Below are 115,343 nucleotides of genomic sequence, written 5' to 3'. Positions count from 1 at the left end.
TGATGAAAGTAAAAAAGAGTGAAATCCCAGCCGATAGTCTTACCGTGAAATATTTTCCAGCGGATTATAAAGATTCGTTCCGTGTGATATCGAGTGAAAACATTTCAATTGCACCCGATGATTTGATGGTTCGTTTTTGGACGGATATGCCGGAGTGGGTGAATGTTCTTTTCAAGTTGCGTAATTTCCTCGTGAGATTTGTTGGGTTGAAAGGGGCGGAAGGAGATAGTCTTGAAGAGTTCAAACGTTGTATACGTAATGGCGGAAAGTATCATTTTATTGAAATGCTGGCAAAGGATGAACGGGAAACCGTGATGTTGATGAAAGATAAGCATCTGGAAGCGTATATCTCGGTTCGGGTAGGTGACAGCAAGAGCGTTTACGTGAATACTCTCGTGAAGTATAATAACCGGTTGGGGAAAGTTTATTTCTTTGTGATTCGTCCTTTTCACGGACTCGTCGTCCGGTCTTCGTTGAAAAGGGCTATTAAAAGTGCGCGGAGTGAAATGAATTGATTGATAATCTTACGCTTTCGTGGTGTGCGGTATTATTGACTATGATAGAAAAAATAGCAAATTCATAAAAATAATTCGACAAATGTTTTGTGATAAACAAATGTTTATCTATATTTGTAGTGTAAAAGTTTCTTTGAATGTTTTCAGACCAAGAGCTAAAGGCTCGAATAGAACATGAGATGAGAAATCTCAAGTTCTATGCTCTTTACTGGGATATCTTGTTGAAAGATATGTCAGAAGGAGAACTGGAGAGAGCGATTGACTTTCATTTAGATCGTTTGATTGTTTTACTTCGGTTGAAAGGTTAAAAACAGGACACCCTTTTGGGGTGTCCCAAAGAAACTTTACAATTTAAAATGTTTAAGATATGGCAAATTACGAAAAATTGAACAATGAATTGGAGCAGATGAAAGCGAAGTTTATGGTTCTTTCTTCCGGGGAAGAGGAACGTGAGTTTCGTGAAGAGATGGAGGCATTTGTTGCTTCGAAGTCAACAGGAGATCGTAAGGTTCTCGCCAAAGCATTTATTGATGGTGCTGCTAAAGCCTGTGAGCAGGCAGAGAAAGTGTATGACGACACGTTACGTGCCTATTTGGATGGGATATATGAATCTATTTCATGGTCTTATGTTGCCCGACATTATTTTGGTAAAAGTCGCTCGTGGTTAAGTCAGCGTATAAATGGTCTGAAGATTAGGAATAAAGAAGTGCAGTTTACTGCAGATGAAAAAAAGATATTATTGAATGCGTTACTCGATTTGAGTAATAATATTAAACGTACGGCTCTGGTCATAGAGCATCTCTGAAACTTTTACAACTTTAGAGGGAAACCCGCCATGAGAATGGCGGGATTTTTGTGTAAAAAATGGAGTAAATTTAGAGACAAATTGCAATAGGTTCCGGTTCTTTTCTTATCTATGCACTACCAACAACATTAAATCAAAGTATTCATGCAAAGAAGTATTCTTATAATATAGAGGCAGCGTACGGGTGCAAACCGCGAGACTTATCAATTTTGGTTGATGTTGCTGGTAGCGACTGCCTCTCTTTTTTTTAATTCTTAAAACTTTTAGTTATGCCAACAACGAAAGTCGAATCCGCGTCTACAGTGGCGGAAATCCCAACTCTTCAGGCCTGACCCCGTGTAAAGTTGTGGGGGGGGAGGAAACGATCTCGTCAATTCGTGTTTTTTCGTTATTTGTCATTTTTTTTTGCTCTCTCGCATCAGTTGTAAGTATGCAAAGAAATATATGTAATATTATCTTGTCCCGTTCTTGTCCCGGCTGTAAAATGGGGAAGCGGTTTAATAAATTGTTTTTCAATTTACTAAACCGCTTTCTGTCGGGATGACAGGATTTGAACCTGCGACAACACGCCCCCCAGCTGTAGAAAGATAAATTGTATTAAGTCGTATTTAGTTGTAAATCTGTATTTTGTGTTTGTGTTGATTCGCTTTAATAAGACCTTTGTTAGTATTAAGTTGGATGAAATGTTTAATGAATGTTTAATCGAACTTTTATTGTTTGGGAATATTGGCATCGCTGTAAAAAGACAAAATTTTGTAACATGGAAAAAGTAAATAAATTTTGACTTTTTTGAAGTGTGTAAAATAGGGTATAATTCTTTGTGTAAAGAGATGTTTGTGTGTTATTGAATTGATTATTAGATGTTTTAATCTATATTTTTATGGAGAAAAGTCTAGGTTTTTCATTGTTGTTTGTTTGCAAACAAATACTTTTACAGGTGTAACAACTTATTTGTAACTTTTGTCGTAAAGAAAATAAATAGTGCGAATGCTAATACAATAAATAATATGGCAACATTTAAATTTTTGCTCTACAAGAGTAACGTGAAGCGTGATGGTTTGTATCCTGTTTGTCTACGGATTACAAAAAATAGAAAATTGAAATATATATCGTTGGATATGTATGCAAGGGAAGACCAATGGAACGAGGAAGCTGCACGCTATAAAAAGGATAAACGTGCAACTCCTAACTATGAAAAATATAACGCTTTACTTACTCACTACGAGGAAAGGAAAGATAGCTTGTTACGAAAATTTACGGAAGGTCGGGTTGATTGGACTTTAAACCAGTTTGAAGAACAATTTTTAGGTGTATCCAAAAGAGGTAAAGTGTATGATTATTTCCTAAAGCATATCGGGATTTTGAAAGAAACGAATCATATAGGTAACGCAAAAGCTTATGAACGAACTCTCCACGTGTTGGGGAAATATGATAAAAAAATTAACGAGCGATTGTTTCAAGAAATTGATTTAAAGTATGTAAACGCTTTCAATGTTGCCTTGGAAAAAGATAGATGTTGTGGTAATACACGAAAATATTACTTGAAAACCCTACGAGCCTTACTGAACAAGGCAATAAAGGATAATGAAGCTTCTCGAACAACCTATCCTTTTGGTAACGGGGGATTTGAAATAAGTAGTTTGGAGGAAGAAACACGCAAGAGGTATTTATTGTCGGAAGATTTGACGCTTGCAAAAAATTCTTACCAAGAAGACTACACGATGGAATACACCCGACGATTGTTTTTGTTCTCCTATTATTGCTTTGGTATTAGTTTTATAGATATGGCAACATTGACAACCCAGAATATAGAAAAATTGGAAACAGGGGAACATATTGTTTATAAACGGCAGAAAATAAAAAATCAAAGAGGTGTAAAGACAATAAAGATTCCTATAACGGAAACAATAAGAGAGATTTTAGATTGGTTTAAAGTAAACACGCCTCTTGTGGGAAATTATCTTGTACCCGTGATAACAAAAGATTATCGTGGAGAACAGTTATATAACCATATACGTTCAAGATACGTTCGCTATAATAAGAATTTGAAAAAGTTAGGTAAAACATTGGGTATTGAACGTCTTCCTTTAACCAGTTACGTGAGTAGGCATACTATGGCTATGACACTACAAAACCAGAGTGTATCCCGGGAAGTAATTAGTCAAGTATTGGGGCACACTAATCTTGAAACAACAAACGTGTATCTTGATAGTTTTGAAACAAGTGTGGTTGATAAAGTAGCAGAATTATTATAATAACATAAATAAATGGATACTGATTTTAGTATGCCCTTGAGCGATGTTATCAAAATATTACTCAAGGGGGAAGAACGAGAATTACACGAGAGAGATTTACTAGGTTACGTAGAAAATCTGGCACGTGGGGGTAAAGAAGCGCTTCAACAAGCGTTGAAAGAGGTTGAAACAGCCATTACGGGGTGGAATGACTCCTACTTTATTTCAACCTATGAAAAACGGGTGGATGAATTTAACCGGGGCAAATTGAATCGTGACCCCGAGTACTTGGACGACTTGTTTTTCAAGGAAGAATTATTAATAAAAGAGGGTAAAACAGGGTTGACGGTGGATTACTTGTACAAGGCAATAGAAAGACTCGGTTTTATTGACGGGAATCATCAAGACGCAATAACTAGCGCTTGGGCGTTAGATGATTTCGAGTTTTTAAAAACTCAATGGGAAGATTTGGCACTAGGTCAAATTAGAGCGTTACGGGCAGCAATTAGAGATGCCCTTAAGGTGGTGTCACCTAAACGGTGTAACGAGGTACAGGACGCTAATAGACCTCAAAAAAGGGTAATAGAATGCCCCGAGGTGTTTGGGGTGGACGTGTGTTGTGAAATTACAGGCTACAAAAAGAACACGGTTTATAAATTAACCGCTAGGGGTGATATGCCGTGTTGCCGTTCTGGTAATAATGGACGCAAACTTGTGTTCCGTCGTGAGGATATATTTGCATGGATGACAACCCGGCGGCAAGAAACCAATGACGAGTTTATAAAGCAAATGGACGGGCAATTGGCGGCTCGAAAATAAATTAACTATAATAACCAACGAATGTATACGGGGTTTGTATACAAATAAAATTGACCGTTATGTATGATACTATATGGCTAGAGCTAGATAAAGAATATTTTGGTGATGAGTTTAAATGTAGTAATGTCCTACGTAAAATAGAGCAAACTTGTGAATTTACTAGAATGGTTGGTGGGTGCGGGTATTACGAGGGGTTAAGGATATCTGTAACAGAGAATAGGGTTAGGTGTATAGGGAGTTTTCATAAGTTTCAGCGAAAAGGTAATCCCCCTACTCTCACTTTGATGCAGGTGCGAAAAATAATACAAAATTTAAGTCGTCTATTGGGACTACCCATGGAGAAGGCTGATGTATTAGTCGTGGATATCGCTGAAAATTTTGAGATGGAAAAGTCACCAGAACTTTATATTCAAAAGATGAAGACTTTAGACACGTACAGTACGAATAATTGGGAGGGTACTAAATATTTTTCAAAAAGAGGTACGGTATTACGCTTCTATGATAAAACGGATGAACTCCGGCAGAAGAATCATCATCGCCCCAAGCGAGAAAGATGTTCTCTGCCGGAGAGGGAGAAGAAAAATTTGTTAAGGTACGAGGTGCGGTTTGGTAAAAAGAAGATTCGACAAATGTTTGGTAGGGGGCTTAAAGCGTGTGATTTGTATAACAAAGATATTTATTGGGGGTTCGTGTCTGAATGGTTCGGGTGTTACGAGGATATAAAAAAAATACCAGATAGTGTCCTAAACATTACCTTTGAGCAAATAAAAACGCAGAGGGACATGGAAGATTGGTGTATTTGTCTTGCTAACACTTTTGTTAATATCCCTGAATTTATCAAGGGACAAGTATTCAAGCATAGAGAAAATCCACGGGAGGAAGACCGTCAATATCACAAGAGATTACAAGATCGTCTTCGGAATGCTCTTGCACGTTATCAAGATTACATGACGCCGTCTGACCTTATACCGGAACTCACGAAAAAGATTGAAGATTACCTAACGTGGATGTACGAGGAATCTTCGGATGCTTACGAGAAAACTTAGAGATTGTAAATAACCGGGCGGATTGCTTATTCAGAGAAGTGGTGTTGGTGGCTGTAGAGGGCTAAAAGAGGAATAGAGTTTAGGTGGGTGTGGGGTAATGAACGCTATGGTAATACGGGATGATACATTCTAGTAAATAGAATAAGGAGTGAAATAGAGCCGTACAGGGAATAACAGGATTACAACGATGTTGTTATTCCCTAATAAAAATGATTGTCTAATAGAGCCTAATAGAAGAATTATAGTAACAAGGAAATAAAGGGGGTGGATACTTTTATAGAGGGTGTCTAAAAAAGAAAGAGTAATGGGGATACAAGTCAATGAATGGTATAATAGGGTGATGAGGCGGGTAATGAGTGCCATGTTGTAAGTATAATAAGGAGTAGTAAGAGTTTCAAGTGTATGGTATACGGGAGATTAACGTGTTTATTGATAGCGGTTATGTTGGTGGGGGTATGGTGATAACGGGGTAGTAAGTAAAAGAATAAGTAAATAATTTGATAGCCTCATCGGAGTATTTTGCCTAAAATCTTGTTGAGTGTCAAGTTTTATATAAATTTGTTCCACGACACCCCAAAAACGTTTGTGAAACGTTGAAAATTAACTATATTTGTCGTGCTGATAAAGTAATTTATCGGTGACATACTGGTTATAGAAAGCGTTTAGCTTTATCCCGTTTTTAGAAATCTGGACAATTTCGAATCACACGGGGATTGGCGATACAAACGTTCATGCTTGCCGTATATATATATTCATTATATACATGGTTTGCGTGGGGTGTCGTTTTATCTCGTGTGATGGGTTTGTCCAGAACCTCTAAAACAGATAATCCTAACAGCCTCACGCTTTCTTTTTGTGTAAAATCCCGTTGGGGCTAGGGGGATAATATTTCGTGTTATGAGAAATCTTGCTCTAGTTATTATTGTTATGTTTTTATGTATGGTTGTTTCATGTGAAGAAAAAAAGCAATTAACAACAGAGAATCTGACGGCGTCGTCTGTGCAAATTATGAATAATTTTTATGATAAGTTAAGAGGGGGCGATATTAATTTGGAAGATACTTCAGAGAAGCTTTGTAAAGCTATGGGATTGAAGGAATCTGTAATAGAGATGGAAAGTGGAGATAAAGTGAAGAAATGGGAATATACTTTTAGTGATTCTTTGACTTTTGTATTTATAGTTGTTGATCGTGTTTGTTTAACGGGCGAAGATGTTTTAGGGGTCAATATTACTATTGTAAACCCTACTCATAGAGGACGAGTAATTCCAGTACAACTTTATAATAGTATAATGAAAAAGGCAGTAGAAACAGGTTTGTTATATGCAAGTGATCTCACGATGGTTGGGTGTCCCGGTTACATAGTTCAAAAAGAATATATGAATGGTATAGACATTTATATGTACCCTAAAAGTCATTATTGGGAAAAGAATAAAAAATAACGATCCCAATAAAACAATGAGAATATATTATAGATGATTTGTGAACGAAAAATCGAAAAGTATGAAAAATGTATGGTTGATTCTATTTATTATTACATTTACTTGTTGTAATTCTAGGCATAAAACTACGGATAATAATAAGACATCGAATGTTGACAAAGTTTTAAACGAGGATAAAACTTTGAGTAGTGACGATATAATGTTAGATAGTACTAATATCTATGTTTTTAAAAATAGCCAAGAAAAAGTAACAGGGATACTTAAAACCCAAATTCAAGAATTTTTCCATGATGACGAAATTATTCGCGAAACAATAATTAGAAATGGGGTTGCGTATAATGTTATAGATTATAGTAAAGAACATGTTTTAATTGGAGAATGTGATTTAAAACATGGAAAGCTTGAGGGGGAATATAGAATGTATTACCCTAGTAGAAAAATTAAAGCGAAGTTTTATTTAAAAGATGATAAACTTAATGGTCTTTTCCAGTCTTATGATAAATACAATGGACTGGAAACGGAAATGAACTATAAGGATGGAGTATTGGATGGAGTTGCTAAATATTATAGTAATGGTAAACAAACAAAAGAAATATTGTATGAAAATGGGAAAGAAGTAAAATCATATAAGTTTGACGTTAATGGAAATAAAATTGTTCCTATAATTGAATGTTTGGAATTGATTCAATATAAAACAGGGTACTACGAGTACGTTGATAATCGTCATAATCAAATTTTATATCAGCCTATGATTATTTTGAAATTTAAGAATATAACTGATAAACCTTTAAAGGAGGAAATAACAATAACGGGAATATTTACTTCTAATGATGAGGAATGGTCTAATGAAAGTTATTATTTTCAACGTACATGGGAAACGCCTTTGCAACCTAATATTTCTCGACAATTAAGTGTAAAAAGTGATGTTGGTTGGAAAAATCCAGCTGGTGTAGGGCAAGCAAATATAAAGTGTAAAATTTTGATTAATGGCAATGTTTATAAAACGATTAAAATTGCAAATAAATTTTTGTATTCCAACCGACTGTAAATGACCTTTTGGGGATCGTATGCATGAAAACTTTTATTCTAATAGGAGTTATATTTTAGGGGAAATGATATTTTAATATATTTCATGTCTTAAAAATTATAGAATAATAAGCTGAAGGATTACGGGTCTAATAGACAAAATAATGTTGTAGCTAGTAATATTACTAGCTACAATTTTTATTAGCTATACGAGGCTATTAGAAGACAAAAATGGGTACATGGCAGAGGTAGTTGCTCCTACTATGGTAAAAGAGAATATGTGTGGGTGTGATAAAGCGTGATTGATGTGTGTGTGGCGTGGGTATAATAAAAAGAGTTATAGCTACCCTGTAAAATTGAATAAAGCCGGGTAATAATTCCAATAAATGCCAAAAGATATCGTGTGGTGATTGGTATTGGTTCGTATTAAGTTACCCGAAAAGTTTAATGAATGTTTAATCGCAATAAAAAAGAGAGGTCTTTTAAACCTCTCTAATTGCCTGATGCTCAGTGGTCGGGATGACAGGATTTGAACCTGCGACAACACGCCCCCCAGACGTGGACTCTACCGGGCTGAGCTACATCCCGAATTCGGATGCAAATATAGTAAGAATTTTTGTAATGATGCACGTTGATGCGAAAAAAAATGTAAATATCGCTTATGGTGTAGGCTTTCAGAGAATTGCGGGGAGAAAAAAGAGTGGGGTGGAAAAGATTGGAGGTACAATTTTTTTTGGTAACTTTGCGAATCGTTACGTGGAATAGATACATTGTAAATTAATAAAAGGAATAATTTATGTCTACAGAAAATGCAATAGAAAGAGTTAAGTGTTTGATCATAGGTTCAGGACCTGCCGGATACACTGCCGCGATATATGCTTCAAGAGCTAATTTGAACCCGGTGCTTTACACGGGAATACAAATGGGTGGGCAGTTGACGACCACAACCGAAGTAGAAAACTTCCCGGGGTACCCGGAAGGTGTTACCGGACCGGTGATGATGGAGGATATGAGAAAACAAGCCGAGCGTTTCGGTACGGATATCCGTTTCGGTATCGTGAGTGATGTGGATTTTTCCGGGCATCCTCATAAAGTGACGGTTGACGGGGAAAAAGTAATCGAGGCTGATGCCGTGATTATCGCCACGGGTGCTACGGCTAAATATTTGGGATTGCCGTCGGAAGAAGCGTTCCGGGGAGCCGGGGTGAGCGCTTGTGCTACTTGTGACGGGTTTTTCTATCGCGGGAAAGATGTTGCAGTGGTAGGTGGTGGTGACACTGCTTGCGAGGAGGCTACTTATTTGGCCGGATTGTGTCGTAAGGTATATTTGATCGTTCGTAAGAATTACTTGAGAGCTTCAAAAGCTATGCAGGCACGTGTGTTTAACACTAAGAACATCGAAGTATTGTTCGAGCACAACACGTTGGAGTTACTCGGTTCTGATATGGGTGTAGAGGGAGCTCGTCTTGTGTACAAAAAAGGTACCCCGGAAGAGGCAACCAAAGAAATCAAAATCGACGGATTCTTTTTGGCTATCGGTCATACCCCGAACACGGATGTATTCAAGAAATTCATCGAGTTGGATGAACAAGGGTATATCATCACCGAGGGTAAGTCTTGCAAGACAAATGTTCCCGGGGTATTTGCTGCCGGTGACGTGATGGACCCGACGTATCGTCAAGGTATCGCTGCTGCCGGAACCGGTTGCCGTGCCGCTATTGACGTGGAACGTTATTTGGGCGAATTGAACGCGTGAATATTCTAACCATTGAATAGAATCGTCTTGTAATAAAATAGAAAAGCTGTTTGAAATAATATTCGAACAGCTTTTTTTTAATCCCCAATTGATTTCTGATGAAATACGGGATTGTTTTGATATTCCTTTAATATACAATTTACTTGATCGTGACCATTGTAGCCCCGTAACCGTATTGTTTGAAAGAGGCATCCTGATGGTTGAACCGTTTGTATTTGGTTTGCAGTTCCCAGAGAATGCGTTGTCTTAACACGCCGTCGCCTTTTCCGTGTATGAACACGATTTTCATACCCCGCCGCAGTTTATATTCTTCCAGTGTCTTGTGAAAAACGTCCATTTGGTACTCCAACATATCTTTATTATCCATTCCGGCAGTGGTTTCCAGTAACTGGCTAATGTGGAGGTCTACTTCAAGTATGTTGCCGACCATTTGTTTATGGGGACGTTCGTGTTGTTTGTCTTCCGGTTTTGGAGCGGCTTTCTCCAAGAATTGCTCCGGGATAACTTCCAGACCTTCTTCTTTAACAATGCTTTCTTTGTCAAGCGGGCGTAGCAAGGTGATCGTGTTGAACCAGCGGGTATGCTTGTATGCCCCCGTTTTGCAGAGGTTGGCGGGCACGATCTTGATTTGCGAGTCTATGGCGTTTCTCAACTGGTGAACACCCTTTTGATAAAAGACGGCTTGTACATGAATTCCTTTGATGTTGTCCAGTTCTTTCAATGAATAATTACCAATCAGGTAAGTGGTGTCCGGATTGCTGTTGCCTGCCGTGATACCGGTGTATTTTTCCCCGTCATGGAACGAAATGGAATACAAGCTTGTCTGCGTGGTATCGTTCACGAGATAAATGTCGAAACGGCTACCCGTGAGATCATTGAAGTTCTCGGGTACGAATGCAAGGTAGACTGTATCGGCTGATTGCATCACCACGTTTTTTTGTTTTACCGCGGGTGATTCGTTGATTTTGTTTACCGGGGCAGAATCCGTGTGTATCACGACAAGGTCATTGGTCGAGGCGGGTATCTCGAAACCATATTCGTCACAGAACACGTTTACCGTGTTATTATCTATGATGCCCGTTACTTTTCCTTCTAATTTTTCGGATATAAACCGAACGATATCTCCTATTCTTACATTCATGATATGTGCTTTTTTGTCCTACAAAAGTAGTGTTTTATCTCTTTATTACGAGATGTTGTAGTGAATGATTTGAAAGCGTATAGCAAAAAAATGCCTCAATTAATGGAAAAAACCATTGGAATGTATTAATTTAGCGAACTGATAAGTAGGCTATACGCTGAAAATCGGATGATAGCGGTACTAGTTTGTATGCCGTGTGGTTATTGAAATAATAGATAGTAAAATATAATTATAATGACATTACAAGAGTTTCAACAATCAATCCGGGAAGGTATCCCGGCGGAGTTACCGGCTCCCAAAACGTACGAGCCGGAGATCAACCATGCTCCCAAGCGGAAAGATATTCTCACGAAAGAAGAGAAAAAATTAGCGATTCGTAATGCCTTGCGGTATTTTGACCCGAAACATCACGCCGTGTTAGCCCCGGAATTTGCCGAGGAGTTGGAAAAATACGGGCGTATTTACATGTACCGTTTCCGTCCCGACTACAAAATGTTCGCTCGTAATATCAATGATTATCCGCACAAGAGTTTGCAAGCCGCGGGGATTATGTTGATGATGAGCAATAATTTGGATTATGCCGTGGCGCAACATCCTCACGAGTTGATTACTTACGGGGGGAATGGTGCCGTGTTCCAAAACTGGGCGCAGTATCGTCTGGCGATGAAGTATCTGTCGGAAATGACGGACGAGCAGACGCTGGTGTTGTATTCCGGTCATCCGATGGGATTGTATCCCTCTCACAAGGATGCTCCCCGTGTGGTTGTGACCAACGGTATGGTTATTCCGAACTATTCCAAACCGGATGATTGGGAACGTTTCAACGCTCTGGGAGTTTCTCAATACGGGCAGATGACTGCCGGTTCATTCATGTATATCGGACCGCAGGGTATCGTGCACGGTACGACGATCACGGTTTTGAATGCAGGTCGCAAGATTTCCAAGCATGGCGAGGGACTTGCCGGGAAATTGTTTATCACTGCCGGGTTGGGCGGTATGTCCGGGGCACAGCCGAAAGCCGGAAATATAGCCGGTTGCATCAGTATCACTGCCGAAATTAACCCGAAAGCGACACATACTCGCCATTCTCAAGGTTGGGTGGATGAGGTATTTGATGATTTGGATAAGTTGGTGGAGCGCGTGAAAGTTGCTCGCGAGAAGAAAGAAGTTGTTTCTATCGCTTTCCAAGGTAATATCGTGGATGTTTGGGAACATTTCGCGGAAGGAGATATTCCTGTCGAGTTAGGTTCCGACCAGACTTCTTTGCACAATCCTTGGGCGGGTGGGTATTATCCCGCGGGCGTTAGTTTCGAGGATGCCAATCGTATGATGGCGGAAGAACCCGAACTGTTTAAACAGAAGGTACAGGAATCTTTGCGTCGTCACGTGGCGGCTATCAATAAATGCGTGGCTCGTTTCAATACTTATTTCTTTGATTACGGGAACGCGTTCTTGTTGGAGTCTTCCCGCGCGGGTGCGGATATTTTGAAACCGAACGGTGATTTCAAATACCCGTCTTACGTGCAGGACATCATGGGACCAATGTGTTTCGATTACGGGTTCGGCCCGTTCCGTTGGGTATGTTCCAGTGGCGACCCGAAGGATTTGGCTAAGACCGACGAGATCGCGGCTCGTGTGTTGGAAGAGATCATGACTCATTCCCCGAAAGAGATACAACAACAGATGGCGGATAATATCCGTTGGATCAAGGCGGCGATGGAAAATCATTTGGTGGTCGGCTCTCAAGCCCGTATCCTGTACGCGGATGCGGAGGGACGTATCAAAATTGCCGAGGCTTTCAACAAGGCTATTGCTGCCGGTGAGATATCCGCTCCCGTGATTTTGGGACGAGACCATCATGACGTGTCCGGTACGGATTCTCCTTATCGCGAAACGTCCAATATATACGACGGTTCTCGTTTCACTGCCGATATGGCAATCCAGAACGTGATCGGGGATTCTTTCCGCGGTGCGACTTGGGTATCCATTCACAATGGTGGCGGTGTAGGTTGGGGAGAAGTGATTAACGGCGGTTTCGGGATGTTGTTGGATGGTTCTGCCGATAGCGACAGACGTCTGAAGAGCATGTTGTTCTGGGACGTGAATAACGGAATTTCTCGTCGTAGCTGGGCGCGTAACGAGGGTGCCGTGTTCGCTATCAAACGTGCGATGGAGGCAAATCCGAATCTGAAAGTGACGTTGCCGAACTACGCTGATGACCAGTTAATAGAATCGTTGTTTTAGTCATAATATTTTGATATCGACGGGGAATGCTTTTCACGGGCATTCCCCGTTTTGTTTTCAAGGGATAAGTACATGCAGAATAACCCCTTTTATACCCGATTTGCCGGGAATAGGTTTCTGGTTGCTTTTTTGTTGCTTGGGTGTGCGAATGGCATGCGAGTAGCGTGCCTGTTTACAATCTGTTAAAACGTGGGCGAAGTGTGGGTAGTGCGTGGGCGAATAGTAGGCGATGCCGCCTACAATCCGCCCAAAAGCCACTCTAAATCCGTCCGAAAAGGTAGGTCGTCCCTTGAAATAGGGTTGTTAATTCTCGTGTCGCTCTTTTATTTGAATAAGGCGGTGAACTTGGCGGGTACGGGAGTTTCAAAATTCATTTCTTTTCCGGTGACGGGGTGAATGAAATGGAGCTTGAAGGCGTGCAATGCCAAGCGGCGCAAAGGATTCTTCATGGCACCGTATTTTTTATCCCCGGTGACCGGATGTCCTATCTCCTGCATGTGTACTCTGATTTGGTTCTTGCGACCGGTTTCTAGATCCAATTCGACGAGCGAGAATTGCCTGTCGGATTTTAATACGGTGTAGTTCGTGATTGCCAGTTTGCCGTCTTTGGAGGAGTGAACGACAAAGGCTCGGTTTTCTGATATGTATGATTTTATTTGCCCGTGCTCTTGTCGCGGGCAGCCCTCGATGATAGCCACGTATTTTCGTTCCAGAATCATGTTATTCCAGTCTTTTTGTAGCTTTTCCTGTACTTTCGCGTTCTTTGCGAACATCATGATTCCGGATGTTTCTTTATCCAGACGGTGAAGGATGAAAATGTGGTTTCGGGGATTTTTGTTTTTCACATAATCGTTCAATATATGATACGCTGTTTTCGTCTTGTCCCGTTCCGTTCCCATGGAGAGCAGGCCGCTCGCTTTTTCAGCGACGATTAAATCATCATCTTCATGCAGGATGGTCAACATCGGGTGGTGGAAAGGGGCTGCCGTTTTGTTCATGCCGACGGTGACCGTATCGCCCGGATTCAGACGTGTGTCAAATTGTGTGGTCGGGCGGTTGTTCACTTGTACAAGTCTGTGAGCGAGTAGTGATTTCACGGTAGTTCTACTTTGGTCGTGCAGAGCTTGTAACAAGAAAGGCATGAGAGTATTCTCCTCTTTGACTTCGAAGCTTCTGCTTCGCGGGGCCGGGTAATGGGATTTCATATGTTTATTTTTTAGCCGTTAATCCGAAACAAAGGTAGTGAAATAAAGTGTTAATTTTTATATTTGCGGGAATAGACATGTTAATTCTTATTCTGTTGCGGAGATAGAGGCGATAATTTGTAACGCGGGCTTGGTCTTTGTTGTAAAAGAAAACCTAGGAATTTGTTCCATAAGTTATTAACAAACAAATGATCAGTTATGAGAAGAAAATTTTTGTTTTTATGCACATTCGTGAGTGTACTGGGTTTCTTGATGTCATGTAGTGATGATAAGAAAAAGCCGGATATTCCGCCAGTCCTTGAAGATGTTATCGGGGAGTATGCATCGGATAAGTTGAGCGTGAAGGTGGACGGGAAAGATGCGGATGCAAATGCAAAAATCCATGTTCTAAAGGAGGCGGACAACACGGTTTCTTTGAAATTGACGAATATTGTACCCGGTGTCGAAGAATTTATTATTCCTAATGCCCAATTTAACACGGCTAGCCGGAGTTCGTACGTTGCAACATTAAGTGGTAAGCATGCCGATAACGTGAGCGGTTACGAGGTGTCCGTGGATGGAACCGTGGATAACGATGTATTGACGGCAATCGTGTCGATAAAGGAGATAGCGGGAGAGTCCGTTGAGCCGGAACAATTTATCGGGGCTAGGTATAAGGGCGAGATGAAGATTACTGCCGGGAACTTGCCGGCACCGGTGACGATAGAGCAACAAGTGTATATCACGAAGACCGAGACGGAAGAACCGAATGTTTTCTGTTTGAATATTGATAATTTCGGGCTTGGGGAGGATCTGCAGTTGGGTGATATTAAGCTGGACGGAGTGACGCTCGTGAAGAGGGGTGACGTGTACGGATTCAGCGCGGAAGGATGCAAAATCGATTTGGATATCGTGGGAGAAGTGACATTGGACGTGAAGGGAGCTATCAATGGTTCCACGATGACGATGAATCTGGATATTGATGCCCTAGGGATGAAGGTAACAGTTGCTTTCACTGGAGAGTATTATTTCGGTTTTGATATGACGCAATGGGTGGACGTGACTTCGGGGAAATATACTTTCCAAGAACCGTTGTTTATGGCGACGTCGAATCAAGCGGGAGTATACCTTATGAATATGAAAAAGATCGATTCTTTCTTCGTGGTATATGACGAGGATGAAGGGGCTGCCAAGATTGACACGAAAGACACGGAAGGTTCAAGTTTGTTTGGAGTTGTTATTCCTAAATCAACAGCGGGAACGTTGTTTACCGGTTCTTTTGTTTTGAACGCCACGAACACGTTAAAGAGTACGCATTTCGGTGTGCCTTACCGGATGAAGCCGACGACGTTGAAAGTGACGTATAAATACACGGCAGGTGAAAAATTCTATGAAACGACTTCTACGGGAAGTGGTTTAAGTACAAAAGTTACAGTCACGGAGTTTCCGGATATAGTGGATAAATGTTCGATAGCCGCTTATTTGTTCGAGGTTGATTCGTATGATGATTATTTAGACGGTAATACGATTAAAGACCCGGATAGTAAGATAATTATGGTGGCTTCTTTGACAAGCGAGGGAGAGGCGAATTTTACCAGTAAGGAACTGAAGTTTGAAGAAACTGGTAAAGGTACGTATGATCCGAATAAAAAATATAAATTAGCCATTGTTTGTACTTCAAGTAGCGAAGGTGATGCTTATCGCGGGGCTCCGGGAAGTACGTTGTGGGTGAAGAATTTAGAGGTTCTTGGAGAATAAAATAATATTATAAAAAACTCCCGGTATCTGATAGGTGCCGGGAGTTTTATTTTATTCTATTATTTTAAATCTAAACCAATTCCAATACTTTCGGTAATAGACCAGTATTGAGGTAGGTATTGAATTAATAGTTTCGCTTGTGCATATTGGCTTGGCATAATTCCGGCTGTTGTTAGTATATCCCATATTTTTATTATATCAGCTGACGTGGGATCACTGGGGTCGCTTGGTTTTAGCAAAGGTTCCAGAGCCTCTTTGTCAAGATAGAGGCAGGTGTGATTTTCTTCTTGTTTTATGTTTAGAGGGAATCCGGTATTAACCCACTTGAGTAAAGTGTTGATGGATTCATCACTAATAGAACTGATGTCGATATTAGCAAACTGCTTTATGATGGTTTTGATAGTTGCAGCATCAGCTTGAAGTATAGTATTGATGATACTGGAAAGGTCAAAGCTACTTTCTGATAATGTTGAAGTTTGGTTATCAGCCATTGCTTGCGTGATAATATTGGCAATATTAAGTTTTACATAGACTTTCTCATCTTTCATGAACCAAAATGCGAGATTCAGGGGAGAATTAGTCCAATCGTTAGATGGTATAAGAGCCTTCACTTGTTCTGCGGTAGGAACTATTGCAAACCAAAGTGGTTTGAATGTTATTTCATTTGCTCCGGTGTAGTAACTTGCTAGAATATTACCGTCCGCATTGAATGTTATAGATTGTAATATCTGGGGTAAAATAATACTTCCTATTGCGCGGTACGATTTCCCGTAAGCAATTCCATATTCGTTATTTTCGTCTTGGGCAACCCAATCCACGTGTAGGGCTCCCGCCACGCAACTGGCTATAGTGTTTGATTTGCCATTCCATTGGTACGTGAGTTTGTCTTTCACGTAATCGGTTAAGGTGTATGTTTTGACTAAATTGGCAGGGTCTGTAAAGGAAACATTTAGATTAAGGGTTAATTCCCCTTTCTTTACTGACCCACTATAGGAAATATTGCCTTGTGATTCGATACTTCTACTTATAGAAGTAGAACCTTCGAACGTGTACATTTCGTTTCCCTCGATGAGTTGAATGTTACTGATTGTCATTTCCGTTTTGCCCGGAATGATATCTTTTAGAGTTAGTGTAGCTGTTTTATTATCTTGAGTGTTAAAGGTCACTTGTTTCCCTTGTAATTCAACTCCACTATAGGTCATTTTTAAAACGGATTCTCCGCTACCAAAGATTGTATTTATATCTGCGGGTGGAATTAGCGGTTTGTCGTCATCGTCGCTACAGGAATATAAGAATGTTATTCCTAGAAATAGTAATAAAAGAAATTTGTTTTTCATACTTCATTAAATATTAATTAGACATCTTTTTATAATCAAATTTGTGTAATATCAATAAACCTTCGTTTATTAATAGCGTATGAATAAATATTTTTCAAGTAAAATCAAAAAGAAGTATGGCACTATATGGCTATAATTTGTTGAATTTTTAAATTTTTAAAGAGGTGATAATTAAACATCTGTGAATCTTGAAGTGTTAAAATTGCAAATCACTTGTAACTTCTGATTAAAATTGCACGTTTTTTGCTGGGTAAATAGCTACGTGGCGTAATAAACGAAGGTTTGTTGATAGCACGTTTGGTTATAAAAAGATGTCTAATTAATATTTAATGAAGTATGAAAAATCGGTTTTTATGGTTGTTGATTTTAGGGATGGCATTATTTACTGCTTGTAGTGATGACGATGATGATAAGAAAGCAGTAACTTACAACGGAGAAAATTTATCTCTTTCTCTTGGTGATTTTGTTCTTTCGGGTAAAGAGGCTGTTTTGGATGGTGCAGTTTTGACAGTGAAAAAAGCATTGCCGGGAGAGGCTGAAACAGTGTTTGCAGTCACTCGTGCAGGGGATAAGATTATGGGTAATAATACTAATACAAATCGGGAAGTAACTCTTGATGGAACTATTAGCGGAGATAAGTTGAGTTTGAATTTGATAGCGAAGATGAAATCTTCAATGACGGCTAAATGGAGTGTTACTTCTTTAGTTTTTAATTTGGATACGGATCAAGAGTCCGTTGATTTTTTAGGAAGTCCGATGCCGATAGACGATTTTAAAGAATTTATTGGTAATATAGGACAGTTACTTCCGGTGATGTTGCCGCAGTTGACGTTAAAGGATGATGGTAATATTATTGCTCGATATGTGACAAATATAGATGAATTGTTAACTAGTGGAACTCCTATCTATGGAGATTCGCCTGAAGGAATGGCATTATATAATGTTGTTGATAATAAATTGTACATTGCTTTAAATATTAATGGAATTATTGCTGATGCAACTTCTCCTAAGCAATCTAATGTTGGGCGTGCAGAATCGGTGAATCCTTTGCTTCAATTGGCTGCTGCTGCAAATGAGGGATTACCTTTGTTGATGAGAAAGACAGATGATGGTGTTGATATATATGTAAATAAAGAAATGATGCTACCTGTCGTGAAAATGCTACCTTCTTTATTGGAAAGTTTTGGGGAACAGTTAGGAGAATACAAAGAACTTGCGACTTCAATGGTGACAATGATAGTAGATCTTATTGAGAATAGCAATGAAACCGAAATCGGTTTGCATCTAGTTCCTTATGTAGAAGAAGTTCCTGCACCAGCAGTAATGGTATTGCCTCAGTCAGTTGAAAAATTCATGCAGAAATTTGCGGAATAATTTTTAGTTCTTATATTTGCAGCACGAAAAAGACAAAAATATGAATAGTACGTTACATCATATGCATCATCATTGCCATCACTGTTTTCAGGTGAGATGATGCTGTTGTGCTGTAATTAGAGATAAAGAAAGTATAAACGAGCTCGCCTGAATCAGGCGGGCTCGTTTTGTTTTTTTCGATATCATACATAGCCTTTCCGGATTCAGAGCGACGATAAAATCAAATGAAGATGGTAAAATTGAAAGTCGCGATTCAGAAGTCAGGACGTTTGAACGAGGATTCCCTCGAATTGTTGAAAGAGTGTGGTATTTCCATTAATAACGGAAAAGAGCAGTTGATGGCACAGGCCTCTAATTTCCCGTTGGAGGTGCTTTATTTACGAAATTCGGATATCCCTCATTACGTGGAGGATGGGGTGGTTGACGTGGCGATTATCGGGGAGAACACGATAATAGAGAAACGGGCGAATGTATTGAAGTTGTTGGATTTGGGCTTTTCCGGGTGTCGGGTGTCGATAGCGATTCCGAAGTCGGAGGAGTTCACGGGATTGGAGTGGTTGCAGGGGAAGAAGATTGCGACGTCGTACCCGAATACATTGAATGATTTTTTACAGCAGAATAACATACAGGCAGAGACTCACGTGATTACAGGGTCGGTGGAGATTGCGCCGGGGATTGGGTTGGCGGATGCGATTTGTGATATCGTGAGTTCGGGGAGTACGCTTTTCAAAAACGGGTTGACGGAGGTTTACACGTTATTCAAGTCTACTGCTGTTTTGGTGGCGAACCCGAATTTGGACGAGGAGAAACGGACGTTGTTGGAGCAATTGATGTTTCGGATTAAAGCGGTGTTGGCGGCGAAATGTAACAAGTATATTTTGTTGAACGCTCCGGAGGATAAGTTGGAAGAGATTTGCAGGGTGTTACCGGGGGTGAAAAGTCCGACCGTGATGCCGTTGAGGATGAAGGGGTGGTACTCGCTTCATTCGGTGGTGAACGAGAATCGGTTTTGGGAGTCGATAGGAGCCTTGCGTGCCGCGGGAGCGGAGGGGATACTGGTGGTGCCGATTGAAAAAATGATAGAGTGATTTTAGATTTGATGATTTTAGATTTTAGATTCCAGCCGCACAAGCTGACGTTTTTTTGTAGTAAAATTAATGTAATGAGGTTATGAATAAGATATTATATCCGAAAAGAGAAGATTGGGCGAAGGTTTTGGAACGTCCGGTAAATAAGGGAGAGGATTTGGAAAAGGTGTGTCGGGCGGTGTTTGATGAGGTGGCTCGTGATGGGGATGAGGCGTTGAAGAAGTACACGTGGTATTTCGATAGGGTGAAGATGGCTGATTTTGAGGTAACGAACGAAGAGTTTGAAGCTGCTGACCGGGAGGTAGCCGTGGATTTGAAAGAGGCTATCGGTGTGGCGCAGGCGAATATAGAACGGTTTCACGAGGTGCAATTGCCGGGTATTAATGAATACGTGAATGCGAACGGTTTTCGTTGTTGGCAGGAGGCGAGAGCGATAGAGCGTGTGGGGTTGTATGTGCCGGGAGGAAGTGCGCCGTTGTTCTCGACCGTGTTGATGTTGGCTATACCTGCGCGTATTGCCGGGTGTCGGGAGGTTGTGATTTGTACGCCGCCGGGAGAGGATGGACGGGTGAATCCGGTGATTTTGTGGACGGCAAGGCTTTGTGGCGTGAGTCGGGTATATAAAGTTGGGGGGATTCAGGCGATTGCCGCTTTGACGTTGGGGACGGGGACGATACCTCGGGTAGATAAGATTTTCGGACCGGGCAATCGTTTCGTGACGGCGGCTAAACAAATGGTCGGGCGTTACGGGGTGGCGATTGATATGCCGGCTGGTCCGTCGGAATTAATGATTGTGGCGGATGAAACTGCCTGTCCCCGTTTTGTGGCGGCGGATTTGTTATCGCAGGCGGAACACGGCCCGGATAGTCAGGTGGTGCTTGTTACTTGCGTGGAGAGGTTGGTGGAAGAGGTGGAAAGAGAGTTGCGGGAGCAATTGGATAGATTGCCCCGTAAGGCGATAGCGGAGATGGCGTTGAAATGTTCGAAGTACGTGGTGTTGAACAGTCGGGAGGAGTGCGTGGAGATGGCGAATCTTTATGCCCCGGAACACTTGATGTTGTGTGTGGAGGATTACATGGCGTGGGTGCCGCGGATACGGAATGCTGGTTCTGTTTTCTTGGGAAATTATTCGACGGAGAGTGCGGGGGATTATGCTTCGGGGACGAATCACACGTTGCCGACGAACGGGTATGCACGGGCGTATAGCGGTGTCGGGGTAGATTCTTTTATGAAGAAGATTAGTTTTCAAGAGATTCGCCCGGAGGGATTGGCTTATCTGGGGAAGACGATAGAGATGATGGCTGATAACGAGAATTTGACGGCGCACGGGAATGCGGTAAGGGTTCGAGTTGAAAGTTTGTAAGGTTTATAAAGTTCATAAGGTTCATAAAGTTCATAAGATTTATGAGGTTTATGGGCTGTATGGGGACTTTGTTCTCGGCAGCGAGGCTGCCGGAATACTTTATAAACTTTACGAACATTATAAACTTTATAAACAAACATGAAAATGGAGTTTGAGAATTTGGTAAGAGAGAATATACGGGAACTGGAGGCGTACTCTTGTGCCCGCGGGGAGTTCGAGGGAGCGGGGGCGGTGTTGTTGGACGCGAATGAGAATCCGTTCGCGTCGGAATATAACCGTTATCCGGACCCGTATCAGCGGGAACTGAAACAGCAGATTGCCCGGTTGAAGGGGGGGGATGTGTCACGGTTGGTGTTGGGGAACGGGAGTGACGAGTTGATTGATATGTTGATACGGACGGTTTGTGTACCGGGACGGGATAATATAATCGTGTTTTCTCCGGGGTATTCGATGTACGAGGTGAGCGCCCGGGTGAATGGCACGGAGGTGCGGAACTTGGTGCTGGACGATGATTTTATGCCGGAATGGGAGCGTATCTTTGAGCGGGTGGATGAACGGACAAAGATTATTTTCTTTTGTACCCCGAATAATCCGGTGGGGAATGTCATTCCCTTGGATGAGATTCGGCGAGTTGCGTTGCGGTTTGACGGGTTGGTAGTGGTCGATGAGGCGTATATCGACTTCGCGGATGTGCCGTCGGCAACAAGTTTACGGGGAGAGTGCCCGAATGTCGTGGTGTTGCAGACGTTGTCGAAAGCGTGGGGACTGGCGGGATTGCGTGTAGGGATATGTATGGCGGAACCGGGATTGGTGAAGTATCTGAATAAGGTAAAGCCGCCTTATAATATCGGTTCGGTGACGCAACGAATGGCGTTGGAGGCGTTGAAGAACGTGGATTTGTTCCGGGAGAGAGTCGAGGAAATCAAACGGGAGAGGGAGCGGGTGTTTGTGGCATTGCGGGGTATGGCGTGTTTTGAGCGGGTGTATGATTCGGAGGCGAATTTCTTACTCGCGTGTACGCCTCGTTATCGGGAAGTGTATGATTATTTGTTGGCTCACGGGCTGGTTGTCCGGGTGCGGCATATTCCGCCCCGGTTGGAGGGGGGCTTACGCGTCACGATTGGGACGAGGGAGGAGAATGATTTATTGATTCGGGTATTAAAGGATTTTAGATGACAAGATGTATGAAGAAGATTTTGTTTATAGATAGGGATGGAACGATTATCAAGGAACCGCCCGGTGATTTTCAAGTGGATAATATGTCGAAATTGGAATTCGTGCCGGGAGTTATCGGGGCTTTGCGGGAGTTGGCGAGGGATACGGATTATCGGTTGGTTATGGTAAGTAACCAAGATGGCTTGGGGACGGAGCGTTTCCCGATGGAGGCTTTTTTGCCACCCCATGAGTTTATGTTACGGACGTTGGCGGGTGAAGGCGTGGTGTTTGACGAGATTCTTATTGACGAGAGTATGCCGGAAGAGGGCTCCCCTTGTCGAAAACCGGGAATTGGTATGGTGGAGAAGTATTTGGGTGATGGGTTGGAGCGAGAGTATTCTTACGTGATAGGGGATAGGGTGACGGATATGCAGTTGGCGAAAAACATGGGGATACGGGGAATTTATTTGGGCGAGGAGGTCCCGGAGGGGTTACCCGTGGCTTTGTGTACTGGTTCTTGGGGAAGGATTGTTCGTTTTTTGAAAAAAGGCAGCCGCCGGGCAGTAAAAGAAAGAAAGACCGCAGAAACGGACGTGAAGGTTGCGCTTGACCTGAATGGTTCGGGAGAAGGGGACGTACGGACGGGATTGGCTTTTTTCGACCATATGTTGGAACAGATTGCACGCCACGGGGAAATTGATTTGGTTGTTGCCGTGAAGGGGGACTTGCAGGTCGATGAACATCACACGATAGAGGATACGGCTATCGTGCTAGGGAGTTGTTTTGCCGAGGCGTTGGGGAGTAAGAAGGGGATTGGGCGGTACGGTTTTGCTTTACCCATGGATGAGGCGAAAGCGGAGGTGTTGCTTGATTTCGGGGGACGGGGGTGGTTGGAATGGAATGCGACGTTTACCCGGGAGTACGTGGGGGATTTCCCGACAGAGATGACCAAACACTTTTTCGCTTCCTTTTGCCAGACGGCAAAGTGTAACCTGCATGTGACGGCGAAGGGAGAGAATACACATCACACGATAGAGGCTATTTTTAAGGCTTTCGGGCGTTGCTTGCGTGTGGCGGTGGAACAGAAGGACGGGGGAGAGTTGCCATCGACGAAGAGTTTAATAGACTGATTAATTGATGATTTATGATTGAAGATTTTTGATTGAGGAATTTCTCAATTTTTCATGAACTAATATTTTAATCATAAATCGTAAATCTTAAATCTTAAATCTTAAATGGGAAAGGTTGTTATCATAGAATACGGTGCGGGAAATTTATTCTCGGTGGAAACGGCGGTGCGGCGGTTGGGATATGAGGTAGCGTGTAGTGCCGATGCGGAAGTGATACGGGCGGCGGATAAGGTTATATTCCCGGGGGTGGGGCAGGCTGCTGCCGCGATGCGGCAATTGAAAGAGGGTGGACTGGATACGGTAATATCATCATTGCGGGTACCGGTGCTGGGGATATGTTTGGGGATGCAATTGATGTGTGAGGCTTCGGACGAGGGGAACACGGACGGGTTGGGTATTTTTCCTGTACGGGTGCGGAAATTCGGGAGCGAGAGCAAGGTGCCGCACATGGGATGGAACGGGATTCGGGAGTTGAGGAGTCCGTTGTTTACGGGAGTGAACGAGGGCGAGAGGGTTTATTTCGTGCATTCCTATTATGTACCCGTGTGTGAAAATACGATTGCGGCGTGTGATTATCAGCGGGAATTTAGTGCCGCTATCCGGAAGGATAATTTCTGGGGATGTCAATTTCATCCGGAGAAGTCTGCTGAAACGGGGGTACGAATACTTGAGAACTTTTTAAAATGGTGAGTGATATGGAAAAGGAGATAACGATTATTCCGGCGATAGATATTATCGGGGGGAGGTGTGTGCGCTTGATGCAGGGAGATTATGACAGGAGTAAGGTTTATCATGATGACCCGTTGGAGGCTGCACGACGTTTTGAAGCGGCGGGAATGGAGAGGTTGCATCTCGTGGATTTGGACGGGGCGGCGGCTTCTCGTGTCGTGAATGTCGATGTGCTGGAAAGAATATGTAAGCATACACGTTTACGGGTGGATTTTAGTGGTGGGATAAAAGGGGAGGATGATATTTGCCGGGTGTTTGATGCCGGGGCTTCATTTGTTTGCTTGGGGAGTATGGCACAACAGGATAGACGGAAAACTACCCTGTGGTTGGAACGATACGGGCGGGAGCGGGTGATTGTAGGTGCGGATGTCCGCGGGGAGCGGGTGTATATCAACGGGTGGAAACGCGGAACGGAAACAACTGTATTTGAATTGGTAGAATGGTACCGTCCCATGTTGAAATATTTGATGTGCACGGATATAGAGCGGGACGGGATGTTGGCGGGTGTGGCATTGCCTTTGTACCGGGAGTTGGTGACCCGTTTCCCGGAATTGACGGTGATTGCTTCCGGGGGAGTGAGTTCAAAAGAAAACGTGAAGGCGTTGGCAGGTGCGGGTGTGACAGAGGTCATAGTGGGGAAAGCGTTGTATGAAGGGAAAATCTAATTAATTTATGATTTATGAATTACGATTTACGATTATTAGTTCGTGGGAAAAATCATAAATCGTGAATCATAAATCATAAATCTTAAATCTTAAATCTTAAATTGGTATGTTTTTAGCAAAGAGAATAATTCCCTGTCTGGATGTAAAAGACGGGAGGACGGTAAAAGGGGTGAATTTCGAGAATTTACGAGATGCGGGGGACATCGTGGAGCTGGCTGAGCGTTATTCGAAAGAGGGGGCGGATGAATTGGTGTTTTTGGATATAACGGCGAGTTGTGACAAGAGGAAGACGATGGCGGAATGGGTGGAACGAGTGGCTCGTGCGGTGAATATTCCTTTTACCGTGGGGGGAGGAATATCATCGGAAAAAGATGTCGAGGTGTTGTTGCGGAAAGGTGCGGATAAGGTGTCTGTAAATTCGAGTGTGTTGACTGAGCCCGGTTTAATTAATCGGTTATCGGAGGCATTCGGGCGACAGTGTGTGGTGGTGGCGATTGACGCGAAACAAGGGGCGGATGGTTGGCAGGTATATAGTCATGGCGGTCGTTTGGCGACGGAACGGGAGCTTTTCTCGTGGGCACGGGAGGCAGAGGAGAGGGGTGCGGGTGAGATTTTGTTCACGTCGATGGACCATGACGGGACACATCAAGGTTTTGCCTGCGATGCCGTGGCTCGACTGGGTGAAATGGTGCGGGTTCCGGTTATCGCATCCGGGGGAGCGGGGTGTATGGAGGATTTTTATGACGCGTTTGTTCGCGGGCAGGCGGATGCCGTGCTGGCGGCAGGGGTATTCCATTTCGGACAGGTCGGGATACCGGAGTTGAAGTGTTATTTGAAAGAGAAAGGAATTGTTGTACGTTAAAAATGAAAAGAGAGATGATAGCATTGGAAAAATTGAAATTTGATGTAAACGGGTTGATTCCGGCAATCGTGCAAGATGCTGAAACCCGGGTAGTATTGATGCAAGGGTACATGAACGCGGAGTCTGTTGCGAAAACGTTGGATTCGGGTAAAGTGTGTTTTTTCAGTCGTTCCCGTCAACGCTTGTGGACGAAGGGGGAGGAAAGTGGTAATTTTCTGCACGTGAAAGAGATACTCGCTGATTGTGATAATGACTCGTTGTTGGTGAAAGCGATACCTGCCGGACCTACTTGTCACACGGGGAGCGACACGTGTTGGGGCGAGGTCAACCGGGAGAGTGATTTTCTGCATTATTTGCAACAATATTTGCGAAAACGTAAAAATGATTCTCCGGAGGTATCGTACACGGCACGATTGATAGGCAAGGGTATTAACAAGGTCGCTCAAAAAGTGGGCGAGGAAGCCGTTGAACTGGTGATTGAAGCGAAGGATGACAACGAAGAATTGTTCTTGAACGAGGCGGCGGATTTGATGTATCACTATATTGTGTTGTTGATTGCCAAGGGGTACGGGTTGGAAGATGTGGAACGGGTGTTGAGGGGAAGACATACAGGGGCGTGAGTCCGGTTTGTTATATTCTGATTCGAACTTGGAAAGTAAAATCGAATAATTTGTTGTCGTCCACTTGTGTCAAAGAGGAGCTGATAATCGTTTTGTCCGGATAATAGATTACGCCGGCTTTGAGGTATAGCGTGACGCGGCGGACGGGTTTCCAATTCAGATTCAAGTAGGAACGTACGCCCCGTTCTTGGTATGCCGGGAAAGAATACCCGTAAAGTACGTTATGTTCATAGGCGTATACGCGGGCATTGTAGCTGTCTGTATCAAAGTATGCCAAACGAAACTGGGCTTTAACGTTTTCTTCGCGGGAAGTATAGGCAATGTCTTGATAAACGAGAAAACCGGACTCTTTTTTCTCTTGCTTCGCGTAGCGGACATAGGTGGCGCGGCTTTGTAGTTTCAAGCACTCTATGAAAGAGCAGGAGAATTGGAGTCTGTATTCTTGTTTTGTCCGGATGACGGAGATGATTTTTTCTGCTTTGTAATCTTCCGGTTTCCCCTCGTGTTTGAAACGCAGGTTACATTCCCAGCGGGGACGGGAGTAGGTGACTTCACCCGTGACCTCGTTTCCGGAACCGGGGAGTGTTGCTTGATAACGGGGTGCGAAGAAACGGAAATGGTCGTAGTACGCGTTAAGTTTCAAGTTGCGGAAAGGTGTACATTCCAGTCCCGCGTATATGCCTTCTTCGTTGGAGGTATTCGAGTATTCGGCGAATCCGCTGTTATAATGGGAGCGGAAGTCTTTATCGTATCGGCGATAAATGACGCTTAGTGCCGCGGGGCGGAAACCCGTGTAACGCAATCCGTTGATGGTTGCCCATGAGCCATTGTCGCCGCGGGCGATTTCCCCGAATAGAAAGCAGTGGCGGGCTCCCGTTTTATAGTCGATGCTGATGAGGGTGCGATGGCGTCCCCGGTCGTTGTATTGCTGGTAAGTGGATTTCCCGATGGTGAGAGCGGGGGTGAAATTGTAATATAGAATTTGTATCCCCGCTCGAAAGTAGCGGTGATTCAAGCGGGCGGAGAGTCCGGTCGTAAATTCTTTCAGCGTGTGTTTCTTCTCTGATTCCAGTGCGTTGCGGTGATAACCTGTTTGATAGAGTGTGGCTGTTCGTAAGGCTTCCGGGGTGAGGGTATCCGTGGCGAGCGGGTTGCCGTCGGTCTTTTTGTAGGAGATGAATATTTCTGTTGTCATATCCCGAAAAGGTTGTAGGCTGATGGCGCCACCCCGGAGAAAGCGATTCTCGTCGGTGGAGAAGTAGGGCATGATGCCGTTTCCTGATTTTTCGTTACTCAGTGAAGCGGATGATTTGCCGGTAGAGAATCCGCCCCACGCGATTAATCCTTGTCCCCATTGTATTTTATAATCTCCGACGCATATTTTTTGAATGGTATTACCGGGCGTGTAGCAGAGGTGGGCGGAGAGAAAGTCGAATCCGGTTTTCTGGTTTTTCGTGAAATAATTCTCTCCCGCGTCGTTTTCGAGGGTGATACCCCCTTGCCAGCGGTTTCCGGCGGTAGCTTTGTATTTTAACAAGGTGCTTACGGGCGGACCTTGGAAACGGTTTCTTTTTTTGGTGAGGTAATCTTTTTCATAAATGAATACATCTCGGCTGTATCGCTTGTAACCGGCTTGTTTCGGGCGTGTGGTTTTGACGCGAGCCAGTATCTCGTGGTGCAATCGGGGAAGGCGGGTTGTACCGGGAGTATAATCCCCGATGCGGATAAAGGGTTTGATATTTTCTAGATCTCTAGTGCCGAAACCTGTAACCAATAGAATCTCGTTCGGGTGCATGAAAGCACCATGCTTTTCCCGAAATTCCAGTAAATTGTCAATTTGTGCATCTGACAGGAAAAAGAGCATTTTCAGGCTATCGAAAGATGCGGAATTAATATTTATAGGGTTTGTGGATAGATTCAAAAGGGTTGCCACGATATCTTCATAATAAGATTCGGAAGCTTCCACGTCATTGTCTTGCAATAATTTCTCTATATCCGTGATTTCCTGCGAGTGAAGAATGGCAGGGAGCATGAATAGAAATATACAGAAAAGTACTGCTCTATACATCTTTGGAAGTTTAGGTTATTGGTATGAAAGACGGCTTTGGAGCCGCATATCCAAAGATATGAAATTTATAAGTTATAACTTATAAAAATGGGGAAAATGTGAATTTTATCAAGTACGATTAATAAGAGGATGTGGCAAAACACATCCTCTGGTCTGTAAGGTCTATAAAGTCCATCATGTCATAAAGTCAAGAGTATTTATGAACCGAAGGTTCGTCTTTTATAGACTAGAGGTGTGTAAAACACACCTCCTTAATTCGTCTTGTAATCGTATTTTACTTTTGCCAGTTCATTGTTGGCGTCAACGATTTTCTTTTTCAAGGATTCTTTGAAATCAACGATTTTCGCTTTTAATGCATTGTCACCCACGGCAAGAATCTGTGCTGCCAATATTCCGGCGTTCATGGCTCCGTTGATGGCTGTGGTGGCGACAGGGATGCCCGGGGGCATTTGGGCGATAGCCAAGAGGGCGTCCATACCGTCGAGGGAGGCATTGATGGGTACTCCGATAACGGGGACGGGAGTCATGGCGGCGATAACACCCGGCAGGTGTGCTGCCATTCCGGCTCCGGCGATGATAACTTCGATGCCCCGTTCGCGAGCGCCTTTGGCGAAGGCTTCCACTTCTGCCGGCGTGCGGTGAGCGGAAAGAGCATTGATTTCGAAAGGTATGCAAAAGTCATTCAATACTTTCGCGGCTTTTTCCATAACGGGTAGATCAGAAGTGCTACCCATGATAATACTTACTTTTGGATCCATATTTTTACCGGATTTTAAATTCAAAGTTGTACTTTTGCGCAAAGTTAAATAAAAAAACGAGTCCGAAGACGGAAAACAGTCATTCGGGAGAAATATTTGTGATATGAAAACAATCAGACTGCATGATCGGGATTTCCGGTTATTGATCGGGGCAGAGGAGATTGAGCAGGCGATAGACCGGGTTGCCCGACAAATGAATAAGGATTTGGCGGGGGAATCTCCCTTGTTTATTGGTGTTCTGAACGGGGCTTTTATGTTCGTGTCCGATTTGCTGAAGAAAATCACGGTGGAAGGGACAGAAATCAGTTTCGTGAAGATTGCCTCGTATGACGGGCTTGCTTCTTCCAGAAACGTGCAGAACTTGATAGGTTTGAAAGAAGATATTGCCGGACGTACTGTCGTGATTTTGGAAGATATGGTAGATTCGGGAGAGTCTATGGTATACTTGAAGCGTATGTTGGAGGAGAGGAACCCGAAACAAGTGAAGATCGCGGCTATGTTTTATAAGCCGGGGGCTTTGAGGTATGACTTGACTCTTGATTACACGTGCATTGCCTTGGGGAACGATTTTGTGGTCGGGCGAGGTTTGGATTACGATGGGTTGGGACGGAATCTACCGGACTTGTATACAATTGAAAGTTGAAAATTGAAAATTGAAAATGACGAGTGAATGATGTCATTTTTAATTTGGAATCTAAAATCATAAATCATAAATCTAAAATAAAAAAGGATGGCATCAACGAACTTTGTCGATTACGTGAAAATTTTCTGTCGTAGCGGAGCCGGTGGACCGGGTTCCATGCATTTGCACCGGGATAAGCGTTCCGCTAAAGGCGGGCCTGACGGGGGAAATGGAGGACGCGGCGGTCACGTGATTTTGCGTGGGAATCGTAATTATTGGACATTGATTCACTTGAAATTCCAACGTCACGTGTTCGCGGGCGACGGGGAGAGTGGAAGCGGTAATTTGTGTACAGGGGCGGACGGGGAAGATGTAATCGTGGACGTGCCTCTCGGGACAGTGGCTCGGGATGCGGACACGGGTGAAACGGTTTGTGAGATTACCCGAGACGGTGAAACGGCTATTGCCGTTCGCGGAGGACGTGGTGGTCTTGGAAACTGGAATTTCCGCTCTGCCACGAATCAGACACCTCGTTATGCGCAACCCGGGGAACCGCGCGTGGAGCGTACCGTGATTATGGAGTTGAAAGTACTTGCCGACGTGGGATTGGTGGGATTCCCGAATGCCGGAAAATCAACCTTGTTGTCCGTGGTGTCGGCAGCGAAACCGGAGATTGCCAATTATCCTTTTACAACGTTGGTACCGAACTTGGGAATCGTGAATTACCGGGATAATCGTTCTTTTGTTATGGCGGATATCCCCGGTATCATTGAGGGGGCTCACCTTGGTAAAGGGTTGGGATTGCGATTCTTGCGTCATATCGAGCGAAATTCGGTATTATTATTTATGGTGCCGTGTGATAGTAAGGACATTCACGAGGAGTACCGGATATTGCTGAACGAGTTGAAGCAATTTAATCCGGAACTGTTGGATAAAAGAAGATTGCTGGCAATCACGAAGTCCGATTTCATAGACCGGGAACTCATGGCGGAAATAGAACAGGACTTGCCGGATATTCCTTACGTTTTTATTTCTTCCGTCACGGGAAGCGGCATCACGGAGTTGAAAGATATGTTGTGGAAGGTACTGAATGATTAGGTTTTTTAATATAATTTTCAAAGAAACGGGTTAACCGAATATGTTAATCGCCGTATATGCATAGGTATTAAAATGAATTGCTTATGAATTACGGTATTAGTGTTTTGTTTCGTTTAATTCCCTTATTGATGGCGTTGATTTGCTTCTTTTTCGGGGGGTATATTTTCGGTTACGGGAATGATGAAGCTCGTTGGGTGGCAGGGCCGGTCGTGTTTTCATTAGGAGTTCTTTGTTTAGCCCTTTATGCCACGGCTGCCACGATCATTCGTCAGTTGATCCACACGTATAATCCTGTGGTGAAGTATTTGTTGCCTGCCATGGGGTATTTGTTTGCCTTGGGTACTATGATTTGGGGGATCACTTTGTTGAACATGGCGGAACCGCAGAATATGTTCGTGCCGGGGCACGTGATTTGCGGGGTGGCATTAATCGCCGGTTGTATCTCTACGGCGGCGACTTCATCGACTAAATTTACATTGATTCCGGGAAATTCCCACGGGACGAGCGATAAAATTAACCCGGCAGGTTTTTCAGCGACGACGGAATCCACGCTGATTGGAATCACTATCGTGCTGGCTTTGGTGGCATGGGTATGGGCTATTGTTTTGTTGTCCGGGGCTTCCGAGGGCGACCATCTGGTTGCCGGGAGTGTCATGGCGGGCTTGGCTTGTATATGCACGAGTCTGATTGGTTTGGTTGCAAGTATTTCCCGTCAGATCAGGAATGATTACGGGGAAAAAGATAGAAAAAATTGGCCTAGACTGGTATTTTTCATGGGGACTATCTGTATTGTAGGGGGAATTGTAGAGTTGTTGGCTGCAGCGGCTCCCGTGAATACTACCGGTTTTATCTTGATTGGCCTCGGGCTGGTTTGTTTCAGTATTTCCAGTAAGGTTCTTTTATTGGCAAAGGTGTGGCGTCAAGAATGTAAATTGGCGAACCGGATACCTTTGATTCCGGTCATGACAGCTTTGTTTGCTCTTTTCTTGGGAGCCTTCCTTTTTGAAGAGGCGTCACTGGATAACGCTTTCTTTGTACCTTCGCGTGTACTGATTGGTTTAGGGGCGATATGCTTCTCCCTGTTCTCAATTGTCAGTATTCTGGAAAGCGGTACATCGAGCAAATAACTATACTTTCGGAGGTTTTGATTTGAGTTTATATTTCGTGTCGTGAGGACTCTCTGCAAAGGGTTCTCACGACTTTTTCGTGTGTACTTTATACATGTTTTGTTTTGAGTTATACAGGCGGTTATTGTTTTAGAAGCTAAAAATTGATTATTTTCGCCGTTGAAATAAATGAAAAAATAATGGCAAAGAAAGAAAAGGTACAGGAGATGTTCAACGGGATTGCCCCCAAGTATGATTTGTTGAACCACTTGTTATCTATGGGGATTGATAAACGTTGGCGGAGAAAAGCGATGAAAGTGGTAGGAGCCGGGCGGAAAGAGCTGGTGTTGGATATCGCTTGCGGTACGGGTGATTTTTCTATCGAGGCGTTGAAGCATGGCGTGAAGCGTGTGATTGGGGCGGATATATCCGAGAATATGTTGGTTGTTGCCCGTGAGAAAGCGAAAAACAAGGGACTGGCAGACCAACTCGATTTCCAGTACGGGGATAGTGAGAATCTTTCGTTCGGGAATAATACTTTTGATGCCGTGACAGTGGCTTTCGGCGTACGTAACTTCGAGCACTTGGAGCAGGGGTTGACGGAAATGTGCCGGGTGTTGCGTTCCGGGGGAAAGGTGGTTATTTTAGAATTTTCCACGCCCGAAAGATTTCCTATGAAACAGCTATACAATTTTTATTTCAGAAATATACTGCCTTTCGTGGGAGGGATTATTTCCGGTAACCGGAAGGCTTACGAGTATTTGCCGGCTTCGGTATTCGCTTTCCCTCAAGGAGAGAAGTTCTTGGAAATCATGCGTCGTTCCGGTTATGCTAATGTTTCTCAGCAACGGTTGACGTTCGGAATCGCCAGTTTATATATCGGGGAGAAATGAAAAAAGCCTCCGTTCGGAGGCTTTTTTCATTTCTTTACCACTCTACTTCATCCCGGTTGATCGGCATGGTCATGCATCTGGCACCTCCTCCTCCGCGGGGAAGTTCCGAACCTTCAATGGTAAGCATGTATTTGTTGTAGTTCTTTAAATCTACTTTATTGCTAATCACGTCACAAGCGCGGATAATCTCGAACCCGGCGTTGCTCATGGCTTCCACGGTATAATTGTTACGAGCGTAACCGATGACTTTACCCGGTGCCACGCAGAAGAAGTTTGCACCACTGTGCCATTGTTCTCTTTCCATGTTCCAAGTTTCGTCCTCGCCGCCACAATACACGGGCTCCAAGTCCATTCCCAGTTTTTTCAACGCGTGTAACAAGGTTTTCTCCCTGCGGATACTGATTAATTTGCCGTGTTGAATCTTGATATGCACGGTCTGGTAGTTGCCCGGGCTCATAATCAGGGGCTCGTAAACCATACATTTGTCTTTATCCAAGAAGGTAAATACCATATCCAAGTGGATGAATGATTCCGGAGAATGGGGTAATTCCTGTACCAGAATATGTTGTACTTTATCTTCGTTCCGGTTGATGAAGTTGTACATCAGTGCATCGATACCGCGAGTGGTGGTACGTGCCCCGTTACCGATTACTAAAATATCGTCACGAGCGATCAGAACGTCACCTCCCTCGATTGTTAATTTGCGGGTGGGGTCGTTTGTCGTGTTCAAATTAAGGGTGCGTGTTTTGAACCCGGGGGTGAAATCAAAAATAGACTGCATAATCACGGCTTCACGATCACGTACTGCATTTGCCATGCGGCCGATGAGTACCTCGTTGTACATGCTCATGGATGCATCGCGAGTGAAGAAGAAATTATGCAACGGACGCAGGTCATACCAATCTTTATTCAGGAATTTGGTCAACGTGTCCCGTTTCATTTCCACCCCTTCGATGAGTAAACGGGCTAAATCTTCTGCATCTTCATCCAATAATTTATCCTTGATCGAACCTTTGGGTGTTTCTTCCGCGATAAAAGGTTCTATTTTTTCGATGCGGTTGAGCACTTCCAACTTGATGGCATCGTCCTTTAAAATGTTCGTCAGCAAGTCTCTTACTTGATAAGTTTTCGTGATCTTACCCAAGACTTCACTGAGCTGTTTGTATTCTTTTCGTGCAATTGATAGATTTAAAATATCGCTGTAGAGCGCTCTCTCAGCGTTTTCAGGAGTCATGTTTTCTACCTCCTCGCCTGGTGTATGGAGGATAACTCCATTCAGTTTTCCGATTTCGGATTGAACATTTACCTCAACAATCTTAGACATAAATTGGTTTTTTTGATTACATGACAAAAATACGATATAATGAATGATAAACCTTATAAATCACCACTATAATTATGCAAAAGCTGAAAATAATTATGCACGGCGGGAGAAAAAAGGAGAAAGGGATACACTCGGTATCCCTTTCAATATCTCGAAGAGTTGTCCGGCCTCTCCGAGCTGGTTGCATTTTCAAATATTTTAAATGTATGAATACCTCTTTCTACTTGGCTTTTCGAAAGGAATCCGATACATGATATTTTCAAAACTAGGCTAAACACTCGTACGACGCAAAATTATAACATTTAATTTAGAAATACAAATAATATTCTACATAATCGCTTTGGGGAATTTCGTTTGCGAAATGGTGACTCTGCCGCCTGTATCGTGTCAGATTAATATTACTCTTTTCCCTGTAAAAAATCTTTTGTCAGCTATATTTTATATAAAAGAGCGAGGATGTGTCAAAACATCCTCTGCTACTCCCGGGAAAGACTCCCGTACGTTCTGGTTGCAATATAATTTGTTAGAATCGGAATCCGATTTTCAACATTGGGTTAGACAAAAAGTCGATACCGTGTCTGTCTGAAGATAGAAGTTTTAATCCGACTTGCGGGCGAATATTGTACACCGTGTAGTCGTATGCCAACGGGCGTATTTCGATTGAAATGAAAAATGCTTTCGAAACGAAATAATCGAAGCCGGTCACCCCGGCTACCCGGTAGCCGAATGCTTCCCCGACGGATTTACCCAAGTAAGATTCGTCGTCGGCTTTTGCCGTTTGGCGTCCGTAGGAAAACCCGAACTCACCCCCGTAGCGGAAAAATAACTTATTGTATTTGGTTTTCACGTAACGTTCAGCCCCGAGTACCACGGAATATTTCAAATTATCTTTCGAGGTTACGAATTTGTAATCCGGGACGTCCCCTTCTTCAAATTTTCCCTCGGTGCTACTGCCGGGAACGGCTTTGTACTCGGGGTTGTTTTTGAATGAGAATCCTCCCATCGCTTTCAATGCCCATTTCTCTGCAAACATCCATTTGAACTCGAAGTTCAAGGATAGCTGTTTGTCAAACCAGCTGGTTTGAGGTGCAGAGATATTGTAGCTGCTTAGATTCGGAGCCGGGGCTTCCATGCCGACAAAAGAACCCACGCCCAAGTTCAAGGAAACTGCCTTGTCTCCTTTCTTCGGGGTGACATCTTCTTGCTTCTCTTGTGCATTCGCCAGCAGAACCGAACCCGTCATGATGATGGCAATTGTCAATACTCTTTTTAACATATTAGAATAGTGTTTGTTTTCATCGGGCGATTAACGCCCGATGATGTGTTCGTCAGTATTTTTATTCGGCTTCTTCCAAAGAGTCGATAACTCCTTTCAAACGGTCAACTTCTGCTTGGTTATATACGATGATTTCTTGCAGGTTCTTGATTTCTTGTTCAAGTATTGCAATTTCATTCCTCAAGGTTTCATGACCTCTATTAACGATTTCGTCTTTCTCAGCCTCTTCTGCTGCTTCGAATTCTTTGATTAGGGCTTGATTTTCCTCAATGGTTTCAGTGTATGTGGCGATATTTTCGTTACACTCTTTGATTTTAGCTTCGATACTTTCCTTGTACTCTGTCAGAGAACCATCATTGATTAACTCCTCGTATTCAGTGATTAAGGCATCGTAAACAGCTTTTTCACTCTTGATGTTCTCTCTTTCTTTCTTGATAGCCGAGTATTCAGAATCTTCTATTGCTTTTTCTGCATCTTCAACAGCTTTTACGGATGCTTCCAAAGTTTCTTCGGCAGTGGCAAAAGCTTTCTCTGCTTTTTCTTTATCAGCTAAGAAATCGGTAAGAGTTTTGTTGGCAGCCTCTAGTCTCTCTTTGAAATTAGCTTCAGCTTCTTCTGCGTTATTAGCGTTACTTTCCGCTATTGCGATCTTGTTTTGCAATTCACCGCCCTCTTTCACGGCTTCCATCGTGTCGTTGTAAGTCTTTTCGGCTTTTTCCATTGCAACCACTGCTTCAGCTAAAGTTTTTGCATTTTTCTCGATTTCTTTATTTAACTCTTCGATGCTATCTTTTGCTTCTTTGAGTGCGGCTTCGTTGTCGTCGTGTGCTTTTTTAGCGGCATCGTAAGTTATTTTTGTTTCAGCTGCCAGTTCCTCTGCGATTTTTAACTCTCTTTGGTATCCGGCGATTTCATCGGCACTTAATGACTCGTCTTTTAAAAGCTCGGTTAGCCGTTTTACTTCGGCGAGATGGTTGTCATACACGCCTTTTTCTGTTTCCATTTTTTCTTTCAATGCAGCTTGTTTCCCCTCGCAAACAGCTTTTTCCTCCGTTGCTTCAGCTAATTCTTTTGTCAATCTTTCTGCTTCCTTTTGAATAGGTTCAACAGCTTTTTCAGCATTTTCTTTGGTGGCGAATAATTCCGGAATACTGGTCTTTGCTTTTTCTAAAGCAACCTTTGCTTCTGCTAATGTTTTTGCCGTTTCGGCGGTTGCTTTTTCTAACTCTGCTTGTTTTTTCTCGATATTGGTAGTAACCCCGTATTCAAATTCCGGGAACTCGTTGATGATATCTTGTTTAGCTGAATTTAGACCATTTTCAGCATCCTCGTACGCTTGGGTTGCCTTTTCTAGCTCTTCTCCAGCTTTGTTTTTTGCATTGTTAGCGTTGCTTTGATTTTTTTTAGCTGCATCTAGCGCTGCAAGCAATTTGCTTTGGTCGGCTTGTAAGTCGATTAATTTTAAGGTTAAATCGCTGTATTTTTTATCCAACGCTTCTTTTTGGGCGTTTAATTCTTCAACTTTTTTAGATGCTTCGTCTTTAGTCACATCTGTGTTGTTTTCCATCCATGTTTCCAGTGCTGCTTTAGCCTCCTCGATATTTTTTTGTGCTGTGGCAATTTCTGTTTGCAGCCCTTTCACGTAGCCATCATAACCGCTGTTAATCGTTTTCTCTTTCGTGGCAATTTCCTGTTGTTTTTGGGAAACTTTAAGTTCTGCACCGCGCAACTTATTTAATGCTGAAGTGTATTGATTGTACACTTCAATAAGTCCCGAGTTTAATTTGCCATCGATGATAGCTTGGTTTAATTTGTTTTGGAATTCTTGTAATTTGTAGGCGGCTTTTGCCTCGGCTACTTGGTATTCCAGTTCGTTCAACCGTTGTTGGTATTCGAATTCCAAACGAGCTTGCTCCACTTCTTGGTTGATTCTCTCGATTTCTGCACGGATTTGTTCAGCCTCGGCTTCGGTCTTCGCGGCTTCAGCTTGGGCTTTCAATTTCTCTATTTCGATACGTGCAGCCTCGTTTTTGGCGTCATTTTCCGCTTTTAATTTCTCTGTTTCGGCTAAAATCTTTTGGGCTTCGCCTTGTGCTTTTATCATTTCGGCTTGAGCTTGCAACCATGCAGTTTTTGCCGTACGCATTTGTTCAACTGTTGCAGATTCTTTGTCGTCCACGCAAGAGAACATTACCATAGTTATTAAAACAACTAGTAAACCAATTTTTCTCATAACACTTTTTTTATTAAACATTGAATAATTCTATAGGTTTATTTATACAATAACAAGTGAATTGTTATATTAACTTTACAAAAGTATGGTATAAAATTTACTTATGCAAGAATTGTGCAACATTTTTGTGATTATATAATACAGATGGCGGTTCTTTTGTCTGTATAATTCTCGTATTTTTATTCCATGAAATTAGATATAGGAGAGATAATAAGGCAAGAATTTGAGAAGAGTGGTTTGAGTATCAGTCAATTCGCTCGGATGATTAATAAGGAGAGGACAGTTGTGTACAATCTTTTCAAGCGTCAATCAATTGATACACATCTGTTGTATCAAATTTGCATGGTGTTGAATGTCGATCTGTTTCGCGTATTTTCGGAGTGTTTAGGAGAGGAGAATAAAGTTATTGGTGCAGACCGTGTGAATGAGTTACAAACGACTTCTTCCAAACGGAAAGTCATGTTGGAAGTGGAATTGGATGATATGGAATATGACCGAATCATGCAAAAAATGTTTGAAAAAAAGAAAGATTTAAGTCGTTGATTTTTCATGTAGAATTCCCGTGTTCACGGTATGATCAATAACTTTATTATTATTGGTCATGATAATACTGTATATTGGTATATGCTTATTTCAAAAATGCAAGATAAACTCTTGTCAAAAAATTTTTACAGTTTTTCTTCCTTGTTCGAGGTGAATTTCTGTCCAATTCAGTTATCGGGCTAGAATAGACTATAGTTATACCATGTATTTTGCTATTATTAAATTTTATTCAAATTCAATTTAAATTCTATTATTCAACCTTTGTAATAGGGGATGAATGGGAGTTGAATGGGAATTGAATGGGAGTTGATATTAATCAAGTACAAGTCACGTATATTAAATATATTTATTATTTAACTTATTTTGACTTAAACACGAGAGAAATTTGGTTCTCTCGTGTCCACTATTTTAGTTTGGCGTGTTTTTCAGATATCCAGTTTGACAACCGTGATTCCTGAGCCTCCCATTTGCACGTGTTCGTCCCCGCAATGACCGACGACGGGATTCGTTCTCAAGTAATCCCTGATAATCTGCCGAAGGGCACCGGTACCCGTCCCGTGCAGGATACGCAAGTCTTTCATGTTCAGCATGACAGCCGAGTCTATAAATTCGGCTACTTTCATGAGAGCCTCGTCCCCCCGCAACCCGCGGACGTCAATTTCCGGCTTGAAGTCCATGCGTTTCTGGCTGATGTTTTCCAGATAGGACGAGGTGCTTTGCCTCGGCTTGCTTTGTGTTATTTTCTTTGCCACGCTGTTGGATACTTTCGTTAGACGTTCCGTTTTCACGGTTGTCATCAGTCCGCCTAGGGCAATCACGGCGCTTTTATCATTGATTTCGATAATTTCGCCGATAGCTTTATTGTCGAGTTGCACGAGATCTCCTTTATTGAGCGCGAGTGTTTTTCGGGTTTCTTGTTCCGGCGTGGCGGTTTGCGGTTGTTTTCCCCGTTCTTGACGTTTCTTTTCCCGGTTCTTCAGTTTCTCGATTTTCTTTTGAAGACGTTCTTCTTCGCCTTGTTCTTCCGCGAGTAGGCGTTGTTTTTCTTCTTCAAAGGCAGCCTTTGCCAATTTCGTTTGCTCTTTTTCTGCTTGGCTTTCCTTGATTTCCCGGATGGTTCTCTCTATCGTACTGTTTGCACCGGATATGATTTCCTTTGCTTTTTCCTGCGCTTCCTTGATGATCTCTTTTCTTAATTTGGAAGCATCATCCAGTTCTTTCTTGTAACGCTCCAGCACTTCCTCGAGGCGTTTTTCGTTGTCGTGAATGCGTTTCCGTTTTTCTTCCCAGTACCGTTTGTCCCGTAGGATTTCTTTCAAGTGCTTGTCGAAGTTGACCCTGTCTTCCCCGATTTTGCCGGCGGCATCGTCGAGAATCTCCTTCGGGAGCCCTATTTTCTTGGCTATCTCGAACGCGAAAGAGGAACCCGGTTTGCCGATTTCCAATTGGAACAAGGGAAGCATCCGGTGGGAATCGTATAACATGGCACCGTTCACGATGCCCGGGGCAGAGGAGGCAAAGTGCTTCAAGTTAGTATAGTGGGTAGTGATAACTCCTTTCACTTGGTTCTGGTTCAAAGCGTTCAGTATTGCTTCTGCAATGGCTCCTCCCAGCATGGGTTCCGTGCCCGTTCCGAACTCGTCGATTAGGATTAATGTATCGTCTGACGCGTAACGCACGAAATTTTTCATGTTCACCAGATGGGAGCTATACGTACTCAAATCGTTTTCGAGTGATTGTTCGTCACCCATGTCAATAAGTATCTTGCGGAATATCCCGAATTTACTCGATTCTTCCACGGGTACGGGAATGCCGCATTGGAACATGTACTGCAAGAGTCCGGCGGTTTGCAAGCAAACGGATTTACCCCCGGCGTTAGGGCCGGAGATTAGGACGATACGTTGTTCCTCGTTGATCTCGATATCCAGAGGTACGACTTCCTTGCCGTTGGCTTTTAAACTAAGGTATAACAGGGGATGTTTTGCCTTGTACCATAACATCTCGGGACGATTCTCGAAAACGGGTACGATGGCGTTTACCCGAATGGCGAAAAGTGCTTTCGAGCGAACGAAGTCCACGAAAGCCATGAAATCGTATGCCGGGATCAAGTCGTCGATATAGGGACGTATGTCATCCGCGAACTGGCGGAGGATACGGGTGATTTCCCGTTTTTCTTCTAGCTGCAACTCCCGGATTTCGTTGTTGGTTTCGATGATTTCCGTGGGTTCGATATATGATGTTTTTCCGGTTGTCGATTCATCATGCACGATACCGTTTATTTTTCGTTTGTAGGCGGCGGGAACGGGAATAACCATTCTGCCGTCACGGATGGATATGTTCGTGTCTTTGTCTGCCCAGCCCTCTTCCTGTGCTTTCTGCAATAAGGCTTGCATGCGGCGGGATATTCCGGATTGTTTTTTTGTGATACTATGCCGGATATTCGCGAGGGCAGGGGAGGCGGAGTCTTTTATCGTGCCGAATTTGGAAACGATGGAATCCAGACGCTGCAATATATACGGGAATACACGTATGTCCCCGGCACGAGCGACCAGTGAAGGGTATTGTTCCTGTTTGTTGTTGAAAAAACGGGTAATGGCGTTCAATGATTCCAGCGAGTTTTTTAGTATTACCAGTTCGTTTATTTCCAGAAATAGCCCTTCGACTCTTACGCGAGCGAGAAAAGGACGGGCATCGTGATAATAAGATACCGGGAAATTCTCTTCTTCCTGACAGATGCGTATAAATTCCGCCGTTTCGGAGAGTGAGGTGCGAATCCAATCCGCGTCGGATGAAAACGTGATATTGTCTACCAGCTCACGTCCCATGTCACTCAGGCTGTTGTTGCTGATAAGTTGTCTTATTTTGTCGAATTTTATTTTTGTCTCGAAATTTTCAGGATAAACCATACTAATTGAAAATTGAAAATGCAAAATTGAAAATGATTAATAAACAAGGGAGAAGCTAAAGCTCTCGCCTTGACTGGTTCGGATTACAAGTCGATCGGCGGGAGAGAACGCGGTGTTCTCGTTTCCGGTGTAGCGGATGATGAGGTTGCCGATCATTCCTTTCTCCATGGTGAAGGGGGTGTAATCTACTTCTAGGTAGTCGGGTTTGACGATGGATGTAATGGATATATTTTTTTTGCCGGTATTGATCATATTCACGATTTGTTGTTTTGTTTTTAATTGGTTTATGGAGATGGTGTCCGTGTTGACGCGTAACTCTCCCGCTGTGAAGGGATATTCTTTATCTATGTCCGCGGGTTTGCCCACGACTTCTCCGTTTAATTTTAAGACAAGATTGGGCGGGTTACCATTGGTGTACACGATAATTTTCTTGGAGAAGGTACCGGGACGGTCTTTCGGGTTGAAGACCACGGAGATGGTTCCGCTGTCCTGTGGCAGGATCGGACGGCGGTTCCATTTTGGAACAGTACATCCACAAGTCGTTTCTACGTATTTTATTAGTAACGGTGCTTTGCCCTTGTTCACGAATTTGAAGTTATACGTGATTTTTCCTCCGGTTTCCTGTACCAGACCTGCGTCGATCGTGTTTTTCTCGAACGCGATCTTGGCTTTCTGTCCGAACGCGAGAGCCGGAATGAATAGCATGATGAAGTATATTAGTGTTTTCCCTTTTCTGCTCATGTCGTTGTAATTTTGAGTACAAAAATACAAAAAGGGATGGAAAAGATTGTTTGATGTCGGAATAAAGTGTATCTTTGCGGCGTTAAAATAATTTTTAAATTTAAAGAACTGAACATCATGTATTTGACATCAGAAAAGAAAGAAGAACTTTTTTCACAGTACGGGAAGTCTAATAAAGATACCGGCTCTGTTGAGTCACAAGTAGCTTTATTTTCCTACCGTATCGCTCATTTGACCGAGCATTTAAAGAAAAACCACAAAGATTTCGCTACTCAAAGATCTTTGATTAAATTGGTTGGAAAACGTAGAGCGTTGCTTGATTACATGAAGAAGAAAGATATCGAGAGATATCGTGCTATCGTGAAAGCATTGAATTTACGTAAGTAATTACATACCGGACGCTCCGGGTTACCCGGAGCGTCTTTTTATTAAAATCCTCCCCTCCTCCTCCTTTTATCTTAAAGAATTCCGTTAAAATGTTTTATATTTTAACAGTATTATTATTTCTATGAATGTAATTGAAAAAAGCATTACCCTGAAAGATGGTAGGGTAATTACGCTAGAGACCGGGAAGCTCGCCAAACAAGCCGATGGGGCTGTTATGTTGAAGATGGGCGATACGATGCTTCTGGCTACGGTTGTTTCTGCACAGGATGCAGGTCCGGACGTGGACTTTATGCCTTTGTCCGTGGATTATAAAGAAAAGTTCGCTTCTCTGGGACGTTTCCCGGGAGGATTTACTCGCAGGGAGGGAAGAAGTTCCGATTACGAGATTCTGGTATCCCGTTTGATAGACCGCGCGTTGCGTCCCTTGTTCCCGGATGATTACCATGCCGAGACTTTCGTGCAGGTAACATTGTATTCGGGCGATGCCGAGACGATGCCGGATTGTTTGGCAGGATTGGCAGCATCTGCCGCTATTGCCGTGAGTGATATTCCTTTCCACGGACCGATTTCCGAAGTTCGTGTAGCCCGTGTGGATGGCGAGTTGGTGATTAACCCGACCAGAAGCCAGTTGGCGACGGCTGATTTGGATATTATGGTTGCCGCTACTTACGAGAATATTATGATGGTGGAGGGTGAGATGAACGAGGTGTCCGAGAAAGAGATGCTGGAGGCTATTATCTTCGCTCATGAGGCAATAAAAGAGCATTGTCGGGTGCAAGAGGAATTGGCTGCGGCTGTCGGTAAAGAGAAACGGGTTTACTGTCACGAAGTGAATGACGAGGAACTTCGTAAAGATATTTGGGCTAAATGCTATGATAAGGCTTACGCTATGGCACGCCAGTGCAACGCGGATAAACATTTGCGCGAGAGATTGTTCACGCAAGTGAAAGATGAGTATTTGGAATCTCTTCCGGAAGAGGAAAGAGAGGAGAAGAAGATGCTTGTCGGTCGTTATTATCATGACGTGGAGAAAGAAGCTGTACGTAGAATGATTTTGGACGAGGGATTGCGTCTGGACGGTCGTACTACCGAGCAGATTCGTCCTATCTGGTGTGAGGCAGGTCCTCTACCCGGACCTCACGGGTCATCTATCTTTACTCGCGGTGAAACACAGGCATTGGCTACCGTTACTTTGGGAACCAAACTCGATGAAAAGATTATTGATGAGGCCACGGAACAAGGAAAAGAAAAATTCTTGTTGCACTATAATTTCCCGCCGTTCTCCACGGGTGAGGCAAAGGCTTCTCGTGGTGTGGGACGTCGTGAAATAGGTCATGGGAATTTGGCTCACCGCGCGTTGAAGCGTATGTTGCCGGATGGTTATCCTTACTCCGTGCGTATCGTTTCGGATATTTTGGAATCTAACGGTTCGTCTTCCATGGCTACCGTGTGTGCCGGAACATTGGCATTGATGGATGCCGGTATCCCAATCAAGAAACCGGTAACGGGTATCGCGATGGGATTGATTACCGATAATGAAAAATATGCCGTGTTGTCGGATATCTTGGGTGACGAGGATCACTTGGGGGATATGGACTTCAAGGTAACCGGAACCGTGGATGGAATCACCGCTACCCAGATGGATATCAAGGTTGACGGACTTCCTTACGAGATTCTGGAGAAAGCTTTGGAGCAAGCAAAACAGGGACGTTTGCATATCATGAATATTATTAAAGAAACCTTACCTGAGCCTCGTCCGGAGTTGAAACCGCACGCTCCGCGTATGGTGACTCTCACGGTGGATAAAGACCAGATCGGTGCTATCATTGGTCCCGGTGGAAAGATTATTCAAGATATTCAAGAGAAATCCGGTGCCGTTATCGTTATCGAGGAAGTGGGTAATCAAGGTATCGTGGATATTTCTGCCAGCAACGCCGAGGCTATCGAGATTGCGGTTGCCCGTATCAAAGCTATCGCTAGCAAGCCGGAGGTTGGGGAAGTTTATGAAGGTGTCGTGAAAACGATCACTGCATTCGGTGCTTTCGTTGAATTCATGCCCGGTAAAGACGGATTGCTGCACGTTTCTGAAATCGACCACAAACGTATTGAAAAAGTGGAAGATGCCTTGAAAGAAGGTGATAAGGTTCGCGTGAAATTGATCGATATAGATCCTAAAACCGGTAAGTTCAAACTTTCCCGGAAAGTGTTGCTTCCGAAACCCGAAGGGATGGAGCAACAAAACGATCGTCCCCGTGGTGATCGTCAGGATCGCGGAGATCGTCAAGACCGCGGCCCAAGACAGGATAGAGGTCCTCGCCATGATAGAGGTCCGAGACCGGAAAGAAGAGATAGAGAATAGATAGAAAGGGGCTTAACGCCCCTTTCGTTTTTAAAGTTTATAAGGTTTTTAAGGTTCATAAAGTAACGGGTATCCTTCGGGCAAAGTTTATCGGCAGTTCTGCTGCCGTAGGTAAAGCCTACGTTAGGGAGCTATACTTTATAAACTTTATGAACCTTATAAACTTTATGAACTATTTCATTATCTTTGTGCAAATGAAATATTGTATAATATGGAAAATAGATTAAATGTAGGTATCACGCATGGAGATGTAAACGGAATATCTTATGAATTGATCATAAAACTGTTGGCAGAGAACCGGATTTGTGAGTTGTGTGTTCCTATTCTATACGGGTCGCCCAAAGTGGCTGCCTACTACCGGAAGGTATTAAACGTGGAGAATTTTAATTTGAACACGATTCGGGAACCTAGAGAGGCGAACGGGAAAAGATCTAATATTATCAATTGTGTGGATGACAACGTGAAAGTGGATTTAGGTAAGGAGACTCCTGATTCGGATCAAGCCTCGATGATTGCTTTAAAATACGCTTTGGATCAGTTGGAGCGTAACGAGATTGACGTGTTGACGTTGGCTCCTCAAGGACCGGAAAGTTTTCTAAAGGAAGAGGCAAATTCTTTGGCAGAATATTTGTCAAAACGTTATAATACTTCCGAGGCTATGTCACTTTTCGTGAGCGAGAAGATGAAAATGGGATTCGTGACGGAATATTCAAAATTACGTGATGTACCTCACCAGATTACACGGAAGAATATCTTGAAAAAATTGATGTTGTTGGATGATACATTGAGAATTGATTTCACGATATCAAAACCTAAAATTGCCGTGTTGGGTTTGAATCCTCAAGTGAACTGCGGACAGAATGGTGATGAAGAGATAGATGTTATCGTGCCGGCTATCGAGCAGGCTCGGCAAGAGGGAATCATGGCAATAGGCCCATTCTCCGCCGATAGGTTCTTCTCCGAGAAGATGTACGAGAAGTTTGATGCCGTTCTCGCGATGTATTACGATCAAGGAGTGGCAGCGTTTAAGGCAATAGATGAAGAAAGTGCCGCTTGTTATGTAGCCGGACTTCCCGTGATTTGTTCTACCTCCTTGATTGATCCCGGTTATGATATCGTAGGACAGAATATAGGTGATGAGCAAGGAATGCGTAACGCTCTTTATCTGGCAATGGATGTGTTTGTACACCGGGAACAGAATATTGAGTTACAGAAAAATCCTCTTCCGCATTATGATATTGCGTCGAATAGTAACGAGAGCGATTTGAATGTTGAACAGATTGAAGGAGTTAGGGTTGAGCTTGATGATTAGAGCATGAAAAAAGCCGCAATTGCGGCTTTTTTCATGCTTCTGCGACCAGTTCCGCTATATCTCGAACCGGAATCTCGGTTGAAGTTTTGCTTAATGTTTTCTTGCATAGCGGGCATGCCGTTACGATTACATCCGGATGATAAGCGGCGTAAGCTTTTACCGTGTCCCCGCTGATTTTTGTTTTTTGTTTGGAATCGATAGCCGTGTTTGCTAGGCTGCCACCACAACAAAGTGATTTTTTGCCGTCGTACACGGTTGTTATCTTGTAACTTACTTGATTCAACACGTTCTCCGGGGCACTCACGATCCGACTTCCTCGTCCCAATTCGCAAGGATTGTGGAACACGGTTTTCAGATCCATGTTGTTGACCTTTAGTTGCCCGTTCCGAAGTAGCATTTCGATGTATTCCGTGTGATGCATCACTTTTGCCTTCAAGGTATAATCCTCTTTGAAGGTTTTGTAGCATATCGGGCAGGAGGTGACAAGTATATCGGCGTTTGACGCCTCGATCATTTCCTGATTTTTGTCCATAACAACTTGAGCTGCTTGCCAATTTCCCGAAAGAGCTAACGGGCGTCCGCAACAGACTCCGGCTTTTTCGTCAATAAACGAGTAATCGACGTTAGCTTTCGCAAATATCTGCTGCATGGATTTGATAATTCCGGGAGTGAGGTGACTCATACAACCGGCAAAGTAAGCTATTTTCGCCGTTTTTACTTGCGGTTGTGGCACGTAAGTGTACGTGTCTTTCGTCACACGAATGGTATCCGGGCGTTGACTTTGCCGGATGGCGTTCAAATTGATTCCCACGGGGCATGATTCTTCGCAACGACCGCACATCAAGCAATCTTCGGCTTGTTGAGAGAGTGGTTCGTGATTACGAATACGGCGTAAGAAATAGACCGGTTGCGTGTCATTAATACCACATGAGCTGTTCAATTGACACGTGTTGATACAGATTCCGCAACGGGAGCAGGAGTTGACTTGTATTTCACTGAACCCGTTGTATTCTCTACCTTGTTTTACTCCCCAGTTCTTCAAGAAAATATATACCATTTCCGTGGGAATGTGCATATAGCGCGAAAAGGGTAATAACAAGAAAAATAACCCGAGAAGGGATGAATAAACCCACCATGCCGGATAGGATAGGTGTTCCAACGGGAGGAAGCCGCTAAAGAAGTTTCCCGCGTTATACGTGAGAAAACTTCCCCCGCCATTCAAACCGCTCGTGAAACTTTCGGCAAGAAATCGTACCGGGAAAATCAACCAGAGTACGGTCAGTATCAATAAGTCGTACGCTCTCTGTTTGGTTGTTTTCTTCATCCCGAAAAGGCGGGAGTAGAACCGCTTGGTAACAGCTAATCCTATGCCGATTAACAGGAATAACAGGATTAAATCCATCAAGAATGCAAAAGTTTCGCTGTAAGGGAAGGTTTCATTAGCCGGATGAAAATACCGGAAAAAGATGGCAAAATAGGGGGGATTAAATGCACTGGTATGGTATACCATGGACTCGATTTTCCCGACAACTATCAGCAGAAACCAACCGAAAGCGAAGGTCATGTGCATGTAACCCAACATCGGGTTGGTTTTGAATATATTGTGATGTAATAAACTCTCCCGGAATATTTCCCACCCGGAACGAATCGTTTGCAAGGAGAACAACCCTTTACGGATTTTCTTGCGTTCCTCCTTGGGGAAACTCTTAATCCACTTGTAGTATTTGATACACAAGTAGACCAGTAGCGTTATAAGCCCAATCGTGAAAGGTAGGACAAAATGGTCGTAGTACATAGCTTCAATCTTCTAGTTTATGGTTATTTCTTATGAAATTCAGCATTTCCAGTATCATTTTTCGGGTTTCCACGCCTCTTGGACATACCAGCATACACTTCCCGCACAGCATACATTTTTGCAGTTGCTCTTTGGCGTCTTTCGTTTCACCCCGTTTCATGAGCATCTGCACTTTACGGATGTTGAAGTTTGTGAGGTTCCCGGCGGTACAACCGGCAGTACATCCCCCGCAACCGATGCAGAGCTTGCTGCTCGGGACGGTCTTGGCAATGTATTCTGTCATCGCCTTGTCGTTTCTGTCGTAATTGATACTCCTCGTTTCCGATATGCTATATCCCCAGAAATTTATCATACCCTTTTAATTTTAGATTTTAAATTTTAGATTTAAGATTCCAACCGCACGGGCTGACGCTTTTTGCGTTTTTAATTCTAAATCATAAATTATTTAAGTATTGTGTTATTGAACTTGCGGCAGAGCGGGCATCTGCCAGCGTATCGGTCAAGTTCATCGGGGCACTTCCGCATCCTGCCACGAACACGCCTTCCATGTTGGTGAAGTTATTCCGGTAGTGCGGGTCTTGTGACTGGATAAATCCGTTTGGAGCTAGATTCAAACCTAATTTTTCTGCGGTCTGACGGGTGCCTTCCGAGGATTCCATGCCGACCAACAATATCATCATGTCCAACGCCATCCGTAACGGTTTCCCGACAAGTGTATCTTCGACCTTGATTTGCAGTTGTTTTTGCATATTCTCGGCGGCCTCGGACAATCGCCCGCGGATAAACTTGATGTCGTGTTTCTCTTGGGCATCGCGGTACATTTCCTCGTATCCCGGACCGAACATACGCATGTCCATGTAGAAACAGAGGATTTCTGCTTCAGGTAACAACTCCCGTATTTCGATAGCTTGTTTCACTCCCGTGATACAGCAGAGTTTGGAACAGTGGTAATTGCATACCTTTTCGTCACGGGAACCCACGCAATGGATGATTCCAACCCGTTTCGGGGTGTGTCCGTCAGCCATCGTGATGGCGTGATTGTAGAACATGTTTTCCAATTCCACGGAAGTGATGACGTTCTCGTATATCCCGTATCCATACTCTTCTTTCCGCCGGGCATCGAATATCTTGAATCCGGTAGCGACCAAAAGCGAGTCACCTTCCAAGAGGCTTCCGTCTGACAAGGGAACATTGAATTTCCCGTTTTTATCTTTCTCGATATTGGTCGGTTCTATCCCGAGATGAAGCCGGATATTCGGGTGTTCCAAGTGTCCTTTTAGTATCGTGTTTAAATCTTTAGCGTATTTGCGGTCAGGGAACAATTGATACCAATTATTCAAGTTGCCACCTGTTTCGTTGTTTTTCTCGACCAACTCTACTTCGACACCTTGATTTGCCAATTGGTGTGCTGCCTCGCAGCCTGCCGGACCTCCACCGATGATGATGACTTTTGCCATGTATTCAATTGAAAATTGAAAATTGAAAATTGAAAATGAATGACTTCATGGTTCTTTTTTCAATTTCGCGGTTTAACATTATAAATTTGCAACTCTCAAGTACGTGGGACATTTCGGGGTGCCTATGTTTTCACCTCGCACGTTTTTGTATTTCGCGTCCGGATCGTAAGGGATTCCCATCTTGTCTAACAAGGGTTCCACGGATACTTGGTGCATCTGCAAGCCGATTTCCCACGGATCGTAACCCAATACCAACGCGGCAAGTTCCTCGTAGGTCAGCACGGGAATGCCGTACCCGTCCTGCCCGTAGGTGGTTCCTTCCATTTCACTGATAGTGTATTGCCATTTATCCATAAACATGGCGCATCCCGGACAATTGTTCACGATAAAGTCGGGTTGATACGGTTGCATGGATTCGAATTTCTTTTTCGAGTTCGCCACCGAGTATCCCCGGTTTGCCATAACAAGGTATTGGCGGAAACCGAACCCGCAACAGTGTCTTCTTTCCGGGTAATCAATCACGTCGCCGCCCCACGCGTAGATTAACCCGGAAAGTACGGCGGGAAATTCAGCTCCCCCGATCCCTTTCGTGGGGAACATTTTGGAGTAGTGGCACCCGATGTGGTCGACTCCTCTTAGCGGTCTTCCCGTGTGGACGTCCACCAGTTTATATTTAGACTGTGCGGCAATTTCGTTTCTGAATTTGTAGACGATATCCGAGGTGTGTGCCAGATTTTTCGGTTTCTTGAATTCCCGTTTCGTGGCTTTCCACAAGTATTCGCGGATTTTTTCTTCAATTTCCGGATGGTGTTCCCACGTTTCCAGAATCTCTGTATATATCCCGAAAGAGGTAATGCACGAGGGGGTCATGTTCTCGTATCCCGCCTCTGTCATCAGCGCGAAGTGGCGTGCGACCACGGTCATGATCGTTTCCGCCGGAACAATATCGGAATGATACCCGATCCCGGTACATGTCGTGTGGCGCGGGTCATCAATGATATCTTTACCCAATCTGTTCTTCATGATGTCCAAATACGCCCATTCCGAACCCGGGAAGAACGTCTGCCGGATACAACTCCTTGCGTAGAAATAATGATCATCCGCGATCTCTTTCTGATAATCATTCCATATTTGTTGTTTTCCCTCTAAATTCATCTTCCAATTTTAGATTTTAAATTTTAAATCCTATTAATTTCTTGATTTATGATTTTAGATTAGATGATTCACTCTCGCTAACCAATGTTTCTATTAATCGTAAATCATAATTCATAAATCATAAATTAATTAGTTTTCAATTGCATTATTGATGTTCTCCCGTGTTCTCCATGTATGTTTTCAAGAAATAGGCTTCTTCCAAATCAACCTTTTCTTTGTTTGCCTCGCGTTGAGAACATTGGTCTATATTGTTCAGAAAGTCCGTACCGCCGGTAACGTCGAAAATCTTTCTTAACTCTTCCATGCTTTCATTATCTACTTCCCGAAGGGCGCCCGCTCCCGGTTTGCGATAATTCGAGTGCATGCGTTCGTACACGTCGTCCAGATGTTCGTAAATCCATTCCCACACCGGCCCCTGTTCCGGATGCATCTCCGGCTTCACGAGGTCGGGTGTCACGCAGTAGCCCCTAGCCAGAATGGATTCCCCGATCACGTGCTTTAAAGCGTATTGCTGGCGTCCTTTTTCAGAGTAAACGAAATAGCCCAGTTCCTGCGAAGCCTTACGCAACGCCATGATAATCAGTCCGGGAGTATTACAACGAGGACAACGTGTTTTGCATGACATACATTCCCCGCAATACCAGATAGTTTCTCCTTTCAGTAATTCCTCAATCTTTTCCTCGTTTCCTCTTTGTACGGTTTCCACGATCACCCGGGGATCGTAGTTATAGAATTCCGCGGCCGGACAAATGGCGGTGCATACCCCGCAATTCATACAGCTGTTCATCCCCTCGATGAAGTGAATATCTTCACGTAATTTGTTTAATATCTCAGACATATCTAATTGTTGTGTGAAAATTTATTCTCCATAAATTTCTATGGTTACAAAATTATATTTTAATGAACGAGAACTAAAGGATGAAAATGCGTAAATGTGAATGGTATTTATACCACCGGGAAATACCTTTCCGGTGATATGTTGCAAATTAGCGGGTTGCAGGTTATTTAGAAACAAACTATATTTGAACTTGCAACCTGTCAACCTGTAACTTGCAACTTTTTCTTTTCGTATAGAAAAGGAAAAAGCTATGGCAAAAAATGTTAAAGGTTCCATGACGGAAGCCAATTTATTGAAATCATTTGCCGGGGAGTCACAGGCAAAAAATCGTTACACGTTTTTCTCCGAAGTAGCCAAGAAAGAAGGTTACGAACAGATCGCCGGTATTTTCTACGAGACGGCATTGCAGGAAGAAACTCATGCTAAACGCTTCTTCAGTCGTTTGGAAGGTGGTATGTTAGAGATTACGGCGGCTTATCCCGCGGGTATTATTGCCGACACGGCTTCTAATTTGATTGAAGCTGCCGAGGGAGAATATGACGAATGGCATCACTTGTATCCCGAATTTGCCAAAGTCGCGGAAGAGGAAGGATTCAAGGATATCTCCGTGATGTACAGAATGATCATCGAAGCCGAAAAAAATCACGAGACAAGATACCGTAAATTGTTATCCAATCTGCAAGAAAATTTGGTATTCGAACGTCCGCAAACCGTGAGATGGTATTGTCGCAAATGCGGTTATATCCACGAGGGACCAACAGCCCCGAAAGTATGTCCCGCTTGTTTGCATCCGCAGGCATTCTTTGAATTATTCCAAGAATTATACTAGATTTCGATATCGTTAGAAAGGAGCAGTCCCAAAAGTAATCTTTGGGACTGCTCCTTTTTTATAGTTGAAATATATTTTAGAGCGATTCTATAAAAAGAAAAATAATTGCTCTTGAATTTGCGTAATCCGAAAATTTGGTATATTTGCAACGCATTAATCGGATAGTTTTTTCGGATTGATTGCAATTTTTGAAACAAATTGGCGTGTGTTCATTTGTGACAAATAATTGAAAGGATCGGTTTCCCCGAGAAAAGACAGTTCTCACAAGTTGTACCTGTTTAAGGATGATAAGTGGGGCATATGGTAAAAACGTAAATTCCTAATGTAAAAAGGTCAATGCACGAAGTGTGTCCGGACGTTTTTCCTATTTTCTTTTTGTAACCAATCACGAGAAATATTCGAAGACGATAAACTTTAAGCATGTCAAGTGTAGAAAGAAAGTTGTACTGGTTTGCGGCGTACACCAAAATCAACCAGGAGATGACAATCAAGAAACGATTAGACGGGATGGGAGTGGAGAACTATTTGGCCATGCGGGACGAAGTACGAGAAACTCCTTCTGGGAAAAAGCATGTGCGAGTGCTACTTATTCCTCATTTGATTTTTATCAAAACCGATAAAGTGACCGCTTATTCCTTAGTGAACGAGCAAGGTATAAATGTTGTATATTTAAAAGATTTGGCAACTCGTCATTTATTGGTTGTTCCCGATAAACAAATGCGGGATTTCATGTTTCTGCTCGATTTCTCGGATAGTACAGTTGAGGTAATCAATAAAGAATTGAAGCGTGGTGACCGAGTACGAGTAATCAAAGGCCCGTTGATCGGTCTTGAGGGCGAATTAATTCGGATTAAAGGACATAAACGAGTGATCGTGAAACTGGAAGGCGTGGTTTCTATTGCCACGTCATATATCCCCGGTTCTTTCTTAGAAAAAATTAAATAGCGATTGTGGCGATGAATCTTAATGATTTGTACAAAAAATTATCGGATATTCCAATCGAGGAATTCCCCTCGTCTGCATTGTCCGGTTTATTGCACGGGTATTTATCGGTTTATTCAATGGTAAGGGTAAATCCTTGGCTGGAAGAAGTGTATGGTAGTCAGTGGATGATTCACGAGCGAATACGGGAGATCGCGGGGGAATTGGCTGACTTGGTTAAAGATCCTTCCATTACATTGGAGGAACGAGTTGGGCATGTTGCGGATTTGATGGAAACATATTTGACGTATTCCGATATGGATTTTTTGGATATAGCCTTAGATGCGGCTTATGGGATACTATTTTCAGAAGGGAGTGATAAGATTATTTTAACTTGTCGGACGTCGGAGATGTGTCGGATGCTGTGTAGTTGTTATTATTTCATGGGAGAGGAGAGGTATGCGGAGGTAGCGAAAGAAATCGTAACGGAACAGGAGTATCATGTTGAAATAAATCTTGGTGATTTAGAAAAAGAGAATATATGGGGATGGTATCGGGCTGTTGAATTTTATGAGACTACAATTGGAGGTGAAGGGAAGAGCAATCGATTGAAAAATATAAATCTTCTAGAAGACAACCTTTTGGCGAGGTTAATAACAAAAGAGCAAAATATGAATGTCGTTTCCTTGTGTTTTGATCTATTAGCAACGAAAGAATATATTAATTTAAAATAATTTATGAAAGCTTGTTTTATGGGGTTAGGCTATATCGGTCTGCCCACGGCAATTATTGCCGCAAAACATGGTATAGAAGTTACTGGGGTTGATATAAATCCGGGTGTGGTGGAGTTGACAAACCGGGGTAAACTTCATATCCTGTAGTGCGGAAGATATGGTTAATCAGATTTGCAAAAGTCGTATGTATAACAGATCCATGGAAATTTTGTAAGTTCGATTACGAAAAAATACTTGCTCGACACGAATACCTGCATCTTTGTATTGCGTGGAAAATATCACGTAAATGGTAAGATAAATGCCGTTGGGTGGAATAATTGCTATATTTCTGAAATAACAATTGCAGAATAAAAATATGGAGCAGTGTTCAGCGATGATGTTGAAGGACACATGTCTCTCGTGATGAAATTTGCAGATGCAATGAAAGTTGTGAATCGTGTATCTTCTATTTTCTATGCAGTTAGAGAATTGGATTAATCGCTAATTCTATCTGAATTTTTTCTTGGAGTGTAATTATTACCTCCTTAGAAACTGATAAGTACTACGAATTGATGAGTAAAGCTATAAATCCTTATTGGGTTGGGAATGTTTGTACAAGTATCGTGAATACATTGAATAAATAAAGTTTATAATGAAGAATTTTGCATTGATTGGTGTGGCTGGTTACATTGCCCCTCGTCACTTACGTGCCATCAAAGACACGGGTAATCGTCTCGTCGCTGCTTATGACAAGTTTGATTGCGTAGGAATCATGGATAGTTTTTTCCCGGAAGCGTCGTTTTTCCCGGAAATGGAGTTATTCGATCGTTATTGTTCCCGGATAAAAGGAGACGATAACCGGGTGGATATGGTTTCCATCTGCACGCCTAACTACCTGCATGATGCTCATATCCGTTACGGGTTGCGCTTGGGTGCTGACGTGATCTGCGAGAAACCTCTGGTGTTGAACCCGTGGAACATTGATGCATTAGCCGAGGTGGAACGGGAAACCGGGCACAAAGTGAACAACATTCTTCAACTTCGTTTGCACAACTCGATCAAGGCCCTGAAAAAGCGGATTGACGAGGGACAGAGGGATAAAGTTTACGATGTGGATTTAACTTATATCACGTCCCGCGGGAATTGGTATTACACGAGCTGGAAGGGAGACGAGCGGAAGAGTGGTGGCGTGGCGACGAATATCGGGGTCCATTTTTATGACATGCTGACATGGGTTTTCGGTGGAGTGAAAGAGAACATCGTCCACGTGAAAAGCCATGACCGTGTTGCCGGGTACCTGGAGCTGGAACGTGCTCGGGTTCGTTATTTCTTGAGTATAAACGCCGATAATCTCCCGGGAAATGCTGTCGAGGGCGAGAAGCGGACGTACCGTTCCATCCGCATCGAAGGCGACGAATTCGAGTTCAGTAACGGCTTCACGGAGTTACATACGGAGAGTTACAAGCACGTACTTGCCGGGAAAGGCTTCGGGTTGGACGAGGTTCGTGATTGTATCAACATCGTTCATCATATCCGTAATGCCGAACCGATAGGCTTAAAGGGAGATTATCACCCGTTGGCTAAATTGTCATTGGTAAAACATCCTTTCGGTTGGAGTAGATAATAATGAATAACGAGTATGAGATTACAAATGGTGGACTTGCAAGGTCAATATCAAAAGATCAAAAATGAAATTGATACAAGTATAAAAAACGTATTAGAATCGGCCGCCTTCGTAAATGGAGCACCAGTGAAAGAATTTGCTTGTCACTTGGAAAAATTCATGGGAACGAAACATGTGATTCCCTGTGCTAATGGTACGGACGCATTACAGATAGCTTTAATGGCTTTAGGCCTTGAACCGGGAGATGAAGTTATAGTACCCGCTTTCACTTACGTGGCGAGTGCAGAAGTGATAGGGTTATTGGGTTTGATTCCCGTGATGGTCGACGTTGATACGAGAACTTTTAACGTGACTCTTGAAAATATCAAGCAGGCATTGACATCCAAAACAAAGGCGATTATACCTGTGCATTTGTTCGGGCAGAGTTGTGACATGGAGGCAATTTTGGATTTTGCCAAACGACATGGTCTGTTCGTCGTGGAAGACAACGCTCAAGCGATAGGTGCAATTTACACGTTCAGTAATGGAAAACGGTGTCAAACGGGAACAATGGGAGATTTCGGATGCACTTCGTTTTTCCCGTCTAAAAATTTAGGGTGTTACGGTGACGGAGGTGCGTTAATGACGAATGATGACGTTCTGGCAGACCGGGCTAGGATGATTGCTAATCATGGTCAGAAAGTGAAATATCATCACAAGGTGATAGGTTGTAATTCTCGTTTAGATACGATTCAAGCTGCGGTTTTAGATGTAAAACTGAAATACTTGAACGAGTATAATTTAGCTAGAAATGAGGCCGCTCGCTATTATACAAGCGGGTTGAAGAATGTTGAAGGTCTTGTTACTCCAGAAGAAAAAACATATAGTACTCATGTTTATCATCAATACACGTTGAAGATCGAGGGAGGGAAACGGGATGCTTTGAAAAAATTCTTGGAAGAGGAGGGAGTTCCCACGATGATCTATTATCCCTTGCCCCTACAAGAACAAGAGGCATTCCGGAAAATAGCTCGACCTACGGGTGATTTGTCCGTGTCTGGAGAACTGCCTTCTTCTGTACTTTCATTACCGATGCACACGGAATTGACAAGAGAACAACAAGATATTGTAATGGAGCGGATAAAGAAATTCGTTTTTTAATCATTCAATTCTCATAATAATGTATTTAAAATTATTAAATAAAGAAGCTAAGCTGGCCCTGATCGGTTTGGGATACGTAGGGCTACCCATAGCGTTAGAGTTTGCCAAAAAGATTTCTGTGATAGGTTTCGATATCAATGAGGAGCGTCTTGCCAAGATGCGACAGGGGATAGATCCGTGTAAGGAGTTGGAACATAAAGCCTTTGAAGGAGTGGATATAAAGTTCACTTCTTCCATTGACGAATTGCGGGAAGCCTCTTTCTTTATCGTTGCTGTTCCCACGCCGCTAGACGGGCATAATCAGCCGGATTTGGTCCCATTGTTGAGTGCCACTCGTTCGGTTGCCTATGCCTTGAAAAAAGGAGATTACGTAGTTTACGAGTCTACGGTTTATCCCGGTTGCACGGAGGAGGATTGTTTGCCGATTCTCGAGGAGATTTCGGGATTGAAAGCGGGGCTTGATTTCAAGATTGGCTATTCGCCGGAGAGAATTAATCCCGGGGAGAAGATACACACGTTACCCAACACGATCAAGATTGTTTCCGGTTGTGACGGGGAGGCCTTGGATATTATCGCTAAAGTTTACGAGTTAGTCGTGAAGCCGGGTGTTCACCGTGCTCCGAATATTAAAGTAGCCGAGGCAGCCAAGATTATCGAGAATACGCAACGGGATGTGAATATTGCCTTGATGAACGAGTTGTCGATTATCTTCAGTCGAGTCGGGATCAACACGTATGACGTGTTGGAAGCCGCCGGAACAAAGTGGAATTTCTTGAAGTTTTACCCGGGATTAGTTGGAGGACATTGCATAGGAGTTGATCCTTATTATTTGGTATACAAGGCTAGTGAGTTAAAATATCATACGCAGATTATCAGCGCGGGACGTTTTATCAATGACACTATGGGAGGTTACATCGCCAAGAAACTAGTGAAGAAGTTGATAAACATGGGCAAGGGAATTCTTGGGGCCCGTGTGCTCGTGATGGGGATGACCTTCAAGGAAAACGTGGCGGATATTCGTAACTCGAAAGTGGTTGATATAATTAACGAGTTAAAGGATTTTGGTGTCGACGTGGATGTTGTTGACGCTTATGCTGATTCTGAGGAAGTGAAACAGATGTACGGTTTCGGGTTGATTGAGAAACCGAGGAATAATTATGACGCCGTGATCGTGGCTGTTTCCCATGATGTTTACAAGGATTTGGACGAGAAGTATTTCAAGTCGTTGACTTATGATAATGCGGTGTTGGTGGATGTAAAGGGAATGTACAGAGAAAAAATAAATGAATTGAAGTATTGGAGTTTGTAAAATGTACCTAAAAAGAGACTTTTTTAAAAATGTTTTAAAAGTTGGTGGAGCTGCAATTTTAGCACAATTAGTGGGTATTTTAACAGCACCAATTTTTGCAAGATTATTTTCGCCTGAAGTAGTAGGACAATATACATTGTTTATTTCTTTGATAGGAATTTTTGGTGTTTTTGCTACTCTTAGATACGAAGCTGCACTAATGCTACCGAAAGAAAATGAAGTTGCCTTAAATATTTTAGTTGGATCCGGTTGTATAGCTTTGATATATTCATTGTTTTTATTCGTTTTAATATATACTATTGGTCCTTTCTTATATGAAATAGGAGATTATAGTTCTATAAAATCATATATTCTTTTAATTCCGATTTTTGTACTTGTTTCTAGTTGGATAAAATTGCTGCAATATTGGATTATAAGAAAAAAAACTTTTGATTTTAATGCAAAATTGACGGTATTTTATTCAGTAGGTGTAAAGGTTGGAAATGTTAGTTTGGGGTTTCTAGGCTTTGTATCAAATGGTGCGTTGATTTTAATATACATGTTTTTCCAATTGCTAGAATTAGTAATGAGGATTTTGAATATATTGAAAAGTGATATAAACCGTTTTTTTGCAACTGTTAATGTAAAACAAATATGGAGTATATTAGTCCGTTATAAAAGATTTCCTTTAATTGATGTATGGAATGGATTTTTAGACACGGGATCGCTTTTAATTGTTCCTATTTTGCTTTCTTTTTATTTCTCATCTTCTGATGTGGGACTTTATAGCCAATCGTTAAATTTAGTACAACTACCATTGACATTGATAGCCTATACGTTTGGACAAGTGATTTTTCAACGATTAAGTGAAGCTAAGCATACTGGCGAACTTGCTCCAGTTGTGGCAGAATCGTTTATATTTTTATTACTAATAAGTGTCCCTATTTTTACTGTTGTGTTTTTTTGGGGACGAGAGATCTTTTCTTTCTTTTTAGGTAGGACTTGGGCTATTTCAGGTGTATATGCTGAATTACTAGCACCTTGGTGTTGCTTGAAAATGGCATTTAGTCCGTTAAGTACAATTTTTGGGGTCACAGAACGTCAAGATTTATCTTTGATAATTACTATAACTACAATAATGACACGTGTGTTAGCTATTGTGATTGGAGGTATTTATAACAGCTGTTATTTAGCTATATTACTTTTTGGAATTTCAGGAGTAGTGGTTAATCTTATAGGTACAGCTTTATTATTTTATGTATCAAATATGAAATGGCAATATATGCAAAATGCTTTTACAAATAATGTATTTTTTGTTATACTTAGAAAGATTTAGTATGAATGTTGAGGTTAATTTGGATACAAAGTATCGGAAGTGGTATAAAAAAGAAAATATTTTTGTATTAGGTTATGCTTTTGATAGCGAACAATTCTTGAAAGAAGATCAATTGTGTTTATTTATTGAACATGCAATTAAGCGAAAAAGTTTGGTTGAGAGTATAAAAAAATTGAATGGTTTTTTTGCAGTTATTTATATTGATGTTGATATAATATATCTAATTGTAGATAAAATGCGTTCTTATCCATTATTATATACAAAAGTTGGTGATAAGTATTTACTTGCAGACACTGCTAATGGTTTCAAAGAGTGTATTCATCAAAAAGAGTTGGATGAATTAGCTATCGCAGAATTTTTAGCATTAGGATATTTGAGAAATACTCAAACGCTATTTAGAGATATTGCTAATGTAGCAGCAGGAAGTATTGTTCAAATGAAGAAAAATAAAATAGATGTTATCTCATATTTTGATTATGATATTGCTGTTAAAGAGTGGAATCCGAAAGAAATAATGAAAGGGGCATCAATAGCTTTGGAGAACGCTTTTAAAAGATTCCTGTTGACCGTAGGGGAGCGAAAGATTGTTATACCATTGAGCGGAGGGTACGATTCAAGACTAATAGCTTGTTTGTGTAAAAAATTTGGTGTAATGAATGTGTTATGCTTTACGTATGGTCGAAAGGATAGTTTTGAAGTTGTTCGTTCAAAGCAAGTTGCGATGGAATTAGGTTTTGAATGGCATTTTGTTGAATATACTTCAGATTTAATACGCAAATGGATAAATTCTTCTTTATTTCAAGAATATGTATCGTTTGCTGGGAATTACAATGTAAATCCTAGTGTACAAGGTCTATTTGCTATTTTAGAGTTAAAGGAAAAAGGTATAATAAATGCCTCAACTTCTGTTTTTGTACCAGGGCATTCTGGAGATGCTTTAGGTGGCAGTCATATGCCGACTCTAGATATAATGCAGAAAGAATTGTTATCTAAAATTTTGTATAATCAATATTATGTCCAGAATTCTTTAAAATCATTTTGGAAAAATAAAATTCAAAGTTTATTAAAAGAAGAGGTTGATAGAGTTTTTAATTCGCTACAAGAGAAATATAATTGTCATTATAATTGGAATGTAAAAACTCGTCAGGCACATTTTATTTTAAATTCTGGACGCACATTTGAATTTATTGGGGCTGAATGGCGTACTCCATTTTGGGATTCAGAGTATTCAGATTTTTGGAGTTCCGTTTCTTACGAGAAAAAGATGGGAAACATATATAACCAATTTATGTTTGAAGAATATTTTGAAAAGATGTCTGTTGATATGCTTAAAAATGAAGTTCCTCAATCATCTTTATTTAAAACAAAACTGAAAAAAGTTTTACCTTCTGTTCTATTTTCTTGTTTAAGAAATTCATATATAAGGTGTCGAAATATTTTTTCTCAAAAGATAGATAAGCCGAATTTTAATTCATTTGATCTTATGGTGGAGAATCTTAAATGTAGAGATTATCATGATTATTGTAAAAAAGTGAAATTAGATATAGATTCTACATTATCTCGATATTATTTAGATTTTGTGATGAAAAAAATTAATTTAAAAATGTGATACTGTGAAAAAAGTGAAATCAATTTTGAAAAAGATTGTATACAAAATTCCTATAATTAATGATTATTTTAGGATAAAGAAGTACGATCACGCTGGATTTAGTTTAGGTGGTTTCATAAAATTTAAATTTTTTACTCGTGATAAAACAATTTATTGGCCTATGTCAAAAAATTGTGTAGTTTCTGGAGCAAGAAATATTCAAGTTGGTAAGAATTGTAGTATTGGTAATAATGGATGTTATATACAAGGGGTGGGGAAGTTGATTTTTGGAGATTATGTAAGGGTGGCAATGAATGTTGGAATAATGAGTGGAAATCATGATACATTGGATCATTCTATCCATATTAAGAAAGTAACTTGTATTGGAGATTATTCGTGGATTGGAATGAATTCTATAATATTACCAGGTGTGACATTGGGACCAAGGACAGTTGTAGCTGCAGGTTCTGTTGTGACTAAAAGTTTCCCAAATGGATTTTGTGTTCTTGCAGGAAATCCGGCAAAACTAGTGAAAGAATTGGATAAATCTCAATTTATTCCTCCACATGATGAATATGATTATTATGGATATATTCCAGCAGCTAAATTTGAAAAATTTAAAAATAAATATTTGAAAAATAATAATAATGTAAATGCTGATCTGAAAGGGTATGAAACAAAATGAATATAAAATATGTAGTCGATGTGTAATGGATAATTCGTCTGACCCTTATATTGTATTTGATGAGAATGGTCATTGTAATTATTGTCAAACAGCATTATCATTGCTTCAATATGGTTATTTCCCTGATAAAGAAGGTGAAATGAAGTTGAAAAGCCTGATTCATAAATTGAAAAATGAAGGACAAGGCAAAAAATATGATTGTTTGATGGGAATTTCTGGAGGATTGGATTCTGCTTATTTGGCTTATATAGGAGCGGTAAAGTGGGGATTGAGAATTTGTGCAATTCATATAGATGATGGGTTTGATACAGATCTGGCAATTAATAATATTGTAAATCTTTGTAAATCTTGTAATATTGAATTAGTAAATATTCAACCAGATGCTCAACAATTTGCAGATTTGACAAAAGCTTTTATGAGAGCTGAAGTTCCTAATATCGCAATACCTCAAGATAATATTTTATTTGCAATTCTTTATAAATATGCTAGAGAGTTTCAAATAAAGTACTTTTTATCTGGAACAAATTTGGCTTTAGAATCAATTTTACAAAAAGGGAATACCTATGGTGCATATGATTTGTACCATATTAAGTGTTTGCATAAAAAATTTGGTCAAAATAAAATCAATAAACTGCCTTTAATTTCTCAGTATAGAAGGGAATATGATCGTTTGTTATTAGGTATAAAGACTGTTTGTCCCCTTGATTTTATTGAATATAATAAAGAACATGCGATAACTGAATTACGAAATTTTTGTGGATTCGAATATTATGAGGCTAAACATTTGGAGAATTCTTTAACAAAAGTTATTCAGTTAAAATGGTTTGCAGAGAAGTTTCATGTAGATAAAAGACGTTCACATTTGTCTAGTTTAATCGTGTCTAAACAGATGAGTCGTGAAGAAGCACTATTGGAGTTAGAAAAACCTCTCTGTGATAAAGACAAGATGGAGATAGATATCGCTAATGTTTTAAATAAATTGGGGATGTCTCGAGAGGAATTTAATTTACTTCTTGCTAAACCTGGTAAGCAGCATACAGATTATCCGGTAGATGGAATTTATCCTTACTTTTCTAAATTATTATATTATTCAACGTGGTTGATAAAGCGAGTTGTAAATAGAAAATGATTGTTGGATTTTATTAGCGAATATCTTTTTATATTGGATAAGGCGATTTTGTTATGTTTAAAATGATTTTAGTTCAATAATCTAAAATGTAGGTTGATGCTAAGTAAAAATAGAAGAGTATTAATTTTAGCAGATGCATTTCCTCCTGAATTTGCCCCCCGTGTTGGATATTTAGCTAAATATATGTTACAATTTGGTTGGGAGGGGGACGTTTTAACTGAATACAAAAAAGGGAAATATGATTTTGATCATTTAGTTGGGCATTTGCCTGTTCGTACGATACAATTGGATAGATTACGAGTTTCGACTCTAGAGAAAGGATTTCGATATTTTAAAAGGGTATTATTTGGATGGGATAAAAAAGATTTTTTATTACACAAAGAAGGTGAAAAAATGCTAAATAAACATAAATATGATGTGATTTTTTGTACAACTTCAACTTTATTCCCATTAATAACAGCATGTAAGTTGGCCCGAAAGTATGATTTGCCATTAATTGCTGATTTTAGGGATATATATGAGCAATATAAACAAGCTCATAAAAAATCAATTCATCATTTTGTAGAAAAAATAATAGAGGTAAATAGAAGAAATAGAATATTAAAGAAAATTGATGCTGTTATTTCTGTTTCTCCTTGGCATCAAGAATATCTAAAGAGATATAATAAAAATTCTTTTTTGATATATAATGGCTTTGATCCTGAAATATTTTATTATAGACCATTACAAGAAACAGGTATTTTTACTGTAACTTATACCGGAACAATATGTCATTTTGACTTTGTTGACGTGGAACCGTTAGGGATGTTATTCCAAGCAATAAGTAAGTTAGTTGTAAATAATGTAATTTATAAAGGCCAATTTAGAGTTCAGTTTTTTACAGATGATTTGAGTGCCAAGGCGATTATTGAGTTAGTAAATAGTTATAATATTGCTGATTTTATCGAAATTAATAGTTGGATTCGATCATCTCAAGTTCCAGAATATTTAGCTGCAAGTAATATTTTGTTAGTACTTCTTTTTACGAATAAAACGAAAGGAATACTAACAACAAAATTATTTGAATATTTAGCAATGGGACGTGATATTTTGTGTATTCCTTATAGTGAACCTGTCCGTAAAATATTGGACGAAATGCAAGTTGGCTTGTCGACTAATACCGTTGAAGATATTTATCATTTTTTATTTGATCGGTATGAAAAATGGAAGAATAATAAGGCTGTAGAACTCATTGTTAACTCGGATATGATAAATAAATATTCTAGAAAAGAACAAGCTAAGCAATTTGTGGAAATTTTCAATAATGTGTTAGAAAATAAGAAAGCAATTAAATAAATAATGACGATAATGAAAACAGTAATTTTGTGTGGGGGATATGGTACCCGAATTAGGGATGTTGCAGAAAATATTCCCAAACCAATGATTCCAATTGGAGGGAAGCCAATTCTTTGGCATATCATGAAATATTATTCTGCTTTTGATTTTAATGAGTTTATACTTTGTCTTGGGTATAAAAGTGAAGTAATAAAAGATTTTTTCTTGAATTATGATGTACGACGTTCTGATATAATATTGAATCTTGGTAATAGTGTTGATAAAAAAACATCATCTTCATTTAAAGATGATGTTAACTGGAATGTAGTTCTTGCGGAAACGGGACTTGATGCAATGACCGGGGCTAGGGTAAAGAAGATAAAAAAATATATTGGCACAGACTCTTGTTTTATGTTAACATATGGGGATGGAGTTGGGGATATTGATTTGGATAAGTTGCTTGCTTATCATAAATCACATGGGAAAATGGTTACAGTAACAGGGGTACACCCTCCTGGACGTTTTGGAGAATTGAATATAGCTGATGATGGAGAGTCTGTCATTGGGTTTAATGAAAAACCTCAAGCAAGTGGTGGGTACATTAATGGCGGTTTTTTCGTATTCAATAGTGATTTTTTAGATATCTTGAGTGATGAGGAAAACCTTGTTCTTGAACAGGCACCAATGAAAAAATTGGTAGAAATGGAAGAATTAAAAGTATTTAAACATGATGGTTTTTGGCAGCCAATGGATACATCAAGGGAATATTTATATTTAAATGAATTGTATAATCAACATAAAGCTCCATGGATGAAATGGTAAAATATCATTTATTTGATAATATTTATAAGGGGAAGAAAGTTCTTATAACTGGTAATACAGGGTTTAAAGGAGCGTGGTTGTCTTCTTGGCTTATTGCAATGGGAGCCGAAGTATATGGTATTTCAAAAGATGTCCCAAGTAAACCTTCGATGTTTGAGGTGCTGAAGTTAACGGAAAAAGTTACTCATTATACGGAAGATATTCGAAATTTAGAACAGATAAAAAAATTGTATACTGAAATAAAACCAAATTTTTTGTTTCATTTAGCAGCTCAACCGATTGTATCTTTTTCTTATAGTAATCCAGTAGAAACAATTTCCTCTAATGTTTTAGGAACAACTAATATTTTGGAAACATTACGTTGTAGTAAGCACCCATGTATAGCGGTAATAATTACAAGTGATAAATGTTATGATAATGTAGAATGGGTCTGGGGATATAAAGAAACAGATGCTTTAGGCGGGAAAGATATTTATAGTGGTAGTAAAGGTGCTGCTGAGTTAATTTGTAAATCTTATTATTACTCTTTTTTCAAGAAAAAAGAATCTTGTGTACGTATAGCAACTGCTCGTGCTGGTAATGTAATTGGGGGGGGAGACTGGGCTTTAGATCGAATAATTCCTGATAGCATCCGAGCATGGAGTCAAGGAAAATGTGTTGAGATTCGAAGTCCTCAAGCTACGAGACCTTGGCAACATGTACTTGAACCTTTAAGCGGTTACTTACAGTTAGGAGAACAATTGTATAAACGAGAAGAATTGAATGGTGAAAGTTTCAATTTTGGACCAGCTTCGGAGTATACCCATACTGTTCAAAATATCTTAGAATGTATGAGTAATCGGTGGCATTTTGAAAATGTGTCAGATGCCTATAAAATAACTGATAATATAAAATTTCATGAGGCTGGATTATTGAAATTGAATTGTGATAAAGCACTATTTTTTTTCAAATGGCGTCCTACACTTGATTATCAAACATTGTTGGAGTTTACTAGTGATTGGTATTATCAATATTATAGAGGAAATACTGATATGTATAGTTATACGATGGCGCAGATCAATGCTTATATTTCATTGGCACAGGAAAAAGAAATTTCATGGATAAAATAGGAAATATAGAAGGAGTTATTGTATCTCCATTAAAACAAATATATCATCCTAAGGGGGATGTGTTTCATGGAATGAAAAAAAGTGATGCAGGATTTTATGGTTTTGGTGAAGCGTATTTTTCAACAATTCATCATACTGATATTAAAATTTGGAAGAAACATTTGAGAATGACATTAAACTTTGTCGTTCCGATAGGGGCAATACGCTTCGTATTGTTTGATGATCGGGAGCAAAGTCCGACAAAAGGGAACTTTTTTGATATTACTCTTGATCATGACAATTATTGTCGATTGACTATTCCTGCTGGTATTTGGGTGGCATTTTCAGGAGTAGGTAAAGATATGAATTTGTTGTTGAATATTGCGAATTTGGAACATGATCCTTCAGAAGTAGAGCGGAAAGATAATTTGGACGAAATAGCATATGTATGGTGAGTAAAATTCTCGTGACAGGTGGGAATGGATATATAGGAGCCCGTCTTTGTTTGTATTTGGCACAGAAGGGATATGAGGTGACCCCTTTGTGTTATCCAAATATTCCTGATGATAAATTATGGAAAGATAAAATGCATGATATAGTGATTGGAGATATCCGTGATGATAAATTAATCCAAAAATTATCATGTGCTAGTTATGATGTTGTTATTCACCTTGTATCCTTGGATCACCATCAGTCAGAGGGGAATCCTTCATTTGTTAGTTCTGTGAATGTCATTCCAACATGGACCTTGCTTGATGTTTTTTCGAAAAAGGGATTGAAAAAATTTGTTTATTTTTCAACAATACAAGTGTATGGAAAACTCTCTAATGGTGTTGTTTGGGAAAATGAACAGCCATGTGTTTCTAATAATTATGCTTTGACTCATTTACTTGGAGAACAAATTTGTGAGTATTTTAATCGAATAACTTCTGTTCAATGTAAAATAGTACGATTGTCAAATAGTTATGGAGCTCCAATATTTATGGATAATAATTGTTGGTGGCTAGTTGTAAATGACTTATGTCGAATGGCTTTTCGGGACAAACAAATTGTATTGCAATCAGATGGAACTCCGTTACGGGATTTTATACATGGTTGGGATGTGTGTAATGCTATTGAAAAAATAATATCCGTTAATTCTTCAAATTTTATATTCCACGTTAGTTCCGGTGAAACGAAAACGATATTAGAAATTGCAGAAATTATTCAAAGAATTTATGCACAAAGATATGGTAAGAAAATTCCTATTTTATTGTCTAATCAAAGTAAAAAAATAGAATCAGCAAGATATGTGATAGATAACACTCAAATAAAGAAGATAGGTTATGAGTCTAATTGGAGTTTAGAAAAAGGGATTGTGGACTTGTTTGATTTCTTAGAACAAAATGATAATGGAGAATGAGAAACCGTTATTCTCGATAGTTATTCCTTCATATAATTATGCCCACTATATTGATCGTTGTATAGATAGTGTATTGGAACAGTGTTATAAGAATTGGGAAATTATTATTGTTGATAATTATTCTACGGATAATACCGAAGAAGTTGTGAAAAGGTATGCAGATAAACGTATCCATTTTATTAAAAATCATAATAATGGAATTATTGCAATATCTAGGAATAAGGGTATAGAGTTAGCAAAAGGGGAATGGATATGTTTTTTAGATGCTGATGATTGGTGGAAATCGGATAAATTAGAAACATGTTTGCCTTTTTTGGATGATTATGATTTTATATACCATAATGTAGAAGTAAAGAAGAAAGAAATAAATTGTGATGGATTACGTAGGTTCCCTTTTCGTAAAGTGAAAGGGGAAAATATTCTATCCGACTTATTGATAAAAGGTAATTGCATTTGTAATTCAACGGTTGTCGTAAGAAAAAAAATTGTAGATCAAGTTGGAAAGCTGTCAGAAGATAAGGATTTAATAGCAGTTGAAGATTTTGATTATTGGTTACGTGTAGCTTTGGTAACTACTCGTTTCAAATGTGTTGATAAGGTATTAGGATATTATTGGGTTCATGAAACTTTGTCTCATTCATTACGTCATGTAGAACGTGAAAGAAATCTTTATTGTAAATATAAAAATTATATAGATGATATAAATTATTCAAAGCTTATAAATAATTTGATTTTTAAAGAAGCTCGTTTTTTACATGTTGCTCGTCGGTATCGACAAGCAAGTAAAATGTATTTTACTTGCTTGTGTAAATCTCTTGGAATAAGGATAAAATTTAATGCTGTTTTGGGTATTATGTTATGTTGCTTGCATATAAAGCGATAATGCAATAAAGAATGTTGTTATATAGTAGTCTTGTCGTAATTCCATTATTTTTATCTTATTTCGTAAAACAAAATAAGATATTAATAGAGTATGTCTTTATCGGTTATTTTTTTGTTTTATTATTGATTGCGGGAATTCGAGATTTTAGTGTTGGGACAGATACCCTTACTTATTATAGAAATTTTTGTGACTCATCTTCTGTATTTGCAGTAGAAAATGAACGTGCTTTTAGTGGATTACAATTTGGATGGTTATGGATAAATAGATTTTTCGAATATTTTTTAGGGTATGATGCCTTTTTATTTGCATGTTACATATGTATTCTTTTACCTGTTTTTTATGTAATAAAGAAAAGTGCTAGTAATATAATGCTGTCGATAGTATTGTATATATTATTAGGGATGTACACCATTTCTTTTAATATAATGAGACAGATGATGGCTGTTTCATTGATGCTATATGCTTTTTATTGCTTGAAAAATAATGATATAAAGAAATATTGGATAGTATTGATAGTTGCTTCGATTATACATAGTTCAGCGATGATTTGTATCATTTTCTTTTTTTTGGACAAGATAAAAGTTTTCGAAAAAAAAATCTATTGGCTGATGTATCTGGCAGGTTCATTCATTTTTGGGATGTTCTTTATGTATAAAGTGAATGAGTATTTATCTCTTATTAATTTTGATGAATTGCATGCAGGATATGCTGTTTATGTTTCTTTGTTTGATGAAAGTGCAAGTCGTAGTTTGTTATCTAACCTATTGTTGAATATAATGGCTTTTTGTGCATTATATTTTAGTAAAGGTCGATTTTCGATGTTTATGAAAATGTATCTTTTTTCAATTCTATTCATGAATCTATTTGGAGGGATGGGAGGTGTAATCGTGCGAATGTCGTATTATTTTAATATCGCTCAAATAATAGTATTACCCAATGTCATGAATGATATACAAATGAAATTGTGGAAACAAATATATTTGATTATTGTATTACTCTATGCTTTAGGGTATTTTTTTTATTTCACATTGAATATCGGTGATATACGACCTTATTTATTAAGGGAATTCTGAATTTATTGTTTTTTATATGAAAATTTTATTTATTGATAATTATCATTATATTTTAGGTGGGGCTCAAACAGTATTATTTAACATGGCTCGAATATTACGAGAGCATGGGCATGAGGTGATTTTTTTTAGTCTAAAACATGATAAAAATCTTCCTTGTGATCAAGAAGATTATTTTGTTTCATCAATGTATGACTCGCCTAAATGGAAAGGTATCATTCGTTATTTTTATAATTCTCAAGCTAAATCTAGTTTAGAACGATTAATAATTAAAGAACAACCAGATATAGCTCATGTTAATCTTTTTTGGGGAGGAATTGGGGGAAGTATTTTTAGTATATTAAGAAAGTACAATATTCCACTAGTTCACACGGTACATGACTATAGAATGATATGTCCAGCATCGGCTTTTTTTAATAGTAAGGGATTATGCGAAGATTGTAAAGGAAAATTGTTCTATAAGTGTATATCTAATCGATGTGCTAAAGGGCGTTTTGGCGAGAGTGTTATTATGACTTTGGAAATGTATTTTCGAAATATGTTTTTTAATCCAGTGAAGCATATAGATGGATTTATTTTTGTAAGTGAGTTTTCTAAAAAGATGCATTTTAAATATAATCCTAAATTTTGTAATGTCCCTTCTATCGTTCTTTATAATAGTACCTCTGCTAAACAAAGGAGGCAAGTAGATTCACATGGCAAGAACTATTTTCTATATTTTGGGCGCTTGTCTGTAGAAAAAGGTCTTGGAACATTATTAAATGTTTTTACTAAAAGAACAGATATCTTCTTGAAAATTGTTGGTACAGGTCCTTTGTTACAAGAAATGAAAGAGGAATGTGTAATGAGAAATTTGGATAACATAGAATTTGTGGGTTTTAAAACAGGAGATGAACTTGAAGAGTTAGTTCGTAATGCTTTTTTTGTTATTGTTCCTTCAGAATGGTATGAAAATAATCCTATGAGTATATTAGAATCTCTTGCACAAGGAGTACCTGTAATTGGAAGTGATATTGGAGGGATTCCTGAAATCGTAAATGATAAGGAGACAGGTTTTGTTTTTCATTCTAAAGATGAAATTTCATTAGAAATGGCTATTGATAGGGCTAAATCTTTATCAATTCATGCCTATCAACAAATGAAAGAAAAGGCATTTTCTTTTAGTAATGAAAATTTTGGAGAAAATCAGTACTATAAAAAACTAATCGCTTTTTATAATAAAATAAAAAATGATAAAACGAGTTGTTAATCATGTTATTCGTGGATTAGGACGAGAGAATTATTCTGTTGACGAAACTTTATGTTTGAGGGATATTTTAAATGTTTTAATGTCTCGTTTTATACAGATGTTGAGGGGGTGTTATTATAAATTGTTCCTTAAACATTCTGTTGGGATATTGTTTGTCGGTAAGAGATGTAAAATCAAACATAGACATTTAATTTATGTAGGACGTTCCTTGACTTTGGGTGATAATGTAGAAATTAATGCATTGTCTAAAAATGGTGTTATTATCGGTGATTGTGTTTCTATTCACAAAAATAGTACGATTGATTGTACGGGAGTACTTCAAGAACTGGGTGAAGGGATCGTGATTGGGAATAATGTGGGAATTTCTCAAAATGCCTATATTCAAGTTAGAGGGAAAGTTGAGATCGGATCTTATGTTATAATGGGACCTTATGTGTCTATTTTTTCGGAAAATCATAATAGCGAAGATTGTAATAAGTTTATTTGTCAGCAAGGATGTACTCGTGTTGGGGTTAAAATTGGAGATGGTGTATGGATTGGCTCCCGAGTAACAATTTTAGATGGAGTAACTATCGGTGCTAATTCAATTATTGCGGCAGGAGCTGTTGTCAATAGAGATGTACCTCCTTATTCTATCGTTGGTGGTGTGCCTGCACAAGTTTTAAAAATGAGAATATAGTTATAAAATAATTCAAAAGTATGAAAAAGAAAATTTACATTGCCGGCTGCGGAGGCATGCTCGGAGAGGCTTTTTATGCCCAATTTAAAGATGATTATATTATTAAATGTACAGACAAAGATGTAAATGATGCATGGTTGAGTTTTTTAGATTTCAGGGATCTAGATGCTTATCGAAAGGACGTGAAAGATTTTAGACCAGATTATTTATTTCATTTAGGAGCATATACGGATTTAGAGTTTTGTGAACAAAATGAAGATGAAACTTACCGAACAAATACGATGTCTGTAGAAAATGCCGTATATATTGCAAATGAGTTAGACATTCCACTTCTTTATATTTGTACAGCAGGAATATTTGATGGGAACAAAGAACTGTATGATGATTGGGATACTCCAAACCCGTTAGGTGTGTATGCGCGATCAAAGTATATGGGAGAACGATATGTTTGTGAAAATGCTAAACGTTTTCTAATATGTCGTGCTGGGTGGATGATGGGGGCTGGCCCAAAAAAGGATAAAAAATTTATCCAGAAAATAATGAACCAATTAAAGGAAGGAAAGAAAGAATTGTTTATTGTTAATGATAAAGATGGAACTCCAACTTACACTCATGATTTTGCAAAAAATGTGAGATATCTTATTGAAAATGAATATTGGGGATTGTATAATATGGTTTGTGGTGGGCAAACAAGTCGTTTAGAAGTAACAGAAGAGTTGCTTAAAATTTTAGGGTTAGATGATAAGATAAAGATTAATATTGTAACTAGTGATTATTTTCGTGAAACTTATTTTGCGGCAAGACCTGCTTGTGAGAGATTGTTAAATAGAAAACTTAACATTAGACATGCCAATCTAATGCGTGATTGGAAAATTGCTTTAAAAGAATACATAGATAATTATTATCAAGGATATTTGGAATAGTGAAATGACAAAGATTGCTATTATTGGATCTCATGGTCTATATGCTAATTATGGAGGATGGGATCAGTTAGTTCGAAATCTTGCAGAAAGAAAATCAGATAATGTAAAATATCTGATTTTCAATTCGGCAGATACAGCAAAAAATATAAAAATACCTGATAATGTTGAGGTGCGTTGGTTAGTGTTTAAGGCTTCTGGTTTTCAAGGTTTATTTTATGATTTTTGGTCAATTCTTTCTTGTTTTAGAAAAGTTGATGTACTCCTTTTATTGGGTGATCAGGGGATTCCTTTGATACCATTACTTAATTTAGTGAAACGTAATGTGATTGTGTCTAATGTGGGGGGAATTGAATGGGAAAGGCCGAAGTTTGGGTATTTTGCAAAGATGTATTTGAAATGGTGCTTTAAACTTGCTTTTAAGTATTCAAAATATGTGATATTGGATAATGAGCATTACAAAAAATTTATTCCTAAATCTGCCTTTAAGGCTAATGTAAAAGTTATTCCTTACGGAGGTGAAATCGATCAAAGTATAACCGTGAATGGTGAAATGATTCAAAAATATCCATTTCTCGATAAGGAATATTTTCTTTCCATTTCTCGTTCTTTGAGAGATAATAATTTAACTGAGTTATGTGAAAGTTTTGTTGGAAGTCAACATCAATTAGTTTTGATTTCTAATTTTTCAAAGTCAACTTATGGAATAGAAGTATTCGAAAAATATAAAAATGAGAATAATATTATTTTAATTAATGGGTTGTATAATAAAGCAGAATTAGATTTGGTGAGAAGGAAATGTAAAGCATATATACATACACATACATTGTGTGGTACAGCTCCTTCTTTAGTCGAAATGATTATTTCTCGGAGACCTATAATTTCAATAGATTGTCCTCAAAATCGTTATACGTTACACGAACAAGCTTTATTTTTTTCTTCTTTCTCCGAACTTCAAAATTTAATAGATTCCAATAAAGATTTAACAGCTTTCATTCCTTCAGATTCTATATGCCAGTTATATGATTGGAACAAAATTGTTACAGATTACGAAGCATTATTTTAATCTATTTCAATGAATATTCTTATTACAGGGATCCACGGTTTTGTGGGTTCTAATCTTGTGTTATCCCTAAAAGAGAGCCATGTTCTTTATGGGTTGGATATTGTTGCCCCGAAGAAAGAAGGGGTAGAGAGGACGTATTCGTGGGAAGAATTGAAGGGGGTGGAAGGGATTGATGCGATCGTGCATTTGGCGGGGAAAGCGCATGACACGAAAAATGAAGCATTGGCGGAGACGTATTTTACGATAAACACGGGATTAACACAGAAGGTGTTTGATTATTTCGTGAAATCTTCGGCGAAGAAGTTTATTTTCTTTAGTTCGGTAAAGGCGGCAGCGGATTTTGTTGTGGGGGATAAATTGACTGAGGAGGTGATTCCGACACCGAAAGGACCTTACGGGGAGAGTAAGATTGCTGCGGAGAATTATATTTTGGAGCGATTGAAAGTTAAAAATGAGGAATTGAGAATGCAAGGGAAGAAGGTGTATATTTTGCGGCCTTGTATGATTCATGGGCCGGGGAACAAGGGAAATTTAAATTTATTGTTTAACGTGGTGAAGAAAGGGATTCCGTGGCCGTTGGGGGATTTCGAGAACAGGAGGTCGTTTACCTCGGTGGATAATCTTTGTTACGTGGTGAACGGGCTGATTGGAAAGGATGTGCCTTCCGGGATTTATCATATGGCGGATGATGAAACGGTATCCACGAATGAATTAATTCGGGTTATGTGTGAAGTGATGCGGAAAAAGACACGTATATGGCATATGAATAAAGAGTTGGTGAAAGATTGTGCTGGATTGGGTACTTTGTTGCATTTACCGTTGAATCTGGAGCGGTTGAGAAAGTTGACCGAGAATTACGTGGTTTCGAACGAGAAGATTAAGAGGGCGTTGGGGATAGAGCGGATGCCGGTGAGAGCCGTGGATGGGCTTAGAAAGACGATAGAATCATTTATTGATTTTAAATTTTAGATTTTAGATTTTAGATTTACGATTTCAGATTGGAAGTTCAGATGTGTTATTTGTTCGTGGTTGTGATGTTATTTGCCTTGGAATTAGTTTATTTTCGGTTGGCGGATAGGTTTAATGTTATTGATCGTCCTAACGAGAGAAGTTCGCACACGAGGATCACGTTGCGGGGAGGGGGAATTGTATTTTACTTGGGAGCGTTGGTTTATTTCGCGGCGAATGGTTTCATGTACCCGTGGTTTATGTTGGGGTTAACATTGATTGCTGGGGTGAGTTTCGTGGATGACGTGCGTTCGGTGTCTTCCGGGTTAAGATTAGGAATACATTTCTTGGCGATGTTGTTAATGTTTTACCAGTGGGGAATGCTGGAGTTACCTTGGTGGTATTTGCTTGTTGCTTTGGTGATTTGCACGGGGATTATAAATGCTTATAATTTCATGGACGGCATAAATGGAATCACGGGAGGATATAGTTTGGTGGTGCTTTGTGGGTTGGCTTACGTGAATACACGGGTTGTTTCGTTTGTTGAAAGTGATATGATTTACACGATGATAATAGGCGTGGTTGTGTTTGATTTTTTTAATTTCCGGCAGAAGGCAAAATGCTTTGCCGGGGATGTCGGTTCTGTCGGTATCGCCTTTATTATTTTGTTTTTGCTGGGGAAATTAATACTGACGACGGGTGATTTTAGTTATATCATATTTTTGGTAGTCTACGGGGTAGATAGCGTGTTGACGATCGTGCATCGGTTGATGTTGCACGAGAATATAGGATTGCCGCATCGGAAGCATGCATACCAATTGATGGCAAACGAACTGAAAATGCCGCATGTGGTGGTTTCCGCGTTGTATATGTTGGTACAAGGGGGGATTGTTGCGATGTATTTGGCTCTGCCGGAGTTGCATTATGTCTGTTTGGTGGCAAGCTTGGTATTACTTGGTGGGGGATATGTGTGGTTTATGAGAAGGTATTTTAATTTGCATTTAAAGATTGGATAAATAGAGAGAGACGGATTTTCTATTACGGAATTTGTTATGCCTCGGGAAAGCCCGGGGCATTGTTGTTTATTACGTCCTCAACATTGGAATAGCGAAACGTCTTAATGAAATGCAGAAAAAAAACAATAAGAAATTTGTTGAGTTACCCGTGTAGATTCATATCTTAAATCATCCGTATTTCTATCCTGTTGCTAGGGGGATAATATCTCTCCTCCATAGCCTCTTCGTTGCTCAAATATAGCAACCCTATCCCGGCATATTTGTGCTCTGTAGAAGCTTTGGCAGGGCTACGGCAGAAGGGTAGTGTATCCTTGGGAATACCATTGGTTTTCCCAAGGATATTGCTTTCTCGTTCGGGATAATTTAGCCGGGAGTATATGTGATTTCAAACGAAAAATGAACTTACACAAGTTTGTGTTACACAAACTTGTGTAAGTTTGGGAAAAATTCTATCTTTGTTGTAAATATAGCTATTAATAGAGTAATTATGGCAAAAGAATTCATATTTGGAGTTGCGGTAAGCGGGGAGAATTTCATCGGAAGAGAAAAAGAAATACACCGTCTTTCCTCTAATTTTAAGAATGGGATAAACACGATCCTCTCTTCCCCGAGGCGTTGGGGAAAAACATCTTTGATAAAGAAAGTGAAAGCGATAGTGGAATCGGATAAATTGCGCGTGATTTATGTTGATATATTTCCTTGCCGGAGCGAATATGACTTTTATAATATGTTTGCCGAGGCTGTTTTGAAACAGACTTCATCTCGTTTTGACGAGTGGAAAGATATTGCTTACGAGTTTATTTCAAGATTAACACCGAAATTCGCGTTTAGCGTGGGACCGGATTCGGATTATTCTGTTTCTTTAGGTATTACGTCAAAAACACATTCGGCAGAGGAAGTTTTGCAGTTGCCGGAGCGCATTGCTCAAAAAAAGGGTATACAGATTGTGATTTGTATCGATGAGTTTCAACAGATCGGAGAGTTTCCCGATTCTGTGATTGTTCAGAAGAAAATGCGTTTGGCGTGGCAGCATAATTCGAGGGTGTCTTATTGTCTTTTGGGAAGTAGAAAACATTTGATGGATGAATTGTTCCAGAAGAGGAGTTTGCCTTTTTACAAGTTCGGGGATATAATTAATCTAAAATTGATTCCGACAGAGGTTTGGGTTCCTTATATATGTAAACAATTCAAAAAAGTTGATAGGGTGATATCAGAAGAGTTGGCTGCTGAGATTTGTCGAATTGTAGAAAATCATTCGTCCTATGTGCAACAGCTGGCTTGGCTTACTCTTTTGGAGACGGAAAAAGTGGCAACACGGGAAGGGGTAGCTCGGGCTTTGAACGAGTTGTTGGACGAGAATACGCCTCTTTTCACGCAACAAACCGAATTGTTGACGACTTATCAAATGAATTTCCTTCGGGCTATTTTGGCTGGGATTCATAAGGAGTTCGGAATAGCTACCGTTCTTTCGGAATACAATCTAGGATCGAGTTCAAATATAAGTAGATTGCGTAAGTCGATGGTAGAAAAAGAATTAGTTGAGTTTCGTCAGGAGGGATATTTTATAGCAGATCCGATTCTTAAAATCTGGCTTGAAAGGCAGAAGTGGTGATTGTTATATTTAAATGTAAAGTGAAATTATGCGTGAATATCAAGTAAGTGGATTTCGGGTATTGGAGTACGAGGAGTTGGATTCGACGAATAATCAGGCGGAGAAGTTGGGATGGAATGTGTTGGAGGATAAAATGGTGGTGGTGACACACAGGCAGACGCGGGGACGGGGGCAAGTCGGGAACCATTGGGAGAGTGAACCGGGGAAAAATATTTCGATGACAGTGGTATTGCGACCGGAGGAGTTGTCGGCGGTGGAGCAGTTTGCCGTTTCGATGGTGATTGCCTTGGGGGCTTGCGATTTTATTTCCCGGTACACGGAAGGATGTACCGTGAAATGGCCGAATGATATTTACGTGGGGGATAAGAAAATATCGGGTATTTTGATAGAACACGTTATCATGGGACCGTACGTGGGGGGCTCGTTGTGTGGAATCGGGGTGAATATTAACCAGTCCGGCTTCCTGTCGGATGCACCGAATCCGGTGTCTTTATTTCAACTTATTGGTAAGGAGATTCCAGTGGAACGGGCGTTGGAGGAGCTGTTGGAGTGTATCGGGAAGCGGTACGGACAGGTGTATGATTATGCGGCTTTGGAACGGGATTTCCTGCAAGTGATGTATCGGCGTTCGGGGGTGTTCGATTGGGAGGACGAGAACGGAAGATTCAAGGCGTCTGTCACGGGGATAAACGAATACGGGCAGCTTGTTTTGAAGGATACGGGGGGGATGGAACGGGTTTACGGGTTTAAGGAAATCACGTATCTGTTTTAGATTTACGATTTATGATTTTAAATTTTAGATTTTAGATTTTAAATTGCGGAGTTTTGATTATTTTTGTGCAAAACATGGAGGACATATGGTAGAGAATTATTCGGAAGATTCTATTCGTACGCTGGACTGGAGGGAGCATATACGTTTGCGTCCCGGTATGTATATAGGGAAGTTGGGCGATGGTGCAGCGATGGACGACGGAATATATATACTGGTTAAAGAGGTAGTGGATAATAGTATCGACGAGTTCGCGATGGGTGCGGGAAGCGAGATTATTATCACGGTGGAGGAACGTACGGTTTCGGTACGGGACTTCGGGCGCGGGATACCTCTCGGCAAGCTGATTGACGTGTCGTCGAAGATGAACACGGGGGCGAAGTATGATTCCGAGGCTTTCAAGAAATCCGTGGGGTTGAATGGTGTCGGGATAAAAGCGGTGAATGCGCTTTCCGAGAGTTTTATTATACAATCATTCCGGGACGGGGAAACGAAGCGAGTGTGTTATAGCAAGGCGCTGATCGTGGAGGAACGGGAGATTGAACCGACGAATGAGCCGAACGGTACGTTGGTGACTTTTATTGCCGATAAGGAGTTATTCGGGAATTATCACTTCATTTCGGATTATCTGGAATCGATGTTCAAGAATTACGTGTTCTTGAATTCCGGGCTCACGATTGTTTTTAACGGTCAGAAGTTTCATTCGAAACGGGGACTTTATGATTTGTTGTCCGAGAACATGAGTGGTGAGGGGATTTACCCCATTATTCACTTGAAAGGGACGGATATCGAGATGGCAATGACGCACGGGCGGCAGTATGGGGAGGAATATTATTCTTTCGTGAACGGTCAGCACACGACGCAGGGCGGTACGCATCTGATCGCGTTCCGGGAAGCCGTGGTGAAGACCATTCGTGATTTTTACAAGAAAGATTTTGATTTAGCCGATATTCGCACGTCGATTATTGCGGCAATCAGTATAAAGGTACAGGAACCGATGTTCGAGTCACAGACGAAAACTAAACTGGGGTCAAAAGATATTGCCCCGGAAGGACCCTCTGTACGTAATTTTATTATGGATTTCGTGACAAAGGAGTTGGATAACTACTTGCATCGGAATCCGGATACGGCGGAGTTGTTGCTGCGCAAGATCGTGGAAACCGAGAAGGAGCGCAAGGCGATGTCCGGTATACAGAAGATCGCGCGGGAGCGGGCAAAACAGGTGAGCCTGCACAACCGGAAATTGAGGGATTGTCGGGTACATTTTAATTCGAACCACGAGCGGAAGACGGAATCGTCGATATTTATCACCGAGGGAGATTCCGCGAGCGGGTCGATCACGAAGTCGCGGGACGTGAACACGCAAGCCGTGTTCAGTTTGCGCGGGAAGCCGTTAAACTCGTTTGGTTTGACTAAAAAAATCGTGTACGAGAACGAGGAGTTCAATCTTTTGCAGGCGGCTTTGAATATCGAGAATGGAATAGAGGAGTTACGATATAATAATATCATTGTCGCGACGGATGCCGATGTGGACGGTATGCATATCCGGTTGCTGTTGTTGACGTTCTTTTTACAGTTTTTTCCGGACGTGGTGCGTTCCGGGCATCTTTATATTTTGCAGACCCCATTATTTCGGGTGCGTAACAAAAAAGAGACTCGTTATTGTTACTCGGACGCGGAGCGGGAGAAAGCGATCAAACAGCTCGGACCGAAGCCGGAGATCACGCGCTTTAAAGGTTTGGGAGAGATTTCACCAGACGAGTTCGGCGGGTTTATCGGGAAAGATATTCGTCTGGAACCGGTACGCATGACTAAGCAAGACCCTATAGGGACGATTTTGTCTTATTACATGGGTAAAAACACGAATGAACGACAAGATTTTATTATTGATAACTTGTACGTGGAGAAGGATGAAATTTAATAATTTTAGATTTTAAATTTTAGATTTAGGAATTGGGATGATGTGATTCATTTTCAATTTTCAATTTTCAATTTTCAATTTGTATGAGCGAAGAGATAAATAACGAGGAAGTAGAGGATGTGGTGCCTCAAGAACCGGAACATCACGAGGAGAACGGGCGGGTGCGGTCGATAAAGCATTTGTCTGGCATGTTCGAGAGGTGGTTTCTGGATTATGCTTCCTACGTGATTCTGGAACGTGCCGTGCCTTACGTGAACGACGGGTTGAAGCCCGTGCAGCGTCGTATATTGCATGCCATGCGGGAGATGGACGACGGGCGTTATAATAAGGTGGCGAATATCGTGGGGAGCACGATGTCGTATCACCCGCACGGGGATGCTTCTATCAAGGATGCTTTGGTGCAGTTGGGACAGAAGAATCTGTTGGTGGACTGTCAGGGAAACTGGGGAAATATTCTCACCGGGGACGATGCCGCCGCGGGACGTTATATCGAGGCTCGTTTGTCGAAATTCGCGTTGGAAGTGGCTTTTAACCCGAAGACCACGAATTGGAAATTGTCGTATGACGGTCGCAAGAGAGAACCGGTCACGTTGCCGATCAAGTTCCCGTTGCTGTTGGCGCAGGGAGTGGAAGGTATCGCCGTGGGGTTGGCCTCCAAGATTTTGCCGCATAATTTCAACGAGTTGATAGATGCTTGCGTGGCTTACCTGCGCGGGGAGGAGTTCGTGTTGTACCCGGATTTCCCGACGGGAGGTATGGTTGACGTGTCGAAGTATAATGACGGTCTGCGGGGTGGAAGCGTGAAGATTCGTGCCCGTATCGAGAAAGACGCGGGAAATAAGTTATTGCGTATTACAGAGATCCCTTTCGGGCGTACAACCACGGCATTGATTGATTCAATACTGAAGGCGAACGAGAAGGGAAAAATCAAAATCAAGAAGATTGACGATAACACGGCGGCAAACGTGGAGATTCTGGTACATCTGGCGGCGGGCGTGTCGTCGGACAAGACGATAGATGCTTTGTACGCCTGCACGGATTGCGAGCTTTCCATATCACCGAACTCGTGCGTGATAGAGAACGACAAGCCTGTCTTTATGCCCGTGTCCGACATTTTACGGAAATCGGTGGACGATACGGTTGCCCTGTTGTTGTTGGAGTTGAAGATCAAGTTGGGAGAGTTGGAAACCGATTGGCAATATTCTTCCTTGGAGAAGATTTTTATCGAGGAGCGAATATATAAAGACAAGGAATTCGAGGAGAGCGGATCGGTAGAGGAAGTTGTCGTGCATGTACGCAAGCGTTTGGAGCCGTTTATAGCGCATCTGATTCGTCCCGTGACGGATGATGATATCAAGCAGTTGCTGGAAATCAAGATGAAGCGTATCTTGAAATTCAATTCCGAGCAGGCTGAGAATTATATCAAGGGATTGGAAGATGAGATTGCCCGGGTGAAACACGATATAGAGCATATTATTCCTTACTCGATCGAGTATTACAAGCGAATCAAGGCGAAATACGGCAAGGGACGGGAGCGCCTCACGGAGATTCGTAATTTCGAGAATATAGAGGCAACGAAAGTGGTAGTGGCAAACGAGAAGTTGTATATCAACCGGGAAGAGGGATTTGTCGGTACAGCGTTGAAGAAAGACGAGTTTATCTGCGAATGTTCGGATATTGACGATGTGATTATTTTCCGTAAAGACGGTACCTATTACGTGACGAAGGTGGCGGATAAGCTGTTCGTGGGTAAGGACGTGTTGCACGTGAATGTTTTCAAGAAGAACGACAAGCGCACGATATATAACGTGGCTTACCGGGATGGGAAATACGGGCAGTCGTACGTAAAGCGATTTTGCGTGACGGGGATTACCCGCGACAAGCAGTATAATCTGACCAAAGGGGCGGCAGGTTCCCGCGTACTGTATTTCAGCGCTAACCCGAACGGGGAGGCGGAAGTGATCAAGGTATGTCTGAAACCTAAGCCGGGAATGAAGAAACTGGTTTCCGAGTATGATTTTGCCACGTTGACGATCAAGGGACGTGATTCTCAAGGAAATTTGTTGAGCAAGAATGATATACACAAAATATCGCTGGTACAGAAAGGGGCTTCAACCTTGGGAGGGCGCAAGATATGGCTGGACGAGGACGTGTTGCGTTTGAACACGGACGGTCGGGGACGCTATGTCGGCGAATTCCAAGGAGATGACCGGATACTGGTGGCGAATAAAAACGGTACATATAATACCTCCGATTATGATTTGAGCAACCACTACGAGGAGGGATATCTTGTATTTGAAAAATTTGATTCCGAGAAAGTATGGTCGGCAGTGTTCTTTGATGCCGAGCAGCAATACTATTACCTGAAGCGTTTTCGGTTTGAGGATATGGTGAGAATTACCTCGTTTATCGGGGAGAGTGAAGGTTCCTATCTGGTATGCTTGAGCGGGGAGAAACGTCCCCGGTTCGAGATTGTGTTTGGCGGTCGTTACGAGAATCGTCCGGCGGAAGCGATTGTTGCGGATGAGTTTATCGCGGAAAAGTCATATAAGGCACGAGGTAAGCGTTTGACAACTTACGAGGTGAAGGAGATCCGGGAAATAGAACCTTTAGATAGCGGGGAAGAGGAGAAGCCGGAAGAAGGTGGCACGGATGTCGATTTCGAAATCACGAATCCCGATATGTTGAGTGACGAGTCGCAAATGAAGCTGGACTTCGAGTAATTGACGGTTATGAAATTCTTCATTGTCGGGTATATGGCGAGTGGCAAGACCACGTTCGGGAGGGAATTGGCCGAAGAAAAGGGAATCCCTTTCCGGGATTTGGACTCCCTCGTGGAGGAAAGAGCCGGATGCTGTATACCGGATATTTTTGCTCGTAAGGGAGAGGGGTATTTTCGCGAGTTGGAACGGGATGTCTTGCGAGAGTTTTGTGCCCGGGGGGATGATTTCGTGCTGGCAACGGGAGGGGGAACGGTGTGTTTTTTTGATAACATGGAGCGCATGAATGCGGCGGGACACACGTTATTTTTAGATACGTCTTTGCCTGTGATTATCGGGCGTTTGCGAGAGCAGCGGGCAACACGTCCCCTGTTGGCGGGACTTTCCGATGAAGAGTTGGAGAGTCACGTGAAAAAGCATCTCGACTCCCGGCTTCCTTTTTATTTGATGGCGAAAGAGAGATTGTAAAGTTTTTCCCGGGTAAACCTACTGAGAGCCTACCGAAGAACTACCCAAGTAATACCGTAATCATACCCTAGCTTCGTTGATGCTGCGATGAATTTGTGGATATTCTATATTCTCCATAGTAGAAAGGTCGTGGAAAAAGCACGGGTGCAAGCTATGTAGGGGATGATTTGGGTAGTTCTTGGGTAGGATTGTGTTGGGACTTCGGTAGGAATGTCTCTTTGGTGGGGAGGGCGATGCTATCCCCGTTTACATATCTCGTTATAAGAGCAATGGCGGCATTTTTCCGGGAGTTCCGTTTGGGTGAACGGGACGTCGGGGGAGAATAATTGCTCGAGCAACTCGGTTAGCAGGGCTTGAAATTCCGGTTCGTAAGGTTTGAAACGGTGAATGGGTTCCTTGTTGCATTTCAGCGAGTAGGTATAGTTCGGGGTAAACAGTAGTTTGGTGCTGTATATACCGGGTAAAATAGGGTCTGTACCGGGATTCTCGTGCTCGTACATCATGCAATACAACAGGGTTTGGAAAGCTGCTTTGTTGCGTTGCCTGTTGTTGGAGTCAAAGATAGAAGGGAGGTCTTTGAATTCGGTCTTGTCTGCCCCGGTTTTATAGTCGATGACTCGTGTTCCCCGGTCTGTCCGGTCTACCCGGTCGATATCTCCTTCCACGTGAATGACAAGCGGGTGCTCGAGCGTGTTAATCTCGAGTGACATCCGGTATTTCCTCTCCATGGAAATCAGCTGGAAGGGGCATAGGGTTTTATCGTATTCAAGGACTTTTTTCACGTACTTTTTCACGACGGAAAGTACAAGTTCGTTCGCACCGCTTTCGAGCATGCGCGATACCGTGGAGTCGTATAGTTGCAGGTAGGACTGGCGAATATGTTCCTCTATCAGTGTGTCATTTTGCATCAAGGAGTCGAGCCCCTCTTCCGTGATTTCGCCATTCGGGAAGGTTTGGTAGAGGGATTGGGTGCTCTGGTGGAATATGGTACCTAGCAGCCGTTGGTCGAGTTCCTCGGCTATCTCTTCTTTCTCTTTAATCCCGGCTATATATTTAAAATAGAATTTCAGATGACATTCCATGTAAGTGTTCAGTGCCGACGGGGAGATTCCTCGTTCGTCGGGAAGCGTGTAGCGATGCAATTTTTCCAGAATGGCCTTGTTTTTCGAGATGGAAATAACAGGATTGTCCTGCACGGAAATATTATTTTGGAAATGGGTTTCCCGGATGGGTAAGCCCGATTCGTATTTCATCTGGTAAAGAAAACGGCTCATTTCCCCGCTGGTCATTCCCTTGGTAACATCCGTGTAAAGGATTTTCACGTGTTCTGCCCGTTGCAGTAAACGATAGAAATAATATGCGAACAGGACATCCATGTGTTCCGGTGTAGGGAGCCCGAATCCCAGACGCAAGTTATACGGGATAAAGGACGAGGCGTGTCCGCTTTTCGGGAGGACGCCTTCGTTGGCAGAGAGGATAATCAAGTTTTTGAAATCCAGCATACGGGTTTCCATGAGCCCCATGATTTGCATGCCTTCCAGCGGTTCGCCGGAGAAAGGAATGGATATTCCTTGCAGGATTTTGTTGATGACCTGTAGATAGAATTTGTCTTCCGGGACGATGTTTTCTTCCCGGAACGTGTTTTGTATCCCCTGTATGGCGGTGAAGACCGTGAAAAGAAATTCTTTCTCGATAGCCAGTCCTTCCTGTTCTTCCGGTCGGAAGGCGGCAATCATTTTTTTCAAGATATTCAGAAGGTAGTCCGGCAGGCTTTCCGTGGAGGAAGAAAAGATGGTGCGGGTGATGTCGCTGAATTGGAGGCTTTTTTCTGCCACGTACACGATGTTGTTCGTGTTGATGTAGTTCGTGATTTCCGGGATGTCATTCGGGCAACTGCTTTTAATCAGTTTATGGTTGAGGAGGGCGATGACCGGTTTGTAGTAATAGTGCGTGGCGCCGTCCACTTGCTTGGCGTAACGTTTTAGGTCGCCCAGCATGCCGATTAGTGCTGCCACGGAGGTGTTTTGTGCCGGATACCCCATGGTAATATTGATTTTGTCAATCGAGTGAGGGATTGAATGAATCACGGGGGTGAGCAGCGTTTCGTCGCAAAGGACGATAGCCGTGTCGGTATATGTCTTTCGCGGTTGGGGATGGAGTTGCTCCACGAGCACGGGAAGTAGTTTGGCTTGTCCGATGGTGGAGGGAACGGAGATGTATTCTACCTCTTTATTGTTGTAGCGAAAGTTGTTGAAATGTTCCAGTCCCAAGGCGTTGGGAAACAGTTTCATGTTTTCCCGGATATAGTGTCCCGCCTCGTGATTTTCGTTTGCCGAGTAATAGAGGTCATAATCCCAGTAAAAAGATGCTTGCCCGCTGTCCCGGAAGTGGGAGAATATTCTTTTTTCACACTGGTTCAAGGCATTGAACCCGGCGAAAATGAGTTGTTTGTCCGTGTGGTAGTGGGATAATCGTTCGCAGAACAGTCGCTGCCCCATACCCTCGTAACAAAGGTTTTCCCCGGTTAGTTTTGCCTTGAAATTTTTGTAGGTGGGATATAATTTATCCCATACGTTAAGAAATTCCTGTTGTTCCCGGCTGTATTTTTCGCCATTGAAACTACGCCAGAAGCTCTGGATAAATTCTATTTGTTCGGGAGTGAGGTAAGGGAATGCGTTCTCGATTTCTTTTAATGCCGTGATGTTGGAGAACAGGTCTTTGGCGTCCACGAGGTATTTGTCGATATCGTCGAAATCCCCCAGTAACATGTTTCCCCAGAAATAGAAATCGTCGAATCGTTCCGTGGTGCCGGAATATTCTTGGTACGTTTTGTAGAGTTTTATAATAAGGGGTAATTCTTCCGCTTTTTTCAGTCCGGTTTTTCGTTCGATAAATTCTCCAAGCGTGAGGATTTCGGGCATCCACACGGGTTTCGTGATCAGATGCGCCAATTCTTCGGCAAGAAAGAGTCCTGCCCGTTTGTTCGGGAACAGAATGGTCAGGTTGTCAAATTCATGCCCGTATTTTTGAATCAGATCTTTTGCCAGCAATTGGAGAAACGAATTCATATTTTATTGTTATTTTTGTTTCGGAACAAATTTACAATTTATATATCAAAATCTGTTCGGATTTATGTTGAAAGAATTGCTATTGAAAAACAGGAGTTATCGTCGGTTTTACCAAGATGTTTGGATTTCCCGGGAGGAATTGATCGAATTCGTGAAACTGACTCGTTATTGTGCTTCAGGGAGGAATGCGCAAGCGTTGAAATATAAGCCGGTTTCAGATGCGGCGATGTGTGGAAGAGTGTTTCATACGTTAGCTTGGGCGGGATATTTGAAGGATTGGGACGGTCCGGAGGAAGGCGAGCGTCCATCGGCTTATCTGATCCAGTTGTTGGATACCTCTATCGTGGAGAATTGCCTGTGTGACGACGGGATTCAAGCGCAGACCATTTTGCTGGGAGCAGTGGAAGAAGGGTATGGCGGGTGTATTATCAAGGCATTCAAGAACGAGGCTTTGCGGGAGATATTACAATTGCCCGAACATTTGAAGATCATGTACGTGATAGCCCTCGGCAAGCCGAAGGAAACGGTGGTGATCGAACCGATGAAAGACGGGGATTTCAAGTATTGGCGGGAGGCGAACGGGACGCATCATGTACCCAAAAGAGGAATAGATGATTTAGTGATTTAAGATTTATGATTTAAGATTGGGGGATTGAGCATTTTTGAGGTTCAATCTTTGGATTCACGGTTATGAAATTACTTTGCGCGGAATATAATGCTTCGGGAGAAGTGGCTTATGACGTTATCGGGGATAACGCTTTGTTAAGGAATAATGATGATTTCTATATTCCGGCGTTTGCTGGGGAATTGAGTTGTGTCCCACAGGTCGTTTTACGGGTGGGGAAGATTGGTAAGCATGTGTCGGAGCGTTTTGCCGGGCGTTATTATGATGAGGTCGGCGTTGGTGTCCGATTCTATGCGGATGATTTCGGGCGGAGATTGTCGGGCATGGGGTTGCCTGCTGTCATGGCTTATGGTTTTGATGGGGCTGCCGCGGTATCCGTGTTAAAAAAGTGTGATTCGGGGTTGCGGGATGTCGAGTATAGTTTTCGGGTAAATGAGTTGGAAGTTTTCCGGGGTAAGATGAACGACCTTCCTATACTGCCGGAAAAATTGATTGCCGGTATGTCTGAATATTGTATGTTGAAAATAGGTGATTTAGTCTATTGTGGAAATTCTTTCCGGCAAAAAGAATTGAAAATCGGCGATCGCCTTCAGATGTTTTTGGGTGAAGATTGTTTGTTGGATTTTCATATAAAGTAATATTGGGGATATATAATTGATTTCCGACGAGAACCCGTGGAGAATTCGATGTATTCCCTTATCAAAGACGAATCACTTTCGTTTCACTCCCTTATCAAAGACGTTCGGGGACGTGATTGAAGCGGGAGTGACAGGTTAGAGAAAGGAAATTATACTATTTTTAGATAGATAATTGTAGTGGAGGATTATGGGGATTATTGCCTGAGTGCTGTTCATGTCGTTTTTTGGGGTGTTTGTGAAAATACATCGGGTATTTATGAAAAACAGTTGGAGAAGAGGGTGGGTAGGTGTTATCTTTACAGCATTGTTTTATCATGTAAATGTTTTTAACGATGGATTTTAATTCGGGATAGTCACGGATGGCAGGCCATTGGTTTGTCGGGGAAATTAATATCGAGGGGATATCATGTGGTCGTATTCGGAATAACTTTGGTATTTTTGAGAGGTAGAAATTCTTTTTGTTATTGTTTTTTCTTTTATATTAATTACTTTTGTTGTAAATGAACGAGGATAAGAGGTTCGTTTCGTGGTATTCTGTATTATTATAATAATATATTTATGACTGGTGATATAGTATCGGATATAAGAATGGGGGATAAAAAAGCTTTCCGGGTATTTTTTGAAGATTACTATCCGGTGCTTTATTCTTTCGCCATGAAATATATCCGGGATACGGATGCCGGTCGGGACGTGGCTCAGGATGTGCTGTTGAAATACTGGGAAACAAAGGAGGAGTATTTTACTTTATCGGAGGTGCGGGGATTCCTGTATGTATCGGTACGAAATCGTTGTTTCAATTTGTTGAAAAAATCACGGGTGGAGGAACGGTATATACAAGAGATGCTTCAAGCGGGAGCGGAGTCCTACGAGGAGGACGAGATCGAGAATGAGGTTTTGTTGTTGTTGTACAAGGCCGTGAATGCGCTCCCGACGCAAATGCGCCGCATTATCATGAGTTCGATGGCGGGAAAACGGAATGCGGAGATTGCCGAGGAAATGGGAATTGCCGACGGTACGTTGCATACCTTGAAAAAGATTGCCTACCAGAAATTGCGACAAGCGTTAAAAGATATATTCATCCTTTTATTCTTTTTTCTTTTCCTTTTAAATCAGTTGTTTAGATAATAAGTGTAATTTTTTTTCAAAAAAAACGCTATTTTCATTACCCCTAAATGCAATTGAAGTTGTAGTGAGAATATAAAACTAGAATTGTATTTATAGTAATGGAAACTGAAGAACAAAAAAGAAAAATTATAAAAGCTATCGCGGCTCACTTGGCAAATGTGCCTACCGAAGAGGAGGACTTGTTGCTGAAGGAGTGGCGAGCTGCATCCGAAGAGAACGAGGCTCTTTTCCGGCGTTTCGCGGAGGAGGGATTTGTCGGGCGGAAATTGGAGCGTATGGCGGAAGCTGACGTGAAGTCCGCGTGGTACTTGATGGAGAAACGGGTTGACAGGAAGAGGATGGAGGAAAGGCGTCGTCGGTCGCGGGTATACATGAGTTATGCTGCGGTAGCTGCCGGGATATTGTTGGTTATAACACTGGCGTATGTACTTCAGCCTTCAGTACAAAAGAAAGAGGTGATAGCGCGGCAGGAGATAAACGTGAGCAAAGAGGCACATTTGGTATTGGGGGACGGGCGTATCGTGAAGATTGATAAGAACGGGAATCAAGCTATTGACGAGAGCGGGGGTGTAACCATATACAAGGAATCCAATCATTTGGACTACTCGCGGAGCAATGAAGGGGAGGATACCATAGTCGTGTACAATGAAATGCATACGTTGAACGGGATGGAATATATGATGATTCTGGCGGACGGTACCCGGGTGTTCTTGAACGCGGAGAGTAAATTGCGTTATCCGGTCAGGTTCCATGGCGAACGGGTGGTTGAATTTGAGGGAGAAGGTTATTTCTGCGTGGCAAAGGATTCTTTGCATCCTTTTATCGTGAAAACGAAAGGGATGGACGTGAGAGTGTTAGGTACGGAATTTAATTTGCGGGCGTATGATGACGAAAATTCTTTTGAAACCACGTTGGTGAAAGGGCGGGTTGCCGTGAAAAGCGGTGAACACGAGCACGAGATTGTACCCGGGGAACAGGTCGTGTACGAACGGGTTTCCGGTTTGTTGAACACGCGTGAGGTGGACGTGAGCCTTTACACGGCTTGGCATCATGCGGAAATCAAGTTCAAAGATACGTCAATGGAACGGGTTGCCCGTAATTTAGCCCGTTGGTACGGGGTGAAGTTCGAGTTCTTGGATGAAGAATCGAAGCGGGTAGAATTGGGCGGATGTATCAACCGGTACGAGAATATCGCTCCCATCCTCGATATGTTAAGACGGACGGAGTTGGTAAATGTTGTGTTGGAAAATAATACGGTTTACGTGTCTATAAAAAAATAACACGTGGGGAATTGGAGCTCGCCACGTGTTTGTTTGTTACAATTAATTAAAGTATGTTGAACTTTAATCTTACAAATGTATGAAAAAAAACGAAGGAGGTATCTCTTTGTTTACGAAAAAATTACTAAAAGAAAGTTCGAAAGCGAGAGGTAAGTTGTTTATTTTGTTGTTGGGGGGGATTCTGGTCACGCATCCTGTTCTGGCACAAAATAAAAATGTAACGCTCAAGATGACGAAAGTGAATCTTGAGCAGGTGATCTGGGAAATCCAGAAGCAGACTGTTTACGTGTTCATGTACGGGGCACAGGATGTGAAGACTGTCGTGAACTTGAACGTGGACGTGAAGAATCGTCCGGCCTTGCAGGTGTTGGATTCATGTTTGAAGGCAACCAACCTGACCTACACGGTGAACGGGAATAACGTGGTGATCAAGAAAAAAGAGGTCGCCAAGCAAGAACCCCCGAAAAAAGTCACGATCACGGGGACGGTGAAGGATGAACATGGTGAAGTACTTCCGGGTGTCGCTGTCGTTGTGAAGGGTACGGGAACCGGTGCCGCCACGGATATTGACGGTAATTTCAAGTTCGAGGCTGACCGGGTGTCCGGCATGATTTTACAATTTTCATTCGTGGGAATGGAAACACAGGAGATTCCTTACACGGGACAAAAGAGTTTATCGATTGTCATGAAGGACAAATCCTTGCAGGTGGACGAGGTGGTAGTTACCGGGTACCAGAAGATTGACCGTCGGCTGTTCACGGGGTCTGCCGACATCGTGAAAGCAGCCGATTTGGCGGTGGCGGGTTCCAATGACGTGGGACGTATGTTACAGGGAAAATCTTCCGGGGTACAGATTCAGAACGTGTCGGGTTCTTTTGGTGCGGCACCGAAGATGAGGGTACGCGGGGCGTCGTCCATTTACGGCGACCAGAAGCCGCTGTGGGTGGTGGACGGTATCGTGCTGGAAGATGTCGTGGACGTTTCGGCTGATGACTTGGCTTCGGGAGATGCTGCCACGTTGATCAGTTCGTCGGTCGCGGGGGTGAACTCGGATGATATCGAGAATATACAGATTTTGAAAGATGCTTCCGCGACGGCTCTTTACGGGGCTCGTGCCATGAACGGGGTTGTCGTGATCACGACGAAACGGGGAAGTAAAGGTTCGATGCGGGTGAGTTATTCCGGGGAGTTCACGATGCGGGTGAAACCGATGTACCAAGAATATAATATCATGAATTCCCAGCAGCAGATGATGTTTTACCGGGATTTGGAAGAAAAAGGCTGGTTGAATTACGCGGACGTTTCCCGTGCGGCTAAAGGAGGTGTGTATCGTAAGATGTACGATGCTTTGGATAATTATGACCCGCAGGTCGGGTTTGAGTTACAGAATACGCCTGAGGATAGAATGCGTTATTTGTCGAAATATGAAAAGGTGAACACGGATTGGTTCGGGATATTGTTCAAAAATTCCATACAACAGAGTCATTCGGTTAGTTTTTCCGTGGGATCGGAGAGAAGCAGTTTTTTCGCTTCTTTGAGTTTTTTCAACGATCCGGGATGGACGATCGGGGATAACGTTTCCCGTTACACGGCCAATATGAATTCATCCTTTGATATAAATAAATATTTGAAATTCAATTTCCTGACAAGTCACTCTTATCGTAAACAAAGGGCTCCGGGTACGATAGGACGTGAAACCGATCCGGTGAACGGTTCGATATCGCGTAATTTTGACTTGAACCCGTTTAGTTTCGCGCTGAATACGAGTCGCACGATGCGTCCTTATGACGAGAACGGGGACCCGGAATATTACGTGATGAATTACGCCCCGTTTAATATTATACAGGAGTTGAAGTTGAATTATCTGGATATTGATATGCTGGATTCGAAATTTCAAGCCGAATTTGAAATTCGCCCGCTGGACGGGTGGGATATCAAGTTACTGGGTGCAGTACGGTTCGTGAAGTCCACGCGGGAGCATAAAATTAAAGAAGGCTCCAATCTGGCGGAATGTTATCGCGCTGATTATGACGCAACGGTGCGCGGTAGTAACAATTTCCTGTATAATGATCCGAGTACTCCCGGGTTGCCGGCTATCTCCGTGTTGCCGCAGGGGGGATTTTATAACCGGACGGACAACCGGTTGTTAAATTATTATTTTCGGGCGACGACCAATTATTCGGGAATGATTGCGGAGAGGCACATGTATAATGTGATGGCGGGAATGGAAATGCGGAGTACCAATCGTCGGGAAACGTACTCTAAAGGTTTCGGTATCCAGTATGACCGGGGAAATGTTCCTTTTATAGATTACCGGATTATCAAACAAATTCTGGAGCGGAACGATCAGTATTTCGGGTTGGAGAACGCGTATGATCGTTTTGTTGCCATGTTTTTAACCGGAAGTTTTTCATGGGCGGGAAAGTATACGTTAAACCTAACCGGGCGTTATGACGGTTCGAATAGAATGGGACAGGCTACTTCTTCCCGGTGGTTGCCCACGTGGAATGTCAGTGGGGCTTGGAACGTGAAGGAAGAGTCTTTTATGCAGGATATAGATAATATCTCTTTGCTGACGTTGCGTGCCACGTATGGTCTGACGGCAAGTATGGGACCGGCGACGAACGCGAAGGCCGTGTTCATGGGGGATGTTTCTTTCCGTCCCACGCAGGCAGAGAAGGAAAATCAGATCGTGATTCACTCTTTGGAAAATTCGGAATTGACTTGGGAGAAACAATACGAGTTGAATCTGGGGGCAGACCTCGGTCTTTGGAATAACCGGGTGAGCGTGAGTACGGACGTTTATTTCCGTAACGGGTTCGATCTGATCGGTATCCTGCGCACGATGGGTATTGGCGGGGAGTCGTTAAAATATGCCAATTACGCGGATATGAAGTCCAATGGGGTGGAGTTGACGATTAATACTAAAAATATGATCCGACCGAAATTCTCGTGGACAACCAATCTGACATTTGCTTACAATAGAAATGAAATCACGAATCTGGCTTCCAATTCACAAGTGATGCAATTGATATCACCGAGTGGGGCGCCCATGGAGGGAAAGCCTGTCAGGGGTGTGTACGCTATCCCGTTTAAAGGTTTGAATAGTCAGGGATTGCCGACTTATTTGAATCAGGATCATGAAGTTACGGTGTCGGATTTGAACCTGCAAGAAGTTCAGAAGACCGATTTCTTGAAATACATGGGGTCAGCGGATCCGAAGTTCACGGGAGGTTTCGATAATTCATTCAAGTATGGAGATTTCCGTTTAGCCGTGTTTTTTACTTACCAGTTCGGGAGTAAGATTTGGCTGGATCCTGTTTTTAAATATCGTTACTATGATAATGAAGCTATCCCGAACGAGTTTGCCGATCGTTGGATGGCTGCCGGAGACGAAAAATATACAAAGATACCGGCTATAATTTCTCATCGTCAATACAAGAATAGTCCTGAATTGGAGTTAGCTTATAATGCCTATAATTATAGCACGGAACGTGTGGCAAAAGGCGATTTTATCCGCTTGAAAGAGGTCACGCTTAGTTATGATATACCCAAGGATTGGATAAAAGGATGGAAAATCGAGAATCTTTCCTTCAGGGTTTCAGCGTCGAATTTGTGTATTCTATATGCCGATAAAAAATTGAAAGGTCAGGATCCCGAGTTTGCTCGTTCCGGCGGTGTCGCTTTACCTGTACCAAGGCAATTTACTTTGGCTGTGAAACTAGGGTTTTAATTAATAACGAGATATTTATGAGATCGTATATTTTTATTGTATTATTGTTTTCGACTCTTTTTATCGGCTGTGAGTCATTTTTGAGTGAGGTGCCCGATGACCGTACCGAGTTGAAGGACGTTGAGTCGATCAAGGCCTTGTTGGTTTCGGCATACCCGGAGGGACATTATATGCTGCAAGGCGAGTGGATGAGTGATAACGCTGACGATAAGGGTACGTGGCAGGTTTCCGTGTATCCGCAGATGCAGGAAGAGGCTTATAAATGGGAGGAAAACACGACCAACGATTATGATTCGCCCACGAAATACTGGGATGCTTGTTATCGTGCCATTGCTGCGGCGAATCACGCGCTGGAAGCTATTGATAACCTTGGAAATACCCCGGAACTTCAACCGTACAGGGGAGAAGCGCTCGTCGCGAGGGCATACGCTCATTTCATGCTGGTCAATTTCTGGGGGAAACATTATAACCCGGCGACGATGGCAAGTGATTTAGGCGTGGCTTACGTGGAAAAACCGGAAAAGGAGGCTCTCGTGATTTATACCCGTAACACGGTGAAAGAGGTGTACGAGTTTATCGAGCGTGACTTGACGGAAGGTTTGCCTCTGTTGCGAGACAACGCTTACGATGTTGCCAAATACCATTTCACGAAGGCTGCCGGGGCGGCGTTTGCAGCCCGTTATTATCTGTATCGCGGTGATTCGTGGGATAAGGTACAGGCGTATTGCACGGAGGTTTTGGGAGAAGGAACCGGGTACAAAGATTTGTTGAGAAATTACACGCAGAATTATTTGCCCGTGTCTTCGAACGTGATCGAGTACATGAAATTGTACACGAATTACGGGGAACCTGCCATATTGTTGTTGACCAACGGGGTTTCCATCTGGTGGCGGGCGGAGAGTTTCTCCCGTTACGGGCTTTCGTTGAGCAAGAAGAACGAAATATTCCCGGATAACGATCCGGTATGCGGCGGGAAATTGATCTATCCGATTTTCGGCGCGGCGCCGACTTACGTTTTGTACAAATCATACGAGTATTTCAAGAACACGTATCCCGGATCGACAACAGGGCGTCCCTATGTTTTTTGCGTGGCTTTCTCGATGGAAGAATTGGCGTTGAACCGGGCGGAAGCCTACACGATGACAAAGGATTATGACAAGGCTCTGGCGGATATTAACCTGTTTCTGAGTACGCGCATTACCAGTTATAACCCGACTTCTCATACCGTGACGTTGGAAAAAATCAAACGTTTTTACGGGGAACAGAAGAATGGCGTGGAATTGGAACCATGGTATAAAGATCAGATAGATGCAGACCAGATGCTGGTGTTGAAATATATCACCGATCTGAAGCGGAGAGAGTTTTGCTCGGAAGGTATGCGTTGGTTTGATGTCAAACGCTTCAATATAGAAGTGACACACAAGGAATACGGAACACAGAATAAGTATATTCTGACCAAGGACGATCCCCGGCGATTGTTGCAGGTTCCGGTAACAGCGGTAAGTTATGGGATGGAACCGAATCCCCGTTAATGGATAAATCGGATGATTATGAAAAAAGTTTTATTTAGCATTATTATATTGATTTCCTTCCAAGCATTATGGACGGGATGTAGTGAAAATGCCAAGTTCGACGACTCGATCTACGATATAAAGGATCCTGTCTGGAACGAAGTTGACACGTGGATTTTTGAAAATTACGTGAAGCCGCACAATATAGAGGTTCTTTATCGTTGGAAAGATATCGAAACAGAAGCCAATAAGAACTTGATACCGGCGCAGATAGACACGATTGTTCCTTTCTTGCGGATGGTGAAGCACGGGTGGATTGATACCTATCTGGAGCTTTGCGGGATGGAAGTGATGAACCCGATTTTTCCGAAGCAGATATTGTTATTGGGAAGTGCGGGTTGGAATGAAGACGGTACCAAGACGCAAGGTACCGCCGAGGGTGGTAAAAAGGTGGTATTGTATGAGTTGGAGGAGTATGATCCTAAAAATTGGGATAATGTCATGCATTACATCCGGGTGTTACACCACGAGTTTACGCATATATTGAATCAGAAAAAGGAATATAATCTGGCATTTAAACAGATTACACCGAATTCTTATTCTGCAACATGGACGGGGAATAGCGTGGAACAAGCCCGTTCTCTGGGATTTGTGACACCTTACGCGATGGCGGAACCGGGGGAGGATTTCGCGGAAGTGGTAGCGGAGTACGTGACAAACACGGCTGAATCGTGGGAAGCCTTGTTGGGGAAAATCTCGAACGAAACGGGGAAAAGTAATATCCTGAAAAAGCTGGATATGGTGAGAACTTATCTTGACGAGTCGTGGGGAATAGATATCGATAGGCTTCGGGAGCTTGTAAACACGGCGATAGATGATGTTGTACAAGGAAACTATTAAAGCATAGATTATGAGAAAGATATATTTATCATGGATAATACTGGGGCTATTCTTCACTGCCTGTACCGTGGACAATGATACGGTATTTGACGAGAATGCGGTGGTACGGGTTCAGAAAGTGATTGATAATTGTGCCCAAGAATTGGTGAAACCGGAGTTCGGCTGGAGGATGCTTTACGTGCCTAACTCGGAAACCCACGGGGGGTATAATGTGTTGATGAAGTTTCTGGACTCGGAAAATGTCAGAGTGTATACCGACTTCGTGGAGGAAACTACGGTTTCTACTTATAGTTTTAACGCTTCCCAAGGTCCGGTGTTGAGTTTTGACACTTATTCCTGCCTGCACTATCTGGCAGATCCGAAAAATAAACCCCAAGGAAAAGGATTACAGGGAGAATTTGAGTTCGTGATACAGAGTATTTCGGCGGATTCTATCGTGTTTCTGGGAAAGAAATACAGCAATAAACTTGTATTTACTCCCGCCGAGGAAACCGATTGGACCGAGTTAATGGAGGCTTCCCGTAAGAATATCGAACGGATGGCACCACCGAAAGACGCACCTTTTTTCAGGGGATTGATGATGAACCAGACGGCTATTAATCTGATTTATGATCCGGATACCCGTAGCGCAAGTTACACGTATGCCGATGATGAAACGAAAGAAATCAAGACGGCTCGTACGGCTGTTTTCGGGACGAAAGAAGGAATTGCCTTCCAGCCGAAAATTAAAGTAAACGGGGTCGTGTTGGGCGCATTGAAATATAACGAGGCAAAGGATTTGTTTGAATCGAATACTCCGGGTGTTATCGGTAGTTTGAAATATAGCCATAAACCGCCTTTCCAATTCTACAATTCGGTGAGGGATATGCAGAGCGGTAGTGATCTGGTTGGTTTGGCGAAAATTGGTAAACTTGAACCCAGTATGGCTATTATGTCGGAAATCGTGAAAATGCTTTCCAATATGTCGTTTATGTGCGAGGAGTTAAAAAACGGGTATCCGTTGGCGGTGCTTGCCGGTTTGAAACAAATTAGAATCGTGTGGCAGTTGAATTACAATGGCACGATGGTCGGTCCGTGGCTGAGTTTCTTCGGGGCGGAAAACGGGTTTGCCGAAGCGAATTGTTCATTGGATTTGGGTATGGAGATGGAGGTTTTGCGTGATGACCAGTTGCGCTTCTCGCTTATTCCGGGAAGGATGATGAGTAATAATGATAAATTTTGGTCGAACATGGAATCCCAGATTACTTACGAAACATTTCGGCGGTTCTTCACCGACCCGGCAGGATTCACGATTGTTCCGGCCGGTAATAATCAGTATTATTTTGTGAATCTGGCAGACTCCAAACGTTGGATCGTGTTGACAAAAGAATAATCGATGTGATTTAAAAAGAATGTTTATGAATATGATTCAGAATAAATTACGAAATATATACTTGCTGTTATTTTTTCTTGTAGCGTGGAACGGGCATTTGTTCGCGGAGCGGGAGATAAGTAACGTGATGACGGCAAGGAACGTTTTCATGCGGGATACCGTGAAAAAGGATTCCAGTGTCATTATACAAGGTCAGGTTTTTGATGAAGCTAATACTTCGCTTCCCGGTGTGACGATTAAGATTAAAGGTACACAAGCGGGTACGGTTTCGGATGCCGATGGAAAATTTAAATTGACACTTCCGGGTGGGAAATATACTTTGATATTTACTTATGTCGGTTACAAGAACCGGGAAATAAGCAGCACGGACACGAGGGCGTTGAGAAAGGTCGTGTTGCAGGAAGATGTACAATCTATTGACGAGGTCGTTGTGACCGGTTACCAGACGATTGACCGTAAACTCTTTACCGGTGCGGCATCCGTGGTGAGAGCCGATCAGCTGGAATCGGACGGGGCGAATGACATCGCCCGTATGTTGCAAGGAAAAGCTGCCGGCGTTGCCATACAGAACGTGTCGGGTACTTTCGGTGCGGCTCCTAAATTGAAAATTCGAGGTTCTTCTTCTATTTTCGGAGAAATGCGGCCTTTGTGGGTAATCGACGGGGTGGTGTTGGAAGACGTGGTAGAGGTTAGTGCCGACGAACTTTCATCGGGTGACGCTACTACTTTGATCAGTTCCGCCGTGGCAGGTCTGAACGGGGATGATATCGAAACCTTCCAGATATTGAAAGATGCTTCGGCAACAGCTCTTTACGGGGCGAGAGCCATGAACGGCGTGATTGTAATCACGACTAAAAAGGGTAAAGTAGGACAGATGAAGTTGAATTATTCGGGAGAGTTTTCCGTGCGGCAAGTGCCTTCCTATCGGGAGTACAACATCATGAATTCCCAGCAACAGATGGGTGTGTACCTTGATTTGGAAAGTAAAGGTTGGCTGAGTTACGTGGGGATACGGAACGGTGCTAACGGTGGTGTTTATCGTAAAATGTACGATGCCTTGAGTGACTATTATGACGAGTCGGGTTTTGAAGTTGAGAATACCCGGGAAGGACGGGCAAAGTTCTTACAAAAATACGAGAAGTTGAACACGAATTGGTTCAAGGCACTTTTCCGCCCGAGTATACAGCAAAGTCATTCCGTGTCCATGACAACGGGATTGGAAAAGGCTAGATTCTATGCTTCTTTGAGTTATTTCGGTGACCCGGGGTGGTCGCCCACGGATGACGTGAAGCGTTTTACGGCGAATATCAATACAACGATAGATCTTGCCAAGTGGATTAATATAAACATATTGACAAACGGCTCCATGCGTTTGCAGAAAGCACCGGGAACTCTTTCCCGGGCAGTGGATGCGCAAGCGGGAACAATTTCGCGGGCGTTTGATATCAACCCGTTCAGTTATGCCTTAAACACAAGCCGGGTGCTGCGTCCGAGGGATGACAATGGAAATCCCGAGTATTACGTGATGAATTATGCCCCGTTCAGCATCTTGAACGAGTTGGATAATAACCAGATTGATATCGAGTTGTTGGATACGCGGTTTCAAGCGGAAGTGGAGTTGAAACCGTGGAGGCCGCTTAACGTGAAATTGATGGGTTCCGTGCGTTATGTGAAGAGTAGCCGGGAACACCAGATTCACGAAAATTCCAATATGGCGGAGTCTTACCGGGCGGATTATAACACGATGGTACGCGAATATAATGGTAATTTGTACCGGGACCCGGATAATATTACCGGGGTACCTGTTTCCGTGTTACCGAAAGGTGGTTTCTATACCCGTTCGGATAACTCCCTGCTGAACTATTATTTCCGCGGGATGGCGGGTTACAACGATTTATTGAATGATTTCCACAACGTGAGCGTGTTGGTGGGAATGGAATTGAAAAGTACCAAACGTACGGCTTCCGAGAACTATGGTTACGGGATGCAATATGACCGGGGAAATGTTCCTTTCGTGGATTACAGGATATTGAAAAAAGCGATAGAACAAGGACTTTCTTATTTCGATTACAAAAATATGACCGATCGGTTTGTGGCTCTGTTTGCCACGGCGGGGTATTCCTTCAACGAGCGGTACACGTTGAACGGTACGGTACGTTATGACGGTTCCAACAAATTGGGTAAATCGAAAACTTCCCGTTGGCTGCCGACGTGGAACGTCAGTGGTGCATGGCATTTGAAGAGTGAATGGTTCCTGCGGCATACCGAGTGGTTGTCAAGATGGACATTCCGCGCGACATACGGGTTGACGGCTAACATGGGACCCGCCACTAATGCGGCAGTGGTATATAGAAACGCGATACAGTATCGTCCGGTGGATTACCGGGAGAACGGTATTTATATCGAGGAACTGGAGAACTCTGATATTACTTGGGAAAAGCAATACGAGTTGAACATCGGTATGGACTTGGGTATATTCAATAACCGTTTCAGTCTGACTGTTGACTGGTACAAGCGTTCCGGTTTCGATTTGATCGGTTTGATGCGGTCTGCCGGTATCGGGGGAAAGAGTTTCAAGTTTGCCAACTACGCGGATATGACTTCTCACGGGTTCGAGTTCACGTTGAACACGAAAAATATCAATACCCGTGTTTTCAAGTGGGAAACAAATATGACCTTCTCTTACAACAAGAATAAAATTACCAACTTGTACTCGAACCCGCGGGTGATAGACTTGTTGCCGGTAGAGGGATACCCGAAGGAGAATTACCCTGTGCGGGGACTCTATTCCATACCGTTTGTCGGATTGAATAGTGAAGGTATGCCCGTGTTGATGAACGAGAACGGGGTGGCTACTGTCGGGGAGGTTAATTTTGAAGAGGTGAATAAAACGGATTACTTGATTTACGAGGGACCGGTTGACCCGAAAATGATTGGTGGGTTTGACAACACGTTTAACTTCAAGAATTTCAAGGTAGGTATATTCTTCACGTACCAGTTCGGAAGTAAATTGCGTCTTTACCCTTCATTCAGTGCCCGGTATTCCGATTTGTTGGGAATGGGACGAGAATTTGCTGATCGCTGGATGTTGCCCGGAGATGAAGAGATAACCAATATTCCGGCTATCCCTACCGTGCGCGATAATCAGAATTACCCTTATCTGGAAAGAGCGTACAATGCTTATAATTATTCTAACGTACGCGTGGCTAAAGGGGATTTCATTCGCTTGAAAGATATTTACGTGACCTACAACGTGCCGTCGAATATCGTGAAGAAAATAAAGCTGAATAATTTATCCGTAAGAGCGGCGATTTCTAATGTAGCCCTGTTATTGTCGGATAAAAAACTGAAAGGGCAAGATCCCGAGTTCGTGCGTTCCGGTGGGGTTGCGCTTCCCGTGCCGAGGCAATACACGTTTACATTGAAATTTGGATTCTAACTAAATATTTTGCTATGAAGAAAAGTAATTTGACATTTATCATGATGGGACTACTGCTATTCTGCGGGTGTGACGACTTCCTGAATGAGGAACCGGACGATCGGGCAAAAGTTGAGAGTCCAAGTGATATAAAAGAATTATTAGTGAATGCTTATCCGCGCGCCAGTTATTTTGTGATTTGCGAGATGATGAGTGATAACGTGGCGGATAGAGGGTTCAGCAATAGTTGTGCGACCGCGGTAACCGACGATGAGATGTACCATTGGAAGGACGGGACGGATAGTGATGCGGATTCTCCTTTTGCCGTGTGGACTGGATGGTACGAGGGAATCGCTGCAGCGAATTATGCTTTGCGGGTGATTGACAGTAAACCGGATCAGGAGAACTATAACGCAATGCGGGGTGAAGCCTTGTTATGCCGGGCTTTGGGGCATTTCCTGCTCGTTAATTTGTGGGCGGAACATTACGATCCTGCCACGGCATCGACGGCTCCGGGGATTCCTTACGTGACGGAGCCGGAAACCGTGGCGATCAAAGAGTATACGCGCAATACAATGGAAGAGGTGTACGATATGATTGAATCGGATCTTCGCCGAGGTCTGGCTTTGATAGACGATAAAAGTTATACTATGCCTAAATTCCATTTCACGAAGCGGGCGGCTCACGCGTTCGCTGCACGATTCTATACTTACAAGGGTACGGATTGGGATAAGGTGGTTTACCATACTTTACAGGCGGCACCGGAGAATTTTGCCACGGAAATGCGGGATTATAGCGTGTTGAATAATATGACTATCATGGAATACATGAAAGAATACACGAACCCCGCTTTGGCAAACATCCTGCTTGCCGTGTGTATGGAAACTTACTGGAATGATTTGTACCAGACTTGTCCCCCGAAGAACTCGCGTTACGTGTTGAGTCCGGCGATGGCTTATTCTTTATTTCATCCCAATTCTTCCAACAATCTTCAACGCGGGCGTTGGGTGTACCGGAAGGAAGGTACGGGAACTTCAGTATCATCGATGGTAAAGTTTTATGCTTACTTTAAGAATATATCGGAAACATCTAATTGGGGAAACACTTACGTGAATATGCCGATGTTCACGGTGGAAGATGTCGCGTTGAATCGGGCGGAAGCGTATACGATGCTGGGGGATACGACACGTGCTTTGCAAACGATTAATCGCTTCTTGAGTATGAGAACATCGGATTACGATCCGGTAAAGCATGGTTTGAACATGAAGAGAATTATAACCTATTTCCAAGAACCTTCATGGGATGACCAGCGTCCGGAACCTCACTATAAGGCGGAATTGGATGCCGATAAGAACAAATTGTACCTGATGATGGCTATTGCCTACCTGCGCCGCAAGGAATTTATGCAGGAGGGCATGCGTTGGTTTGATATCAAGCGTTTCCACTTGCCCGTGGTGCATACGTTGCATTGGGAGGGAACGGAGATTGCTTTGGAGCGCTACGATAAGCGGCGTGCGTTACAAATCCCGCAGGAAGCACAGAAGGTGGGGGTAATACCCAATGAACGTTAACCTTAAATTTATCCTTATGAAAATGAATCGTTTAAAATATTGGATATTTACAATCTTGTTTACCGGATTGTTGGCAGCTTGTTCGGATGATGACGATTTTTCCGATACAATTCTGGATACGACTCCAGAACCGTTGACGGAAACGGATGTTTGGATCATGGAGAATTTTACTCAATCTCATAACATAGATGTAATTTATAAATGGCGCGACTTTGAGACCAATCAGGAACTGAATCTGGTTCCGCCTTCTGAAGACCGGGTGATTCCCTTTCTCGATGTGATTCGTCGGGTATGGATGGAGCCGTATATTAAATTGGGGGGAATCTCTTTCTTCAATAAAACAGCCCCGAAACAGTTGATGCTCGTGGGTTCGGCTGGATACTTGGAGGACGGTCTTTATCTTTTGGGTGAAGCGGAACAGGGTAACCGGATTACGGTCTATTCGATCAACAATTCCGATCCTTACGAGGAAGGTATGTTGTTACGGAACACGAATACGTTCCATCACGAGTACGTGCATATCTTGCACCAGTTGGAAAAATATCCGTCGGCTTTCGAGGAAATCAGCGCGATGGATTACACGACGAATTGGGCTGCAATCTCTGATCCTTATCAATTGGGTTTCGTGTCCAATTACGCGGCGGCGGATGCTAACGAGGATTTTGCCGAGACAGTAGCAAAATTTATTATGATGGATGAAGAAAATTGGCAGGGGATGTTTTTATACCCGGATTCCGAGGAAGCAAGAAAAAAATTGAAAGAAAAAGAAACCATCATGCTACAGTACATGAAGAATGTTTGGGGAATTGATATGCACCAATTGCGTAAACTGGTGCAGGACGAAATTGCCAAGATTCTGAAGGAAGGTAAACAGGATAATGAAGAAGAACAATCTAATGACGACTAGCTATGAGTAAGATAATGATATACGTATTGATCGGGATGTTGACCTTCATCGCAGGGTGTGAGGTAAATAACGACTACGTTTTTGATGATATATCAACTCACCGGATCACGAAATACATAGAAGAATGTGAAGCCGTGTTGCAGGAAGCTCCCCACGGCTGGAAATTGGTATATTACCCGGACACGAGCCAATACGGGGCTTTTACCTTTTTGATGAGGTTCCATGACGGCAATCGTGTAGCGATGCAATGGGACGGAGATCAAGATGTGACGGAAAGTAACTATTCTTTTAATACTTCTCAAGGACCGATATTAAGTTTCGGAACCTATTCCTTATTGCATAAGTTGGCGGATCCCACACCCGATGTTATCGGTGGTAAACCGGGACTCGGTTTCGGCGGGGAGTACGAGTTCCTGATCCAGAATGTCAGTGACCGGAAAATCGAATTTCTCTCGAAGAAAAAGAAAAGGAAAGTGATATTGGAATGGGCTGCCGCTGAAGATTGGGATAACATGGAGCATAACCGGGAAATGGTACAGCGTTTCGCTGTTGACCCGCAACTGCCGTTATACCATTATTTGCAAATCGGCGATCAGCTGGCTTGCTTCCTGTATAGCCAGAAAATGCGTATGGTTTACATGGTATGTCCGGAAGGAAATTCGGTACAAGCGTATCGCCTGCCGTGGTCTTCCACTCCGCGGGGGATTCGTTTTGATGAACCGGTCACTTTCGCGGGTATCACTTTTTCGGAAGTGACGATTGATGCCAATGGTGTCATGAGTATTGTGGATGCAGACGAGAAAGGTCATTTTTTTAGAGCGGAAAACAAAGAACAGAATTGTCTGGTACGTTATCTGGGAGCTGTCGCTGCTTCCAAAAAGTATGACGGTTTTAATCTGGTGGAGTGTGGAAGTGGATTTGACGTGTTGGTTCCTAAAGATAGAGGAGTAGAAGAATTTCGTTTCTACTGGAATCTGGCGGGTTACGCCGGGGTGGAACTCTATATGCGTAGGGAAACCGGTATTGCCACTTATGCAACTTTATACCCGCATACGATTGTGGATGACGGAATCGGTGATTGTATCGTGTTCACGAAACCTGAATTTCCGAGATACGAGATTGGCGGGGCGGTGACGAATACCGATTATTCTTGGTTTGGTTTTTCTTACGAGAAAATATTGGAGCCATTGTTTCTGATATCGGAAGGATTGACAGTGCTTGCCTTTGGAAAGCAGACGTTTATCGTTAAAAACGGCGATAGTACCGTTTGGGGACTATGTAGTGCGAAAGAAGGTAGGGATTAATTAATTAACAATGAAGATTATGAAAACGATAAGATTACTGATAATATTGTTGATAACCTACATGGGGTATAGCTGTAGCGATGAGGAAGAATCATTGAAAAAGTTTATCTCCGACAAGGTGGAAATATCAGATTTAGAGTTGATAATTCCATCGGGAAGGTTTACCGAACGAACGATTATTACTTCGGATATCCCGTGGACATTGGAAGGCGGAGATGGCTGGTGTTCTTACGAACCGAAAAACGGGGAAGCCGGAACGACAATCGTGAACTTTACCTTGGAACCGAACACGGAATATGACGATCGTAGTGTGAATGTCACGCTTTCGGCGGGAGGAAAGAAGTACACGTTGACCGTGTACCAGAAAAAGAAGGATGCTATCATTCTTTCGAAAGACAAGTTTGACAATATCGGGATGGAAGGAGACGAGATAACCGTCAACTTGCAAACCAATATCGACTATCGGGTAGAGATTCCGGCAGCATCCGCCTCTTGGATCACGGTTTTGCCGGAAGGCAGAAGTAGTGGTTTGGCTCGCGGGTTGGAAAATAAATCCATGTCTTTTAAAATTGACGCGACACGGGATGAAAGTGCCCGGGTAGGAGAGATTATTTTTATGAGTGTCGAGGACGAGAAGTTGAGAGATACCGTTTATGTTTATCAAGTGCAGCGGGATGTTATTGTGCTTTCCCGGTCAGAATATGTCGTGCCGCTAGAGGGGCAGACGTTGAAAATTGATTTACGTTCGAACGTAACATATGACGTGGAGATTCCGCAAGACGTGGACTGGCTGCGTTTGGATCCCGGACGTCAACGCTCGCCCAGAGTGGATCGTTTGTTGCTGCAAGTAGATGAATTTATGGATGGAGGAACCAGAAATTGCGTGGTTACCGTCAGGGATAGAAATACCCCGTCATTGTACGCGGAAATAAAAGTTTTACAGATAGATCGGGAGATTATTGTGATCGAGGATTCCGAATTTGTTGTAGACAGAGTATTGACAGCTCCGCGGGAAGAAGCAACCTACATGTTGAACATCTCGGATAATATTGACGGGCGTTATGAACTTGTTATTCCCAACCATGCTAATTGGATTCAGCCTGCTCCCGTGACTTTCGGGTTAGCATCGGGAAGTATGCGGATCAAATTGACAGAGAACCCGATTGATAAAACGCAGCGTATGGCTAAAATTTTTGTGCGAGGGATAGATAATCACGAAACTGTTGATACATTGACCGTCGTTCAGGCCGGAGGTATAGAAGCGGATCTTGACGAGCGGAAAATCATCTATGAAATAGCATTAGCTTTGGATTTCGAGAATTGGCCTGACGTTTTTAAGAAAGCTTGGTCTATGGAAAAACCGATAGAAGAGTGGTATGGGGTGAAAACACGTGACGGTAAAGTGATTGAACTTACATTCCCGGCGGATGGAAACGGACAGATTTCACCTAAAATCGGAGAACTTACTTATCTGGAAACCTTGAGTTTCGGTGGTAGTTACTCTGTTGCCGGGCGTAGGGTTTCCGGACCGATACCGCCGGAAATCAGTAGGTTGACGAACTTGAAAAAGTTATCGTTGAGAGGTGATTTTACAGAATTTCCGGTAGAATTTGGGGCTTTGGAAAGCCTTGAAGATTTGACCTTGAATTTCTCTTTCTATGATGCGTTAGATGTGATAGGTGATCTCGAGAATTTGAAAAGATTGACCATCACAACCGGTTTTGCCGGTCCGATGTCGGAGAACTGGGCAAAATTGATAAAATTGGAATACCTGAGTCTTTCTACGACTGGATTCACGTCAGTAGAACCTGTCGAACGCATGGTGTCGTTGAAGACGCTTTCTTTGTCCAATTGCAAGAATGTGCAAGGTGCTCTTCCCGGTGGAGTGGGATATTTGACGGCTTTGGAATCGTTGTCTATAACCAATAGTTCGTTCTCCGACCTGTGTACTTCATTGGGAAGTCTGGTGAATCTTAAAACACTGACCATCACTGGAAATAACTTCAATTTTATACCGGAAGATATTGGTGGATGTAAATCATTGATCACGTTGAACATGAGCGGTAATAATATTAGTGGGACGATACCGGAATCTATCGGGGACTTGGTAAATGTTACCACGTTAAATTTGAATAGCAATCAATTGACAGGGAATATTCCCGCAACGATCGGCGGAATGAGGGAAGTTACTTCCATTGAATTGAAAAATAACCGATTAACGGGAATTATTCCTTCTTCTGTCGGCAACTTGGTAAAAGTAACTAAGCTTGACTTGAGTAACAATCGATTGATAGGCTTATGCCCGGAGATCGGTAATATGTATGCCTTGAAAACATTGGATGTATCGGATAATCGTTTGGAAGGGACGATACCTTCATTGGGCAAATTAACAGCATTAGCTACTGTTAAATTATCCAGAAACTCATTGTCGGGGACCATACCGATGGATTGGAATAAGAACATGACGGGATTGTCAAGGATAGAATTAACTAATAATCAGTTGGAGGGTGAAATACCGAGTACTTTAGCGTTGTTGCCTAAATTGACATACTTGTGTCTGGATTCGAATAGGCTGGTGGGAGAGATACCATCTACTTTATTTAAGGTAACCACTTTGAAGGATCTTTATTTGCAAGATAATCAATTAAGTGGAGAACTTTCTGTTGATTTTGCTAATTTCAAGTTGAACAACCTTGATTTACGTGATAATAATTTTGAAGGTGCTATTCCGGAGAAAATTAGTGAAGGTGGTTTTTCTCTCTCGACGAGTGTTTTGCATTTAAGTGGCAACAGATTGACAGGGACAATTCCGCTGAATTTGTGGTCTAAAATGGAGAGTCACCCTAACTGGTCAATTCGAGAACAGCAGAATGGGGTTATATTGGCTCCTCCTCCCGGTAAAACGGAATGATTGAAATAGAGATTGTTCGAGAGGTATAAAGACTCTTGATGTTTGCCTCTCGAACACCTTTTGAATTTAAAAATATTGGATATGAAGACTAGATGGATACACATATTAGGAATACTTTTTCTGACATCTCTTTTTGTCGGATGTAGTGATGATAACGAGAACGAGCCGGAAGTGCCTGATCCCGGTACTGAAACCCCGGAGGCATTAGTTGCCCCCTCGGATTTGAGGGTAGCAAGCTACACGTATAATAGCGCGATTTTACTTTGGAAAGGAAACGCCGATAAATATGAAATAAGATTTAACGAGGGAGAAGTCATGGAATTGGAAGGTACCTCGTTCGGGACGGAGTCTTTGCAACGTGAAACGGATTATAATTGGGAAGTGCGGGGAGTCCGAGGGGAGGAATACACGCAATGGGTTAAAGGAGAACCTTTCAAAACCACGGCTTACGTGGACCCCCGTGAACGTTGGTGCGGTGAATGGATGAGTCAGAACTGGGGACTTGCCTTGTATTTTTCCGGTAAAGAGATCGCGTTGGATGATTTTATACCGGAATTGCCCGAGGGAACCTTGAATGAATTGTTGGCTCTGCTCTCTTTCACGATAGAAAAAGAGGGAGGAGAGGAAAGTAATTTGATTCGGGTAATCTCCCCGCTGTTGACAAAATTGGAATTACCGGATTCTTTCACGATTCCGATCGAAGAAGATGAATTTCGTTTGGATATTCCCCGGACAGACACGATCACCATACTTAAAGACGTGTCTTATCCTTTAGCCGACTTCCCGTTTATTTCGGAGATTGAAGGAATTAAAGATTTGGTTCAGAACAATAATTTGAATGATTTCGAATTATTGATTAAACAAATCTCGATCGAATTGGGACCAATGGATGCAGAGAAAGATATTATTCCCGCTAAAATCAGCGTGTCTACCGGAATGATTTTAAAGACAGATGCTGAGATAATCAATATGTTGATTAATCTTTTCGACCCGAAATTAAATGGAAATTTCACGGCGGATTTAATGAAAAAATGAATACAAGAAATGGATAGAATCGAAAAAGAGGTTGTCTAGGCAACCTCTTTCTCTTGTAAATATTCTAGATAAAAAAGAATGATTAATTCATTTTATTATAAAGAAAACGCTTGATCTTGTGAGTCGGGGTTTTTTCAAACGGTTCGTGTTGAACCATTACCAGTTGTAATTTTGAGAAATTATTTACCCGTGCATTCACGTAATCGCGAAGTTCTTGTTTTTGTTCTTCGATATAATCGTTGATCTTCTTTTTATAATCTCCGGCTTGATCTTTGAATTTCTGGTATTGTTTTTCCAGTTCTTCCATGTTGAAATGAACCATGGCAACAAGTTTACCGCTATTTTCAACGACCAAAGACTCGTTCACGAAACGGAAATTATTGATGATAGATTCTATTTCTTCCGGGTAGATATTCTCACCGGACGCACCTAATATCATCGTTTTGATTCTTCCCCGGATAGCCAGACGACCTTTCTTGTCCAATGTACCCAAGTCACCGGTTTTAAACCAACCGTCTTCGGTGAAGACCTCGGCATTGAGTTCCGGGCGTTTATAGTACCCTTGCATCACGTTGGGACCTTTAATCCAGATTTCCCCTTGTCCGGATTTGTCCGGATTGTCGATACGGATGTCAACCCCTTCCATGATAGGACCTACTCCTTGCAGGAATGTTTGCGAAGGATTCGAACCGGCAGCCATGGGAGCGGTTTCCGTCAGACCGTAACCGATAGCGTAGGGGAATTTAGCTTCCCGCAGAAATTGCTCCACGGTACCGTCCAGTTTGGAACCACCGATTCCGAAAAATACCAATTCTCCCCCGAATGTTTCCATCAGTTTCTTGCCCGCCATACGATTCAAAAGTTTACGAGTCGGTGCAAACTTATAAATCGCACTCATGAGTTTTGAACTCGTGAATTTGGGTAAAACTTGTGATTTGTATATCTTTTCGATAATCAACGGCACGGACAAAACAACGGTAGGACGAATCTTCTGCATCGCCGGAACCAGTAATTTCGGTGTCGGTACTCGGTCGAGATAGAAAACTTGAGCACCGAACATAAGCGGTAGCAAAAGTCCCAGCGTGTTCTCGTAAGTATGTGCCATCGGCAATATACTCAAGAAGCGATCGGCTTCACTCACGTGTTGGATAGTACAGCATTGGCGTGCGTCCCACACGAGGTTTTTGTGTGTCAGTACTACACCTTTCGAGAATCCGGTTGTTCCTGAAGTATAGATGATCGACGCGATGTCTTCCTCCTCGATGGAAATTTCCGGGAGAGGAGTCGTGTTATTCAAATCGATATCCGGTACTAACTTGTCCAAATCTTCCGGTTGGTAACATCCTTCCGGCATCGTGGCGAAGTTATTGATCAGGATTTTATGTTCTAGATAAGGTGTTTTTACATCTTCAAGACATTTTGCCAGTAGGCGGGAAACGAAGATTACCTTTACTTCCGCGTGTTCCAGAATATTCTGCAATTCCGTGGCGCAGAATCCCGGCAAGACAGGTACGGCAATAGCCCCGATGTTCGCGATGGCAAATTGGGTGATTCCCCAGTTCGGCATATTCGCGCTTAATATGGCTACCTTATCACCTTTCTTTACGCCCAAATGAAGTAAATGATTGGCAATAGATACAACTTCGTTATATAAATCTTGGTAAGTTCTTTTTCCGCTTGCGACAAAATTTAAAGACAAATTTTTTGAAAACTTGGAACAGCTTGTTTTCAAGAGTTCCGGTAACGTCAATTTCTTTAAAGTCATGTTCTAATAATATGAATTTTCCCTACAAAGATAATAAAGAAAATAATACGTTGTCGTTAAAATATTGCAAAATAGAGTAAATGACTTGAAGATGAGGCAGAAGTCGTAACTAAAGGAACCATGTTTCGTAAACTATTGGTTGTAGCGGAAATGTTTGTAAGTATTGTAAAATATAGGTGTTTACGGGTTCTAACTTTTCATAAAATTACATCTTTCCTCTTGATAGCTAAAAAGAAGGATAAATATTGAAAGTAACCCTTCCTTCATCGGAAAGGTTACTCTCAATGATATTATTTATTTCGTCGGAATAGCAGCTAATGTAGCTTTCAAGAATTCCCAGAATTTCCCAACAGATGCGATATTTACTTTCTCGTCCGGAGAGTGCGGGGAACTGATGGTCGGTCCGAAAGAAATCATGTCCCACTTGGGATAAGTCGAGCCGAGGATACCGCATTCCAATCCGGCGTGGATAGCCATGATAGCGGGTGTCTTCCCGTAGAGTTTATTGTAAACCTCTTCCATTTCTTTGCGGATAGCTGAATCCGGATTCGGTTTCCAGCCCGGGTATTCTCCGACAAAATTAATCTTGGAAGCTCCGGCGAGTTCAAACACGGAGTCAACCACTTGCGCGAGCGATGTCTTGGCTGTTTCCACGGATGAACGCATCAACATGTAAATCTCGATTTTACCGTCACCGCCCTTCACGATTGCTAAATTGTTGGATGTTTCCACCGTGTCCGGCATAGAGTCAATCATGCGCATCGCGCCGTTCGGGCAAGCCTTGATAGCGTTGATTAAATTGTATTGCGTTTGTTCCGGCATCACGTTTTGCGGCATAGCGCTTTCTTCTGCCGTGAGGATAAGGTTCGGTTCTTTAGCGCTTAATTCTGCTTTAAAGATACCCTCGTACTCCTTCACCTTGGCGAGGAATTTATCCACATTGGCAGCCGGAACGGTGACAATACCGAATGCTTCACGCGGGATAGCGTTTCTCATGTTACCTCCCGACACCGAAGCGAGGCGGAGTCCTAACTCTTTGCTGACAGCTTTCAAGAAGCGGAAGAACAATTTGTTGGCATTTCCTCTGCCTAAATTGATATCCATTCCGGAGTGTCCACCCTTTAATCCTTTTAAAGTTAATTGGAATGCTTTACTTCCGGCGGGAACAGCTTCCGGCGTGTAAGTGAATTCGATTTCCCCGTCGATACCCCCGGCACAACCCACGTATAATTCTCCTTCGGTTTCAGAATCGAGATTCAACAAAATATCGCCTTTTACCCAGTTCGGGCGGATACCGTTTGCCCCGTCCATACCGGTTTCCTCGGTAGCGGTAATCAATACTTCAATCGGTCCGTGAGGAATGTCTTTTGACAACAAGATACCCATTCCGGCGGCAACACCGATACCGTTATCCGCGCCGAGCGTGGTTCCGTCAGCCGTTACCCAATCCCCGTCAACGTATGCCTCTATCGGGTCCTTGGTGAAATCATGTTGCTTGTCTTCATTCTTTTGAGGAACCATATCCAAGTGTCCTTGAAGAATCACTCCTTTACGGTTTTCCATACCCGGGGTAGCCGGTTTGCTCAATAATATATTGAAAGCCTCGTCCATTTCAGCGTGGATTCCGTTTTCCTTTGCCCAGTTCATCACGAATTCTCTCGCTTTTTCCTCGTGGTTGGAAGGACGCGGAACTTGAGTCAGTTTATAAAAGTTTTCCCAGATAGCCTGAGGTTCTAACGTACAGATACATTTACTCATAACGTTTTATTTTTTAGTTTTATGGTTTAAGATTTCACCGTCGTTCTCGTGAAGACCGAGAGCGTGAAATCCGAATTATTTCTATCGTTGGCAAGTTATAAAAAAAATGTATAAGTTGCGATTTAAATCGCAACTTATACATTTTTTATTTCAAGTGTTGATTCAAATAGTCAACGAATTTCGTGTAAAGGTGCAGTCGGGTCACGCCACCGTAAATACTGTGATTCCGGTTGGTGTAAATCTGCATGTCGAATTGTTTGTTCGCCTGCACGAGAGCTTCCGCCAACTCGTACGCGTTCTGCACGTGCACGTTATCGTCGGCGGTTCCGTGGCATAACAACAAGTTGCCTTTCAAGTTCTTCACCCAGTTAATTGGGGAGTTGTCGTTATACCCGGACGGGTTGTCTTGCGGGCGACGCATGAAACGTTCCGTGTAAATGGAATCGTAGAATCCCCAGTGCGTCACCGGTGCCACGGCGATAGCGGTCGAGAACACATCGTTTCCTTTCATCAGGCATAGCGAAGACATGAACCCGCCGAAACTCCATCCCCAGATACCCACTTTGCGGGCATCAATGTACGGTTGCTCCGCGAGCCATTTCCCCGCGGCAATCATATCATCACTCTCGATTTTCCCGAGTTGCATGTAAGTACATTTGCGAAATTCCTCTCCCCGGGCGGCAGTTCCGCGAGGGTCGATACAGGTCACGATATACCCCTCTTGTGCAAGGTATTGCGCCCAATCCATGCCCCATGAATTTCTTACCTGTTGTGAATTCGGACCGCTATATTGGATAATTAATACCGGGTAAGCCTTGGACGCGTCGAAATCGGTCGGTTTCATCATCCACGCGTTCAACAGGGTTTTGCCATCGGCAGCCGGGATTTGGATATATTCCCTTTTGGCTACATTGTATTCCCCGAGTTTTTCTTTTAACGCGGCGTTATCCTCCAGCACGCGAACGGCTTTCCCGTTTGCCGTGTAAAGCGTGTACAGGGGAGGCATGTCCGCGTTGGAAACCACGTTCACGAAATATTTAAACGATTTGCTGAATTCCGCCTCGTTCCATCCTTTTGCGGGAGTTAATTTCTTCTTCTTGCCCTTCGCGTCGATGGAATAAACGTATTTCTCGAGAGGGGATTCCTCGTGTGAAGAGTAATAATATAATTTCTTCACCGGGTCGTAACCGTAGAAATCGACCACGTCATAGTTGCCGGAAGTGATAGGTTGTACTTCCTTGCCCCCCATGGTATATAAATAAAGGTGCGAATAACCGTTTTTCTCGCTGCTCATGATAAAGTTTTTCCCGTCTTCCGTGAAAACCAGATTATCCAGATTCTCTTCCGCTATATAGTACTTGTTTTCCTCGCGATAAAGAACGGTTGTGCTTCCCACGCGGGCGTTGGCAAGGAGGATTTCCAGACGGTTCTGAAAACGGTTCAATTTTATGATTGCCAATCTCTTGGGGTCTTTCGTCCATTTGATTCTGGGAATGTAGATGTCTGTTTCTTCCCCGGTGTTCATCGGGGTGGTAACCCGGTCTTTGATGTCATATACATGAACGCTCACGACGGAGTTCGCTTCTCCGGCTTTCGGGTATTTATAGGAATAGTTGGAAGGATAAGTCGCGTTCTCTTTTAGCGCGGGGTATTGTCCTTGAAACATGTTCATGTGAAATATTTTCACGTTCGATTCGTTGAATTTGATAAATGCCAAGGCGGACCCGTCGGGAGCCCACTCGAAGGCTTTGTTGAAAGCGAACTCTTCTTCATACACCCAATCAGGAGCTCCATTGATAATCTCGTTGAATTTCCCGTCAAAAGTAATCTGAATCTCTGAACCGAAACGCAGGTCGGAAATGAAGATATTGTTGTCGCGCACGAACGCTATCTTTGTTCCCACGGGCGAAAAAGTCGCCAGACGTTGACTGCCGCCCTCTGAAAGAGGTTTCAACTCCCTGTTCTTGAAATCAAAAACGTAATAGTCGGCAGTGAATGAACGACGGTAGATAGGTTGGATATTCGTGTAAATCAATATATGGCTTTCGTCCGGGCTGAACTCGTAATCTTGAATCATTTTCACGTCACCGTATTTCGGGTCGTTCAAATCGAGAAGAGTCTCGACAGCCTTTCCGGTTTTATAACTGTACATGACAAGCTTTTTCCCCCGGTCTTCCAGTACCGTGTAATGTTCCCCGTCATTCAACGAGCGGAGTCCCGTGATTCCTTGCGTCCTGAAGGTGTAATTCAGGCAGAAATCATTCAACGTGAATTTTTTGCCCTGATTCTGCGCGCTTCCGGGGAGGGCGAACCCCATGATAAACATACATACAATAAACTTATAAATCATCCTCATGACAATTATTTTTAATTTTTAATTTGGGCAAAGATAAAAATATAAGATTAAAAAAAGGAGTACGCTGGAATGTTTTAGACTGGAGCGGGAAGAATTAATCGTGAAATAAGTAAAATTATTGTTATTATATTTGTATATTATTTATACTTGATTAGTACCATCTCCTATTCAATTCCCATTAAACTCCTATTCAACGTCTATTTTAATGGTTGGATAATAGAAAAATAATTGTAATTGAATAAAAAATGTTACATGTATTGTATATCGATAATAACATGATGAAATAATGATGATTATAAAATAGGGTTGAAATCTTTTTGGATGTAAGGCTGATTTTGTGACGTGATAAAACGATCGTTTAATCATGTACAAATATAAAACTTTTTTCATTATTAGTAAACGATAGCTATTTTATTTTCGAAATTCATAATCAAGTATTTGTGAATTTGTCGATAATCGTCATTCGTTGCAGATTGAATTATCAATAAACGATCGTTTTTTGATAGAGGAATTGTGAATTTAATCGTGCGTTAATCGATTGAAAATAATATTGTTGAAGGTGAAAAAGGTGGTTTTGAATTGGAATATGATAGAGCAACGATGGATGTATATTTGTTGTTTGTTCATGTGTTTGGAGGTGAATTGTTTGTATGCGCAAGAGGAAACGATTTACCGGACAAAGCAATTGGAAGAGATAGGACAAATGTTGGAAACCTGCGGTATATCGGCAATGAAGCCGGGAATATATGCTGCTGATGCTATATGTCCGGGGAAAAGAGTACGCGTGGAAGCGGGGTTCGGGGGATTGATCTCGAGTATCGGACTGGAACTTTTTGATACACGTGTGGTGGCGGAGTATTTGCGTCCGGTCTATGATTTCGTGGAGCGTTATTTGTTGCGTTTACTCTTGATAGATAAACCGGACGAGATTCTTCGGCTTTTGAATGATGATAAGGTCGGGCTTGTGTTGAACGGGGTGCCTTTCGAGAAAAGTCCCGTGGCGTTGGTTTCGTTCGTGGCGGCGATCCAGCCGGGGACGGATTTCGTGTTCGTTGCCGATACGACTGCTTACAAGGTGGGCTGGGACACCGGAACGGGCACTTTGCAGATGACCTTCCCGAAACAGTACGGGTTAATCGCGGGAAAGGATAAAATCGAGATGGAGGATGATTTCCAGAAAGAGTTGTTCCTGTATATGCCGGATACCCCGGCGGTGGAGCAAGTCCCTTTGTCTGTGCTGACGGCTGTCCCCGGGTGCGGGTATTACAGGCGGAGAGGTGAACATTATATCATTCCGGCGTTGTGTTCCGACCGTTATTATCGTGTTGCTCCTGATAGTGTGGTTACTCTTTTGTTTGATAAGGATTGTCCGGAAGCCTCTCTCGCGAATCTTTTTTTGGAAGGGGAGCGGATCGGGCAAGAGGTGTTTATGGAGGTTGAACATAGGCGTTACGGTAAGCGTTACGATCATTTGGAATTGCCCGTTAATAGTTGGGTGGCTTTTTGTAAGGGTGAAAAGTGTGTGCCTTATTTTGGTGTGGAGGAGATTGCCCGGGGAAAGGTCACGGGTACCGTTATTATGGTGAACTCCGATTTGGGTTACAATCACGTGTTGTATTACGAGTGCGACCGGCAGAAATTTTTGAAGGGGGATTATTCCTTGAAGGGATGGTTGTACACGTATGTTCCCACGCACAACGTGTT

The 115,343-nt window shown here is 42.2% G+C and carries 90 protein-coding genes, 1 tRNA gene and 1 pseudogene (2 of these 92 running past the window's edge); 72 read left to right on the top strand and 20 right to left on the bottom strand.

Annotated features, from left to right (window positions below; all coding sequences use genetic code 11):
- From CS948_RS19310 to CS948_RS19275, 8 genes are all read left to right on the top strand, one after another.
- Positions 1-515, top strand: the 3' portion of a protein-coding gene (locus CS948_RS19310) for a DUF2867 domain-containing protein (protein WP_099293790.1). Its footprint begins 1 nt before the window's first position; 515 of the gene's 516 nt are visible here — the last part of the coding sequence; the start codon is cut by the window's left edge — 2 of its three bases fall inside, at positions 1-2; the stop codon is at positions 513-515.
- Positions 516-694: 179 nt separating this feature from the next.
- On the top strand, positions 695-823 hold the full coding sequence (locus CS948_RS21925) for a hypothetical protein (RefSeq protein ID WP_255302084.1): 129 nt from the start codon (positions 695-697) through the stop codon (positions 821-823).
- 59 nt (positions 824-882) lie between these two features.
- The gene (locus tag CS948_RS19300) at positions 883-1,320 is read left to right on the top strand and encodes a DUF5053 domain-containing protein (protein ID WP_099293789.1); all 438 of its coding nucleotides are present in this window, start codon (positions 883-885) and stop codon (positions 1,318-1,320) included.
- Positions 1,321-2,327: 1,007 nt separating this feature from the next.
- A complete protein-coding gene (locus tag CS948_RS19295; RefSeq protein WP_099293788.1) occupies positions 2,328-3,575 on the top strand; it encodes a site-specific integrase in 1,248 nt (415 codons plus the stop codon).
- A gap of 12 nt (positions 3,576-3,587) precedes the next feature.
- The gene (locus tag CS948_RS19290) at positions 3,588-4,373 is read left to right on the top strand and encodes an AlpA family transcriptional regulator (RefSeq protein ID WP_255302083.1); all 786 of its coding nucleotides are present in this window, start codon (positions 3,588-3,590) and stop codon (positions 4,371-4,373) included.
- 335 nt (positions 4,374-4,708) lie between these two features.
- The gene (locus CS948_RS19285) at positions 4,709-5,419 is read left to right on the top strand and encodes a phage/plasmid replication protein (protein WP_255302082.1); all 711 of its coding nucleotides are present in this window, start codon (positions 4,709-4,711) and stop codon (positions 5,417-5,419) included.
- An 897-nt stretch (positions 5,420-6,316) separates the two neighbouring features.
- Complete coding sequence (locus CS948_RS19280) at positions 6,317-6,859, top strand: hypothetical protein (RefSeq protein ID WP_099293784.1); 543 nt, start codon at positions 6,317-6,319, stop codon at positions 6,857-6,859.
- Positions 6,860-6,920: 61 nt separating this feature from the next.
- Entirely contained in the window at positions 6,921-7,907 is a 987-nt protein-coding gene (locus CS948_RS19275; RefSeq protein ID WP_099293782.1) for a toxin-antitoxin system YwqK family antitoxin, read from the top strand.
- Between the two features lie 489 nt (positions 7,908-8,396).
- Here the strand turns inward: CS948_RS19275 and CS948_RS19270 are convergent.
- Positions 8,397-8,473, bottom strand: a tRNA-Pro gene (locus CS948_RS19270).
- A 208-nt stretch (positions 8,474-8,681) separates the two neighbouring features.
- Between CS948_RS19270 and trxB the strand changes: the two genes are divergently transcribed.
- Positions 8,682-9,641, top strand: a complete 960-nt coding sequence (gene trxB, locus CS948_RS19265) for a thioredoxin-disulfide reductase (protein WP_099293780.1) — start codon at positions 8,682-8,684, stop codon at positions 9,639-9,641.
- 139 nt (positions 9,642-9,780) lie between these two features.
- On the opposite strand, the gene CS948_RS19260 is transcribed toward trxB, so the two are convergent.
- Positions 9,781-10,782, bottom strand: a complete 1,002-nt coding sequence (locus CS948_RS19260) for a DUF2027 domain-containing protein (protein WP_099293779.1) — start codon at positions 10,780-10,782, stop codon at positions 9,781-9,783.
- A gap of 234 nt (positions 10,783-11,016) precedes the next feature.
- Here CS948_RS19260 and CS948_RS19255 point away from each other — a divergent pair, with 234 nt between their 5' ends.
- Complete coding sequence (locus tag CS948_RS19255; RefSeq protein WP_099293778.1) at positions 11,017-13,026, top strand: urocanate hydratase; 2,010 nt, start codon at positions 11,017-11,019, stop codon at positions 13,024-13,026.
- A gap of 323 nt (positions 13,027-13,349) precedes the next feature.
- On the opposite strand, the gene CS948_RS19250 is transcribed toward CS948_RS19255, so the two are convergent.
- Positions 13,350-14,231 (bottom strand): RluA family pseudouridine synthase, encoded by an 882-nt coding sequence (locus tag CS948_RS19250; RefSeq protein WP_099293777.1) that lies wholly within the window; start codon positions 14,229-14,231, stop codon positions 13,350-13,352.
- 198 nt (positions 14,232-14,429) lie between these two features.
- Here CS948_RS19250 and CS948_RS19245 point away from each other — a divergent pair, with 198 nt between their 5' ends.
- Positions 14,430-15,968: a PCMD domain-containing protein gene (locus CS948_RS19245; protein ID WP_099293776.1), complete on the top strand. Its 1,539-nt coding sequence runs from the start codon at positions 14,430-14,432 to the stop codon at positions 15,966-15,968.
- A gap of 59 nt (positions 15,969-16,027) precedes the next feature.
- On the opposite strand, the gene CS948_RS19240 is transcribed toward CS948_RS19245, so the two are convergent.
- Positions 16,028-17,305, bottom strand: a complete 1,278-nt coding sequence (locus CS948_RS19240) for a DUF4925 domain-containing protein (protein WP_099293775.1) — start codon at positions 17,303-17,305, stop codon at positions 16,028-16,030.
- A 336-nt stretch (positions 17,306-17,641) separates the two neighbouring features.
- Between CS948_RS19240 and CS948_RS19235 the strand changes: the two genes are divergently transcribed.
- From CS948_RS19235 to hisIE, 9 genes are all read left to right on the top strand, one after another.
- Positions 17,642-18,679 carry a DUF4925 domain-containing protein gene (locus CS948_RS19235; protein WP_099293774.1) on the top strand — a complete coding sequence of 346 codons (1,038 nt, stop codon included), beginning with the start codon at positions 17,642-17,644 and terminating at the stop codon, positions 18,677-18,679.
- 230 nt (positions 18,680-18,909) lie between these two features.
- Positions 18,910-19,767, top strand: a complete 858-nt coding sequence (hisG, locus tag CS948_RS19230) for an ATP phosphoribosyltransferase (protein WP_099293773.1) — start codon at positions 18,910-18,912, stop codon at positions 19,765-19,767.
- An 82-nt stretch (positions 19,768-19,849) separates the two neighbouring features.
- Complete coding sequence (hisD, locus tag CS948_RS19225) at positions 19,850-21,130, top strand: histidinol dehydrogenase (RefSeq protein WP_099293772.1); 1,281 nt, start codon at positions 19,850-19,852, stop codon at positions 21,128-21,130.
- Between the two features lie 144 nt (positions 21,131-21,274).
- Positions 21,275-22,306, top strand: coding sequence for a histidinol-phosphate transaminase (gene hisC, locus CS948_RS19220; protein ID WP_255302081.1), 1,032 nt, complete (start codon positions 21,275-21,277; stop codon positions 22,304-22,306).
- An 8-nt stretch (positions 22,307-22,314) separates the two neighbouring features.
- A complete protein-coding gene (gene hisB, locus CS948_RS19215) occupies positions 22,315-23,415 on the top strand; it encodes a bifunctional histidinol-phosphatase/imidazoleglycerol-phosphate dehydratase HisB (RefSeq protein WP_099294703.1) in 1,101 nt (366 codons plus the stop codon).
- A gap of 105 nt (positions 23,416-23,520) precedes the next feature.
- On the top strand, positions 23,521-24,105 hold the full coding sequence (gene hisH, locus CS948_RS19210; protein ID WP_099293770.1) for an imidazole glycerol phosphate synthase subunit HisH: 585 nt from the start codon (positions 23,521-23,523) through the stop codon (positions 24,103-24,105).
- Between the two features lie 5 nt (positions 24,106-24,110).
- Positions 24,111-24,809, top strand: a complete 699-nt coding sequence (gene hisA, locus CS948_RS19205; RefSeq protein WP_255302080.1) for a 1-(5-phosphoribosyl)-5-[(5-phosphoribosylamino)methylideneamino]imidazole-4-carboxamide isomerase — start codon at positions 24,111-24,113, stop codon at positions 24,807-24,809.
- A gap of 106 nt (positions 24,810-24,915) precedes the next feature.
- Positions 24,916-25,671: an imidazole glycerol phosphate synthase subunit HisF gene (gene hisF, locus CS948_RS19200; RefSeq protein WP_099293764.1), complete on the top strand. Its 756-nt coding sequence runs from the start codon at positions 24,916-24,918 to the stop codon at positions 25,669-25,671.
- A 14-nt stretch (positions 25,672-25,685) separates the two neighbouring features.
- Positions 25,686-26,291, top strand: a complete 606-nt coding sequence (gene hisIE / locus CS948_RS19195; RefSeq protein ID WP_099294701.1) for a bifunctional phosphoribosyl-AMP cyclohydrolase/phosphoribosyl-ATP diphosphatase HisIE — start codon at positions 25,686-25,688, stop codon at positions 26,289-26,291.
- Positions 26,292-26,301: 10 nt separating this feature from the next.
- Here the strand turns inward: hisIE and CS948_RS19190 are convergent, their stop codons facing one another.
- Positions 26,302-28,359 carry a helix-hairpin-helix domain-containing protein gene (locus CS948_RS19190; protein WP_099293762.1) on the bottom strand — a complete coding sequence of 686 codons (2,058 nt, stop codon included), beginning with the start codon at positions 28,357-28,359 and terminating at the stop codon, positions 26,302-26,304.
- Between the two features lie 251 nt (positions 28,360-28,610).
- Positions 28,611-29,117, bottom strand: a complete 507-nt coding sequence (gene purE, locus CS948_RS19185; RefSeq protein WP_099293760.1) for a 5-(carboxyamino)imidazole ribonucleotide mutase — start codon at positions 29,115-29,117, stop codon at positions 28,611-28,613.
- Positions 29,118-29,220: 103 nt separating this feature from the next.
- On the opposite strand from purE, the gene CS948_RS19180 reads away from it, so the two are divergent.
- The 4 genes from CS948_RS19180 (at position 29,221) to ubiE (ending at position 32,836) form a co-directional block, all read left to right on the top strand.
- On the top strand, positions 29,221-29,760 hold the full coding sequence (locus CS948_RS19180; protein ID WP_099293758.1) for a phosphoribosyltransferase: 540 nt from the start codon (positions 29,221-29,223) through the stop codon (positions 29,758-29,760).
- Positions 29,761-29,847: 87 nt separating this feature from the next.
- Entirely contained in the window at positions 29,848-30,837 is a 990-nt protein-coding gene (obgE, locus tag CS948_RS19175; RefSeq protein WP_099293756.1) for a GTPase ObgE, read from the top strand.
- Positions 30,838-30,920: 83 nt separating this feature from the next.
- A complete protein-coding gene (locus CS948_RS19170) occupies positions 30,921-31,964 on the top strand; it encodes a DUF2776 family protein (RefSeq protein ID WP_099293754.1) in 1,044 nt (347 codons plus the stop codon).
- 179 nt (positions 31,965-32,143) lie between these two features.
- On the top strand, positions 32,144-32,836 hold the full coding sequence (gene ubiE, locus CS948_RS19165) for a bifunctional demethylmenaquinone methyltransferase/2-methoxy-6-polyprenyl-1,4-benzoquinol methylase UbiE (protein ID WP_099293752.1): 693 nt from the start codon (positions 32,144-32,146) through the stop codon (positions 32,834-32,836).
- Between the two features lie 34 nt (positions 32,837-32,870).
- On the opposite strand, the gene CS948_RS19160 is transcribed toward ubiE, so the two are convergent.
- From CS948_RS19160 to CS948_RS19150, 3 genes are all read right to left on the bottom strand, one after another.
- Positions 32,871-34,160, bottom strand: coding sequence for an arginine deiminase family protein (locus tag CS948_RS19160; RefSeq protein WP_099293750.1), 1,290 nt, complete (start codon positions 34,158-34,160; stop codon positions 32,871-32,873).
- Positions 34,161-34,683: 523 nt separating this feature from the next.
- The gene (locus CS948_RS19155) at positions 34,684-35,436 is read right to left on the bottom strand and encodes a BT1926 family outer membrane beta-barrel protein (protein WP_099293748.1); all 753 of its coding nucleotides are present in this window, start codon (positions 35,434-35,436) and stop codon (positions 34,684-34,686) included.
- Positions 35,437-35,497: 61 nt separating this feature from the next.
- Positions 35,498-37,669, bottom strand: coding sequence for a hypothetical protein (locus CS948_RS19150; protein WP_141560999.1), 2,172 nt, complete (start codon positions 37,667-37,669; stop codon positions 35,498-35,500).
- A 186-nt stretch (positions 37,670-37,855) separates the two neighbouring features.
- On the opposite strand from CS948_RS19150, the gene CS948_RS21760 reads away from it, so the two are divergent.
- The gene (locus CS948_RS21760; protein ID WP_176555135.1) at positions 37,856-38,212 is read left to right on the top strand and encodes a helix-turn-helix transcriptional regulator; all 357 of its coding nucleotides are present in this window, start codon (positions 37,856-37,858) and stop codon (positions 38,210-38,212) included.
- 425 nt (positions 38,213-38,637) lie between these two features.
- On the opposite strand, the gene CS948_RS19140 is transcribed toward CS948_RS21760, so the two are convergent.
- Together CS948_RS19140 and CS948_RS19135 are read right to left on the bottom strand one after the other, a co-directional pair.
- Entirely contained in the window at positions 38,638-41,118 is a 2,481-nt protein-coding gene (locus tag CS948_RS19140; RefSeq protein WP_099293744.1) for an endonuclease MutS2, read from the bottom strand.
- Positions 41,119-41,154: 36 nt separating this feature from the next.
- Complete coding sequence (locus CS948_RS19135) at positions 41,155-41,859, bottom strand: DUF1573 domain-containing protein (protein ID WP_099293742.1); 705 nt, start codon at positions 41,857-41,859, stop codon at positions 41,155-41,157.
- 117 nt (positions 41,860-41,976) lie between these two features.
- Between CS948_RS19135 and rpsO the strand changes: the two genes are divergently transcribed.
- The 3 genes from rpsO (at position 41,977) to CS948_RS19120 (ending at position 45,917) form a co-directional block, all read left to right on the top strand.
- Positions 41,977-42,246 carry a 30S ribosomal protein S15 gene (gene rpsO, locus CS948_RS19130; protein WP_099293740.1) on the top strand — a complete coding sequence of 90 codons (270 nt, stop codon included), beginning with the start codon at positions 41,977-41,979 and terminating at the stop codon, positions 42,244-42,246.
- 121 nt (positions 42,247-42,367) lie between these two features.
- The gene (gene pnp / locus CS948_RS19125) at positions 42,368-44,605 is read left to right on the top strand and encodes a polyribonucleotide nucleotidyltransferase (RefSeq protein WP_099293738.1); all 2,238 of its coding nucleotides are present in this window, start codon (positions 42,368-42,370) and stop codon (positions 44,603-44,605) included.
- A gap of 211 nt (positions 44,606-44,816) precedes the next feature.
- Positions 44,817-45,917, top strand: coding sequence for a PdxA family protein (locus tag CS948_RS19120; RefSeq protein WP_099293736.1), 1,101 nt, complete (start codon positions 44,817-44,819; stop codon positions 45,915-45,917).
- Between the two features lie 31 nt (positions 45,918-45,948).
- Here CS948_RS19120 and CS948_RS19115 read toward each other — a convergent pair whose 3' ends face one another.
- The 5 genes from CS948_RS19115 to CS948_RS19095 all read right to left on the bottom strand — a co-directional run bounded on the left by CS948_RS19115 (position 45,949) and on the right by CS948_RS19095 (position 51,162).
- Entirely contained in the window at positions 45,949-47,712 is a 1,764-nt protein-coding gene (locus tag CS948_RS19115; RefSeq protein WP_099293734.1) for a (Fe-S)-binding protein, read from the bottom strand.
- Between the two features lie 4 nt (positions 47,713-47,716).
- Positions 47,717-48,064, bottom strand: a complete 348-nt coding sequence (locus tag CS948_RS19110) for a 4Fe-4S dicluster domain-containing protein (RefSeq protein ID WP_099293732.1) — start codon at positions 48,062-48,064, stop codon at positions 47,717-47,719.
- A gap of 82 nt (positions 48,065-48,146) precedes the next feature.
- Positions 48,147-49,169: an FAD-dependent oxidoreductase gene (locus tag CS948_RS19105; protein WP_099293730.1), complete on the bottom strand. Its 1,023-nt coding sequence runs from the start codon at positions 49,167-49,169 to the stop codon at positions 48,147-48,149.
- Positions 49,170-49,247: 78 nt separating this feature from the next.
- Positions 49,248-50,324 carry a CoB--CoM heterodisulfide reductase iron-sulfur subunit B family protein gene (locus CS948_RS19100; RefSeq protein WP_099293728.1) on the bottom strand — a complete coding sequence of 359 codons (1,077 nt, stop codon included), beginning with the start codon at positions 50,322-50,324 and terminating at the stop codon, positions 49,248-49,250.
- Between the two features lie 145 nt (positions 50,325-50,469).
- On the bottom strand, positions 50,470-51,162 hold the full coding sequence (locus CS948_RS19095) for a 4Fe-4S dicluster domain-containing protein (protein WP_099293726.1): 693 nt from the start codon (positions 51,160-51,162) through the stop codon (positions 50,470-50,472).
- Positions 51,163-51,412: 250 nt separating this feature from the next.
- Here CS948_RS19095 and rbr point away from each other — a divergent pair, with 250 nt between their 5' ends.
- The 29 genes and pseudogenes from rbr (at position 51,413) to CS948_RS18940 (ending at position 82,362) form a co-directional block, all read left to right on the top strand.
- Positions 51,413-51,991 carry a rubrerythrin gene (gene rbr, locus CS948_RS19090; protein ID WP_099293724.1) on the top strand — a complete coding sequence of 193 codons (579 nt, stop codon included), beginning with the start codon at positions 51,413-51,415 and terminating at the stop codon, positions 51,989-51,991.
- Positions 51,992-52,411: 420 nt separating this feature from the next.
- On the top strand, positions 52,412-52,936 hold the full coding sequence (locus CS948_RS19080) for a UpxY family transcription antiterminator (RefSeq protein ID WP_099293720.1): 525 nt from the start codon (positions 52,412-52,414) through the stop codon (positions 52,934-52,936).
- Positions 52,937-52,941: 5 nt separating this feature from the next.
- Entirely contained in the window at positions 52,942-53,646 is a 705-nt protein-coding gene (locus CS948_RS19075) for a hypothetical protein (protein WP_141560998.1), read from the top strand.
- A 3-nt stretch (positions 53,647-53,649) separates the two neighbouring features.
- Positions 53,650-53,790 (top strand): annotated as a pseudogene (locus CS948_RS19070) (UDP-N-acetyl-D-mannosamine dehydrogenase); the annotation flags it as partial.
- 487 nt (positions 53,791-54,277) lie between these two features.
- Complete coding sequence (locus tag CS948_RS19060; protein WP_099293716.1) at positions 54,278-55,249, top strand: Gfo/Idh/MocA family protein; 972 nt, start codon at positions 54,278-54,280, stop codon at positions 55,247-55,249.
- A gap of 15 nt (positions 55,250-55,264) precedes the next feature.
- Positions 55,265-56,389, top strand: coding sequence for a DegT/DnrJ/EryC1/StrS aminotransferase family protein (locus CS948_RS19055; protein WP_176555134.1), 1,125 nt, complete (start codon positions 55,265-55,267; stop codon positions 56,387-56,389).
- Positions 56,390-56,408: 19 nt separating this feature from the next.
- Positions 56,409-57,698 (top strand): nucleotide sugar dehydrogenase, encoded by a 1,290-nt coding sequence (locus tag CS948_RS19050; RefSeq protein ID WP_099293712.1) that lies wholly within the window; start codon positions 56,409-56,411, stop codon positions 57,696-57,698.
- Between the two features lies 1 nt (position 57,699).
- A complete protein-coding gene (locus CS948_RS19045; RefSeq protein ID WP_099293710.1) occupies positions 57,700-59,013 on the top strand; it encodes a lipopolysaccharide biosynthesis protein in 1,314 nt (437 codons plus the stop codon).
- Position 59,014: 1 nt separating this feature from the next.
- The gene (locus CS948_RS19040) at positions 59,015-60,622 is read left to right on the top strand and encodes an asparagine synthase C-terminal domain-containing protein (RefSeq protein WP_176555133.1); all 1,608 of its coding nucleotides are present in this window, start codon (positions 59,015-59,017) and stop codon (positions 60,620-60,622) included.
- Between the two features lie 4 nt (positions 60,623-60,626).
- Positions 60,627-61,286, top strand: coding sequence for a DapH/DapD/GlmU-related protein (locus CS948_RS19035; RefSeq protein WP_141560997.1), 660 nt, complete (start codon positions 60,627-60,629; stop codon positions 61,284-61,286).
- On the top strand, positions 61,273-62,415 hold the full coding sequence (locus tag CS948_RS19030; protein ID WP_099293706.1) for an N-acetyl sugar amidotransferase: 1,143 nt from the start codon (positions 61,273-61,275) through the stop codon (positions 62,413-62,415). The genes CS948_RS19035 and CS948_RS19030 overlap by 14 nt, the downstream gene beginning before the upstream one ends.
- Before the next feature lie 96 nt (positions 62,416-62,511).
- Complete coding sequence (locus CS948_RS19025; protein WP_099293704.1) at positions 62,512-63,750, top strand: glycosyltransferase; 1,239 nt, start codon at positions 62,512-62,514, stop codon at positions 63,748-63,750.
- A 12-nt stretch (positions 63,751-63,762) separates the two neighbouring features.
- A complete protein-coding gene (gene rfbF, locus CS948_RS19020; protein ID WP_099293702.1) occupies positions 63,763-64,551 on the top strand; it encodes a glucose-1-phosphate cytidylyltransferase in 789 nt (262 codons plus the stop codon).
- Positions 64,536-65,660 (top strand): CDP-glucose 4,6-dehydratase, encoded by a 1,125-nt coding sequence (gene rfbG / locus CS948_RS19015; protein WP_255302079.1) that lies wholly within the window; start codon positions 64,536-64,538, stop codon positions 65,658-65,660. Before rfbF ends, rfbG begins: the two co-directional genes overlap by 16 nt.
- Entirely contained in the window at positions 65,648-66,094 is a 447-nt protein-coding gene (locus CS948_RS19010) for a dTDP-4-dehydrorhamnose 3,5-epimerase family protein (protein ID WP_099293700.1), read from the top strand. Before rfbG ends, CS948_RS19010 begins: the two co-directional genes overlap by 13 nt.
- Entirely contained in the window at positions 66,088-67,041 is a 954-nt protein-coding gene (locus tag CS948_RS19005) for an NAD(P)-dependent oxidoreductase (RefSeq protein ID WP_099293699.1), read from the top strand. The genes CS948_RS19010 and CS948_RS19005 overlap by 7 nt, the downstream gene beginning before the upstream one ends.
- Positions 67,031-67,924: a glycosyltransferase gene (locus tag CS948_RS19000; protein WP_176555132.1), complete on the top strand. Its 894-nt coding sequence runs from the start codon at positions 67,031-67,033 to the stop codon at positions 67,922-67,924. Before CS948_RS19005 ends, CS948_RS19000 begins: the two co-directional genes overlap by 11 nt.
- Positions 67,925-67,935: 11 nt before the next feature.
- Positions 67,936-68,997, top strand: coding sequence for an EpsG family protein (locus tag CS948_RS18995; RefSeq protein ID WP_099293696.1), 1,062 nt, complete (start codon positions 67,936-67,938; stop codon positions 68,995-68,997).
- 16 nt (positions 68,998-69,013) lie between these two features.
- Positions 69,014-70,243 (top strand): glycosyltransferase, encoded by a 1,230-nt coding sequence (locus tag CS948_RS18990; protein ID WP_099293695.1) that lies wholly within the window; start codon positions 69,014-69,016, stop codon positions 70,241-70,243.
- Entirely contained in the window at positions 70,224-70,922 is a 699-nt protein-coding gene (locus CS948_RS21920) for a DapH/DapD/GlmU-related protein (protein WP_099293693.1), read from the top strand. Before CS948_RS18990 ends, CS948_RS21920 begins: the two co-directional genes overlap by 20 nt.
- Before the next feature lie 20 nt (positions 70,923-70,942).
- Complete coding sequence (locus CS948_RS18980; protein ID WP_099293691.1) at positions 70,943-71,845, top strand: NAD(P)-dependent oxidoreductase; 903 nt, start codon at positions 70,943-70,945, stop codon at positions 71,843-71,845.
- A gap of 4 nt (positions 71,846-71,849) precedes the next feature.
- Positions 71,850-72,908 carry a DUF1972 domain-containing protein gene (locus CS948_RS18975; RefSeq protein WP_099293689.1) on the top strand — a complete coding sequence of 353 codons (1,059 nt, stop codon included), beginning with the start codon at positions 71,850-71,852 and terminating at the stop codon, positions 72,906-72,908.
- Between the two features lie 9 nt (positions 72,909-72,917).
- On the top strand, positions 72,918-73,877 hold the full coding sequence (locus CS948_RS18970) for an NAD-dependent epimerase/dehydratase family protein (protein WP_099293688.1): 960 nt from the start codon (positions 72,918-72,920) through the stop codon (positions 73,875-73,877).
- A gap of 41 nt (positions 73,878-73,918) precedes the next feature.
- Positions 73,919-74,872 carry a glycosyltransferase family 4 protein gene (locus tag CS948_RS18965; RefSeq protein WP_099293686.1) on the top strand — a complete coding sequence of 318 codons (954 nt, stop codon included), beginning with the start codon at positions 73,919-73,921 and terminating at the stop codon, positions 74,870-74,872.
- A 487-nt stretch (positions 74,873-75,359) separates the two neighbouring features.
- Positions 75,360-76,484 (top strand): ATP-binding protein, encoded by a 1,125-nt coding sequence (locus CS948_RS18960; protein ID WP_099293685.1) that lies wholly within the window; start codon positions 75,360-75,362, stop codon positions 76,482-76,484.
- Between the two features lie 28 nt (positions 76,485-76,512).
- Positions 76,513-77,256: a biotin--[acetyl-CoA-carboxylase] ligase gene (locus CS948_RS18955; RefSeq protein WP_099293683.1), complete on the top strand. Its 744-nt coding sequence runs from the start codon at positions 76,513-76,515 to the stop codon at positions 77,254-77,256.
- An 85-nt stretch (positions 77,257-77,341) separates the two neighbouring features.
- On the top strand, positions 77,342-79,174 hold the full coding sequence (locus CS948_RS18950; RefSeq protein ID WP_099293681.1) for a DNA topoisomerase IV subunit B: 1,833 nt from the start codon (positions 77,342-77,344) through the stop codon (positions 79,172-79,174).
- Between the two features lie 83 nt (positions 79,175-79,257).
- On the top strand, positions 79,258-81,897 hold the full coding sequence (locus tag CS948_RS18945) for a DNA gyrase/topoisomerase IV subunit A (protein ID WP_099293679.1): 2,640 nt from the start codon (positions 79,258-79,260) through the stop codon (positions 81,895-81,897).
- A gap of 9 nt (positions 81,898-81,906) precedes the next feature.
- Complete coding sequence (locus CS948_RS18940) at positions 81,907-82,362, top strand: shikimate kinase (RefSeq protein WP_227215911.1); 456 nt, start codon at positions 81,907-81,909, stop codon at positions 82,360-82,362.
- Between the two features lie 236 nt (positions 82,363-82,598).
- Here the strand turns inward: CS948_RS18940 and CS948_RS18935 are convergent, their stop codons facing one another.
- On the bottom strand, positions 82,599-85,430 hold the full coding sequence (locus CS948_RS18935; RefSeq protein ID WP_099293677.1) for a PD-(D/E)XK nuclease family protein: 2,832 nt from the start codon (positions 85,428-85,430) through the stop codon (positions 82,599-82,601).
- 64 nt (positions 85,431-85,494) lie between these two features.
- On the opposite strand from CS948_RS18935, the gene CS948_RS18930 reads away from it, so the two are divergent.
- The 14 genes from CS948_RS18930 to CS948_RS18865 all read left to right on the top strand — a co-directional run bounded on the left by CS948_RS18930 (position 85,495) and on the right by CS948_RS18865 (position 107,760).
- Positions 85,495-86,058 carry a nitroreductase family protein gene (locus CS948_RS18930; RefSeq protein ID WP_099293675.1) on the top strand — a complete coding sequence of 188 codons (564 nt, stop codon included), beginning with the start codon at positions 85,495-85,497 and terminating at the stop codon, positions 86,056-86,058.
- A 62-nt stretch (positions 86,059-86,120) separates the two neighbouring features.
- On the top strand, positions 86,121-86,693 hold the full coding sequence (locus CS948_RS18925) for a fumarylacetoacetate hydrolase family protein (protein WP_099293673.1): 573 nt from the start codon (positions 86,121-86,123) through the stop codon (positions 86,691-86,693).
- Between the two features lie 558 nt (positions 86,694-87,251).
- Positions 87,252-87,818, top strand: coding sequence for an RNA polymerase sigma-70 factor (locus CS948_RS18920; RefSeq protein WP_099293672.1), 567 nt, complete (start codon positions 87,252-87,254; stop codon positions 87,816-87,818).
- Between the two features lie 98 nt (positions 87,819-87,916).
- Positions 87,917-89,098 (top strand): FecR family protein, encoded by a 1,182-nt coding sequence (locus tag CS948_RS18915; RefSeq protein ID WP_099293671.1) that lies wholly within the window; start codon positions 87,917-87,919, stop codon positions 89,096-89,098.
- Between the two features lie 79 nt (positions 89,099-89,177).
- Complete coding sequence (locus CS948_RS18910) at positions 89,178-92,831, top strand: SusC/RagA family TonB-linked outer membrane protein (protein WP_099293669.1); 3,654 nt, start codon at positions 89,178-89,180, stop codon at positions 92,829-92,831.
- Between the two features lie 17 nt (positions 92,832-92,848).
- A complete protein-coding gene (locus tag CS948_RS18905) occupies positions 92,849-94,363 on the top strand; it encodes a RagB/SusD family nutrient uptake outer membrane protein (RefSeq protein ID WP_099293668.1) in 1,515 nt (504 codons plus the stop codon).
- An 18-nt stretch (positions 94,364-94,381) separates the two neighbouring features.
- Complete coding sequence (locus CS948_RS18900; protein WP_176555131.1) at positions 94,382-95,242, top strand: putative zinc-binding metallopeptidase; 861 nt, start codon at positions 94,382-94,384, stop codon at positions 95,240-95,242.
- 10 nt (positions 95,243-95,252) lie between these two features.
- Complete coding sequence (locus tag CS948_RS18895) at positions 95,253-96,614, top strand: DUF4302 domain-containing protein (RefSeq protein WP_099293665.1); 1,362 nt, start codon at positions 95,253-95,255, stop codon at positions 96,612-96,614.
- Between the two features lie 25 nt (positions 96,615-96,639).
- Positions 96,640-100,053, top strand: coding sequence for a SusC/RagA family TonB-linked outer membrane protein (locus tag CS948_RS18890; protein WP_255302078.1), 3,414 nt, complete (start codon positions 96,640-96,642; stop codon positions 100,051-100,053).
- Positions 100,054-100,067: 14 nt separating this feature from the next.
- The gene (locus CS948_RS18885; protein WP_099293664.1) at positions 100,068-101,603 is read left to right on the top strand and encodes a RagB/SusD family nutrient uptake outer membrane protein; all 1,536 of its coding nucleotides are present in this window, start codon (positions 100,068-100,070) and stop codon (positions 101,601-101,603) included.
- A gap of 16 nt (positions 101,604-101,619) precedes the next feature.
- A complete protein-coding gene (locus tag CS948_RS18880; RefSeq protein ID WP_176555130.1) occupies positions 101,620-102,510 on the top strand; it encodes a substrate import-associated zinc metallohydrolase lipoprotein in 891 nt (296 codons plus the stop codon).
- A 2-nt stretch (positions 102,511-102,512) separates the two neighbouring features.
- Entirely contained in the window at positions 102,513-103,814 is a 1,302-nt protein-coding gene (locus CS948_RS18875; protein ID WP_099293661.1) for a DUF4302 domain-containing protein, read from the top strand.
- A gap of 19 nt (positions 103,815-103,833) precedes the next feature.
- Positions 103,834-106,725, top strand: a complete 2,892-nt coding sequence (locus CS948_RS18870; RefSeq protein ID WP_176555129.1) for a BACON domain-containing protein — start codon at positions 103,834-103,836, stop codon at positions 106,723-106,725.
- An 81-nt stretch (positions 106,726-106,806) separates the two neighbouring features.
- The gene (locus tag CS948_RS18865; RefSeq protein WP_099293658.1) at positions 106,807-107,760 is read left to right on the top strand and encodes a hypothetical protein; all 954 of its coding nucleotides are present in this window, start codon (positions 106,807-106,809) and stop codon (positions 107,758-107,760) included.
- A gap of 82 nt (positions 107,761-107,842) precedes the next feature.
- Here CS948_RS18865 and CS948_RS18860 read toward each other — a convergent pair whose 3' ends face one another.
- The 3 genes from CS948_RS18860 to CS948_RS18850 all read right to left on the bottom strand — a co-directional run bounded on the left by CS948_RS18860 (position 107,843) and on the right by CS948_RS18850 (position 113,639).
- Entirely contained in the window at positions 107,843-109,525 is a 1,683-nt protein-coding gene (locus tag CS948_RS18860; RefSeq protein ID WP_099293656.1) for an AMP-binding protein, read from the bottom strand.
- 294 nt (positions 109,526-109,819) lie between these two features.
- Entirely contained in the window at positions 109,820-111,283 is a 1,464-nt protein-coding gene (locus tag CS948_RS18855) for an aminoacyl-histidine dipeptidase (protein ID WP_099293654.1), read from the bottom strand.
- Between the two features lie 145 nt (positions 111,284-111,428).
- Positions 111,429-113,639, bottom strand: a complete 2,211-nt coding sequence (locus tag CS948_RS18850) for a S9 family peptidase (RefSeq protein ID WP_255302077.1) — start codon at positions 113,637-113,639, stop codon at positions 111,429-111,431.
- A gap of 559 nt (positions 113,640-114,198) precedes the next feature.
- Here CS948_RS18850 and CS948_RS18845 point away from each other — a divergent pair.
- A protein-coding gene (locus CS948_RS18845) for a hypothetical protein (RefSeq protein WP_141560996.1) crosses the window boundary here: on the top strand, positions 114,199-115,343 show its 5' portion. Its footprint extends 49 nt past the window's final position; 1,145 of the gene's 1,194 nt are visible here — the first part of the coding sequence; the start codon lies at positions 114,199-114,201; its stop codon lies beyond the right edge, outside the window.

It is taken from the genome of Butyricimonas sp. Marseille-P3923 (genome assembly GCF_900184685.1).
GTDB lineage: Bacteria > Bacteroidota > Bacteroidia > Bacteroidales > Marinifilaceae > Butyricimonas > Butyricimonas muris.
Note: the sequence above shows the minus strand (reverse complement) of the source record. Positions and strands in the feature narration are given on the sequence as shown.

Coding starts and splice junctions, on each gene's coding strand:
- CS948_RS21925 (WP_255302084.1), top strand. CDS start 695: ATGAGAAATCTCAAGTTCTATGCTCTTTACTGGGATATCTTGTTGAAA.
- CS948_RS19300 (WP_099293789.1), top strand. CDS start 883: ATGGCAAATTACGAAAAATTGAACAATGAATTGGAGCAGATGAAAGCG.
- CS948_RS19295 (WP_099293788.1), top strand. CDS start 2,328: ATGGCAACATTTAAATTTTTGCTCTACAAGAGTAACGTGAAGCGTGAT.
- CS948_RS19290 (WP_255302083.1), top strand. CDS start 3,588: ATGGATACTGATTTTAGTATGCCCTTGAGCGATGTTATCAAAATATTA.
- CS948_RS19285 (WP_255302082.1), top strand. CDS start 4,709: ATGGAGAAGGCTGATGTATTAGTCGTGGATATCGCTGAAAATTTTGAG.
- CS948_RS19280 (WP_099293784.1), top strand. CDS start 6,317: ATGAGAAATCTTGCTCTAGTTATTATTGTTATGTTTTTATGTATGGTT.
- CS948_RS19275 (WP_099293782.1), top strand. CDS start 6,921: ATGAAAAATGTATGGTTGATTCTATTTATTATTACATTTACTTGTTGT.
- trxB (WP_099293780.1), top strand. CDS start 8,682: ATGTCTACAGAAAATGCAATAGAAAGAGTTAAGTGTTTGATCATAGGT.
- CS948_RS19260 (WP_099293779.1), bottom strand. CDS start 10,782: ATGAATGTAAGAATAGGAGATATCGTTCGGTTTATATCCGAAAAATTA.
- CS948_RS19255 (WP_099293778.1), top strand. CDS start 11,017: ATGACATTACAAGAGTTTCAACAATCAATCCGGGAAGGTATCCCGGCG.
- CS948_RS19250 (WP_099293777.1), bottom strand. CDS start 14,231: ATGAAATCCCATTACCCGGCCCCGCGAAGCAGAAGCTTCGAAGTCAAA.
- CS948_RS19245 (WP_099293776.1), top strand. CDS start 14,430: ATGAGAAGAAAATTTTTGTTTTTATGCACATTCGTGAGTGTACTGGGT.
- CS948_RS19240 (WP_099293775.1), bottom strand. CDS start 17,305: ATGAAAAACAAATTTCTTTTATTACTATTTCTAGGAATAACATTCTTA.
- CS948_RS19235 (WP_099293774.1), top strand. CDS start 17,642: ATGAAAAATCGGTTTTTATGGTTGTTGATTTTAGGGATGGCATTATTT.
- hisG (WP_099293773.1), top strand. CDS start 18,910: ATGGTAAAATTGAAAGTCGCGATTCAGAAGTCAGGACGTTTGAACGAG.
- hisD (WP_099293772.1), top strand. CDS start 19,850: ATGAATAAGATATTATATCCGAAAAGAGAAGATTGGGCGAAGGTTTTG.
- hisC (WP_255302081.1), top strand. CDS start 21,275: ATGGAGTTTGAGAATTTGGTAAGAGAGAATATACGGGAACTGGAGGCG.
- hisB (WP_099294703.1), top strand. CDS start 22,315: ATGAAGAAGATTTTGTTTATAGATAGGGATGGAACGATTATCAAGGAA.
- hisH (WP_099293770.1), top strand. CDS start 23,521: ATGGGAAAGGTTGTTATCATAGAATACGGTGCGGGAAATTTATTCTCG.
- hisA (WP_255302080.1), top strand. CDS start 24,111: ATGGAAAAGGAGATAACGATTATTCCGGCGATAGATATTATCGGGGGG.
- hisF (WP_099293764.1), top strand. CDS start 24,916: ATGTTTTTAGCAAAGAGAATAATTCCCTGTCTGGATGTAAAAGACGGG.
- hisIE (WP_099294701.1), top strand. CDS start 25,686: ATGATAGCATTGGAAAAATTGAAATTTGATGTAAACGGGTTGATTCCG.
- CS948_RS19190 (WP_099293762.1), bottom strand. CDS start 28,359: ATGTATAGAGCAGTACTTTTCTGTATATTTCTATTCATGCTCCCTGCC.
- purE (WP_099293760.1), bottom strand. CDS start 29,117: ATGGATCCAAAAGTAAGTATTATCATGGGTAGCACTTCTGATCTACCC.
- CS948_RS19180 (WP_099293758.1), top strand. CDS start 29,221: ATGAAAACAATCAGACTGCATGATCGGGATTTCCGGTTATTGATCGGG.
- obgE (WP_099293756.1), top strand. CDS start 29,848: ATGGCATCAACGAACTTTGTCGATTACGTGAAAATTTTCTGTCGTAGC.
- CS948_RS19170 (WP_099293754.1), top strand. CDS start 30,921: ATGAATTACGGTATTAGTGTTTTGTTTCGTTTAATTCCCTTATTGATG.
- ubiE (WP_099293752.1), top strand. CDS start 32,144: ATGGCAAAGAAAGAAAAGGTACAGGAGATGTTCAACGGGATTGCCCCC.
- CS948_RS19160 (WP_099293750.1), bottom strand. CDS start 34,160: ATGTCTAAGATTGTTGAGGTAAATGTTCAATCCGAAATCGGAAAACTG.
- CS948_RS19155 (WP_099293748.1), bottom strand. CDS start 35,436: ATGTTAAAAAGAGTATTGACAATTGCCATCATCATGACGGGTTCGGTT.
- CS948_RS19150 (WP_141560999.1), bottom strand. CDS start 37,669: ATGAGAAAAATTGGTTTACTAGTTGTTTTAATAACTATGGTAATGTTC.
- CS948_RS21760 (WP_176555135.1), top strand. CDS start 37,856: ATGAAATTAGATATAGGAGAGATAATAAGGCAAGAATTTGAGAAGAGT.
- CS948_RS19140 (WP_099293744.1), bottom strand. CDS start 41,118: ATGGTTTATCCTGAAAATTTCGAGACAAAAATAAAATTCGACAAAATA.
- CS948_RS19135 (WP_099293742.1), bottom strand. CDS start 41,859: ATGAGCAGAAAAGGGAAAACACTAATATACTTCATCATGCTATTCATT.
- rpsO (WP_099293740.1), top strand. CDS start 41,977: ATGTATTTGACATCAGAAAAGAAAGAAGAACTTTTTTCACAGTACGGG.
- pnp (WP_099293738.1), top strand. CDS start 42,368: ATGAATGTAATTGAAAAAAGCATTACCCTGAAAGATGGTAGGGTAATT.
- CS948_RS19120 (WP_099293736.1), top strand. CDS start 44,817: ATGGAAAATAGATTAAATGTAGGTATCACGCATGGAGATGTAAACGGA.
- CS948_RS19115 (WP_099293734.1), bottom strand. CDS start 47,712: ATGTACTACGACCATTTTGTCCTACCTTTCACGATTGGGCTTATAACG.
- CS948_RS19110 (WP_099293732.1), bottom strand. CDS start 48,064: ATGATAAATTTCTGGGGATATAGCATATCGGAAACGAGGAGTATCAAT.
- CS948_RS19105 (WP_099293730.1), bottom strand. CDS start 49,169: ATGGCAAAAGTCATCATCATCGGTGGAGGTCCGGCAGGCTGCGAGGCA.
- CS948_RS19100 (WP_099293728.1), bottom strand. CDS start 50,324: ATGAATTTAGAGGGAAAACAACAAATATGGAATGATTATCAGAAAGAG.
- CS948_RS19095 (WP_099293726.1), bottom strand. CDS start 51,162: ATGTCTGAGATATTAAACAAATTACGTGAAGATATTCACTTCATCGAG.
- rbr (WP_099293724.1), top strand. CDS start 51,413: ATGGCAAAAAATGTTAAAGGTTCCATGACGGAAGCCAATTTATTGAAA.
- CS948_RS19080 (WP_099293720.1), top strand. CDS start 52,412: ATGTCAAGTGTAGAAAGAAAGTTGTACTGGTTTGCGGCGTACACCAAA.
- CS948_RS19060 (WP_099293716.1), top strand. CDS start 54,278: ATGAAGAATTTTGCATTGATTGGTGTGGCTGGTTACATTGCCCCTCGT.
- CS948_RS19055 (WP_176555134.1), top strand. CDS start 55,265: ATGAGATTACAAATGGTGGACTTGCAAGGTCAATATCAAAAGATCAAA.
- CS948_RS19050 (WP_099293712.1), top strand. CDS start 56,409: ATGTATTTAAAATTATTAAATAAAGAAGCTAAGCTGGCCCTGATCGGT.
- CS948_RS19045 (WP_099293710.1), top strand. CDS start 57,700: ATGTACCTAAAAAGAGACTTTTTTAAAAATGTTTTAAAAGTTGGTGGA.
- CS948_RS19040 (WP_176555133.1), top strand. CDS start 59,015: ATGAATGTTGAGGTTAATTTGGATACAAAGTATCGGAAGTGGTATAAA.
- CS948_RS19030 (WP_099293706.1), top strand. CDS start 61,273: ATGAAACAAAATGAATATAAAATATGTAGTCGATGTGTAATGGATAAT.
- CS948_RS19025 (WP_099293704.1), top strand. CDS start 62,512: ATGCTAAGTAAAAATAGAAGAGTATTAATTTTAGCAGATGCATTTCCT.
- rfbF (WP_099293702.1), top strand. CDS start 63,763: ATGAAAACAGTAATTTTGTGTGGGGGATATGGTACCCGAATTAGGGAT.
- rfbG (WP_255302079.1), top strand. CDS start 64,536: ATGGATGAAATGGTAAAATATCATTTATTTGATAATATTTATAAGGGG.
- CS948_RS19010 (WP_099293700.1), top strand. CDS start 65,648: ATGGATAAAATAGGAAATATAGAAGGAGTTATTGTATCTCCATTAAAA.
- CS948_RS19005 (WP_099293699.1), top strand. CDS start 66,088: ATGGTGAGTAAAATTCTCGTGACAGGTGGGAATGGATATATAGGAGCC.
- CS948_RS19000 (WP_176555132.1), top strand. CDS start 67,031: ATGGAGAATGAGAAACCGTTATTCTCGATAGTTATTCCTTCATATAAT.
- CS948_RS18995 (WP_099293696.1), top strand. CDS start 67,936: ATGTTGTTATATAGTAGTCTTGTCGTAATTCCATTATTTTTATCTTAT.
- CS948_RS18990 (WP_099293695.1), top strand. CDS start 69,014: ATGAAAATTTTATTTATTGATAATTATCATTATATTTTAGGTGGGGCT.
- CS948_RS21920 (WP_099293693.1), top strand. CDS start 70,224: ATGATAAAACGAGTTGTTAATCATGTTATTCGTGGATTAGGACGAGAG.
- CS948_RS18980 (WP_099293691.1), top strand. CDS start 70,943: ATGAAAAAGAAAATTTACATTGCCGGCTGCGGAGGCATGCTCGGAGAG.
- CS948_RS18975 (WP_099293689.1), top strand. CDS start 71,850: ATGACAAAGATTGCTATTATTGGATCTCATGGTCTATATGCTAATTAT.
- CS948_RS18970 (WP_099293688.1), top strand. CDS start 72,918: ATGAATATTCTTATTACAGGGATCCACGGTTTTGTGGGTTCTAATCTT.
- CS948_RS18965 (WP_099293686.1), top strand. CDS start 73,919: ATGTGTTATTTGTTCGTGGTTGTGATGTTATTTGCCTTGGAATTAGTT.
- CS948_RS18960 (WP_099293685.1), top strand. CDS start 75,360: ATGGCAAAAGAATTCATATTTGGAGTTGCGGTAAGCGGGGAGAATTTC.
- CS948_RS18955 (WP_099293683.1), top strand. CDS start 76,513: ATGCGTGAATATCAAGTAAGTGGATTTCGGGTATTGGAGTACGAGGAG.
- CS948_RS18950 (WP_099293681.1), top strand. CDS start 77,342: ATGGTAGAGAATTATTCGGAAGATTCTATTCGTACGCTGGACTGGAGG.
- CS948_RS18945 (WP_099293679.1), top strand. CDS start 79,258: ATGAGCGAAGAGATAAATAACGAGGAAGTAGAGGATGTGGTGCCTCAA.
- CS948_RS18940 (WP_227215911.1), top strand. CDS start 81,907: ATGAAATTCTTCATTGTCGGGTATATGGCGAGTGGCAAGACCACGTTC.
- CS948_RS18935 (WP_099293677.1), bottom strand. CDS start 85,430: ATGAATTCGTTTCTCCAATTGCTGGCAAAAGATCTGATTCAAAAATAC.
- CS948_RS18930 (WP_099293675.1), top strand. CDS start 85,495: ATGTTGAAAGAATTGCTATTGAAAAACAGGAGTTATCGTCGGTTTTAC.
- CS948_RS18925 (WP_099293673.1), top strand. CDS start 86,121: ATGAAATTACTTTGCGCGGAATATAATGCTTCGGGAGAAGTGGCTTAT.
- CS948_RS18920 (WP_099293672.1), top strand. CDS start 87,252: ATGACTGGTGATATAGTATCGGATATAAGAATGGGGGATAAAAAAGCT.
- CS948_RS18915 (WP_099293671.1), top strand. CDS start 87,917: ATGGAAACTGAAGAACAAAAAAGAAAAATTATAAAAGCTATCGCGGCT.
- CS948_RS18910 (WP_099293669.1), top strand. CDS start 89,178: ATGAAAAAAAACGAAGGAGGTATCTCTTTGTTTACGAAAAAATTACTA.
- CS948_RS18905 (WP_099293668.1), top strand. CDS start 92,849: ATGAGATCGTATATTTTTATTGTATTATTGTTTTCGACTCTTTTTATC.
- CS948_RS18900 (WP_176555131.1), top strand. CDS start 94,382: ATGAAAAAAGTTTTATTTAGCATTATTATATTGATTTCCTTCCAAGCA.
- CS948_RS18895 (WP_099293665.1), top strand. CDS start 95,253: ATGAGAAAGATATATTTATCATGGATAATACTGGGGCTATTCTTCACT.
- CS948_RS18890 (WP_255302078.1), top strand. CDS start 96,640: ATGAATATGATTCAGAATAAATTACGAAATATATACTTGCTGTTATTT.
- CS948_RS18885 (WP_099293664.1), top strand. CDS start 100,068: ATGAAGAAAAGTAATTTGACATTTATCATGATGGGACTACTGCTATTC.
- CS948_RS18880 (WP_176555130.1), top strand. CDS start 101,620: ATGAAAATGAATCGTTTAAAATATTGGATATTTACAATCTTGTTTACC.
- CS948_RS18875 (WP_099293661.1), top strand. CDS start 102,513: ATGAGTAAGATAATGATATACGTATTGATCGGGATGTTGACCTTCATC.
- CS948_RS18870 (WP_176555129.1), top strand. CDS start 103,834: ATGAAAACGATAAGATTACTGATAATATTGTTGATAACCTACATGGGG.
- CS948_RS18865 (WP_099293658.1), top strand. CDS start 106,807: ATGAAGACTAGATGGATACACATATTAGGAATACTTTTTCTGACATCT.
- CS948_RS18860 (WP_099293656.1), bottom strand. CDS start 109,525: ATGACTTTAAAGAAATTGACGTTACCGGAACTCTTGAAAACAAGCTGT.
- CS948_RS18855 (WP_099293654.1), bottom strand. CDS start 111,283: ATGAGTAAATGTATCTGTACGTTAGAACCTCAGGCTATCTGGGAAAAC.
- CS948_RS18850 (WP_255302077.1), bottom strand. CDS start 113,639: ATGAGGATGATTTATAAGTTTATTGTATGTATGTTTATCATGGGGTTC.